The sequence below is a fragment of the Mucilaginibacter sp. SMC90 genome (assembly GCF_022811725.1).
Taxonomy (GTDB): domain Bacteria; phylum Bacteroidota; class Bacteroidia; order Sphingobacteriales; family Sphingobacteriaceae; genus Mucilaginibacter.
The window spans coordinates 346,029-461,371 of sequence record NZ_CP094527.1; the positions used below are offsets into that span (position 1 = coordinate 346,029).

At 45.5% G+C, this 115,343-nt stretch carries 115 protein-coding genes, 1 tRNA gene and 1 riboswitch (2 of these 117 cut by a window edge); of the genes, 77 read left to right on the forward strand and 39 right to left on the reverse strand.

All coding sequences use genetic code 11. The features are described 5' to 3' along the window. The 4 genes from MTO98_RS01535 to MTO98_RS01550 form a co-directional block, all read right to left on the reverse strand. Positions 1-73, reverse strand: partial view of a hypothetical protein gene (locus MTO98_RS01535; protein WP_243484921.1) — the beginning only. 407 nt of this gene lie to the left of the window's left edge; the window shows 73 of its 480 coding nt (coding positions 1-73); it begins with the start codon at positions 71-73; the stop codon falls past the left edge of the window. Between the two features lie 49 nt (positions 74-122). Beyond that, positions 123-290: a hypothetical protein gene (locus tag MTO98_RS01540; protein WP_243484924.1), complete on the reverse strand. Its 168-nt coding sequence runs from the start codon at positions 288-290 to the stop codon at positions 123-125. 183 nt (positions 291-473) lie between these two features. After that, positions 474-1,058: a non-canonical purine NTP diphosphatase gene (locus tag MTO98_RS01545; protein ID WP_243484926.1), complete on the reverse strand. Its 585-nt coding sequence runs from the start codon at positions 1,056-1,058 to the stop codon at positions 474-476. 23 nt (positions 1,059-1,081) lie between these two features. Next, positions 1,082-1,675 carry a hypothetical protein gene (locus MTO98_RS01550; RefSeq protein ID WP_243484927.1) on the reverse strand — a complete coding sequence of 198 codons (594 nt, stop codon included), beginning with the start codon at positions 1,673-1,675 and terminating at the stop codon, positions 1,082-1,084. Between the two features lie 177 nt (positions 1,676-1,852). Between MTO98_RS01550 and MTO98_RS01555 the strand changes: the two genes are divergently transcribed. After that, complete coding sequence (locus tag MTO98_RS01555) at positions 1,853-3,328, forward strand: peptidylprolyl isomerase (RefSeq protein ID WP_243484929.1); 1,476 nt, start codon at positions 1,853-1,855, stop codon at positions 3,326-3,328. 4 nt (positions 3,329-3,332) lie between these two features. Then, positions 3,333-4,295 carry a MoxR family ATPase gene (locus MTO98_RS01560; RefSeq protein ID WP_243484931.1) on the forward strand — a complete coding sequence of 321 codons (963 nt, stop codon included), beginning with the start codon at positions 3,333-3,335 and terminating at the stop codon, positions 4,293-4,295. A 536-nt stretch (positions 4,296-4,831) separates the two neighbouring features. On the opposite strand, the gene MTO98_RS01565 is transcribed toward MTO98_RS01560, so the two are convergent. Next, complete coding sequence (locus MTO98_RS01565) at positions 4,832-5,695, reverse strand: hypothetical protein (RefSeq protein ID WP_243484933.1); 864 nt, start codon at positions 5,693-5,695, stop codon at positions 4,832-4,834. Positions 5,696-5,971: 276 nt separating this feature from the next. Here MTO98_RS01565 and MTO98_RS01570 point away from each other — a divergent pair, with 276 nt between their 5' ends. Then, positions 5,972-6,646, forward strand: a complete 675-nt coding sequence (locus MTO98_RS01570; protein ID WP_243484934.1) for a hypothetical protein — start codon at positions 5,972-5,974, stop codon at positions 6,644-6,646. Between the two features lie 15 nt (positions 6,647-6,661). Here MTO98_RS01570 and cysS read toward each other — a convergent pair whose 3' ends face one another. The 5 genes from cysS to mutL form a co-directional block, all read right to left on the reverse strand. Then, the gene (cysS, locus tag MTO98_RS01575) at positions 6,662-8,128 is read right to left on the reverse strand and encodes a cysteine--tRNA ligase (RefSeq protein WP_243484937.1); all 1,467 of its coding nucleotides are present in this window, start codon (positions 8,126-8,128) and stop codon (positions 6,662-6,664) included. Between the two features lie 86 nt (positions 8,129-8,214). Further along, on the reverse strand, positions 8,215-9,324 hold the full coding sequence (locus MTO98_RS01580) for an endonuclease/exonuclease/phosphatase family protein (protein ID WP_243484939.1): 1,110 nt from the start codon (positions 9,322-9,324) through the stop codon (positions 8,215-8,217). Then, the gene (locus MTO98_RS01585) at positions 9,325-10,197 is read right to left on the reverse strand and encodes a rhomboid family intramembrane serine protease (protein ID WP_243484940.1); all 873 of its coding nucleotides are present in this window, start codon (positions 10,195-10,197) and stop codon (positions 9,325-9,327) included. A gap of 33 nt (positions 10,198-10,230) precedes the next feature. Then, positions 10,231-10,944: a rhomboid family intramembrane serine protease gene (locus MTO98_RS01590; protein WP_243484941.1), complete on the reverse strand. Its 714-nt coding sequence runs from the start codon at positions 10,942-10,944 to the stop codon at positions 10,231-10,233. Positions 10,945-10,962: 18 nt separating this feature from the next. Next, positions 10,963-12,822, reverse strand: a complete 1,860-nt coding sequence (mutL, locus tag MTO98_RS01595; protein ID WP_243484942.1) for a DNA mismatch repair endonuclease MutL — start codon at positions 12,820-12,822, stop codon at positions 10,963-10,965. A 127-nt stretch (positions 12,823-12,949) separates the two neighbouring features. On the opposite strand from mutL, the gene MTO98_RS01600 reads away from it, so the two are divergent. From MTO98_RS01600 to MTO98_RS01630, 7 genes are all read left to right on the forward strand, one after another. Further along, a complete protein-coding gene (locus tag MTO98_RS01600) occupies positions 12,950-14,581 on the forward strand; it encodes an amidohydrolase (protein ID WP_243484943.1) in 1,632 nt (543 codons plus the stop codon). Next, positions 14,568-16,385, forward strand: a complete 1,818-nt coding sequence (locus MTO98_RS01605; protein ID WP_243484944.1) for a serine hydrolase — start codon at positions 14,568-14,570, stop codon at positions 16,383-16,385. The genes MTO98_RS01600 and MTO98_RS01605 overlap by 14 nt, the downstream gene beginning before the upstream one ends. A 387-nt stretch (positions 16,386-16,772) precedes the next feature. Continuing rightward, a complete protein-coding gene (locus MTO98_RS01610) occupies positions 16,773-17,579 on the forward strand; it encodes an AraC family transcriptional regulator (protein WP_243484945.1) in 807 nt (268 codons plus the stop codon). Between the two features lie 64 nt (positions 17,580-17,643). Further along, positions 17,644-18,021: a VOC family protein gene (locus tag MTO98_RS01615; protein WP_243484946.1), complete on the forward strand. Its 378-nt coding sequence runs from the start codon at positions 17,644-17,646 to the stop codon at positions 18,019-18,021. 330 nt (positions 18,022-18,351) lie between these two features. Further along, the gene (locus MTO98_RS01620; RefSeq protein ID WP_243484947.1) at positions 18,352-19,173 is read left to right on the forward strand and encodes an alpha/beta fold hydrolase; all 822 of its coding nucleotides are present in this window, start codon (positions 18,352-18,354) and stop codon (positions 19,171-19,173) included. A gap of 196 nt (positions 19,174-19,369) precedes the next feature. Then, the gene (locus MTO98_RS01625; RefSeq protein ID WP_243484948.1) at positions 19,370-19,906 is read left to right on the forward strand and encodes a Crp/Fnr family transcriptional regulator; all 537 of its coding nucleotides are present in this window, start codon (positions 19,370-19,372) and stop codon (positions 19,904-19,906) included. A 75-nt stretch (positions 19,907-19,981) separates the two neighbouring features. Beyond that, positions 19,982-20,878, forward strand: a complete 897-nt coding sequence (locus MTO98_RS01630; protein WP_243484949.1) for an SDR family oxidoreductase — start codon at positions 19,982-19,984, stop codon at positions 20,876-20,878. A gap of 146 nt (positions 20,879-21,024) precedes the next feature. On the opposite strand, the gene MTO98_RS01635 is transcribed toward MTO98_RS01630, so the two are convergent. From MTO98_RS01635 to MTO98_RS01645, 3 genes are read right to left on the reverse strand one after another with little or no spacing between them, the layout of a single operon-like run. Further along, positions 21,025-21,411 (reverse strand): hypothetical protein, encoded by a 387-nt coding sequence (locus MTO98_RS01635; protein WP_243484950.1) that lies wholly within the window; start codon positions 21,409-21,411, stop codon positions 21,025-21,027. 28 nt (positions 21,412-21,439) lie between these two features. Beyond that, on the reverse strand, positions 21,440-22,402 hold the full coding sequence (locus MTO98_RS01640) for a hypothetical protein (protein ID WP_243484951.1): 963 nt from the start codon (positions 22,400-22,402) through the stop codon (positions 21,440-21,442). Further along, a complete protein-coding gene (locus MTO98_RS01645; RefSeq protein ID WP_243484952.1) occupies positions 22,399-23,226 on the reverse strand; it encodes a carboxypeptidase-like regulatory domain-containing protein in 828 nt (275 codons plus the stop codon). The genes MTO98_RS01640 and MTO98_RS01645 overlap by 4 nt, the downstream gene beginning before the upstream one ends. Positions 23,227-23,482: 256 nt before the next feature. Between MTO98_RS01645 and MTO98_RS01650 the strand changes: the two genes are divergently transcribed. Beyond that, positions 23,483-24,715 (forward strand): MFS transporter, encoded by a 1,233-nt coding sequence (locus MTO98_RS01650; RefSeq protein WP_243484953.1) that lies wholly within the window; start codon positions 23,483-23,485, stop codon positions 24,713-24,715. Between the two features lie 39 nt (positions 24,716-24,754). Here the strand turns inward: MTO98_RS01650 and MTO98_RS01655 are convergent, their stop codons facing one another. The 3 genes from MTO98_RS01655 to MTO98_RS01665 form a co-directional block, all read right to left on the reverse strand. Next, on the reverse strand, positions 24,755-25,030 hold the full coding sequence (locus MTO98_RS01655) for a hypothetical protein (protein ID WP_243484954.1): 276 nt from the start codon (positions 25,028-25,030) through the stop codon (positions 24,755-24,757). 114 nt (positions 25,031-25,144) lie between these two features. Beyond that, complete coding sequence (locus tag MTO98_RS01660) at positions 25,145-25,783, reverse strand: response regulator transcription factor (protein WP_243484955.1); 639 nt, start codon at positions 25,781-25,783, stop codon at positions 25,145-25,147. Further along, complete coding sequence (locus MTO98_RS01665) at positions 25,768-27,693, reverse strand: sensor histidine kinase (RefSeq protein WP_243484956.1); 1,926 nt, start codon at positions 27,691-27,693, stop codon at positions 25,768-25,770. Before MTO98_RS01665 ends, MTO98_RS01660 begins: the two co-directional genes overlap by 16 nt. 165 nt (positions 27,694-27,858) lie before the next feature. On the opposite strand from MTO98_RS01665, the gene MTO98_RS01670 reads away from it, so the two are divergent. Further along, positions 27,859-28,815 carry a hypothetical protein gene (locus tag MTO98_RS01670; RefSeq protein ID WP_243484957.1) on the forward strand — a complete coding sequence of 319 codons (957 nt, stop codon included), beginning with the start codon at positions 27,859-27,861 and terminating at the stop codon, positions 28,813-28,815. A 190-nt stretch (positions 28,816-29,005) separates the two neighbouring features. Here MTO98_RS01670 and MTO98_RS01675 read toward each other — a convergent pair whose 3' ends face one another. Then, positions 29,006-30,937 (reverse strand): glycoside hydrolase family 97 protein, encoded by a 1,932-nt coding sequence (locus tag MTO98_RS01675; protein WP_243484958.1) that lies wholly within the window; start codon positions 30,935-30,937, stop codon positions 29,006-29,008. An 855-nt stretch (positions 30,938-31,792) separates the two neighbouring features. Here MTO98_RS01675 and MTO98_RS01680 point away from each other — a divergent pair. From MTO98_RS01680 to MTO98_RS01720, 10 genes are all read left to right on the forward strand, one after another. Continuing rightward, positions 31,793-33,196 (forward strand): NAD-dependent succinate-semialdehyde dehydrogenase, encoded by a 1,404-nt coding sequence (locus MTO98_RS01680; RefSeq protein ID WP_243484959.1) that lies wholly within the window; start codon positions 31,793-31,795, stop codon positions 33,194-33,196. A 25-nt stretch (positions 33,197-33,221) separates the two neighbouring features. Then, the gene (locus MTO98_RS01685; protein ID WP_243484960.1) at positions 33,222-34,094 is read left to right on the forward strand and encodes a universal stress protein; all 873 of its coding nucleotides are present in this window, start codon (positions 33,222-33,224) and stop codon (positions 34,092-34,094) included. A 172-nt stretch (positions 34,095-34,266) separates the two neighbouring features. Then, positions 34,267-34,854 carry a YceI family protein gene (locus MTO98_RS01690; protein WP_243484961.1) on the forward strand — a complete coding sequence of 196 codons (588 nt, stop codon included), beginning with the start codon at positions 34,267-34,269 and terminating at the stop codon, positions 34,852-34,854. A 2-nt stretch (positions 34,855-34,856) separates the two neighbouring features. Beyond that, positions 34,857-36,203, forward strand: a complete 1,347-nt coding sequence (locus MTO98_RS01695) for a hypothetical protein (protein WP_243484962.1) — start codon at positions 34,857-34,859, stop codon at positions 36,201-36,203. 11 nt (positions 36,204-36,214) lie between these two features. Next, positions 36,215-36,622, forward strand: a complete 408-nt coding sequence (locus MTO98_RS01700) for a hypothetical protein (protein ID WP_243484963.1) — start codon at positions 36,215-36,217, stop codon at positions 36,620-36,622. A gap of 13 nt (positions 36,623-36,635) precedes the next feature. After that, positions 36,636-37,247, forward strand: a complete 612-nt coding sequence (locus MTO98_RS01705) for a YceI family protein (protein WP_243484964.1) — start codon at positions 36,636-36,638, stop codon at positions 37,245-37,247. A gap of 22 nt (positions 37,248-37,269) precedes the next feature. Further along, complete coding sequence (gene adhP / locus MTO98_RS01710) at positions 37,270-38,307, forward strand: alcohol dehydrogenase AdhP (protein WP_243484965.1); 1,038 nt, start codon at positions 37,270-37,272, stop codon at positions 38,305-38,307. Between the two features lie 93 nt (positions 38,308-38,400). Beyond that, positions 38,401-38,799, forward strand: a complete 399-nt coding sequence (locus MTO98_RS01715) for a DUF983 domain-containing protein (protein ID WP_243484966.1) — start codon at positions 38,401-38,403, stop codon at positions 38,797-38,799. A gap of 72 nt (positions 38,800-38,871) precedes the next feature. Further along, positions 38,872-39,006, forward strand: a complete 135-nt coding sequence (locus tag MTO98_RS34225) for a hypothetical protein (RefSeq protein WP_256464353.1) — start codon at positions 38,872-38,874, stop codon at positions 39,004-39,006. 10 nt (positions 39,007-39,016) lie between these two features. Beyond that, positions 39,017-39,937, forward strand: a complete 921-nt coding sequence (locus MTO98_RS01720) for a bestrophin family protein (protein ID WP_243484967.1) — start codon at positions 39,017-39,019, stop codon at positions 39,935-39,937. A 31-nt stretch (positions 39,938-39,968) separates the two neighbouring features. On the opposite strand, the gene MTO98_RS01725 is transcribed toward MTO98_RS01720, so the two are convergent. Both MTO98_RS01725 and MTO98_RS01730 read right to left on the reverse strand, forming a co-directional pair. Next, positions 39,969-42,218 carry a copper-translocating P-type ATPase gene (locus tag MTO98_RS01725; protein ID WP_243484968.1) on the reverse strand — a complete coding sequence of 750 codons (2,250 nt, stop codon included), beginning with the start codon at positions 42,216-42,218 and terminating at the stop codon, positions 39,969-39,971. A 105-nt stretch (positions 42,219-42,323) separates the two neighbouring features. Then, positions 42,324-43,349 (reverse strand): COX15/CtaA family protein, encoded by a 1,026-nt coding sequence (locus tag MTO98_RS01730; RefSeq protein WP_243487971.1) that lies wholly within the window; start codon positions 43,347-43,349, stop codon positions 42,324-42,326. 123 nt (positions 43,350-43,472) lie between these two features. Here MTO98_RS01730 and MTO98_RS01735 point away from each other — a divergent pair, with 123 nt between their 5' ends. Next, on the forward strand, positions 43,473-44,024 hold the full coding sequence (locus MTO98_RS01735; RefSeq protein ID WP_243484969.1) for a plastocyanin/azurin family copper-binding protein: 552 nt from the start codon (positions 43,473-43,475) through the stop codon (positions 44,022-44,024). After that, positions 44,021-45,121, forward strand: coding sequence for a PAS domain-containing sensor histidine kinase (locus tag MTO98_RS01740; RefSeq protein WP_243484970.1), 1,101 nt, complete (start codon positions 44,021-44,023; stop codon positions 45,119-45,121). The genes MTO98_RS01735 and MTO98_RS01740 overlap by 4 nt, the downstream gene beginning before the upstream one ends. Here the strand turns inward: MTO98_RS01740 and MTO98_RS01745 are convergent. The 3 genes from MTO98_RS01745 to MTO98_RS01755 form a co-directional block, all read right to left on the reverse strand. Further along, a complete protein-coding gene (locus tag MTO98_RS01745; protein WP_243484971.1) occupies positions 45,096-45,479 on the reverse strand; it encodes a response regulator in 384 nt (127 codons plus the stop codon). The two genes, MTO98_RS01740 and MTO98_RS01745, sit on opposite strands and share 26 nt — an antisense overlap. 110 nt (positions 45,480-45,589) lie before the next feature. Continuing rightward, complete coding sequence (locus tag MTO98_RS01750) at positions 45,590-46,474, reverse strand: helix-turn-helix transcriptional regulator (RefSeq protein ID WP_305852739.1); 885 nt, start codon at positions 46,472-46,474, stop codon at positions 45,590-45,592. A 156-nt stretch (positions 46,475-46,630) separates the two neighbouring features. Beyond that, the gene (locus MTO98_RS01755) at positions 46,631-48,979 is read right to left on the reverse strand and encodes a phosphoketolase (RefSeq protein WP_243484972.1); all 2,349 of its coding nucleotides are present in this window, start codon (positions 48,977-48,979) and stop codon (positions 46,631-46,633) included. Positions 48,980-49,131: 152 nt separating this feature from the next. On the opposite strand from MTO98_RS01755, the gene MTO98_RS01760 reads away from it, so the two are divergent. The 4 genes from MTO98_RS01760 (at position 49,132) to MTO98_RS01775 (ending at position 53,616) form a co-directional block, all read left to right on the forward strand. Continuing rightward, positions 49,132-49,500, forward strand: a complete 369-nt coding sequence (locus MTO98_RS01760; RefSeq protein ID WP_243484973.1) for a hypothetical protein — start codon at positions 49,132-49,134, stop codon at positions 49,498-49,500. Between the two features lie 19 nt (positions 49,501-49,519). Then, positions 49,520-51,619 (forward strand): phosphate acetyltransferase, encoded by a 2,100-nt coding sequence (gene pta, locus MTO98_RS01765; RefSeq protein WP_243484974.1) that lies wholly within the window; start codon positions 49,520-49,522, stop codon positions 51,617-51,619. 16 nt (positions 51,620-51,635) lie between these two features. Beyond that, positions 51,636-52,850 (forward strand): acetate/propionate family kinase, encoded by a 1,215-nt coding sequence (locus MTO98_RS01770; RefSeq protein ID WP_243484975.1) that lies wholly within the window; start codon positions 51,636-51,638, stop codon positions 52,848-52,850. Positions 52,851-52,971: 121 nt separating this feature from the next. Next, positions 52,972-53,616: a TIGR00730 family Rossman fold protein gene (locus MTO98_RS01775; protein ID WP_243484976.1), complete on the forward strand. Its 645-nt coding sequence runs from the start codon at positions 52,972-52,974 to the stop codon at positions 53,614-53,616. Between the two features lie 2 nt (positions 53,617-53,618). Here MTO98_RS01775 and MTO98_RS01780 read toward each other — a convergent pair whose 3' ends face one another. Next, a complete protein-coding gene (locus MTO98_RS01780; protein ID WP_243484977.1) occupies positions 53,619-53,933 on the reverse strand; it encodes a FixH family protein in 315 nt (104 codons plus the stop codon). A gap of 134 nt (positions 53,934-54,067) precedes the next feature. Here MTO98_RS01780 and MTO98_RS01785 point away from each other — a divergent pair, with 134 nt between their 5' ends. After that, complete coding sequence (locus MTO98_RS01785) at positions 54,068-54,934, forward strand: universal stress protein (protein WP_243484978.1); 867 nt, start codon at positions 54,068-54,070, stop codon at positions 54,932-54,934. Between the two features lie 233 nt (positions 54,935-55,167). On the opposite strand, the gene glgP is transcribed toward MTO98_RS01785, so the two are convergent. The 5 genes from glgP to MTO98_RS01810 all read right to left on the reverse strand — a co-directional run bounded on the left by glgP (position 55,168) and on the right by MTO98_RS01810 (position 60,318). Next, on the reverse strand, positions 55,168-56,817 hold the full coding sequence (glgP, locus tag MTO98_RS01790) for an alpha-glucan family phosphorylase (RefSeq protein ID WP_243484979.1): 1,650 nt from the start codon (positions 56,815-56,817) through the stop codon (positions 55,168-55,170). Continuing rightward, on the reverse strand, positions 56,777-58,102 hold the full coding sequence (locus MTO98_RS01795) for a universal stress protein (RefSeq protein ID WP_243484980.1): 1,326 nt from the start codon (positions 58,100-58,102) through the stop codon (positions 56,777-56,779). Before MTO98_RS01795 ends, glgP begins: the two co-directional genes overlap by 41 nt. A 161-nt stretch (positions 58,103-58,263) precedes the next feature. Next, positions 58,264-59,319 (reverse strand): response regulator, encoded by a 1,056-nt coding sequence (locus MTO98_RS01800; RefSeq protein WP_243484981.1) that lies wholly within the window; start codon positions 59,317-59,319, stop codon positions 58,264-58,266. A 70-nt stretch (positions 59,320-59,389) separates the two neighbouring features. Further along, positions 59,390-59,836 (reverse strand): DoxX family protein, encoded by a 447-nt coding sequence (locus MTO98_RS01805; RefSeq protein ID WP_243484982.1) that lies wholly within the window; start codon positions 59,834-59,836, stop codon positions 59,390-59,392. 98 nt (positions 59,837-59,934) lie between these two features. Then, entirely contained in the window at positions 59,935-60,318 is a 384-nt protein-coding gene (locus MTO98_RS01810) for a hypothetical protein (RefSeq protein ID WP_243484983.1), read from the reverse strand. A 578-nt stretch (positions 60,319-60,896) separates the two neighbouring features. On the opposite strand from MTO98_RS01810, the gene MTO98_RS01815 reads away from it, so the two are divergent. Beyond that, positions 60,897-61,718, forward strand: coding sequence for a universal stress protein (locus MTO98_RS01815; protein ID WP_243484984.1), 822 nt, complete (start codon positions 60,897-60,899; stop codon positions 61,716-61,718). A 23-nt stretch (positions 61,719-61,741) separates the two neighbouring features. Here MTO98_RS01815 and MTO98_RS34385 read toward each other — a convergent pair whose 3' ends face one another. After that, the gene (locus MTO98_RS34385) at positions 61,742-61,855 is read right to left on the reverse strand and encodes a hypothetical protein (protein ID WP_371825442.1); all 114 of its coding nucleotides are present in this window, start codon (positions 61,853-61,855) and stop codon (positions 61,742-61,744) included. A 550-nt stretch (positions 61,856-62,405) separates the two neighbouring features. Here MTO98_RS34385 and MTO98_RS01820 point away from each other — a divergent pair. From MTO98_RS01820 to MTO98_RS01845, 6 genes are all read left to right on the forward strand, one after another. Beyond that, positions 62,406-62,849, forward strand: a complete 444-nt coding sequence (locus MTO98_RS01820; protein WP_243484985.1) for a DUF2141 domain-containing protein — start codon at positions 62,406-62,408, stop codon at positions 62,847-62,849. Between the two features lie 37 nt (positions 62,850-62,886). Beyond that, positions 62,887-63,909 (forward strand): sensor histidine kinase, encoded by a 1,023-nt coding sequence (locus tag MTO98_RS01825; protein ID WP_243484986.1) that lies wholly within the window; start codon positions 62,887-62,889, stop codon positions 63,907-63,909. After that, on the forward strand, positions 63,906-64,667 hold the full coding sequence (locus tag MTO98_RS01830; RefSeq protein WP_243484987.1) for a LytTR family DNA-binding domain-containing protein: 762 nt from the start codon (positions 63,906-63,908) through the stop codon (positions 64,665-64,667). The genes MTO98_RS01825 and MTO98_RS01830 overlap by 4 nt, the downstream gene beginning before the upstream one ends. A gap of 198 nt (positions 64,668-64,865) precedes the next feature. Further along, a complete protein-coding gene (locus MTO98_RS01835) occupies positions 64,866-66,200 on the forward strand; it encodes a TolC family protein (RefSeq protein ID WP_243484988.1) in 1,335 nt (444 codons plus the stop codon). A gap of 4 nt (positions 66,201-66,204) precedes the next feature. Continuing rightward, positions 66,205-67,263, forward strand: coding sequence for an efflux RND transporter periplasmic adaptor subunit (locus MTO98_RS01840; protein WP_243484989.1), 1,059 nt, complete (start codon positions 66,205-66,207; stop codon positions 67,261-67,263). A 6-nt stretch (positions 67,264-67,269) separates the two neighbouring features. Next, positions 67,270-70,410 (forward strand): efflux RND transporter permease subunit, encoded by a 3,141-nt coding sequence (locus tag MTO98_RS01845; RefSeq protein WP_243484990.1) that lies wholly within the window; start codon positions 67,270-67,272, stop codon positions 70,408-70,410. A gap of 722 nt (positions 70,411-71,132) precedes the next feature. Here MTO98_RS01845 and MTO98_RS01850 read toward each other — a convergent pair. From MTO98_RS01850 to MTO98_RS01890, 9 genes are all read right to left on the reverse strand, one after another. Then, positions 71,133-72,206 carry an ImmA/IrrE family metallo-endopeptidase gene (locus tag MTO98_RS01850; RefSeq protein WP_243484991.1) on the reverse strand — a complete coding sequence of 358 codons (1,074 nt, stop codon included), beginning with the start codon at positions 72,204-72,206 and terminating at the stop codon, positions 71,133-71,135. Between the two features lie 19 nt (positions 72,207-72,225). Continuing rightward, complete coding sequence (locus MTO98_RS01855; protein WP_243484992.1) at positions 72,226-72,855, reverse strand: hypothetical protein; 630 nt, start codon at positions 72,853-72,855, stop codon at positions 72,226-72,228. Positions 72,856-72,997: 142 nt separating this feature from the next. Then, positions 72,998-73,426, reverse strand: coding sequence for an ASCH domain-containing protein (locus MTO98_RS01860; protein ID WP_243484993.1), 429 nt, complete (start codon positions 73,424-73,426; stop codon positions 72,998-73,000). After that, positions 73,419-75,506 carry a GNAT family N-acetyltransferase gene (locus tag MTO98_RS01865; RefSeq protein WP_243484994.1) on the reverse strand — a complete coding sequence of 696 codons (2,088 nt, stop codon included), beginning with the start codon at positions 75,504-75,506 and terminating at the stop codon, positions 73,419-73,421. The genes MTO98_RS01860 and MTO98_RS01865 overlap by 8 nt, the downstream gene beginning before the upstream one ends. A 166-nt stretch (positions 75,507-75,672) precedes the next feature. Continuing rightward, on the reverse strand, positions 75,673-76,434 hold the full coding sequence (gene istB, locus MTO98_RS01870) for an IS21-like element helper ATPase IstB (RefSeq protein WP_119407387.1): 762 nt from the start codon (positions 76,432-76,434) through the stop codon (positions 75,673-75,675). A gap of 20 nt (positions 76,435-76,454) precedes the next feature. Next, entirely contained in the window at positions 76,455-77,984 is a 1,530-nt protein-coding gene (istA, locus tag MTO98_RS01875; protein ID WP_243481480.1) for an IS21 family transposase, read from the reverse strand. A gap of 393 nt (positions 77,985-78,377) precedes the next feature. After that, positions 78,378-78,451: transfer RNA gene (locus MTO98_RS01880), tRNA-Asp, on the reverse strand. 563 nt (positions 78,452-79,014) lie between these two features. Beyond that, entirely contained in the window at positions 79,015-80,208 is a 1,194-nt protein-coding gene (locus tag MTO98_RS01885) for a sulfite oxidase (protein WP_158829697.1), read from the reverse strand. Between the two features lie 207 nt (positions 80,209-80,415). Continuing rightward, positions 80,416-81,876: a Fic family protein gene (locus tag MTO98_RS01890; protein WP_243484995.1), complete on the reverse strand. Its 1,461-nt coding sequence runs from the start codon at positions 81,874-81,876 to the stop codon at positions 80,416-80,418. A 198-nt stretch (positions 81,877-82,074) separates the two neighbouring features. Between MTO98_RS01890 and MTO98_RS01895 the strand changes: the two genes are divergently transcribed. The 14 genes from MTO98_RS01895 to MTO98_RS01960 all read left to right on the forward strand — a co-directional run bounded on the left by MTO98_RS01895 (position 82,075) and on the right by MTO98_RS01960 (position 96,074). After that, positions 82,075-82,230: a hypothetical protein gene (locus MTO98_RS01895; RefSeq protein ID WP_158829701.1), complete on the forward strand. Its 156-nt coding sequence runs from the start codon at positions 82,075-82,077 to the stop codon at positions 82,228-82,230. A gap of 173 nt (positions 82,231-82,403) precedes the next feature. Beyond that, positions 82,404-82,469, forward strand: a riboswitch (Fluoride riboswitch). A gap of 359 nt (positions 82,470-82,828) precedes the next feature. After that, positions 82,829-84,106, forward strand: coding sequence for a phosphopyruvate hydratase (gene eno / locus MTO98_RS01900; protein WP_158829703.1), 1,278 nt, complete (start codon positions 82,829-82,831; stop codon positions 84,104-84,106). A gap of 7 nt (positions 84,107-84,113) precedes the next feature. Next, the gene (locus tag MTO98_RS01905; protein WP_158829705.1) at positions 84,114-85,511 is read left to right on the forward strand and encodes a voltage-gated chloride channel family protein; all 1,398 of its coding nucleotides are present in this window, start codon (positions 84,114-84,116) and stop codon (positions 85,509-85,511) included. Then, entirely contained in the window at positions 85,508-85,669 is a 162-nt protein-coding gene (locus MTO98_RS01910) for a hypothetical protein (RefSeq protein ID WP_243484996.1), read from the forward strand. Before MTO98_RS01905 ends, MTO98_RS01910 begins: the two co-directional genes overlap by 4 nt. Positions 85,670-85,752: 83 nt before the next feature. Further along, a complete protein-coding gene (locus MTO98_RS01915; RefSeq protein ID WP_158829707.1) occupies positions 85,753-86,442 on the forward strand; it encodes a response regulator transcription factor in 690 nt (229 codons plus the stop codon). After that, positions 86,426-87,685: a sensor histidine kinase KdpD gene (locus tag MTO98_RS01920; protein WP_243484997.1), complete on the forward strand. Its 1,260-nt coding sequence runs from the start codon at positions 86,426-86,428 to the stop codon at positions 87,683-87,685. The genes MTO98_RS01915 and MTO98_RS01920 overlap by 17 nt, the downstream gene beginning before the upstream one ends. A 56-nt stretch (positions 87,686-87,741) precedes the next feature. After that, entirely contained in the window at positions 87,742-88,713 is a 972-nt protein-coding gene (locus MTO98_RS01925) for a YncE family protein (protein ID WP_213489365.1), read from the forward strand. Between the two features lie 5 nt (positions 88,714-88,718). Beyond that, the gene (locus MTO98_RS01930) at positions 88,719-90,002 is read left to right on the forward strand and encodes a TolC family protein (protein WP_213489364.1); all 1,284 of its coding nucleotides are present in this window, start codon (positions 88,719-88,721) and stop codon (positions 90,000-90,002) included. A gap of 5 nt (positions 90,003-90,007) precedes the next feature. Further along, the gene (locus MTO98_RS01935) at positions 90,008-90,922 is read left to right on the forward strand and encodes an efflux RND transporter periplasmic adaptor subunit (protein ID WP_158829715.1); all 915 of its coding nucleotides are present in this window, start codon (positions 90,008-90,010) and stop codon (positions 90,920-90,922) included. A gap of 6 nt (positions 90,923-90,928) precedes the next feature. Then, positions 90,929-94,048 carry an efflux RND transporter permease subunit gene (locus tag MTO98_RS01940; RefSeq protein WP_158829717.1) on the forward strand — a complete coding sequence of 1,040 codons (3,120 nt, stop codon included), beginning with the start codon at positions 90,929-90,931 and terminating at the stop codon, positions 94,046-94,048. Between the two features lie 11 nt (positions 94,049-94,059). Next, positions 94,060-94,677 (forward strand): phosphatase PAP2 family protein, encoded by a 618-nt coding sequence (locus tag MTO98_RS01945; RefSeq protein ID WP_158829719.1) that lies wholly within the window; start codon positions 94,060-94,062, stop codon positions 94,675-94,677. A 1-nt stretch (position 94,678) separates the two neighbouring features. Then, on the forward strand, positions 94,679-95,092 hold the full coding sequence (locus MTO98_RS01950; protein ID WP_158829721.1) for an EamA family transporter: 414 nt from the start codon (positions 94,679-94,681) through the stop codon (positions 95,090-95,092). Positions 95,093-95,151: 59 nt separating this feature from the next. Further along, positions 95,152-95,715: a phosphatase PAP2 family protein gene (locus MTO98_RS01955; protein ID WP_243484998.1), complete on the forward strand. Its 564-nt coding sequence runs from the start codon at positions 95,152-95,154 to the stop codon at positions 95,713-95,715. A gap of 26 nt (positions 95,716-95,741) precedes the next feature. Then, entirely contained in the window at positions 95,742-96,074 is a 333-nt protein-coding gene (locus MTO98_RS01960; protein WP_158829774.1) for a YnfA family protein, read from the forward strand. Positions 96,075-96,097: 23 nt separating this feature from the next. Here MTO98_RS01960 and MTO98_RS01965 read toward each other — a convergent pair whose 3' ends face one another. Then, complete coding sequence (locus MTO98_RS01965; protein WP_199269828.1) at positions 96,098-96,787, reverse strand: VIT1/CCC1 transporter family protein; 690 nt, start codon at positions 96,785-96,787, stop codon at positions 96,098-96,100. 101 nt (positions 96,788-96,888) lie between these two features. On the opposite strand from MTO98_RS01965, the gene MTO98_RS01970 reads away from it, so the two are divergent. From MTO98_RS01970 to MTO98_RS02100, 27 genes are all read left to right on the forward strand, one after another. After that, the gene (locus tag MTO98_RS01970) at positions 96,889-97,278 is read left to right on the forward strand and encodes a YidH family protein (protein WP_158829728.1); all 390 of its coding nucleotides are present in this window, start codon (positions 96,889-96,891) and stop codon (positions 97,276-97,278) included. Positions 97,279-97,323: 45 nt separating this feature from the next. Continuing rightward, a complete protein-coding gene (locus MTO98_RS01975; protein ID WP_158829730.1) occupies positions 97,324-97,554 on the forward strand; it encodes a hypothetical protein in 231 nt (76 codons plus the stop codon). A gap of 186 nt (positions 97,555-97,740) precedes the next feature. Further along, a complete protein-coding gene (locus MTO98_RS01980) occupies positions 97,741-98,265 on the forward strand; it encodes an NUDIX domain-containing protein (RefSeq protein WP_243484999.1) in 525 nt (174 codons plus the stop codon). 94 nt (positions 98,266-98,359) lie between these two features. Beyond that, positions 98,360-99,466 (forward strand): c-type cytochrome, encoded by a 1,107-nt coding sequence (locus MTO98_RS01985; RefSeq protein WP_158829734.1) that lies wholly within the window; start codon positions 98,360-98,362, stop codon positions 99,464-99,466. A gap of 13 nt (positions 99,467-99,479) precedes the next feature. Beyond that, positions 99,480-99,938: a DsrE family protein gene (locus MTO98_RS01990; protein ID WP_158829736.1), complete on the forward strand. Its 459-nt coding sequence runs from the start codon at positions 99,480-99,482 to the stop codon at positions 99,936-99,938. Between the two features lie 32 nt (positions 99,939-99,970). Then, positions 99,971-100,891: a substrate-binding domain-containing protein gene (locus MTO98_RS01995; RefSeq protein ID WP_158829738.1), complete on the forward strand. Its 921-nt coding sequence runs from the start codon at positions 99,971-99,973 to the stop codon at positions 100,889-100,891. Positions 100,892-100,909: 18 nt separating this feature from the next. Then, positions 100,910-101,548 (forward strand): peroxiredoxin, encoded by a 639-nt coding sequence (locus tag MTO98_RS02000; RefSeq protein ID WP_158829740.1) that lies wholly within the window; start codon positions 100,910-100,912, stop codon positions 101,546-101,548. Between the two features lie 65 nt (positions 101,549-101,613). Further along, a complete protein-coding gene (locus MTO98_RS02005; RefSeq protein ID WP_243485000.1) occupies positions 101,614-102,189 on the forward strand; it encodes a DUF305 domain-containing protein in 576 nt (191 codons plus the stop codon). Between the two features lie 11 nt (positions 102,190-102,200). Beyond that, entirely contained in the window at positions 102,201-103,571 is a 1,371-nt protein-coding gene (locus tag MTO98_RS02010) for a YncE family protein (protein ID WP_199269829.1), read from the forward strand. Positions 103,572-103,582: 11 nt separating this feature from the next. Then, positions 103,583-104,326 carry a substrate-binding domain-containing protein gene (locus MTO98_RS02015; RefSeq protein ID WP_158829744.1) on the forward strand — a complete coding sequence of 248 codons (744 nt, stop codon included), beginning with the start codon at positions 103,583-103,585 and terminating at the stop codon, positions 104,324-104,326. Between the two features lie 163 nt (positions 104,327-104,489). Beyond that, the gene (locus MTO98_RS02020; RefSeq protein ID WP_158829746.1) at positions 104,490-104,636 is read left to right on the forward strand and encodes a hypothetical protein; all 147 of its coding nucleotides are present in this window, start codon (positions 104,490-104,492) and stop codon (positions 104,634-104,636) included. A gap of 15 nt (positions 104,637-104,651) precedes the next feature. Next, positions 104,652-105,545, forward strand: coding sequence for a LysR substrate-binding domain-containing protein (locus MTO98_RS02025; protein ID WP_158829748.1), 894 nt, complete (start codon positions 104,652-104,654; stop codon positions 105,543-105,545). Between the two features lie 9 nt (positions 105,546-105,554). Next, entirely contained in the window at positions 105,555-106,016 is a 462-nt protein-coding gene (locus MTO98_RS02030) for a hypothetical protein (RefSeq protein ID WP_078346161.1), read from the forward strand. 159 nt (positions 106,017-106,175) lie between these two features. Further along, positions 106,176-106,463, forward strand: coding sequence for a hypothetical protein (locus MTO98_RS02035; protein WP_158829750.1), 288 nt, complete (start codon positions 106,176-106,178; stop codon positions 106,461-106,463). Between the two features lie 38 nt (positions 106,464-106,501). Beyond that, positions 106,502-107,167 carry an FAD-binding oxidoreductase gene (locus tag MTO98_RS02040; protein WP_158829752.1) on the forward strand — a complete coding sequence of 222 codons (666 nt, stop codon included), beginning with the start codon at positions 106,502-106,504 and terminating at the stop codon, positions 107,165-107,167. Positions 107,168-107,241: 74 nt separating this feature from the next. Beyond that, positions 107,242-107,850: a Crp/Fnr family transcriptional regulator gene (locus MTO98_RS02045; protein WP_158829754.1), complete on the forward strand. Its 609-nt coding sequence runs from the start codon at positions 107,242-107,244 to the stop codon at positions 107,848-107,850. 59 nt (positions 107,851-107,909) lie between these two features. Then, on the forward strand, positions 107,910-108,713 hold the full coding sequence (locus MTO98_RS02050; protein WP_158829756.1) for a sulfite exporter TauE/SafE family protein: 804 nt from the start codon (positions 107,910-107,912) through the stop codon (positions 108,711-108,713). After that, the gene (locus MTO98_RS02055; protein ID WP_158829758.1) at positions 108,700-109,260 is read left to right on the forward strand and encodes a YeeE/YedE family protein; all 561 of its coding nucleotides are present in this window, start codon (positions 108,700-108,702) and stop codon (positions 109,258-109,260) included. The genes MTO98_RS02050 and MTO98_RS02055 overlap by 14 nt, the downstream gene beginning before the upstream one ends. Further along, complete coding sequence (locus tag MTO98_RS02060; RefSeq protein WP_199269830.1) at positions 109,257-109,667, forward strand: DUF6691 family protein; 411 nt, start codon at positions 109,257-109,259, stop codon at positions 109,665-109,667. Before MTO98_RS02055 ends, MTO98_RS02060 begins: the two co-directional genes overlap by 4 nt. Position 109,668: 1 nt before the next feature. Further along, the gene (locus MTO98_RS02065; RefSeq protein WP_158829762.1) at positions 109,669-111,006 is read left to right on the forward strand and encodes a rhodanese-like domain-containing protein; all 1,338 of its coding nucleotides are present in this window, start codon (positions 109,669-109,671) and stop codon (positions 111,004-111,006) included. Positions 111,007-111,008: 2 nt separating this feature from the next. Further along, positions 111,009-111,626, forward strand: a complete 618-nt coding sequence (locus MTO98_RS02070; RefSeq protein WP_158829764.1) for a class I SAM-dependent methyltransferase — start codon at positions 111,009-111,011, stop codon at positions 111,624-111,626. Positions 111,627-111,710: 84 nt separating this feature from the next. After that, positions 111,711-112,682: a YeiH family protein gene (locus MTO98_RS02075; protein ID WP_158829766.1), complete on the forward strand. Its 972-nt coding sequence runs from the start codon at positions 111,711-111,713 to the stop codon at positions 112,680-112,682. A gap of 37 nt (positions 112,683-112,719) precedes the next feature. After that, positions 112,720-112,953 carry a hypothetical protein gene (locus MTO98_RS02080; protein ID WP_158829768.1) on the forward strand — a complete coding sequence of 78 codons (234 nt, stop codon included), beginning with the start codon at positions 112,720-112,722 and terminating at the stop codon, positions 112,951-112,953. A gap of 17 nt (positions 112,954-112,970) precedes the next feature. Then, positions 112,971-114,074: a permease gene (locus MTO98_RS02085; RefSeq protein WP_243485001.1), complete on the forward strand. Its 1,104-nt coding sequence runs from the start codon at positions 112,971-112,973 to the stop codon at positions 114,072-114,074. Positions 114,075-114,137: 63 nt separating this feature from the next. Beyond that, positions 114,138-114,587 carry a hypothetical protein gene (locus MTO98_RS02090; protein WP_158829772.1) on the forward strand — a complete coding sequence of 150 codons (450 nt, stop codon included), beginning with the start codon at positions 114,138-114,140 and terminating at the stop codon, positions 114,585-114,587. Positions 114,588-114,648: 61 nt separating this feature from the next. Beyond that, positions 114,649-115,212: an AraC family transcriptional regulator gene (locus MTO98_RS02095; protein WP_213489363.1), complete on the forward strand. Its 564-nt coding sequence runs from the start codon at positions 114,649-114,651 to the stop codon at positions 115,210-115,212. Positions 115,213-115,222: 10 nt separating this feature from the next. Further along, positions 115,223-115,343 carry the 5' portion of a DUF305 domain-containing protein gene (locus MTO98_RS02100; RefSeq protein ID WP_199269834.1) on the forward strand. It continues 332 nt past the right edge of the window, so the window shows 121 of its 453 coding nt (coding positions 1-121); it begins with the start codon at positions 115,223-115,225; its stop codon lies beyond the right edge, outside the window.

Sequence of the window (115,343 nt, forward strand, 5' to 3'; positions counted from 1 at the left end):
TAGTTGTTGAACAGGCCGAAATGACCAGAACAAGCGACAGGATTGCGATTGAGGTTTGAATTAACTTTTTCATGACAGTATATTTTATGCATAAATAACATAAATCCTGCCAAAGTGTGCAATTATAAATTTACGGTTTGCTGGCGGGTGCGCTTTTCTAATTCATTTAACCTTTTGTTTATTGATTCGGCAAGCTGATCGGCTTCGCGAACCTTTTTGAGGCTATTAATAAACTTAGGATTGGTGTCTCTCTCCGATAAAATTTTACCGATTCGTTTAATAAAGTTCATAGGTTATTCCTTAAAGCTCTATTTTACGGGGTGAACACAGCTAAGGTTGCGTGAATTTTAAAAATTTTGAATAAAATTTAATTAAACGTTTTATCTGGGTAAGGATATACAAGTCTTTGAGAGGAAAAACCTTGTGTCGGAATGGTTTAAGTATAAGTTAAAGGAAGGTTTACGGTTTAATGGTTATTGATCGGCTTCGTTTAAAAATGCGATCAGCCGTTCCATAGCTTTTGCGCGATGGCTTATGGCGTTTTTTTCTGCCATGCTCATTTCGGCAAAAGTAATGTCGTAACCTTCGGGCTCAAAAATTGGATCGTAGCCAAAGCCCCCTGTCCCGCTCAACTCCTGTCTGATGGTGCCTTCAACGGTACCTTCAAAAAAATGTTCTTCGCCGTTCCAGATCAGGGAAATTACGGTACGGAAGCGGGCTTTACGGTTTGTTTCGCCTTTTAAGTTATCAAGCACTTTAGCAATGTTGGCTGCGTGGTTGCCATGTGTGCCTGCATACCTGGCCGAGTAAACGCCAGGTTCGTAGTTCAGGGCATCTATCTCCAGGCCGCTATCGTCGCCAAAACAGTTTAGTTTATATTCGGCGTATACGTGGTGACTTTTGATAGAGGCATTGGCTTTAAAAGTGGTACCGGTTTCCTCGATATCATCATAGCAGCCAATATCCTGCAGGGTTAATAGCTGAATGGCCCCATTCAACTTGGCCGAAACTTCCTCCAGCTTATGACGATTATTGGTAGCGAAAACTAATTGCTGCATGATTTTTACTGACGAATTTTTCTTTATAATGTTTTTACCAACTCCCAAAAGGTCTTTTTGTAATCCACGTTATTCATCATCTCATCAAACGAGTAAGTATAAAGCACCGTAATGCCGTTTGAGGTTACCGGTTTATTTGGCTTAAGCACTTTTATATCCTGCGGCAGGGCATCTCCTCCCAAAACAAGAACTTTGATTGGCTTAAAAAAAGGCTTCAATTGGCTGAATTTGGTTTCGCTGTAATTGGCCAGGTTAAATATTGCTACATCATCCGCCCCAAGATCTTTACGTTTAAGAATGTTTTCAAGAGCGGCTAAATGTTCGGTATTTATAAATTCATCTGCCTTATAATGAGTAAGTACCAGGAAGTTCTTTAAGTTATTGCCCCGATACTTAAAATCAACAACCGGCGTTTGTATTACAGGCTGAGGTTCAGGAGTTAAGGAAGGAGTGACTGCTACAGGCTCGGGTTTAATATGTTCAATAACAGGGGATGATGGTACTGCTGCGATGGGTTCGGGTTCAGCAATTTTATCGTACAACATTTTATCTGCATTAAGCAGGTAAAGTTCATCCTCTAACAAAAAACGAAACGCGGCCGGGTTCTCAACTTTCACTTTAACAAATTTTAACCAAAAGTAGTTAAACCATCTCAAGCTTTATAGGCATATTAGCACAATTATAGCCGGGCTATTTTATAGAAAATATTTGTTCAGCTATAATTAATAAATTTTACCGAAATTCGTAGTTTTTAACGGGTTAACTATCCCGTTTTATTAGCATAACAGCGTTACATGAGAAAGTTAGGAGTATTAGTACTAAGTTTTATTTTAACAATAACATTTGCAAAGGCACAGGTAGCACCAGATACGGCAGCAAAAAAACTGGTTAAAGCCGATTCGGTTATTGCTCCCACCCCGGGCAAAACCCTTGATAAAATAGCTGCAGTGGTTGGTAACAGCCCAATATTGTTATCAGATATTGAATTGTCATACGCCAATTTCCTGGTACAGGGAAACCAGCCCGATCCAACAGTTAAAGCCCGTATTTTACAAACATTGTTAACTCAAAAGCTACTTGCCCAGCAGGCTGCTATAGATAGTATTGAGGTAAAGGAAGAGGATGTTGACGCTAACGTTGACCGTCGTATGCGCGAAATGACGCAACGTGCAGGTGGACAGGAAAAGCTGGAGGCATTTTTAGGCCGCTCGGTGATTCAATATAAAGACGAGATCAGGCCCGACCTGAAAGAGCAGATGGTTGCGCAAAAAATGCAGCAGCACATTACCGAAAAACTGAACGTTACTCCGCAGGACGTAAAAAAATATTACGACGGTATCCCTAAAGATAGTTTGCCTTCATTTAATAAAGAAGTTGAAGTTGGAGAGATCGTTTTTCAGCCTAAGTTAACTAAAGAAGAAAAAGACCTTTATAAAGCTAAGGCCGAGGAATTAAGGCAGCGTGTAAAAAAGGGTGAGGACTTTGGTACCCTTGCAAGGCTTTACTCGCAGGACCCGGGTTCGGCACCTGAAGGTGGTGACCTTGGTTTTGCCGATCGTACCACATTTGTGAAAGAATTTACAGCCAACGCGTTCAAACTAAAGGCCGGCGAGATTTCGCAGGTATTTGAAACGGATTTCGGCTTTCACTTTTTACAGGTGATTGAACGCCGTGGCGAGCAGGTGCACGTAAGGCATATCCTGGTTACGCCTATAGTTACCCAGGCCAGTTTGGACAGGGCTAAGGCCAAGGCTGATAGTATTTATACCTTGCTTTTAAAAGATAAGAATGTTGGTGTAGATTTTTCAAGTGCTGCAGCCTACTATTCAGATGATAAAGACACCAAATACAATGGCGGTATGATGCTGAATGCTGAAGATGTACAAAGCCGGTCGACTTTTATTCCTACCGATAAGCTTGATCCTAAGGTTGCTCTTATTACCGACACAATGAAAGTTGGCAGCATTTCAAAACCTGATTTGTTTACAGGCGCTGATGGTAAAAAAAGTTACAAGATATTGTTGCTTAAATCGGCTACAAATGCTCACAAAGCTAATTTAGAGCAGGATTTTCCTAAACTTAAGGAATATGCCTACAATGATAAAGTTAATAAAACAGTATCGCAGTGGTTTGAAAAACGCCGCAAGGAAACGTTCATTAAAATTGATAAAGAGTATCAATCATATGATTTGTTGAAGAAATGGGTAAACAATAATCCCACGCTGGTAATACCCGAAACCAAAATCAAATCATCTTCATCTTCCAAATAACTTTATGCAACACCGTTCTGATGTAGAAGCCGCAGACGCTTTAAAACAGGCCTATCACCAAATTCGCACCGAAATAGGTAAAGTAATAGTGGGCCAGGATGAAGTGATAAAATTTGTGCTGATCTCTATTTTCAGTAACGGGCATTGTTTATTGGTTGGTGTGCCCGGCCTTGCAAAAACCCTGTTAGTACAAACAGTTTCACAGGTACTTGACCTTGACTTTAAAAGGATCCAGTTTACGCCCGACCTGATGCCGTCAGACATCATCGGGTCTGAAATATTAGGAGAAGACCGCAACTTTAAATTTATACCGGGCCCGGTATTTTCAAATATTATCCTGGCCGATGAGATAAACCGTACGCCGCCAAAAACTCAGGCCGCATTGCTTGAAGCAATGCAGGAAAAAGCTGTTACAGCTGCAGGTATTACCCATAAGCTTGCACAGCCATTTTTTGTACTGGCCACTCAAAACCCTATTGAGCAGGAAGGTACTTACCCCCTGCCAGAGGCGCAGTTAGATAGGTTTATGTTTAATGTAGCCTTAAGCTATCCCTCATTTAAAGAGGAACTGCAGGTTGTTAAAAATACTACCAGTACTACTAAAGTGGAGGTAAACAAGATACTTAACGCACAGCAGATCATTTATTTTCAGCAGCTGGTGCGCAACATACCCGTTACCGATAATGTGATGGAATACGCTGTGAAGCTGGTATCCAAAACCCGCCCTAACAGTGAGTTTGCTACTCCGCAAATTAACCGTTTATTAAGCTGGGGCGCAGGCCCGAGGGCATCACAGTTTTTAGTATTGGGTGCTAAATGCCACGCCGTACTTAATGGTAAATACTCACCAGATATTGAAGACGTGCAGGCAGTGGCTAAACCTATTTTAAGCCACCGTATAGTACGCAGCTACCATGCCGAAGCCGAAGGACTATCTGCTGCTGATATTATCGAGCAGTTGTTTTGATTTTAGTGATTAGAGGTTGGAGATCAGAGATCAGAGATTAGTTTTAGTATCAATCATAATAAAAGAAAGGCCTTGCGACACCGCAAGGCCTTTCTTTTATTATGATTGTCCGTGTCCTCACCACAGATGTTCGGAAGATTCAGATCGGTTGGGAATGCTGGTTAAAAAAGCCATGTCATTGCGAGGAGCGGCGAGGGCAAGAGCACTTGGGGCGACGTGGCAATCCCGTACCTATACAGGGCGGATATGCATTGACTACGAGATTGCCGCGCTACGCTCGCAATGACATATTTTTTTATTTAAAAAGTAGAGATAATTTCATCTTCCGAACACCTGTGGTGTCCTCACGGACAACCCACGTCTCCTTGCTGTTTGATAATTTTCCGTGCATGCATTGTCACATGAGGACACAGGCCCCCGGAATAGTTTATAAAAGAATAGCGCCTTGTGATAAATCGCAAGGCGCTATTCTTTTATTTATGAGGTGTATTCAAACTAATCTCTCATCTCCAACCTCTAATCACCAAATCCGACTATTACTCATTCTCAATCGGAGAGAAAATCTCAAGCAGGATATTCCATCTTTTTGATTTGTCAATTTCCCAAACCCTTACATAGTTATAGTTGCCTACTACGTTGCCTTTGGTGATGCGTGCATGCCCGTAGGTGTAAGCAAGGTCATTGCTTGATGAACGTCCACCGTCGGTAGTTTCAGCGGTGATGCTTATGGCTTCATTGTTAATAAACTTCATGACCACATCGGTGCCGGTCATTGGCGGAAAGCCGGGGAAATAATAACGGCCCTCGGGGCTTAAAAACTCTTTATAACTTGCCATAGCCGATAGCGTTAAGCCGTGATTAAAAGTTTTATCGGTACCAATGATCACATTTTTAGCGCCAAAGGGGTCCTTGCTTGGGCCCGAGCGCTGTGCAGGATCAGGTTCTTTAAAATCAGTAACGGCTTCTTCTTCGGCTTCAGGGTGCTGGATACCAAGATCTATTAATAATTTCAGTTTCCCGTCTGTATTGGTGCGCCAGATAGAAACATAGTCGCCAAATACTTTGTCATCATCAGTTTTGCCGTTTTGATATATATATGGGCCAGCTGTGAATGCAAGATCGCCATTAGCCGAAATTCGTGCAAATTTAGGCTGCCAGCTAAGTTTACCGGCCTGTTTATCTATTTTGCTATAAAAGTCAACAATTTTAACAGCATCTGGCTTAAATATGATGCCATCGGGGTCGGCAACTGCCAGGAAGCCATCTTTTATTCCTTTACGTTCAACTAACTTGTCAAAAGCTTGTTCAACACTAACTACCTTGTTTACATTAACAGCGTCCTGTGCAAAGGCAAAAACGCTATAACCAATAAATGTAGCAGCTAATATTATTTTCTTCATATTTATATTCGGGTTTTAGGGAGCAATTTAGTAATAAATTTTTAGTGGGAAACGCAATAGTCAAAATGCATTAAGCAGCGTACATAATTTAACAATAGAATTATTTTTTGCTTTATGCTGAAACGAAGATATGGGCGAATAATTGCAGGGAGCGATTTTGATCATGTAAAATATGCGTAAATAATTAAATTTACTTAGTAAAGAAGTTGAATAAAAAACATTTAACTTCATAACCAATATTATCCGTTTTTGTTTAAACCAATATAAATTGCCTGCATGAAAAATTATAGATTATACCTCCTGTTTGTGTTTATGTCCCTATGCATACAAGCTAAGGCGCAGTATTTAAGAGACTACACCGGCCGCCCCTATTATCTTAAAACAAATGACGGGACACAGGGTAGCGCTTTACTTACTGATAACTGGCTTAACGGAACAGTTAACTTTGCAAATGGTAAAACAGCTAACGCTATACTTAACTATAATATTTACGGGGATGAGTTACTTTTTAAAAGCCCACAGGATTCATCAATACAGGCCTTTGTTGATCCGATTAAAAGCTTTTCATTGAAAGATGCATCAATTGAGGCATGTGATATTACTGACGTTAGTTTCAGCAGTGGTTTCCCTGCGGTAGATGAACAAACAGCCAAAACATTTTATCTTGTTGTTGGAGAGGGGAAAACCAAGCTGTTAAAATGCTACAAAAAAAAGGTCATCGAATCGAAGGATTTTAGCTCTCAAATTACCACTAAAACGTTCACTACCACCAATAGCTATTATCTTTTTGCCAATAACCAAATGACCAAAGTTAAACCATCGCAAAAAGCAATGCTTGTCGCTATGAACGATAAGGCTGATAAGATACAGGAGTATGTTAAAGCCAATAAAGTTGATTTTAAAAGCGATGTTGCATTAGCTAAATTATTCAGCTATTACAACTCGCTTTAAAAATGTGATCTGTTATCAGGCTTTGCTCCAGGTAGTGCCTTCTTTACTGTCCTTTAATTGAAACCCTATTTGTGACAGGCCATCACGGATCTTATCTGATGTGGCATAATCTTTATTGGCTTTAGCTCCGCTGCGTAAATCAACAATAAAGTTTAACACTTTTGGCAAATCATCATTGGCAGCCTGTTCGTTTTGCAAGCCAAGTACATCAACCACAAATAAATTCATGAGCAGGGTTAACTGCTCAAGGTTTGCGGCATCAATTTTCAATTTACCATCATAAACTGAATTGATAATGCGCGATGCTTCAAATAATTCGGCTATTAATACCGGGCTGTTAAAATCATCATTCATTGCGGTATAGCAGCGTTCCATTAGCGGGGCAATTTCAACCTCGGTAGTGGCCGATGCTTTTAATCCGTCGTTAAGCAGGGCAAAAGCATTCATAAGGCGTTTAAAGCCTTTTTCAGATGCTTCCATAGCTTCATTGCCAAAATCAAGTGTACTGCGGTAATGGGCCTGCAGCATGAAAAACCTTACCGTCATAGGGGTGTAGCCCTTGTTCAGTATCGAGTTTTCGCCGCTAAACAGTTCATGCGGTAAAAAGCTGTTGCCTAATGATTTTGACATTTTTTGCCCGTTTACCGTAAGCATATTGGTATGCACCCAGTAATTGGCCGGGTTGGTACCGCAGCAAGCTACATTTTGAGCAATTTCGTTGGTATGGTGCGTTGGTACAAGATCAAGGCCTCCTCCATGAATGTCAAAGTGACTTCCAAGATATTTCTGGCTCATGGCCGAGCACTCCAGGTGCCATCCCGGAAAACCTACTCCCCATGGCGAAGGCCATTTCATCAGGTGCTCGGGTTTGGCTTTTATCCACAGGGCAAAATCAAGTTTGCCGTGCTTATCCTGTTGTCCGCCAAGGGTGCGGGTGTTATTTAAAAGATCTTCGAGGTTACGGCCGCTCAGTATACCATAATCCTGGCTTTTGTTATATTTTTCAACATCAAAGTAAATGGAACCGTCAACCTCATAGGCATAGCCCTTTTCAAGTATAACTTTTACCATTTCTATCTGTTCGATGATATGGCCGGTGGCTGTTGGCTCAATGCTTGGCGGCAGGTTGTTTAATACCTTCATCACATCCCTGAAACCAACGGTGTATTTTTGCACTATCTCCATAGGCTCAAGCTGTGCCAGCTTGGCCTTTTTTGCAATTTTGTCTTCGCCCTCATCGCCTGCATCACCTTCAAGGTGGCCTGCATCGGTAACATTACGTACATAGCGTACCTTGTAGCCAATGGCCGTAAGGTACCTGAACATAAGGTCGAAAGATATATAAGTACGGCAGTTGCCTAAGTGAACATCGCTATAAACAGTAGGCCCACAAACATACATGCCAACATGAGGCGCGTCAATGGGCTTAAATAATTCTTTTTTACGGGTTAAAGTGTTGTAAACAAACAAATTTTGTTGCATGAGCGCAAACTTACGATTTTTTAAATTTTAAGCTACAGCCCGCTGCAGTTCGGGCTTATTTTTACAAATGAAGGGCAATGATTTTATTAATTTAATATCAGGTCGCTGCGTAACGGGTAATGATCCGAAAGTTTCTTTTCAATCACTTTATAATTAAAAACCGAGAACTGCGAACTGCTTAAAATATAATCTATCTGGTAATTGGGGAAGTCGCCATTATAAGTGCGTCCTAATCCCGAACCTTTTTCCCGGAATGAATTGTTTAGCCCTTTAGCCATTTCGTTAACCGCAAATGACGACGGAGTATCATTAAAATCACCCGCTATAATATAGGGGTAAGGGCATTGGGCGGCATGTGCCTTTACTTTAAAAACCTGCTCTGCCCTTTTCATAAAAGCTATTTTAAGTTTGCTGCCAAGCCGTTTGGTTGATTTGATATCCGTTTTACCTTTTTTAGATACATTGTCGATATATTTATAATCATCCGGATCAAAATTGATGGATTGCAGGTGTACATTATAATATCTGAAAATTTTGTCGCCCTTTTTTATATCGGCATATAAACATTGGTTGCCCGATGTTTTGTCTGCTGCAAGCCGGATCATTCCTTTAGCTACGATGGGGTATTTTGAGAAAATAGCCATGCCAATAGCTTCAAGGCTGTTAAAACTAAAAGGTTCAAAATAAAAATTGTTGCTCCCCAGTATCTTGCAGATGGAATCGCGCGTTTCATACGGACCTTTGTTACGCGTAAAAAACTCCTGGAAACCTATTACATCGGGCTGCTCGGTGTTAATGATGCTCAATATTTCTTGCTTTGTTGAAATATCGTTGCTGAAGCCAAAATGTTTAAAATTATGCACATTATAGGTCATCACATGCACAACGTTAAGCCCCGGGGGTACCGAAAAGCTTGATTTAAACCTGAACCCTATATTGCTGTTAAGTACTCCCCAACCCAGCAAAATGCTTAGCAGCGAAAGTAAAAACTGCCAGCGTTTACGCAGCAGCCAGTATAACATCATGATTGCGTTGAGCAATAATATTGGAGGATATGCAAGGCCAAAAAAAGCAAATAGCCAGTATTTACGCGGATCAACAAACGGCGCTAAATACCCGATAACTAAAGCAAAACATAAAAACAGGTTTACCCATAATAATATCCTGCCAAAAATACTTTGCTTTTTTTTAATCATTTAGTCCTGTTTGCTTGCGCGCGATAAAATTTCACGTTCCTGTTTACTTAGGCTATTGTATCCTGATTGCGATATTTTATCTAAAATACGGTCGATCTCTTCCTGACGCGGATAATCAGATGCGTTTTTCCCCATATTATTTGAAACTACCTTTAACCGCGGTTTTGATTTAAATAACCCAGCTATGCCCCCTACCCAATCATGGCCCTTTTGCAGTTGCTTAATATAAACAAATCCCATCAAAGCACCACCCAGGTGAGCAATTTCGCCGCCGGCATTTGCGCCTACTATACCCAAAAAATCAATTACAAGAATTACCAGTACAAGCCATTTTAATTTTACCGGGCCAAATAAAATTAAAGATATGGTGTAATCTGGCAGTAAGGTAGCCGTAGCTACTACAATGGCCATCACACTGGCCGATGCTCCAACTATAGTGCTATTCTGCGCCGCGTTAACGCTGGTAAATGCAGGTAGCAGGTTAAGGGCCAGCAGGTACAATAATGCACCGGCCAGGCCACCCATTAAATATAAGCCTATAGTTCGTTTGTTGCCAAGATACTCTTCAAAGATTTGCCCCATCCAATAAAGCCAAAGCATATTGAACAGGATGTGCAGTACGCCTGCGTGCATGAACATATAGGTTAAGGGCGTCCAGAAATGCTTAAGCAGGTCGGGCAGGTATGCCGGCATGTTCAGGTATTTATCGGCAAACAGATATATAGAACTGTTACCAAAGCCTCTGAAAAATTGCTCTAATACCGCCGGGATATTTATAGCCAGGTAAACTACAACATTAATGCCTATAAGCAGGTTAAGCTTATTGCCCGACCGAAGCATTTTGTACTGGATATTTTGCCAAAGGGTGCTCATAATAAAGCTGTATTACAAAGATAACTACTGTTATTAATAAAAATTGTTTGGTCGTTGCAGTCGCCATATTTTTAAAATTATATAACCGAACAACGCTCCGCCAAGATGCGCAAAATGAGCTACTGAATCACCTTGAAACTGGCCAAAGCCATCAATAAGTTCTATCACGATATATCCAGCAACAAGATACTTGGCCTTAACCGGAACTGGTATAAATAATACCATCATTTCCATATTCGGAAAAAGATATCCAAACGCAAGCAGTAAACCAAATATAGCTCCGGATGCTCCTAAAATAGGCACCGTGTAAATTTCTTTGATTTTAGCCATGCCAGACATGCTTACATTTGCCACATCAGATCCTGATATGATAAACGACCCAATTGCACCATGTACCTCAATTGCTTGCACCAGCATTTGCAAAACCAATGCTCCAATACCGGTTATAAAGTAATATTGAAGAAACCGCTTAGGCCCCATTGTATATTCAAGTATTGGCCCAAACATGAACAACGCAAACATGTTAAAGAAAATATGCGCGAGGCCGGCATGCATAAACATGTAGCTAACAACTTGCCATGGGTGGAAAAGTGGTGAGTTAAAATAAAATGCAGATAACCATTTTACCATATCAAACCCAACATAGCTTAATGTATAAGTGCCTATGAAGAATATTACATTTATGATCAGCAGGTTTTTAACAACAGGTGTTAGGTTAGCAAAAGGTGATTGATTGTATCCGTTCATATATAGTTTAGCCTGGGGCTATTTTTCAAATCGTTCAACTAATTCGTTCATGGTAAAGGTACTGATTACGGGCTTACCATTCAATGCCTGGTTGGGTGATTCGCAAGCAAAAAGCTGGTCGATAAGCTGGTTCATTTCCTCCAGCGATAACTTTATTCCTGTTTTAATAGCCCCGTTTCTGGCCAGTGAGCGGGCAAGGTTATCACGTTTATCTAATTTAAGGATAGCCATATTGTTTTTAAAACCTTCCAGCAAATGTTCTAAAAGTTCATGCTCGCCAACATTGTTCAGTTCGGCAGGCACGCCTTCTACCACAACAGTATTTTTTCCAAACTCGCGGATATCAAAACCCAATGCCCTGATATCTGGCAAAAGTTCTCTCAATAACTCAAAGTCGCTGCCATTTAGTGTAACCGACTGCGGGAACAGGCTTTGCTGGCTTACTCCCGAATGATTTTGCAGTTGCAATAAAAAACGCTCATACAAAATGCGCTCATGTGCAGCCTGTTGGTTAATGAGCATAAACCCCGACTTGATCTGCGACAGGATAAACCTGTTGTGGATCTGAAATAATTGCCTTTCGCTTGGTTTGCTTACATCCTGCTCGTCGACCGCTATGGTTTTTTCCTCATGGATCTCATGCTGAAAAAGGGTTTCTTTTTTGCTGATTTCGTATAACGTATCCCAGTTTTGTGGGATAGAGTCTTTTTTGTAACCGCCGCTGTCCCTTAAAAACGGATGCTCCTGTTTTGGTCGTTCTTCTTTATTAGCAAACGGGTTAAAGTTTGGATTAAAGGAAATGGTAGGCGCAATGATTTCCTCCAATGGTTTGGGAGTGATCAGGTGTTCGATGCTGTTTTCCTGGTCAAAATCCAGGCTGGGCGTAATATTATATCTCCCTAACGACCGCTTAACGGCCGAACGGATAATGGCATAGATAGCTTTTTCGTCCTGGTATTTGATCTCCGTTTTGGTAGGATGTACGTTAATATCGATCTTAGAAGGATCGATATCAATAAACAACACATAAAACGGGAAACAATCATCGGGCAATAATTCCTCAAACGCGGTTGTTACAGCGTGGTTAAGATATGAATCACGGATAAAGCGGTTGTTTACAAAAAAGAACTGCTCGCCGCGTGTTTTACGGGCAAACTCGGGCTTGCCTACAAAGCCGCGCAGTTTGATGATGGTAGTATCCTCCTCAACCGGAACAAGCCGCTGGTTATAATTATTGCCAAACAGGTGTACTATGCGTTGTTTAAGCGTAGTACCTGGCAGGTGATATACCTCCTGGCTGTCATGGTGAAGGGTGAAAAAGATTTGTGGATTTGCCAGTGCCACGCGTTGAAACTCGTCAATAATATGACGCATCTCTACCGGGTTGCTTTTTAAAAAGTTACGGCGGGCGGGAGTGTTATAAAATAGATTTTTAACAGCTATAGAGCTCCCTGTATTGGCCGAACACGGTTCTTGACTTATCACCTCCGAACCTTCTATAGTTATACAACTACCCAGTTCATCTTCATGGCGGCGGGTTTTAAGCTCTACCTGGGCAATAGCGGCAATAGAAGCCATAGCTTCGCCCCTGAAACCCATGGTGCGGATGGCAAACAAATCGTCGGCCTTGCGTATTTTTGAGGTGGCATGGCGTTCAAAGCACATGCGTGCATCGGTAAGGCTCATGCCGCAGCCATTATCGATAACCTGGATCAGTGATTTACCGGCATCTTTAATAATAAGCTGGATCTTGTCTGCACCTGCATCAATAGCGTTTTCAACCAATTCTTTTACTGCAGAGGCCGGTCGCTGAACTACTTCGCCTGCGGCAATCTGGTTGGCAACGGCATCCGGTAAAAGCTGAATAATGTCTGACATTTAAAAAAAATTCCCTTCAATTTCTATTTCGATGCTAAATTAAATATTTGATGGCATAACTTTATGATTTGATAGTTGTATATACTTTTGTAGCTTAATACAATTACAATAAACATACAATTATCTTATGAAGAGACTATTGCCCGCGCTGCTATTACTGGCAGCGGCCTGCAAACAGAAGGAATACAATGCCGATATGGTGGTAAAAAATGCGGTTGTTTATACCGTAGACAGTAATTTTACTACAGCAAGCGCATTTGTAGTTAGCGGAGGAAAGATCCTTGCAGTAGGCAATGCCGATTCTCTTGAACAAAAATACAATGCCCGCGAAGTGGTTGATGCACAGGGGGCCGCAGTTTATCCGGGCTTTATTGATGCACACGCCCACTTTTATGAATATGGCATGGGCCTGCAAGAGGTAAACCTGGTTGGCACCCATAGCTGGCCCGAAATTATTGACTCAGTAAAAGCTTATGCAGACCGTAATACCGATGGCTGGATAATTGGTAATGGCTGGGATCAAAATGACTGGGCAAACAAACACTTTCCTGATAAGGCCAAGCTTGATTCATTATTTCCTGTGAGGCCGGTAATACTGAGCCGTGTTGATGGCCATGCCGCCATTGCTAACCAGGCTGCACTTAATATTGCAGGGGTTAAGCCCGGGCAAACCATTAACGGCGGCGAAATTGAAACCAGTAACGGAAAGCTTACAGGTATTTTGATTGATAACGCAGTAGGCATTGTTACCCGTAAAATTCCTGAGCCTACAGCGGCCATGGTAGATACGGCCCTGCTCTCGGCACAAAAAAATTGTTTTGCCGTGGGTTTAACTACAATTGATGATTGCGGATTGCCTTACACCATGGTAAATACAATCAATGAATTGCAGCACAAAGGCGACCTGAAAATGCGCTTGTATGTGATGCTGGCCGACAGACAGGAAAACTATGATTATCTTTTTAAACACGGCATTATTAAAACTCCGGGCTTAAATGTAAGGGCTTTCAAGGTTTATGCTGATGGTGCACTTGGTTCAAGGGGGGCGTGTTTGCTAAAACCCTATGCCGACTCGGCCAAATGGAATGGATTTTTGTTAAGCAATCCAAAGCATTTTGAAGAAATAGCACCCAAAATAGCAGCACATGGTTTCCAGATGTGTACCCATGCCATTGGCGATTCGGCAGTGCGGGTGATGCTTAAGGTTTATGCTGCTAACCTGAAAGGTAAAAATGATTTGAGATGGCGAATTGAACATTCGCAAATAGTTTCTCCACAGGATATAGATAAGTTTGGCGAATACAGCATTATCCCATCGGTACAGCCTACACATGCAACATCAGATATGTACTGGGCTGGCAAAAGGCTGGGAAGCGAACGGCTTAAAACTGCTTATGCCAATAAGCAATTGCTTAAACAAAACGGCTGGCTACCGCTGGGCACCGACTTTCCGGTTGAGAATATTAACCCGCTTTATACGTTTTATGCAGCGGTAGACCGTAAAGATCTGAATGGTTTTCCGCAAGGTGGTTTTCAGCCCGAAAATGCCTTAAGCAGGATTGAAGCCTTAAAGGGTATGACTATCTGGGCAGCCAAAGCCAACTTTGAAGAAAAAGAAAAGGGTAGCATTGAACCAGGAAAGTATGCCGATTTTGTGATATTGGACAAGGATATCATGAAAGTAAAAGGTAGTGAGATCCCGGCAATCAAAGTGACAAAAACCTATATAAACGGAGTTAAAGTATATGATAAAAAATAAATGGGGCCGTGTTCCTTTAGTACTATTAGGGTTTGCATTATTTGATAACGCTTGTGCTCAAAACCCACCGTTAACGGGGCAGGCCTTCATTGCCGAAGAACGGCTGGTTGGTAACTCAACTGCGTTGCTTAATAATGCCTCATACCTGGTACCGCTGCAGAAACTGGAAGATTTAAAAATTGCCAGTGTGCATTTCAGCAATCAATATGCTACTGTTTTTGATAGCCTTTTAAATAAATATAATAAGGTTGATTTGTATGATGGTATAACCTATTCGGGCAATAAAACACTGGCCAATCTTACTTCCGATCTGAAGTTTTATAATACCGTTATTGTACAGGTAAATGATGCGGATTTAAATAATCAGGACCTGGTAGATTTTATCAGCACCAATCAAAAAAGCAAAAACGTGATTGTGGCCGCTTTCGGCAATGGTTCGATGCTAAGTAAGCTTGATGTGGTCACTGCCCCCGTGATCTGGACCGAGCGGCTATCTGCAGTATCTGCCATGTATAGCGCCGAAGCTATATTTGGAGGGGTAGGTATATCGCAAAAATTAACCAAAAACTACAGTGCTGTTTATAAAACGGGGATGGGTTTTATTACTGATAAAACCCGTCTCCAATATACGGTACCTGAAGAAGCCGGCATTAACGCCGCCAACCTGCAGGGTATTGATAAAATAGCACAGGAAGCTATTCGCGAACATGCCACGCCGGGCTGCGTGGTATTGGTGGCTAAAGATGGCAAGGTGATATTTAATAAAGCCTATGGTTATCACACTTATGATAATGTGATGCCCGATAAGCTTACCGATATTTTTGACCTTGCTTCCATGACCAAGGTATCAGCCACTACTATGGAGGCAATGCAGCTTACCGATCAGGGTAAGTTAAGCCTGGAGAAAACTCTTGGCGATTATATTCCACTGGCCCGTAAAAGCAACAAGAACGATATCCAGATCCGTGAAGTGTTACTGCACCAGGCGGGTTTGATCCCCGATATCCAATCGTTTGAAAAAGTAAAACCAGCAGATCATAGTACCGATTCATCGGCAGCGTACCCAACAAAAGTGTCCGACCATTATTATTTACGGAAAGACTACTATAAAGATGTAATGTTCCCCGAAATGCTGAGCTCTCCGTTGAAAACACGGGGACAATATGTGTACAGCGATGTAAGCATGTTGTTTATGCAGGAGGTGGTTGAGAATATTACCGCTGTGCCACTCAATACCTATGTACAACAGCATTTTTATACCCCGCTGGGGATGCAAACTGCAGGCTTTTTGCCCTTGTACCGCTTTACACCTGATAGAATAATACCAACCGAAAATGACAAAGAATACCGCATGTCATTGCTTGATGGTTATGTGCATGACCCAACATCGGCACTTTTAGGCGGAGTAGCCGGGCACGCCGGATTATTTGCCAGCGCCAATGATGTAGCTATCCTGTATCAAATGGTTTTAAACCGCGGCAGCTATGGCGGCACTCAATATTTTAAGCCGGAGGTGGTTGATCTGTTCACTTCAAAACAATCGCCGGTAAGTCGCCGTGGATTGGGATTTGACCGTTGGGACCCGATAGCCGACAGGCATTACCCCTCAAAACTGGCATCTGATCAAACTTATGGACACACAGGTTTTACAGGCACCTGTATCTGGGTCGATCCGAAATATAACCTGGTTTATATATTCCTGTCAAACAGGGTAAACCCATCTGTAGGCAGTAAATTAGGTAGCCTTAACATCAGGCCAAGGATTCAGGATGTGGTTTATGAGGCAATAGCGAAAGGTTTGTAAGAAGCTGTTTAAAAACGGCAGATGCAAATAGAATTAATAAAGCGTCATTGCGAGGTACGAAGCAATCCCCAATAAGCAGAGCAGCTATGCAGGTTCGCTCTGTAAAGTCGGGGATTGCTTCGTACCTCGCAATGACGCTTTTGTTTTTTGGAAGCATAGTTGTCAGGCATCAATAGCGGATGTTTTATACTATTGGGCACTATTCCCTCAGCTACCGCAAGCGTCCTCGCTTGTGGGTAACATGCTAAGTTCTGCAGATTGTTGTTCATCAATACCTGAACGGAGGCCACAAGTGAGGACACTTGCGGCAGCGATGGGAATATCTGAAATAAAAACCCTAAATTTATCTAATTCCGAAATCGAACATCCGAATTCCCAAATCAAGAGATGCGCTATTTCACTATCCAGCCACCGGCCGAGCTGAAACCTTATGTAAGATTTTACTGGGTGCTTGAGCATGAGCTGGGGCCTGATGAACCGGCATATATTTACCGCTCTGTAGCCGATGGCTGTACCGAAATGGTGTTTCACTACCGGTCGGCATTTGATGAGTTGGACAATAAAACCGGGCAAAACGCGGGCCCGTCGGGCATCCAGTTTCAAACCACGCAATACCGGCGTTTTATTACGACACGAAGCTTTGGGATTTTTGGCGCTTATGTCTATCCGTTTGCTGTTCCCTGCTTCTTTAATATAGCAAGCAGCCAAACCAGTAATCTGGCGTTTGATTTTGATACCTTCTTGAACCGGCCAGGTCGTGAGCTGGAAGAACAGATCATGCTGGCTGCCGATAATGATGAACGCGCGGAAATACTTTCTGCATTTTTAATTGCCCGGTTGCGTCAAAATGAATTGAAACATCAGTCTATAGCGATAGCGATCAGGGATGTGATCCACAATAAGCAATACAAAACAGTTGCGCAACTGGCTGATACCTATAATTTATCTGCAAGGCAGTTTGACCGAAAGTTCAAGGAGTACGCAGGTTTCAGCCCCAAAACCTATATGCGGCTTACGCGCCTGCAGGATGCGCTGAGGCAATACAATACCAATAAAACATTAACCCAGATAGCGTTAGAGTGCGGTTACTATGATCAGTCGCATTTTATTCATGATGTAAAGGAATTTACGGGCTACCATCCGGGTTTTTATTTTTCGGGAAAAGCCGAAGGGACGGAGTACCGGAATACATAATGTCTGGTTTTTACAATTTTGCAAATGGCGGGATACCTAATTTTGAGCAAAACATCAATAAGCTATGGCAACAATAAACATTCCCGAAAATTACCAGGCAGTAATGCCCTATCTCATTGTTAATAACGCCGCTAAATTTATCGAATTTACCCGGCAGGTTTTTGGTGCAACCGAGCAGTTTAAAACCATGCGCGATGAGCATACCATTATGCATGCCGAGTTAAACATCAATGGCGGCACCATCATGTTTGCCGATTGTACCGATACTTATCAGCAACAAAATGCGGGTATGTTCATATATGTTGAAAACTGTGATGAAGCCTACCAGAAAGCGATAGAGAACGGGGCCGAAAGCATTATGCCGCCTGCCGATCAATCATATGGCCGAAGCGCCGGGGTAAAAGATCCGTTCGGGAATACCTGGTGGATCACAAACCCATGATTTTTGTGTGGGTGATAAAACGAATGTGTGCCGGTAAAGTGATTTATATTGGCATAACTCCAGGCACCGTACCTGATCTTTAAAATTTTTTTAAGCCCTCCAAAAGGAGCCTAAACCGCGGTGTCAAAAAAACTGGTGATTTATCGTATGCAGGTAAATTTTCAAAAAGGATTGAAGCGTCCTGTCTTTAAATTTTCTATTTTTAGGCTATCGAAAGCTATGATTTGGATAAATACCGGGTCCGGAAATATAAGATGTTCAATCGATAGTATTTTATTCAACAGCCCTGCATCTTCAGCGTTTTATTAATCACCATAATTGAAAAACAAAATGAGTAAAATTACAGTAAAAGACGGAACCGAAATTTATTACAAAGACTGGGGAACCGGGCAGCCATTGGTTTTTCATCATGGCTGGCCTCTATCTGCCGATGACTGGGATGCACAGATGTTCTTTTTTCTTGAACAAGGCTACCGGGTTATCGCGCATGACCGCCGCGGGCATGGCCGATCAAGCCAAACTGCAACGGGCAATGAAATGGATACTTATGCAGCTGATGTTGCGGAACTTGTTGAAGCGCTTGATCTGAAAGATGCAATCCACATCGGGCACTCTACCGGTGGAGGTGAGGTTATCCACTACGCTGCAAAATATGGAAAAGGTCGTATAGCCAAAGCAGTGCTGATCAGCGCGGTTCCGCCTGTTATGGTACAAAGCGAAAGCAATCCTGACGGTGTTCCGATTGCTGTATTTGATGGCATCCGTGAAAGCACCGCGACTCAAAGAAACCAATTTTATCAGGATATCACTTTCCCATTTTATGGGTACAACCGCGAAGGTGCCAAGGTATCGCAAGGTATCAGGGACAACTGGTGGCGTCAGGGCATGATGGGCGGAATAAAAGCACATTATGATTGTATAAAAGCTTTTTCGGAAACAGATTTTACAGAAGACCTTAAAAGTGTGGATATCCCCGTACTTGTTTTACATGGCGAAGATGACCAGATCGTTCCGTTTGCCAATTCAGCGTTGAAATCTATCAAACACTTGAAAAACGGTAAGTTAATTTCATATCCTGGTTTTCCGCATGGTATGCCTACTACTGAGGCTGCAACCATCAACAAGGATCTTTTGGCTTTTATTAAAGAGTAATTTCCTTTACAGGTTACTTAATATACAAACGGCTATCCCGGAAGGAGACGGCCGTTTGTATTTAACGAGGATCAAAATAACGATATATATAGTTGATATCAGGTGTCCACTTTAGTTATCCGGCCGGTTTGTTAAATGTTTATTATTTTTGGTAATGCATCCGGAATTTGAAACATATCTGCGAAATGGGAGCGACATGCCTGAGGAAACCATCCGCCGGATCAGTGATCTGGCTTTGCCACGAAAATTGCGTCGTAACGAGCTCCTTTTTAATGCCGGCGAAATATGCAGGCATAAAGTTTTTGTGATGAGCGGGTTGCTGAATACGTTCAGCATTTCTGCCGATGGCAATCAGCATATCCTTCAGTTTTCGCCCGAAAATAGCTGGACGCTGGATGTTGAGAGTTATGACCGGGAAATACCTTCGCAAGTAAGTATAGGCGCGGTAGAACCAAGTACAATACTGTGCTGGTTAAAAAAAGATTTTGAAATGCTGCGGGCAGAAATACCACAGCTTAAAAAATTTGCCGAAGACCTAATTGCGCGTAATACCCATTACAGCCGCAAGCGGATCCTGCTTTCATTAAGTGCCACGCCCGAGGAAAAGTACGAGGATTTTGTGCAAACCTTTCCTGACTATCTTGCCCGTTTGCCCCTGCGCATGATTGCCGCTTATTTGGGTATCTCCATAAAAACCCTTACACGCATTAGGCACGCACAGCTTCAACGTTAATTGAAATTATGGTCATGTGACCATCTTTAGCAGGATTTTATTGGGCAGTTTTGTATCAAATAAAATCATTGACTTATGCGTGTATTTGTAACCGGAGCCTCCGGCTTTGTAGGCTCAGCAATAGTAAAAGAACTTTTAGGGGCAGGCCACCAGGTACTTGGCCTTGTCCGTTCAGATAAAGGTGCCGAAAAACTAACAGCAACCGGCGCCGAAGTGTACCGGGGTGATGTGGATGACCTTGAATTTATTCAAAAAGGTGCCGCCGCTTGTGATGCTGTTATCCATACGGCTTTCAACCATGATTTTTCACAGTTTAAAGCTAATTGCGAGGCCGACCGAAAAGTAATTGAAGCTTTGGGCGATGCGCTGTTAGGGACAGATAAGCCATTAGTTATTACATCGGGCGTTGGCCTTTTAAATTATGGTCGTTTGGTTTCAGAAGATGATGTACCGCCTGCCGCATCAGATGTTATTCCGCGGGTGGCTTCTGAAGAGGCCGCTGCAGCCGTCGCTGCCAGGGGGGTAAAAGTTTATATCGTACGCCTGCCGCCAAGCGTACACGGCGAGGGCGATCATGGTTTTGTGCCTATGATCATTAACATGGCACGGGAAAAGGGCGAATCAGCTTATATCGCTGAAGGGAACAATCGCTGGCCTGCTGTTCACCGTTCAGATGCCGCAGCTTTATATCGCCTGATCATAGAAAAACAACCGGAACTCCGCGTGCTTCATGCGGTAGACGAAGAAGGTATCGCGTTCCATGAAATTGCCGAAGCAATTGGTCAGGGCCTGAATTTGCCTGTGGTTAGCAAAACCGGCGATGGGGCAGCGGCCCATTTTGGCTGGTTCCTGCATTTCGCGTCGATGAGCTGCCCTTCATCCAGCGAAAAAACTCGCACCGCTTTGAACTGGCAGCCTAAAGCTACCGGCTTAATTACTGATATCGGAGCCGCCGGCTATCTTCAGAAATAGGCATTTGGCTAAGCTTTTAGTCTGTGAAAAAGAGGCTCGTATTTCGAAATGCAAGCCTCTTTTTTTATGCTATTATTATTGCATATCAATATCATGCAATCTTTCATTTGTTGTGGAATGCCCGCAATTGACTAATGAACAGTATATTACTGCTTATTGAAGGAAGTGGTTGTTCCTCCCGACGTTAACTTTATAATCTTCTTTGATTGGTCGATGGTACCGGTATAGCTCTTAACGCTATTGTCATCGCTAAACACCAGATCGAAAGAAAACTGATACTTGTCAATTTTACTATTGGTAACGTCTCCGCTTCTGCCTCCAACAGTTCCTGAGCCAGAAAGCTTATTGTCCTGATTGCCAAATGTAAATGAATCGCTGCTGGTTTGCCAGAAACCTATCAGATCGCCCAGGAGCACAATGACGCCACCGCCACCGCCGCCACCACCGCCATCACCACTTTTACCACAATTTGTAGTACAAAAAGCCATAATAACGATCAAAATAACATAGAGAGGGGGATTTAACTTTTTCATAATTAAATGCTTTAGTTATTAATGATTATTAATTTTTCAATAGACTCATGAATTGTTTTACACGTTGTTCCATAGCCGTAAGCTGATCATTAATAGGCGGAACCTGTGTTTCTATTTGTGATTGGATTTCTTTTTTTAGCTTTTCCTTGTCTTTTTCGGGTACCTGGTTTTGAAAGTATTGATTGATTTGGTTTTTAAGGTCATTTAAAGGGACTATCTTGTTTTTGCCGATGCTGTAGATCAGTGTATCGGCTATGCCCTCAAACGCTTTGGAAAGTGCCGGATCGTCCCAGTAATCGGCTATTTTTTTTGAGTAAGTGGGATAATTGACATAAAGCTTTTCAAATGCCTGGTTAAACCCGTTTTGGGTTTGTGCATACTGGGTAAGCGCATTAACGTTTACAAAGGCATAAACACCTATAAATTTAAAGGCGATCATTAAGGTTTGTGCCTGCAGGATATAGTTTTGCAGGGCACCACTTATCTCGGGATAAAACAGGTCTATACCATCCTGCCTTTCCCTTGCAATTCTAAGGTCATCGTTAGAGTAGCCTAATTTTTTAAGATTGGCTGCCATTGAGTCAATTTTTGCCTGCAGGGCTTTCGTATCAGCCTGTCCCTTTTTGGCGGCATCTTTTAATTGCGACAACGACGCCATATAACTCTTGATCTGCCCGCTTGATTGGAAGCTTTCGAGTACTATCTGCGTTAACAGTGATGGATTTTTAGGAACCAGCACTCTTCCTCCTAAGGGATATAAAACGATATAACTTTTGTCAGATGTTTTAATTTCCACCTGTGTGGTGTTGGTGGCAATTGGAGTGGTAAATACGCCGGATTCATTTGTTGTTGCCGGGTTTCCGTCGATAGTAATCGTGTAGTTTTTAACTAAAGCATTATTGCTTAGCAACTCTCCTTTAAAAGCAATAGTTTGTGCGTAGCCGCTAAGCCCAGCCATGCATAAAGCCAACATGTAAATGAGCCTTTTCATAACTTATTAAGCTGAAGGGTAAGCGGCACTTTTGAAGAAAAGATCTGCGTGCTGTTAAAACGCAACTTTTTGTCCCTATAAATTCTTACCGGAAGTTCAGTTCCGTCTTTTATGGGTAACGTTAAACTGAAATTACCTAACTGATCGGCATTGGTTTTATAAAGACCATTGGCCAGTACAATCAATACATCAGGAACAGGCTGCCCTTCCATATCTACAACCAAACCACTTACTGTTAAGGAATCGGCTTGTTTTTTTAGGTGCAATTCTATCGGCGTACGCCCATCAATGGGGATGGTTACCTGCTGGCTTTGCCGGTAATAGCCGGCGACGGCGGGGGTAACCGTAATGATTTTACCTAATAAATTTGCGGGCTGTTCATTAAATGTTACTACGCCGTTTTCGATCCGCGCTGAGTCGGGTTTGTTGAACAGTGCCTTAAGTAATCCGCCATTTACCAGTTCATTTTTACTTTCATCGCCAAATACGATGAATTTAACATCAAAGGAATCGGCTACAGGTTTGAGCTTCAGGCCAAAATAGATGATCAGGCAAAAAATAACGGCAGGGCCGCCAAGTGCCAGCGTACCATTATACAGTTTGCCGCTATATTTTGCATGCGCTTTTAATGCCCCGAATAAAAATCCTGATGCAATTAGGGCAACAAAAACCAACAGAAAAAAATAAACCTGCGGACTTAAATTGGCAGACTTATTACTGAATATCATGAGTACTATTGCGGCCGCCACAAACATTACAAAGCCCAATCCGGTTATGATAACCCAACTTAAAGGTGAAACGGCTTTATTGGTTTCTGCAGGCATAGCGGTAAAATGCTGTGTATTATAAAGTTAGGTATAATTTAATTGATAATTCACAAAATTTTAACTCTTAAGAATTATTACCCGATGAAGTTAACAGGCAATTGAAATCAGAGCTTCTATGATGTTATAGTTAAAGGCAACGCACCTGCCACCCGATAATTTAATTCTGTTTAAATGATTAATTGGCTTCGGCGGCAGGTTGTTTATTACTTCCAGCCAACAATCCCCATTTTAGGTATTGTTAATTTTGCGGCAAATGCTTACAACAACTGCAATAACAACACCACAGCTTAAAAACCGTGCAGTATCTACTGTGCTGGCGTTTGCCTTGCTGCCGCTTTCGGGTTTCGCTACAGATATATATATTCCCTCGTTGCCCAGTATGGGGGCTGATATGCACATCAGCAGTATCCAGGTTCAATTAACCCTGACACTGTTTTTGATCAGCTATGGTATCGCACAACTGTTTTTGGGCAGCATCTTAGATTCATACGGCCGGTATAAGTTTAGCCTTGGCGCGCTGGTGGTATTTATTTTGGCCAGTGTGGTTATTGCGGTTACACATAATATTTATGTTATTTATGCCATGCGTGTCATCCACGGCATTGCAGTAGCCATGATAGTGGTGGCTAAACGTGCTTATTTTGTAGATGTTTACGAGGGTGAGCAGTTAAAGCATTACCTGAGTATGTTCACTATTATTTGGTCGGCCGGGCCAATAGTGGCTCCTTTTTTAGGTGGTTATTTTCAAAGCACGTTCGGCTGGCAATCTAACTTTTATTTTCTGGCAGCGCTGGCTTTGATTATAGCAGTACTTGAAGTGTTTTACAGCGGCGAAACCATTCGGCACCGCACAGAATTTCATTTGAAAAAAATAGCCGGTTTATATGCAGAAATGATCAAGACCACAACGTTTAGCCTGGGTATCCTGATGCTGAGCTTCGCCTACTCAATGGTGATCATGTACAATATGACAGGGCCATTTATTATTGAGCATCATTTTAATTTTACGCCAGTGGTGGCAGGCTATTGCTCACTTGTTTTGGGCCTGGCCTGGATGGCAGGCGGCTTCATTGGCAAAGCACTGATTGGCCGGCCCTTTTTTGGTAAGCTGTTTGTTAATATTTTGTTGCAGCTGTTGGCCGTTGTATTGATGATCATTAGCGTAAACTTTGTGAGTAATGTTTATGTTATGGTGTTGTTTGCTTTTATAATACACGTAGGGGCAGGGTTTACCTACAATAACTATTTCACTTATTGCTTAGGCCGGTTCCCCAAAAATGCGGCAATGTCTGGCGGACTTACCGGCGGTATGGTGTATGTGATCCTGTCACTGCTTACTTATATTGTCGTTTCCGCTATTCCGGCTAAAGATGAGCATAATTTGAGTTATAGCTATTTAGTGTTTATCCTGTTATCGGTTGCAGTAATGCTGGTACTGTTCAGGTTAAACAGAAACTCTAAAGCTCATTTAGCACACAAAAGCTAAGGATGTTTTTCACTACGGACTGAAGTGACCGGTGTTGATTTAAATTTCTTTTGCATCGGTGCCATTAACATTGATTTTGCCATCTATAATTTCCAAGTCATCAATAGTTAACTTACCAATGCGCATCTGATCAATGGAGGCCTTTTTAACAGATAAGCGCCCAAGATAAAACGCACCGATAGCTATTGATCCTATCGCGATGCATCCTAATGCAAACGCTCCGGTTACCCCGGCACCTATTGCCCTTGCGCCTAATGCATAAGCGCCAATCGCTTTAGCGCTCTCTGCTTTGTTAATTTTATCTTTTGTCCACATGGTATTGTTTTTTGTTTTCGTGATCCTGTTTCGTTTTTATTCTGTCTCTTTTGCTCCGGATATGCTAAGGCTCAGCCTTGTTTTAATAAAAATATGCTGCAACTCAGTTTAACTTTATAGCAAGCCACATTCGCCGGCTTTCCTGATCAGTGAGGCCGAATTGCTGACCTCAAATTTCTGCATCAGGTTATGCCGGTGCGTTTCTACCGTTTGCGGGCTTATAAACAATTGTTTGGCTATGGACGCAGTCGTTATCCCTTCGGCTACCAGCTTCAAAACTTCCTGCTCTCTTTGGGTAAGCCTGGGCTGGTTACCTGATTTTTTTTCGGCGGCGAAAAGGATCTTTTGCAACTCATTATTCATCAAAAACTGGTTGCTCATAACCTGGTTTATTGCCGTTACCAGATCTTTTCTGGAGGTGTTTTTCAGTAAATAACCATCGGCACCGTTTTGGAGCATTTCCATAATGATGCTTTTTTCGGTATGGTTTGTAAGCGCAATGATCTTGATGCTGTTATCCAGTTTCTTGATGGCCTGGCAAACTGCAATACCAGACATGTCGGGCAGGCTGATATCCAGCAGAACAACATCTGCGCGCTGTGATCTTAGAAATGCTAAAGCCGGCTGGCCTCCGGTAAATGTACCCGCAATTTTCAACCCTTCTGCATTTAACAAAATACTGCGCAACCCTTCAATAAATATTGAATGATCTTCAACAATAATGATGGATATTTCTTTTAATTCACGCTGCATTGTAGTTCGATATTAATGGCAGAACCCCTTCCGGGTAATGAACGGATATCCATTTTTCCCCGCAAAAACTCTACCCTGGTACGGATATTATCCATTCCTATCCCTTTGTTTGCTGTGGCCAGAGAGGGGTCAAAACCTTTGCCGTTGTCTTCTATGGTAATATAAAATATATTTTCCGTTTGGCTGCATTGCACAAATACTTCGGTGGCCGCCGCATGTTTGATCACATTGCTCAGCAATTCCTGTACAATACGATAAATTATGAGTTGCTCCTGCAAAGAAAGATCATGTTTGATGTTCATCATTTGTGATTCTATATGCATATGGGCTGTTGAAGCTGTTGCGCACAGGTCATTAAGCGCTGTTTCCAGGCCGGAACGCAGCAGGGCCTCGGGCATCATATTGCGGGCAATTCGCCGTAGTTCGGTAACGGAATTATCCAGCTGAGTGATCACTTTATTCAGCGACCCTCCGGCCCCCTGATCAACTTCCGAAAGGTTTATTTTTACCCCCGCAAGCATGCCGCCAAGACCATCATGCAGGTCGCGGGCAAGTCTCGCCCGCTCCCTTTCCTCTCCCTGAAGCAAAGCCTGGGCAACGGCTATATGTTGTTCTTGCTGTAACGATCTGAGTTGTTGTTCGGCCCTGTATTTGCGCTGCCTGTAGAAATAAATAAATAAAAAGACTATCAGCATCGACAAGGAAAGACTACCCCAAAGAAAAAGCTGCTGCATTTTTGAACGCTGGTTCAACTGCAAAATCTCTTTTTCCTTTTCGGCATAATTGAAGCGTGCTTCAAGCGCCTTTACCTGCACATCTGTCTGGGTTCCAACCAAACTGTCCGTCAGTCGGTTAAATTTTAGCAGCCATTGGTAAGCTTCCTGGGGGCTGTTTAAAGCCGAATCTGTTGTTGCCAGCTCTCGCAATACCTGCCTCATGTTCTCCGGCATTTCTGCTACATAAGGCCTGTGATAAATTTTTAGCAATATTTTCTTCGCTTCGGCAAACTTTTTCTGCGCTTTATAAGTCTGAAACTGCTCCATCATAAGTGTGGTAACATCATAAAAGCGTTTCAGTGTATCACCGATTTGGATACCTTTGTCAAGGCTGATCAGCGCCTGGCCCCAGTTTTTGATGCCATTATAATATCGCCCCTCGGCCCGGTAATAGGATGGTAAATGAATAGACCGGGGATAAAGGGTTAAAAATCGTTTGGCGCTGTCCAGGTAGGTTCTGGAAAGGGTGTAATCTGGTTTGCTGAGGTAATTATCAGCTATCTTGCTGTAGCAATTTAACAGGCTTTCGCCGGTATCGCTGTTTTTTTCTTTAAATATAGCTATCGCCTTGTTGTAGTATAAGTTGGACCTGTCATAGTCAAAGATATTGCTGAACACAACGCCCAGGCTCATATAATAAGTACCGATATGACCGGTATCCCCTGCCTTGATAGCCATTGGTATAACCTTATTTAACAGTATGTCGGCAAATGAGCGTTCATTGCCGGTACGTTCTTCCAGGGCACCATAGTTATGCCAGGCTTTTGAATTGAGCGCGTAAGCCTCTCGCGAATGAATATTTCGTAAAAACTGGTCGGCCAGCAGGTATTCACGTTTGGCCCTCGGGATATCATACTCAAAATAAGCACTGGCCAGATAATAATGTGCCTGCCCCTGATAATAATCACCTGCCGGATTAAACTTCAGTGCATCCAATGCATAGCGTACGCCTTTGGCGCTGTCCAGATCTGCCCAGTACTGAGAAAGTAAGAAAAGTGTTTTAGCCCTGACCGTATCGCTCAGCCTCTTGCTTAGCAAAGTTTTCAGGCTGTCTGAATACCGTTTGTCATCAGCTTGCTGTCCCAGGCTAATGAGCGGTAACAGGAACAGGACGATGAGTAAATATTTTTTCAAGGTAATGACAAGCGTTTGTTACAAAGTTGCTTATAAATTTTTTCGAAAGCCACTAAGGAATACCATGATTTCTTATCAGGGTTTTCATGGATATTATTAAATCAATATTTACAGGGATTGTTTGCGAGGCCTGTTGTGGGCAATTTTGATAAAAACACTACGCTTATGAAACCAACTTATCTGATTACGCTTTTAGCCTGTCTTATCCCCTTAATATCCTGTAGTAAAAAAGATAATGCCGGCCCCGGCGGAGGCGGTAATTTCGGTACCGGCAGCATCTACTACGATTGGTCGGAAGGTGCCGGGCTGGCGGTGGTGTACCAGCTTGACCTCAACAACGCCGTACGGTCAAAAGCATTGTCTTATAATCCCGACCGGCATGCCTGGGATATCAGCCGCGACAGAAGTAGAATGATCCAGTCGGTAGCTGATCCGGGCGATTATGACGGTGAAATTTACAGGATCATCAATATGAGCAACGGACAAACCATCTCCGAATTTAAAAAGAAGGGAACAGAGCTCAGCAGTTTTACTGCGCCTTTATTTTCGCCTGATATGAGCCTGATAGCCGTTCCGCCAACTTTTGACCGCGGATTACTGATTTTAAATGCGCAGGGACAACTACTGAAAGAAGTGGTGACCATTGCCGGTAATAAGATCAAAGGACATATTTGCTGGATGCCGGACAAAAGTATCCTTTGTACCGTTGGCAATACCATTTATAGGTTGAATAACAGCTATACCTACGGCAATGTGATCGCGCAGCTTAACTTCAGCGACTGGAACCATGTAACGGCAAGCAACGATGGCAGTAAGATAGCCTTTGCTGCAGGAAAGCATATATGGCTGATGGCGGCCAATGGCGATAATTTGAAGCAGATCACCACAAGCAATAATGAAGAAGGGTATCCTGTATTTTCGCCAGATGGCCAGCACCTGCTCATCGGGACCGATTATGTTGGCGAAGGTAATGCCATACAACGCTGGAAACTAACTATCATTCCGGCCGATGGAAAACAGTATAATGTAAATGATGGAGCGGATAGCCGTGTAATACCCATCAAGCTAAAAAACAGCGAGAGTACTCAGGAACTGAGCAATTATATTATGGAATGGCGTTAGATTGAGTATAGGGTAATATCCAAAACACCCCAAAAGGAAAATATAAAAACACCTTATCTTAAGGTAAAGAATATTCAGGGTAACTGATGCATTGCGTTAATTCCCGGTTGTATAACAAAGCCAACAAGTACCTTCGTTTCAGGATACCTGTTGGCTTTGCGCCGATGGCCCGTTTGCAAATACGAGAGATCTAATTTATAAATTGAATGATAAAGCCGCCTTTGGGTGCCAAATTGTACGCCCAGTTAGAAATGGACGAAGATGTTTGCACATTAAATTCCATTAACTGATCTTTCCCTTCGGATATAAGCCTGAACTTAGAAAACCCTTTACCAAGTTTTTTAAGGTCGAGGTTAACAGGCAGTTTATTATTGGTGCCGTTGATACCCACGATATAGTGGAGTGCGCCTTTTTGCCTGGATAGTACTATGGCCTTACCTGGTTCTGCAACAAGATAATCTGTTTTATCCCAGGTGGCGGGCATATCTTTAAGCAGGCCCTTAACCTCGGTTGGCAGTGATTCAAACACCTCTTTTGAATCGGCAAAATGGATAATGCCGGAAGTGTAGATCATGGCCATAGCGAGCTCATGAACAGCGGTGTTGACACGAGGGAATTTCCTCATCGTCAAAGCAAAAGGGGTATAGTCTGCCGGGCCTGCAACATTCCTGGTAAAAGGCAGCACGGTATTTTGCTCTGCCGCTTTCTCCGGGAACCGCGGCTCATAAAAATAACTTTCGGTACCTAAAATGGCTTCGGCTGTTAAATAATTGGGCCAGGTACGGTGCCAGCCTCTCGGGGCGGTAGTTCCATGCAGGTTTACCAGTAAATGCTCTTTGGCGGCATCTTCAAAAACGCCCTGGATAGCGGCCATTACTTCCTGCCTGTCTGAACACCAGAAATCTATTTTAACACCTTTAACACCCATTCCGGCCAGTTGCCTGAATCGTGCTTTCCTTTTTTCCGGATCAAAATACTCTGACGAGTAACCCCAAACCAATGGCTGGATACCTTTAGCTATGGCATGATCAATGATCTTGCCTTCTTGGTTAGCCCTTTCCCAACCGGCATCAAACAATGTATACCTAAAGCCAAACTCGGCCGAAAGGTCTGTAAACTCATTGTAGATTTTGGCAGAATGATCATCAGGATGTGACCACCATGACCATGCCGCTTTACCTGTTTGAATCCACGATGTATCTTCAATTTTTGATGCAGGCGCCAGGTCGGTGATCAGGGTTGACAGCAAGATATCGCCAGCCTTGTCGCCGATGATGATGGTCCTCCACGGCATTGTCCACGGCAGTGTTGATTCGGGATAAGCATGTTCCTTATCGGCTAACGGCAGGGTGTATTTCTCATCTTTTTCGGCAAACGCTACCTGGTAAATGCCATCTTTAGCATCCGGACGCAAATGGCAGCCGGGGTACGAACCATCGGTTGCCGATTCGGCAATTAAAACCCAGTTTTTATTATCATTTACATTAAAAAGCGCAGGCATACACCAGCCTACCGATGGGTTACGTGAGCCATTAATGGGATCGCCCGATTTTACATTGACATAGAAATCTTCATACCCCGGTTCGTATTTGCCAGCTTTGTTGTAGGGTTCCAGCCAGCCTTTGGCATTTTGCGCTATATGGAAACCGGTAACTTCATCTTTTATGATACGTGTTTTTTTGTCGCCGTCGGTAAAGCGATAGCGAAACGCCACGCCTTCCTTGGTGGCAACCAGGTCAACTATCATCAGTGCACCCTGTTTGTTTTTAAAAGTTATGCTTCGGTGGTTTAGTTCATGATCAACACTTTTATTACTGGCTACTTTTAGCTCATATTGTTCCCTACTCTTTTGAATAGGCGAAACTTCAACAACGGATAAGCCGGTTGTAAAATCCTGATCATCGCAAACCAGGCCGAGGGGAGAAGCATCGATAATTACTTTGTTTCTTCGCGTTACGTTGTAAGATAAATGTCCGTCACCGCTTAGCGATAAGGATATTTTGTTCAGCTGATCTTCAGATCGTATATCAAGTGCTTTTGTTTGGGCAACACCGTTTACGGTAAAAAAGAACAAGCCGATAGCAATTAAGCCAAAAGTGTGATAGATAGTTTTTCTTTTCATAGGTTAATGGTGTGATGAGCTCAGGTGATCACCACGTCAGGTTCATAATAATACGCTATAGGATTTGCCCGGCAAATGTTTAAGGGTAAATTATATCAAACACCGGGGCCCTTAAAAACAAAGTTAAACAACAGGCAGAGTTTAAAAAATGGACTATGTGTTCGCATAGATGGATTTTACTATCGTAAAAGAGAATTTTGCTTGGTTTCGGATGTGCTTAAAAAAAGCTTTAAACACAAAAAAGCCTCAACTTTTTCAAGTTAAGGCTTTTAGCGGAATGGACGGAACCGGAATTTCGGCGGAATCCAATATTCATATGCCTTATTTACAAGTAGTTGAAATCAAATCTTTTCAAGGTTACCCTAAATGGCACCCTTGCAATTTGGTTCTATTTTAATAGATTCTGGGGAAAGAACTCTCGGAACAAATTTAATAACAAATATCAATAATAAAAATAAAAAATTTCACGAAGCCGGAGGCTCTGCGAAATATTGAATTCTTCGCGAGAATGTGCTTTTTTAGCAGTTAAATGGAGGTTTTTGATTTGCCTAAAATAAAATGGCTCGATGGTAGCCTTTAGAAAAATTCAATTACCGGAAGAGCTTCAAGGAAATTGGCGGCTGCCTGTACTTCGACTATGAAGACATCTGCTGCACAGCAGAAAAAGAATTGTATAGTGAAAGTATGAGATTACATCGGCTGCATGGAACTATCCTAATTTCCGCAAAAGTGATATAAATAAAATGTGAGCATTCTCATTCCTGCGGCTGCCTTCCATCATTCCTGCGCTGCAAGTGTATTGTTAATTTCGTTCGTCAATCCTGATTTATAGGAATTGATTTAAACATCAATAGCATGGAAACAACAGTGAGAATACGAGCGATAAAAACAGTGAACCCTTTTAACAACGAAGTGGTTAAGACTTTTGAAACAATGACCGATGAGCAGATCGGTTCAAAGATCGCGTTGGCGGTCCAGGCGTTCGAAATCTGGAAGAAAACAACCAAAGCAGAACGTGCACAACTATTGCACAGCGTAGCGCAATTGATGCGCAGCCGGATCAAGGAGTTAGCCGCGCTGGCTACGCTGGAAATGGGCAAATTGTTGAAAGAAAGCCGGGCGGAAGTGGAACTTTGCGCCGCTATCTTTGAGTATTATGCGGATAACGGTGAAAAATTCCTGGCAGACCAGCCGTTGGAGACGCCGGAAGGCTCCGCCTTCCTGAGCTATGAGCCGCTTGGCGTCATCCTGAGCATCCAACCCTGGAACTTCCCCTTTTACCAGATCACGCGTTCGGCAGCGCCGCACCTGATGGCGGGTAACACTATGCTCCTCAAACATGCGTCCAACGTGCCGCAATGTGCGCAGGTCATGGAAGATATTTTTATAGAGGCTGGTTTTCCTGAAGGTGTTTACCAGAATTTATTTATCCCCGGCAGCAAGATCGATGCATTGGTGGCCGATAAAAGAATCAAGGCAGTAACCCTGACCGGCAGCGAACCTGCAGGCGCTTCCATTGCCGCCGCAGCCGGAAAGTATATCAAGAAATCTACGCTGGAGCTCGGCGGCAGCGATGCCTTTGTTGTGCTGGATGATGCCGATGTGGAACAGGCAGCCGAAGCTGCAGTAAGGGGACGTATCTGGAATGCGGGGCAGGTTTGCGTATCTCCTAAAAGAGTGATCGTTGAGGAAGCTGTCGCAGAAGCATTCCTGGAAAAAGTAAAAGCCAAATTTGCAGCCTTAAAAGTGGGCGACCCGATGGATGAGCAAACCGACCTGGCTCCATTGAGCAGTGAGAAAGCGGTGGAAGATGTCATTGGACAGGTTCAAAAAGCAGTTGAGCAGGGTGCGACCGTCCTGGCCGGCGGACACCGGATCGATCGTCCTGGCGCCTTTATGGAGCCGACCATCATGACCGACATCCAGCCGGGAATCGCTGCCTACGCAGAAGAGATCTTTGGTCCGGTGTTCATGTTTTACAAAGTAAAAGACGAGCAGGCAGCCATAGCGCTGGCAAATGCCACTGAATTTGGTTTAGGCGGCAGCGTGTTCAGTTCCAATGAGGAGCGGGCCGTCAATGTGGCCAGACAAATCGATACCGGTATGGTGTATATCAACCATGTCACCGGCATCGCACCTGAACTGCCTTTCGGCGGCACCAAACATTCCGGTTATGGCCGCGAACAGTCGCCGGCAGCGATTTATGAGTTCGTCAACGCCAAACTGATCCGGGTGACCACGGCGGAGAGCGCCTACTGATCATCAAACGCTATTAAAAGATGTTATGAAAACGATATTAGTTCTAACCGACTTTTCAATCAATGCCGACTATGTCGCGCATTATGCGCTGGAACTGGCGCAACAGCTCCGGGCAAACCTGCTGGTTTGTAATGTATACCAAGACAATGCTAATGAAAAGAGTCCTGACGAAAAATCATGGCCGTTACGGGCCTGCGAGGAAGCCAGCATCAACGACCTGGGCGAACTGACAGCCCGGCTGAAGGCCAGGCGGAATAAACAGGATATTTCGTCAGACGGGTTCAGACCGGAGATATTGCAATGCAGCCTGGAAGGCGTGGTGGATCAGCAATTAAAAGTACTGACCGCAAAACATGACCTGCTGATGGCGGTGATCAGTAATCACAGTGCTAACAACCTGAGCGGCGATTTCGGAAAAAACCATACTAAGGCAATCATCGAAAAGGCTGGAATTCCAGTGTTGGTGGTTCCTTACCAGGTCCGTTTTAAACCGTACCGGAACATTGTTTTCGCATCAGCCATGAACGCTGACGAGATACCCGTTTTACGCTCGCTGACCGATCTGGCCAAACATTCGGATGCAACGCTCCTGCTGGCCCATGTCGCCGCGGTTACCTCAGGTACCCGGCGGGCGCGATCCGCATTCGAAGCTTTCTGTGATCAGATCCCCGCCAGAATTAATTATCCGAACATCAGTTACGCTAATATTAATGCCAAAGACGTAGCACGTGGGCTGAAAGAAACGACTGCTGATACTGCAGTAGACTTATTAGTACTCGTGCATCGCCGGAGAAGCCGCTTTCAGCAACTGTTCGGCGGAAGTATCACCAGTAAAATGCTGACAAGGCCCTATAAACCATTGCTGGTCTTTCCGGGATCAACAATAAACGCATCTTAGCGCGTCCTTTAGATCATTCTCCATATAACAATGCCTGTCTTCCCCCATGATGACAGGCATTTTTTTTGCCTTTTTTCAAGGTTTAGCCATGATACAGATCACATTTTGATCCAATGCCTATCATTAGCCGGACCATCTATCAGCCCTACCTTTGAGCAACAAATCAACAGATATGAAAAAGACAAACAAGCGAATTTCTATTATCCCCCTGATGATCGCGCTAACTATTTTTTTAGCCGTTCCAAGGCTTGTAAAGGCTCAGGCGAACTATAAGCTGGCTCCTGGCAGCACCCTTAAAGTACTGGGTTCCTCTAATGTCCATGACTGGACCATGACCTCCGGCGCGGCAGAAAGCCAGGCACAATTTGATCTGGCGAACCATAGCCTGCCGGCTTTAACGCTCCGCGTACCGGCTACCAGCCTCAAGAGTGAGCACAGTTCGATGGACGACCGCACTTACACGGCGATCAATGCCAAAAAATACCCGGACATCAGTTTTAAGCTGACCTCCGCTACCGTACTTGCAGGCGATGGCAATACCTATCAGATCAAAGCGAATGGCGACCTGACCATTGCCGGCGTGACCAAGCCCATCACGGTAGAGGTAACGGCAGTCAATGCGGACAATGCCATCACCTGCAGCGGATCCAAAAAAATTCAATTAACCGACTATGGCATTAAACCCCCAACTTTTATGCTGGGCGCCATGAAAGTGTATAATGACCTCACTATTCAGTTTAACCTTATTTATAAAAAGTAATCATGAAAAAACTATACGTAACATTATGTGCAATTACGCTTTTCTCTTTCGGCGTTAAAGCGCAGGAAACGATCCAGTATTACCGCCCTAACGACCAGCGGGGAATTAACCAGTTCGAGACCAGCAAACAGGATACGGTTAAATTTACCGGCCTGAAAGTCAAGGTGGGCGGCAATTTTGAGCTGACCTTCCAGGCGCTGAAGCAAAGCAATACGGCGGCACCCTATATACCTACCGGCTATACCAGCAGCGTGACCAGTCTGCAGCCGCTGACACACGGCTTTACTTTACCCATGGCCAACCTGAACCTGGATATCCAGCTGGCCGATGGTGTGCGCATGAACCTGACACAGTATTTAGCATCCCGTCACCATGAGAACACCTGGGTAAAGGGCGGTTATATCCAGTTCGATAAACTAAGTTTTTTACACAGTGACCTCATCGACAACATCATGAAAAGCCTGACCATCCGGATCGGCCAGAACGATGTGGATTATGGCGATCAGCATTTCAGGCGAACCGATGGCGGTAACACGATCTATAACCCCTTCATCGAGAATTACATTATGGATGAGTTCTCGACCGAACTCGGTGCCCAGTTCTATTACTTCCACAAATCGGGATTGTTTGCGATGGGCGGTATCACCGACGGCCTGCTGAACGAGACCGTGGTCAAATCCACCAAAATAGACGTAAAAACGGGTCAGCCACTTCGATATGAACCGGCGTTCGTAGGTAAGCTGGGCTTTGACAAGCAGATCAATAAAGATCTTCGGTTCAGGATCTCAGGTTCCGCCTATACCGTCAGCAGCTGTTACAGCAATACGCTGATGAGCGGCGACCGTACCGGATCCCATTATTACAACGTGATGGAAAACGCGGCTGTTGCAGCAGCGACCACGCTGGATGACGCGATCGATTATAATTTTACCTCCGGCAGGCTGAGCCCCGGCTTCAGTAACGAGATCCATGCTTTTATGGGTAACCTGTTCCTGAAATATCAGGGACTGGAATTTTTTGGAACGGCAGAAAATGTGACCGGCCGTACTGCAGCCGAAACCGGCAACCGCTGGGCTACCCAGTATGCCGGTGACCTGGTTTACCGTTTCCCTGCAGATAAGGAAAATTTTTGGGTCGGCTTCCGTTACAATACCGTCAGCATGGCGCTGGCCGGCACCGGCGATGTGAAGGCTAACCGCGAGGCCGGTTCTTTCGGCTGGTTCCTGACCAAAAACGTCATGATGAAGGCAGAGTATATGAACCAGAAATACCTGGATTACCCGGCAAACAATATCCTGAACGGCGGCAAGTTCAACGGCGTGATGCTGGAAGCCTCCATCGGTTTTTAACAAGCTGTTGCATGAAGAAGATCATTACGACTGCGCTGATGGCCGGCTGCATCCTGTTCGTGATCAGCTATGGAGGACTTTACCTGGGGGTAAAGTTTTTCCCGGGGCTGTTCGTCACTTATAATAACCCCTTGTTTAATTCCGATGGCAGCAGGGATGTCTTATTTTACCTGCACGCGTTCATCATCAGCTTTGCCTTATCCTGGTTTTGGGATCGGTTTAAAACTTTATTCAAAGGACCGGTGGTATTGAGAGGGCTGGAGTTCGGGCTGGTTTATTCCCTGACCGCACTCTTGCCCGTGATGTGGATCTCTTTCAGCTCGCTGGATATTACCCTGGTGATGGTGGGCAGCTGGTTTTTCTACGGGCTGGCGCAGGCGATCATTGCGGGGCTGGTCTTTGCTAAAGTTAACCCTTGATCGATTAAACGCCATGCAGTTTAAAAATAGCCTGTCCGGGATTTTACTGCTGCTGACCATCAGCGGCTTTACCCTAAAAACAAATGAGGGGATGAATGCGGTAATAAAAAGATGGGTAGTGAGCCAGACCAGTAATCTCAGCGTGAACGGCAGCACCAATGTGAACAAATTCACCTGCGTGATACCTGCTTGTCCCTTGCAGGATACCCTGACCGTTACCGGAAGTGCTGAACAAGCGGTCGTCTTATCCGGGCGGATCAAGTTACCGGTCAGCAGTTTTGATTGCCATATTTCCCCGATGACCCGTCAGCTCCGGGAAACATTGAAGGAAAAACAATTTCCGGTGCTTTATATCCGGTTTTTATCCTTAAGCCAGCTGCCGGTGATGACCGCGGCACCCGCTGAAATCACCGGCCTGGTCGATATTGAAATTGCCGGCATCAGCAAACGTTTCGAGGTGGCTTACCAGCTGAGCCAGGACGCGCAGCAGATCGTCCATCTCCGCGGAACAAGGGTGGTTAATTTTTCGGACTTTAACCTCATACCACCGACTAAGCTGGGGGGCATGATCAAAACAAGAGATGCGCTGAGCGTAGATTTTCAATTGAATATGAAAGAATTATAGTAAAACCTTAAGCAAAAAATAGATGATACCTAAAACAATGAAAGCAGCCGTGATCCATGGATTCGGCCAGCCGCTGCAGATCGAAGAACTGGCGGTCAGAGCACCGCGCGAGAATGAGATCCTGGTCAAGGTCATCGCCTGCGGCGTATGCCATACGGACCTGCATGCCTGCCAGGGCGACTGGCCGGCTAAACCCAAGATGCCACTGGTGCCGGGTCATGAAGCCATCGGCTACGTGGCCGCCATCGGACCCGGCGTTCAGCATCTCAAAGAGGGCGACGTGGTGGGCGTGCCCTGGCTGTACAGCGCCTGCGGTTGTTGTGATTACTGTTATACCGGCTGGGAAACGCTTTGCGAACAGCAGCAGAACGGTGGTTACAGCGTAGATGGCGGCTTCGCCGAATACGTGGTGGCAGACGCCAGGTATGTGGCGCATTTTCCCGGAAATATCAATTTTACGGAGATGGCGCCGATCATTTGCGCCGGCGTGACGGTGTATAAAGGCTTAAAGCAAACGGACGCCAAACCCGGAGAATGGGTGGCCATTTCCGGCATCGGCGGTTTAGGCCACCTGGCCGTGCAGTATGCCAAGGCGATGGGTTTGCACGTGGCGGCGATTGACATTGCTGATGATAAACTGGCGCTGGCTAAAAGCCTGGGTGCCGATCTTACCGTGAATGCCAAAGAAAATGATCCGGGCGCCTTCCTGAAAAAGCAAACCGGCGGCATGCATGGCACTTTGGTAACCGCTCCGTCCAGGATCGCCTTTAACCAGGGCTTGAGCACGCTCCGCCGAAAAGGGGTGCTGTCGCTGAACGGCTTGCCCGCTGGAACTTTCGATCTGTCCATTTTTGACACCGTGATCAATGGGACAACGATCCGGGGTTCGATCGTGGGCACCCGCAAGGACATGGATGAAGCCATATCCTTTGCTGTGGAAGGCAAAGTAAAAGCCACGGTCAAACCGGCTAAGCTGGAATATATCAATACGGTTTTCGACGATATGAAAAAAGGCGATATCAGTGGCCGCATGGTGCTGGAGATCGCGAAGCCGCAGTAGTGATAGTGATCCCTATAGCAGGTTCCTGGGAGGTGAGCAAAGCATAGTGCCGGCGATTTCCTGCCTGCTATAGGGATTGTAACAATAACCGCAATGTCAAAAACAGCAAGATCATGGGCTATGCGCCATGCTAAATGCCCGCGCTGCCGCAGGGGGAACATGTTCGAAGGCGGCTTATACCATCTCGGCTCCAATGGCATCAACCTGAACTGCCCCCATTGCAGGATGATCTTTGAAATAGAGCCGGGCTATTTTTATGCAGCTATGTATGTCAGCTATGCCATGAATGTCGCTGAAGGCGGCCTGATATGGGTATCGACCTACCTGATCACCGGGAACAACGACTCGCCGTGGCTATATCTCGCCACGATCCTGGGCGGATTGGTCCTTTTGTCACCGCTGAATTTCCGGTATTCCCGTGTCGCCCTCCTTTACTGGCTGTCACCAAAAGTTCATTATCACCCCGAACTGGACGTAGCTGAAATTAAATAAGCGTACCCGTAGACCGGAGAAATTACCCGGATCAAACCGGGACTCAACGGATATTAGCTTAAATTTGCGCTAATGAAAAAAGAAAAAAATGATTATTCATTCTGGACAAAATATAAAAAGTTCGCCGGAAATGAGATCTTGCTGTATGTGGTCATGGTGATCGGCATCATCGCTGGGATTGTGGTCATCAGTATTTTTAAAAAATAAGGAAACCAAAATGATCATCAGGAAAAAACCCAACTGGTTCAGGATGCTTTTTGTATGGCGAGGCTCGGTATTGCCGAAGCTGCTGCCCCGCTTGTCGGTGCTTTTTTTATTTACGTCCCTCGTGGTTTACTCCAGGCCTTACCTCGACAGATATCATGGCGACTTGTCGACCAACATTTATACGCTTTTCGGTATCGCGCTGGCCATCTTCCTGGGCTTTCGTAATACCGTGAGCTATGACCGTTTCTGGGAAGGCCGGAAGTTATGGGGCGCATTGCTCAACGATACGCGCTCCCTTGCGCGGCAGGTGCACAATTTTATCCCCAATGATGAAAAGCATACCGCTGAAAAAATCATTTTCATGAAGCAGATGGCGGCGATGGTGTATGCGCTCAATCACCAGCTGCGGTATACTGACGCCATGCCCGAGCTAAGTAAAATGCTCTCGTCGGAGTTGACGGACAAGCTGAAAGACGCAGAATACAAACCGGTCATCATCATGCGAGAACTGGGCGCACAGATCAATCAGTGGCGCAGGCGGGGAACGATAGATACGATCCTGCAGGCAGCGATGGACAGGAACCTGGCCAATTTCTCGGATGTGATCGGCGGCTGCGAACGGATAGCCAATACGCCGATCCCTTTTTCTTATGATGTGCTGTTGCACCGCACTATTTATATCTATTGCTTTTTGTTGCCCTTGGGCTTTGCCGATAGCCTGGGCTGGTATGCCCCATTTATCCTTACTTTTGTGGCGTATACCTTTACGGCCCTGGAAGCCATCGCAGATGAACTGGAAGATCCTTTCGGCAATATGCCCAACGACCTGGCTTTGGATGCCCTGTCTGCCAATATCGAACGCAGTATTTCAGAGATCGAGGATATGCATATCGATCAAACCAAACCCGCCGATTCTTTTTATATCACCTGATCCTTGCTATACGGCTGTTCCTGCTTAGCCGCTACTGCTTCTTTAATCTTAAGGCGTTAGCGATCACCGAAACAGAGCTCAGGCTCATGGCTAAGGCAGCGATCATGGGCGATAGCAACAGGCCTGTGAAGGGATAGAGTATCCCCGCAGCGACGGGAATGCCCAGCGCATTATATCCCAGGGCGAACAAAAGGTTCTCTTTGATGTTGCGCATGACCTGGTAGCTTAGCCGCCGGGCTTTTACAATGCCCTGGAGGTCACCCTTGACCAGGGTTATCGATGCGCTTTCGATCGCTACATCGGTGCCTGTTCCCATGGCGATCCCGATATCGGCCTGGGACAACGCCGGAGCATCGTTGATGCCGTCACCGGCCATGGCTACTTTACGGCCCTGGTCTTGTAAGCGTTTTACTTCGTTCAGCTTATCCTCGGGGAGCATTTGCCCTTTAAATCCGTCCAGTCCAAGTTCTTTGGCAACAGCGCCAGCCGTGTGTTCATTATCGCCCGTCAGCATGACGACCTGAAGGCCTTCCTGCTGTAAAGCCTTGATCGCTACCTTACTGGTCGGTTTGATCTTGTCGCTGATCACCACAAAACCAATGGTTTTTCCGTCATAAGCCAGGAAGGACACCGTCTTACCCGACCGCTGCTCCCGGGCCGCTTGTTCCCCTAGCGTTTCCGGCAGGCTGATCTTAAGCTGCGCTAATAATTTAACATTACCCAGAGCTGCGGTTTGCCCGTTTATCTTGCCGGTGACGCCTTTGCCAGTGATCGCCTCGAAAGCTTCGACAGGCAGGAATTCAACCGCTTTTTCTTTACCATAATTGACGGTAGCCTGTGCCAGCGGATGTTCACTGGCGCTGTTCAGTGAAGCGATATACTGCAACACTGCCGTTGCTTTTGCTCCTTCCATAGCCACAATTTTTTCCACTGAAGGCTTTCCCTCGGTCAGGGTTCCGGTCTTATCAACGATCAGCACGGCTATCCGGTTCATCTTTTCCAGTGATTCCGCGTCTTTGATCAGGATCCCCTGCTGGGCGCCCTTGCCGATACCGACCATAATGGACATCGGCGTAGCCAGGCCCAAAGCACAGGGGCAGGCAATAATCAATACCGACAATGCATTCACGAAGGCATAAATATAGCGCGGCTCCGGCCCCCAAACGCTCCAACTGAGGGCCGTGATCAAGGCAATCCCGATGACCACCGGCACAAAATAGCCGGATATCCGGTCAGCCAGCTTTTGAATCGGCGCTTTGGATCGGCTGGCGCTGGCGACCATGGCCACGATCTGAGACAGCAGTGTATCCGCACCCACTTTTTCCGCCTGCATAATAAAGGTTTGGTTACCGTTAATGGTACCGGCTACCACGTGATCCCCGGGCCGCTTGACCACTGGCAGCGGCTCTCCCGTGATCATGGCTTCATCAACCAAAGATCCACCTTCCTTAAGCAGACCATCCACCGGGATCTTCTCGCCCGGTTTGACGCGCAGCAGGTCTCCAGGCAGAACCTGGTCAATGCTGATCGTCTCTTCCTGCCCGCCAATTATTCGGATGGCCTGGTCAGGCGACAGTTTTAAAAGTTCTTTGATGGCCGTATTGGTGCGCGCATGCGCCCGGGCTTCCAGCATCTGTCCAAGCAGGACGAGCGTTAGGATCACGGTGGCGGCCTCAAAATACACATAGACCGCCCCATGCATTTTAAAACGCTCCGGGAAGATCCCCGGGAAAAGTAAAGCGATCACGCTGAATACCCAGGCCGCACCGGCGCCGATGCCGATCAGGGTGAACATATTATATTTCCCGGATAGCAGCGATCGCCAGGCCCGCTCGAAGAACATCCGGGCGGCGTAGAAAATGACCGGAAACGACAGTAAGAATTGCACACCGTCCCAGCCTTTTTTCGTCAGCAGGTGATGCAGCGGGTTGCCGGGGATCATATCGGACATCGCGATCAAAAAGATCGGCAGTGTAAACGAGGTCGCGATCTTCAATTTCCTGACCAGCAAGCGGTAGTTTTGTTCCTCCTCTTCGGTGCCGGTCGGCTGCAATAGCACCAGATCCATCCCGCAGATCGGGCATGCACCAGGCAGGCCAAGAATAATTTCCGGGTGCATTGGGCACGTATACTTCGCCAATTGCTGCAGCTCCGGCTGTTTGACCAATGGCATCCCGCACACCGGACAATTGCCGGAACGCTCATAAGTTTTTCCGGCCTGGCAATGCATCGGGCATACATAGGTGCCGTGGTGTTGGTTTGTTGACTGGTGCTTTTCCATAGCTGATAAATCTAATTAATAATTTAAAAAATATATGCTCTCCAGACATCTGCCTGCTCCCAAATGTACCCTGGTTTCTCATTGACTTACGTCTTTTCCACAAGCTCATACCACTGGAGGCCGGCCCGGCTTGATCTTTTGCAAATAAAGCGCGGCAACCAGCGATAGCAGCAACAGGATCCCCGTTAACTGGTGAACTACGGCAAAATATAAAACTGAACGGAACATGCTATGGGTCAGGGACAAAACACCCAGGCAAACCTGAACACTGACCAGTACCAGCGGCGTCCAGCGCAAGGCGGATCCTTTAACGAAAAAGCTCCGCAACAGGATCAGTACAGTGATGAGGTAGGCAAGGCTGCGATGGACCACCTGGATAACAATGAGGTCATGTGTCAGCCGGTAGATTACCTGCCCGCCCCGAAACGGGTTTGGCGGGATCAAGGCACCGTTCATGTCGGGCCAGGTAGGCGCACTTAAAGCAGCATGGGTCCCCGCCATGAACGCGCCATAGATCAGCTGTAAACCTAATAAGATCAGAATGAATGATAACAGCCGGTTCGTTCTGCTGCGGTATAACTTGCCATGAACGGTTGTTTTCATGAACAGCCAGAATAAGTAGCATAAAAGCAGTAAAGCACAGGAGAAATGGATGGCCAGCCTGATATGATCGACGCGGACATTCGTATCGTTGAGCCCGCTTTGAACCATGATCCAACCTATGGCTCCCTGCAGGCCGCCCAAAGCGAAAAGTATGATCAGCGGCCAGACCATTGACTTCGGAATCAGGCGCTTAAACAGAAAAATGGCAAAGGGCACAACAAAAACAATGGCTATAAGCCTGGCCCATTCGCGGTGCAGCCATTCCCAGAAAAAGATATGCTGGTAATCAGCCAGTGTAAAGCCGGTATTGAGCTTTTTGAACTGAGCGATCTGCTGATACTGTTCAAAACTGAGGCGCCATGAGCGCTCGTTCATTGGCGGCAGGGCACCCAGCAACGGCTGCCATTCGGTGATGGACAGTCCGGACCCGGTCAGCCGGGTAATGCCGCCCAGGATGATCTGGACCAATACTAACAGAACTCCCGCTGCCAGCCAGCGGGTCAGCCATTTGTTAACCGGGTTGCCCATAGATGTCAATAAAATGCAAAGATCGCGGGATCATGGGATCAAAAAGCGTCATTGCATCATGTCATGGACTGACTTTCATCATTTTTTCCTGATGAACAATCGTCCACTTTTGTTAAAAACAATATGAGACATTTAAGCATCTTATTCATAGCCGCTGCTGCCCTATTGGCATCCTGTACCGGGAACGGCGACAAAAGCACCCGGGGCTCAACAGCTGACACCGGCCGTTTAGCCAAGGCAACGGATAAACCGACCGCGATAGCGACACAGAACAATCCCGCAATTGAATCGACACCCGTGAATAACCAGATCGAACTCACGGCCAGTGACCGGATGCAGTACAGCGATACCTTATTCAAGGTAAAAGCCGGTCAGCAGGTAAGCCTTAAACTGACCAACATCGGTAAAATGCCGAAGAACTCCATGGGCCACAATTTTACGCTGCTGAAGACCGGGACGGATATAACCAAATTTGCCAGCGAAGGGCTGAAATACCGCGACCAGGATTATGTCCCCGCTGCGATGAAAGATTCCGTGATCGCGCATACCCCGCTGGTCGGCCCGGGAGAAAGTGCCCGGATCAGCTTCGTCATTAAGCACAAAGGTTATTATGATTTCATCTGTACCTTCCCGGGTCATTACGGAAGTATGCGGGGCAAGATTGTAGCGGAATGATGATGGATCAAAGCGGGAGCAGCAGGTCCGCGCGGCCGGTTCAGCAAGGCATTTTGATCGCCGGGAAGGATGGGCATATCCTGTCTGCCGATGAGACGGTCTGCGGGTTATTGCATTACCGCGCTGATGACCTGTATGGTCAGTCGCTATGGGCATTGATCGGCTATCATCCCGGGCCTCCCTGCGATGAGACGCTGAAACACCGATCTCAGGCAGTAGTCTTGCCAAGGCCGGGCCTGCCTGCTTTCGTGGTGACACTGAGTACCCTGTCGCTGGCGCAGCAGGAGCTATTTGTCTGCACGATCCGGCTGCAGGAGGAGCAAGCTGAGGACCGGGTCGGCTTTTTGGCAAGTGCCGTAGATGCCCTGCAGCGGGCCAAAGCGGAGATGCAGCTTTCCCTAGACAAGGAAAAAGAGGTCAATCAGTTAAAAACGCGCTTTGTATCATTGGCTTCCCATGAGTTCCGGACCCCGTTAAGCAGTATCCAGTTGTCCGCAGCGCTCGTTGAGCGTTATTACGACCGGCTCGACCGCGATCAGGTATTCCGGCACCTGCATAAGATCCGGCTGGCAGTGGGCGCATTGACAGAGATCCTTGAAGATTTCCTTTGCCTGGAAAAGATGAACAGCGGCAGCATAGCGCCTGTATACGAGCAGGTCGACCTGCCCTTATTTTGCCGCGGGCTGGTGAGTGAAATGAAGCTCCAGGCCAAACCGGGGCAAGAGATGGTGTATGATCATGAAGGAGAACAGACCTGCCTGGTGACGGATAAAAAACTACTGCGGCATTGCCTGTTAAATTTACTAAGTAATGCGATCAAATATTCGCCTGAAAATTTGCCGGTCAGGCTGACCACCCGTTTTTCCGGCCCCCATTGCGAGATCGATATCGCTGATCAGGGCCTGGGTATCCCTTTAGCGGACCAGGCAGGCCTGTTCGAACCGTTTTTCCGGGCGCACAATGTTATGGATATCCAGGGGACCGGCCTTGGCCTGAATATCGTCCGGCGCTATACCGAGCTGATGAACGGTAGTATCCGTTTTCAAAGTGAAGAGCACCGGGGTACCCTATTCACCTTAAGCTTTCCGGTCCGCTAAGCAGCCCGCGGATACAGTCAAACAGCTCCTTTTCGTCGAAGGGCTTGATCAGGTACTCACAGGTGCCGATAGCCCTGGCGATCGCACGGTCAGCTGTTTCTGATTTGGCGGTAACAAAAATGAAGGGAATATCCCGGGTGCTGCTGTCTTCCAGCAGCGTACGGAAGACCGTATAGCCATCGGCTTCGCGCATGAGCACATCGCAGATGATCAGGTCAGGCAGGTTCGCTTGCGCCTGCCGGATACCTTCCAGGCCATTATCGGCGGTGATCACATGGTATCCTTCCAGATCCAGGAGTTCCGCGGTATTTTCCCGGATGTCTTCGTTGTCTTCAATCAGCAGGATCGTTTTTTGCATATCGTGGGCCGGCTATAAGGTATGAATAGCCAAAAAAACAAAAATTGCCCGACAGTTCGTTTGTCCATAATTCAGCAAAATTTGTTCTGAAGACAGACCGCCGCTTAAAATTACAGCTGATTTCTGAAGGTGGATGGTGATTCCCCGGTGTGCTTTTTAAAGAATTTGCTGAAAGCAGCCTGATCACTAAATCGCAATGCTGCCGCGATATCCGCGATAAGCAGATTGCCGTCACGCAAAAGCAGCTTTGCCTCGGCAACGATCGCCTCATCGATCAGCGTGCCTGGTGTTTTGCCGCAAGCGTTCCTGATCGCATGGATCAGGTATTTCGGGGTGATGAAAAGGGCATCCGCATAGAATTTCAGGTGGTGTTCCTGTTTGTCATGCTTCACCAGCAATTCACTGAATTGATGATGCAGGTCCTTGTACCGGCTGATACTATGGGGAATATCACCGGCATTTTTTTTGTAAAGAGCTGCCGCTTCATAAAGAAAAGTAAAAAAAAGTGTCCGGACGATCTCTGCATGGTAAACGGAATTATCTTCCGTTCGCTTTTCCAGGAGGATCTCATAGAGCTGCAGCAAGATCGCCGCTTCTTTTTCAGTTAACCGGATGGAGAATCCGACCTGTTCACTCAAATAGTGAAATGCGCCCAATAAGGACGGGCTGATATGATTCGCCAGTAGAAAATCCCGGGTAAAAAACAGGTACCGGCCTTTGCAATTTGGACTTACCTCCGTCAGCTCGACCTGCGTGCCCGGGGAAGCTGCTGTCAGGCAGTAAGGAACCAGTTCTATGGTATTATAGTTGACCTTACCTTTTAGCCAACCCGCTATGCAAATGAATAAAGAATAGTAATCCGGCCGGAACGGGGTCATTCCGCCGGTAAGCGTTTCGTCCCGGGCGATATAGTAGTCGGCGGCATACCAATGTTCGCCCTTTCCGGCCAATGTTTGCTGTATAGAGCTTAATGGTATTGATTTTTTATCATTCATTCGTGATCGGCACTATTTAGCAAGATACAAATTAAAGCTCGCGTGGCCACTTTCGGTGCAACGGGATGATATGGAAAACGTTATTTATGCGTCAGCGTATCACGCGGCAGCAAAGATGATGCATCGACCGAGATCTGTTGCCTCGTTATTAATTTTCTATTGCAAGCCCTTCCATTTCCATTCCAGGATCTCCGGCATATCGATGCCGTGCGTCCTAATGTAATTATAATGCTCAATCAGTTTATCCTTCATCTCCTGTTTCAGGTAGGCCGCGCGGTCACCCATTTGCGGCAAGCGGTCGATCACATCCTGGACCAGGCTGAAGCGGTCCATTTCATTCAATACCGTCATGTCAAACGGCGTGGTAATGGTCCCTTCTTCTTTGTAACCCCTCACGTGGATGTTGTGGTGATTGGTTCGCCGGTAGGTCAGGCGGTGGATCAGCCAGGGATAGGCATGAAAAGCAAAAATCACCGGTTTGTTCTTGGTGAACAGTGCATCAAAGTCGGTGTCACTCAAGCCGTGTGGGTGTTCATGTTCCGGCTGGAGCTTCATCAGGTCAACCACGTTCACCACCCGGATCTTCAGTTCGGACAGTTTTTCTTTCAGGATGGAGACCGCCGCCAGCGTTTCCAGTGTAGGCACATCGCCCGCGCAGGCCATGACCACATCCGGTTCTGCGCCCTCGTCATTACTGGCCCAGTTCCAGATACCGATGCCCTTGGTACAATGCAGGGTCGCCTCTTCGATGGACAGCCACTGCGGCGAGGGGTGCTTGCCAGCGATGACGACGTTCACATAATGACGGCTGCGCAGGCAGTGGTCCATGACCGACAAGAGGCAATTGGCATCCGGCGGCAGGTAGACGCGGACAACGGAGGCTTTTTTATTTACCACATGATCGATAAAGCCCGGGTCCTGGTGGGTGAAGCCGTTATGGTCCTGCCGCCACACATGCGAGGCGAGCAGGATATTCAGCGAGGCCAAAGGTCTGCGCCAGGCCAGCCCGGAGGTCACCTTCAGCCATTTGGCATGTTGGTTGAACATCGAATCAATAATGTGAATAAAAGCTTCGTAACAATTAAAAAGTCCGTGGCGCCCGGTAAGCAGGTAGCCTTCCAGCCAGCCTTCGCACTGATGTTCGCTTAGCATTTCCATCACGCGTCCTTCTTTTTTCAACAATACGTCGCCGGCTATCATTTCCGCTTCCCATTGGCGTTCGGTCGCCTCAAAAACGGCATCCAGTTTATTGGATAGCGTCTCGTCCGGCCCGAACAGTCTGAAATTAGTTTGGTTCAGCCGGATCACATCCCTGATGAACCGGCCTAATACAAGCGTATCGCCCGGTCCGGCCGTACCCCGTTCGCTGACCTCCAACCCATAGTCGCAAAATTCAGGCATGTGCAGATCACGGAGCAGCAGCCCGCCGTTGGCGTGGGGATTTGCTCCCATTCGGCGTTCGCCCTCTGGAGCCAGAGCCGCCAGTTCCGGTAATAACCGGCCCTGTTCATCGAACAGCTCCTGCGGCCGGTAGCTTTTCAGCCAGTCCTCCAGCTGGCGCAGATGCTCCGGATTTTTAGCCGGGTCGGAAAGCGGCACCTGGTGGGCACGGAAGGTACCTTCTACCGCCAGGCCGTCTACCACTTTAGGACCGGTCCAGCCCTTAGGTGTTTTCAGGATGATCATTGGCCAGCAGGGTCTTTCGGCCCCGGGATCGGCTGCTGCATCTGCTTTGATGCTTTTGATCTCTTCCACGACCCGGTCCAGTAAGGCGGCCATCTCCCGGTGCATGGTTAGCGGGTCATCACCCGCGATCAGGTAGGGTTTCCAGCCGTAACCTTCGAACAGCGCCAGGAGCTCTTTTTCGGGGATTCGCGCCAGTACTGCCGGATTGGCGATCTTGTAGCCGTTCAGGTGCAGGATCGGCAGCACCACGCCGTCGCTCAATGAATTGAGGAATTTGTTGGAATGCCAGGCAGTGGCCAAAGGACCGGTCTCCGCCTCGCCATCACCTACCACGCAGGAGACGATCAGCTCCGGGTTATCAAATACGGCCCCGAAAGCATGACTCAGGGAATAACCCAGCTCACCGCCCTCGTGCATGGAGCCGGGGCATTCCGGTGAAACATGGCTGGGGATCCCGCCCGGGAAGGAAAACTGGGTAAACAGTTTTTTTAGCCCGGCTTCATCCCGGGTGATATTGGGATAGACCTCGCTGTAAGCACCTTCAAGGTAGGTTTGGCTGACCATAGCCGGCCCGCCGTGTCCGGGACCGGAAATATAGATCATGTCCAGCCCATGTTTTTTGATCACGCGGTTGAGGTGCACGTAAATGAAGTTCTGCCCCGGTGTGGTCCCCCAGTGCCCAAGCAGCATGCGTTTAACGTGTTCTATTTTCAGTGACTCTTTCAGCAAGGGGTTATCATGCAGGTAGATTTGTCCCACGGAGAGGTAATTGGCAGCGCGCCAGTAGGCATCTACAGCCTGCAGTTCTTTTTCATTCATGATTCCGGGATTATTCATAAGCAAGGGTTTGATGGTACAAAAATGCGGATAGCTGCAATAAATATTGTGACCGGCATCACCTTTGGATATGACACTGGTCCTTGAAAAGATAAGTAGCGCAGGCGATATTTGTTTTATAAAAATTCAGCAAAATGAAAACAGCGAAGGATGAAGAACTGGGTGTGGAATTACAGGAATTGTACCTCACCGGCAAACAATGGTTGAGCGACCTGGAGTTCATGGAGGATGAAGAACGGTTCCTGGGCGAACAAGCGGCGGGCCTGATCATCGGTGGAAACATACTGGCCAGGCTCGATAATGCGGCCCTGAACCGTAACCTGCTCACGGCAGAAATCGCATGTTTCATGAACAAAATCGAGCCATTGACCGTTGATACCAGCGGCAGCATCAGTCTACAGCTGGTGGAGGACTTCGTTTTATTGCAGAAGGCCGTACAGGACGCGCTGGCTGTGCTGAAAGGCATTAAGTACGCGCTGATAGCGGGGAAGCATGCCGCCTGAACATTAATATAGCAACATTTTGACAAAAAGTATTTTTATTGCCTCTGCCGAGCCTTACAGCGGGAAGTCAATGGTCGCACTGGGCCTGATGAATATGCTGCTGGGCAGGACCCAGAAGATCAGTTATTTCAAGCCGATAGTAACGCCCGGCGCTGAAGGTCAGACCGACAGCCATATCGATACCGTGCTCAGCCATTTTCAATTGCTGCAAACCTATGCTGAAGCCTGTGTTTTTACGCGTCAGCAAGCATTGGAACTGGTAAAGCAGCAGCGGCAGGGCGAAATGCTGGATACCATTATTGACCGTTTCAAATACGTGGAAGCTACCTCCGATTTTACCATTGTCGAGGGAAGTGATTTTGCGGGCCAGGCAACGGCATTTGAATTTGAGACCAACCGGCTGATCGCCAAAAATTTGAATGCACCTGTTGTGCTACTGGTTTCCGGCCGGCATAAATCCATCGCAGACATCCTGCAGGAAGCATTGAATTTTTTACGGGCCTATCAGCAGCTCGAGATCCAGGTCATCGCCCTGATCATTAACCATGTTCAGCCGGAACAGGCTAATGACATCCGTGATTTGCTGAACGCCCAGCTTCCCGGCTCCGTCTTACCTGCGGTCATCCCTGCGGATAAAGCGCTGGAAAGCCCGACCGTGGCGGAGATATTTGAGCAGCTCAGCGGTCAGCTACTGTTTGGCGAAGACCTGCTGGAAAGCCCGGTAGATCACTTTGTAACCGGCGCCATGCAGGTGCCGAATTTTCTCAACTATCTTAAGGAAAATGTCCTGATCGTCACACCGGGCGACCGGGGCGACATCATCATCAGTTCGCTCCAGGCAAACCTGTCAGCCAGTTACCCGCGTGTAGCTGGCATTGTGCTGACAGCAGGAACCGTACCAGAGGAGCCTGTCATGCGCCTGATCGAAGGCTTGCAGCATATCGTGCCGGTCATGGCCGTGACTACCGGCACTTTTGAAACCACCAACAAGGTTGCCTCGGTACGCTCGCGGATCAGGCCCGGTCAAAACAAAAAGATCCAGCTCGCCATCGAAACCTTCAACCGTTATATGGATCTGGAAGCGCTCAATAAAAATATCATAACTTTTCATTCCAATGCCATGACGCCCCATATGTTCCAGTACCAGTTGGCACAATGGGCGAAACGTGAAAAGAAAACAATTGTATTGCCCGAAGGAAATGACGACCGGATCCTGCAGGCAGCGGCCCGGCTGGTCGCGCAGGATCTCGTCCGGCTGGTATTGCTCGGCGATCCGGCAGAGATCTCGGCCTCTGTCAAACGCTTGGGTATCGATCTCGACCTGCAACAAATAAGGATAGTAGATCCTGCCCGGGCACCGCAGTATGAATCGTATGTCGAAACGCTGTATGATTTGCGTAAAAACAAAAATGTGACGCTGGAAATGGCCCGCGACCTGATGACTGACGTTTCTTATTTCGGGACGATGATGGTCTACAAAGGTGAGGCCGATGGCATGGTATCCGGCGCGGCCCACACGACTCAGCATACCATTCGCCCGGCGCTGCAGTTCATCAAGACCCGTCCCGGCATATCCACCGTGTCTTCGGTCTTTTTTATGTGCCTGGCTGACCGCGTTTCCGTGTTTGGTGATTGCGCGGTCAATCCGGACCCCACCCCGGAAGAGCTGGCGGAAATTGCGATCTCCTCAGCTGATAACAGCGCCAGGTTCGGCATCGAACCAAGAGTAGCCATGCTTTCTTACTCCTCGGGTACGTCAGGTACAGGCGAAGACGTGGATAAAGTACGGCGCGCAACGCTGCTGGTGAAAGAAAGGCGGCCGGATATCAAGATCGAAGGGCCGATCCAGTATGATGCAGCGGTTGATCCCCTGGTCGGCCTTCAAAAGCTGCCCGGCTCGGAAGTGGCCGGACAGGCCAGTGTGCTGATATTTCCGGACCTGAACACTGGCAATAACACCTATAAAGCCGTGCAGCGTGAAACGGGAGCGCTTGCTATTGGACCAATGTTGCAGGGCCTGAACAAACCGGTCAATGACCTCAGCCGGGGCTGTACGGTGGAAGATGTGTTCAATACGGTCATCATTACCGCCATTCAGGCGCAGGAAACGGGTGTTTAATCTTTATCTTCGTTATATGTACATCTTAGTGATCAACTCGGGCAGCAGCTCTATCAAATATCAACTTTTTCCTGTGGACGGCGATCAACCCGTTTGCAGCGGCCTGATCGAGCGGATCGGGCAGGACAACAGCAGGCTGACGCATCAAATTTTTAAGACAGGCGCTCAACAGGTCGTTAAACTGGAACAAGCCATCAAAGATCATGAAGCCGGCATGCAGGTCCTGGCGGGCCTGCTGACCCGGCCGGATATTGCTGTCATCCGGGATCCCGGCGAGATCGTAACCGTGGGCCATCGCGTGGTTCACGGCGGTGAAACGCTGACGGAGACCACGGTTGTCACAGCTGAAGTCAAAGAAAAGATCAAAGCGCTCTATCCGCTGGCGCCGCTGCATAACCCCGGTCATATTAAGGGTATCGAGGTCGCTGAAAAAATGTTCCTGCAGGCGGTCCAGGTAGCGGTCTTCGATACCGCCTATCACCGGACCCTGCCGGAAAGAGCCTTCCGTTACGCGATCGGTGAAAAGTTCTACCGCGAAGATGGCATCCGGGTGTATGGATTTCATGGCATCAGCCATCAATATGTTTCATGCGAAGCAGCAGCTTTCCTGGGCCGGCCGAATGCCAAACTGATCACGATTCACCTGGGTAACGGCTGCAGCATGGCTGCCGTCGAGGGCGACCGCTGCATTGACACCAGCATGGGGCTGACCCCGCTGGACGGCTTGGTAATGGGGACGCGTAGCGGCAGCATTGATCCTTCAGTATTGCTTTACCTGCAACAGCAAAAAAATTATACTGCAGCAGAAATTACCGAGCTCCTTAACAAACAAAGCGGCATGCAGGGATTGACGGGGCACAATGATATGCGGGATATCAGCAAGCTTTATCAGGAGGGCGATCCGGCTGCCCGCCTGGCTTACGAGCTTTACACGTATCGCATTAAAAAGTTCATTGGTGCCTACGCCGCGGCGATGAATGGGCTGGATGCGATCGTGTTTACAGCCGGCGTGGGCGAAAACGATGCGCTGACAAGGGAACTGGTCTGCCAGGATATGGATTTCCTGGGTATCTGCCTTGATGGCCCCGCGAACAAGCGCCATGACACGGTCGCCCGGGATATTAGTTACCGGGATTCCCGGACGCGCGTGCTGGTCGTGCCGACGAACGAAGAACTGGCTATCGCCCGCGAATGTCGCATGCTAAGGTCCGGAGATCATCCCGCAACGTGACCAACGTCATTATTTATTTCTGTCGCGCCTGGTACGTTTGTGAATGGAGAATAAATCAGAGATCCGGTTCCTTGACGGACCACAATCACGCTGGAAGGAACTCAGGTTTACCTTTCAGACCATGACTGAACTGATCCGCGGCTTCCGGGCGCTGCATTTTATAGGTCCCTGTATCACCGTTTTCGGTTCGGCCCGCTTTCACGAAGATCATCCCTTTTATGAACAGACCCGCAAAGCAGCGGCAGCCTTTGCGCGATTAGGTTTTACGATCCTGACAGGGGGCGGTCCCGGCCTGATGGAAGCCGCAAATCGGGGTGCTAAGGATGTTGGCGGCAGGTCGGTCGGCTGTAACATCCGGCTGCCGGTCGAGCAGGAACCCAATTCTTACCTGGATAAATGGGTCTACATGAAGCAATTTTTCCTCCGTAAGGTATTGCTGGTCAAATACAGTTTCGCCTTCGTGGTCATGCCCGGCGGCTTTGGCACGATGGACGAATATTTTGAAGCGCTAACACTGATCCAGACGCATAAGATCAAAAACTTCCCCGTGATCATTTTCGGCAGGGAATATCACAAGGAACTGATCGCCTACATCGAAAACATGAAGGCCTGTGCTACGATCGGTGCAGATGATACTAATTTGTTCCTGGTAACGGATGATATTGATGAAGCGGTCCGCCTGATAAAAGAAAAGAGCATCAAGGAATTCGGTCTGAAACCAGTAAGCCGGCGCAAACCATTCCGCTGGTTGTTTGAAAAATGGTAATTTTAATGGTTCATACAGTGCAAGGGGTGCCGGCTGTGGAAAAGACAATCATCGGCATATTTCGCCGTTTTGAACAGGTCTGACTTTGGTTCGATCTCGAATCTTTGGCTATGCCGGAAACTGCGTTCTTCATACTCCCAGTCCAATACCAGTTCCCAGCTGCCTTCCTCCAGCTCAGTTAAGGGAATAGTTAATTCACGATCAGTGCCGGTATCGAAATGTCTGCCGACCGGCGTCTTTGGCGCCTGGCCGGAAAGCGGCCTTAAACGTAAAGTCCCTTGAAGGGGGTGATCAAAACTTAAGCGAAGTGATTTCATATAACTGCTTTTAACAGATTTAAAATTAAGTAGTTACAGCCTGAAAAAAGTGATCAATATCACTGTAAAACCTGATCCTAACCTGCCTTCGGCTCCATATAAAAAGGCAATTTTGTTAATACAAAAATGACATCATGAAAAAGATCGCTGTACTGACTGATTTTTCTGAGCGTGCATTTAATGCCGCTGCATATGCCCTGTCTCTGGCCACTGAAATCCACGCCGATATATTATTGTATAACTCTTTTCTGGTCCCGTCGGCGGAACCTTTGAGCGGACAGATCAGTTGGCCGGAGGAAGATTATGAAGCGATCAAATCCGGCTGTGAGGCGGATCTTAAGCTGTTCAAATCCAAACTGGAAGAACGGTTGGAAAATCTGCCGGCTGGCTTTCGTCCGGTGATCGAATGCCGTGCACAGGATGGTGCCTTTGAGTTGACGATCGATGAATTTATTAGCGGAAGGGATATCATTCTATTAGTGATGGCGGATCACCATAAAGGCTTTGCATCGCTTATATCCGGCAATCACACCCACGAAGTGCTGGATCATACCATCTTGCCTTTGCTCATCGTACCTGAACAAGCGCGGTTCGAAAAGATCTGCAAGATCGCATTTGCTACAGACCTGGACAGGGATGACCTGAATGTTGTCCAATCTCTGGCCAGCCTGGCCCGGCCGTTTAACGCGGAGATCCTGCTGACACATTTAGAAAAAACAGCCGCGGAAGATGATCCCCAAGTCGGGGACTTTCTGACCGAGGTAGGTAACAAGATCAACTATTCGCATATCTATTACCGACAGTTGATAGAACCGCATGTGCAGCAGGGCTTACATCATATGGCAAAGACCATTGACGCGGACGTCGTGGTCATGGTACATCGCCATAAAGATATTCTTAGCCGCCTGTTTGGGCGCAGCCATAGTCAACGGCTGGCTGAAAGTATAACCCTGCCGCTGCTGATCTTCCCGCATACAACAGATCCGCTTCCGGTCTTTTAATTTGAACAGCAAGATCTTCCTTCCTCGATTTGAAAAGTAAAGAACTACACGGCCAAAGTAGACAGCGGATTTTATTCGTAATTCGATGTAAAAATAAAAATTGGACCTCGCTGGAGCAGCCCTGACAGGGTTACTGGCTTCAGCGAGGAGAACTAAACAGCAATGAACATGATTCGGGTAAATCTTGATAGCTTTTATGATAATCTGCATAGGATGCAGCTCAAATTTGACTGCTACGATCTATATAGATTTTCCTGATATTCCCTGGCCATTCTTCCTGACTCAAAAGCCGGTACGACATCGGTTGCAGCCCTTTTTACAATTGACAGCCATTCATTCGGATGATTATAATACATAGGAAGAACAAGGTTTTCCAGCGATTCCATCAGGCTGCCATTTTCCAGACGATCCTTTTCAATGACCGAAAGCTCATCCGGTGCTTTAGCGATCAGGAAACAGTTCTCTTTATCCCTGGCAAATTCCGGCACCCAGCCATCCGGCAGCGACAGGTTGATACTGCCGTTCATGGCAGCGGTCATGCCGCTGGTTCCCGAAGCCTCATGATACATCCGGGGGTTATTCAGCCAGACATCCGATCCTTTTTTCAATAGCGCTGATAAGCCGAGCTCGTAACCTGTCAGCACAGCACAATTGGCAAAAGGTTTGGCCCGGCTGATGATCTGGTTGAACAAGCCGATTCCTTCACCGTCTTCCGGGTAAGGTTTTCCGGCCCAGATGAACTGTACGGGGTATGTCGTATTTTGGATGAAATTGAGAAACCGCTCCCAGTCCTGCATCACCAGGTCGGCCCGCTTGTACCCCGCAAAACGCCTGGCCCAGACAATGGTCAGCACATTTTCATCGAAAAGCTTGCCGCACTGGTCAGCCACGAGGTTAAACAGTGTGCGCTTCATCGCTTTTTTACGACTAACGATCGCTCCGTCATCGCCGTTACCGAGGGCAGCATCGATCGTTTGATCCGCCCAGTAAGCCTTATTCTGCGCATTGGTGATCGAAGTGATCTCGCAGACGCCAGGATGGCTGCCCCACATCTGCCGGGCCACCTCGCCATGCAATTCGGATACACCGTTTGCCTTACGTGAGAACTTGAGCGCGGCCAGTGTATAATTAAAATAGTCGCTGTCCAGACCAAGCAGGGATTTAGCTTCATGAGCCTGCAAGTGGTAAAAGAAGGACATCTCTTTCAGCAGCCCATAGCTATGTGCTTCATTGCCGGCCATCTCCGGGGTATGGGTCGTAAAAACCACTCTTTTCCGCACTTCCTCCAGGCTTTTGTATTTGGCATGCAGGTAAAAGTTCAGCGAAACCGAATGGCCTTCATTCATATGGTAAACATCCGGTGTTATTTTTAAAATATCCAGCAGCATGGCGCCGCCGATGCCCAGGACGATGGTTTGCGCGATCCGGGTGGTCTCATTCGGGTCGTATAGGCTATGCGTGATCGATTTAGATAACTCGTCGTTTTCCGGCACATCGGTACTCAGTAAAAACAGCGGTGCCGAGCCGAAGGTTTCCGGTTTCAGTAACCAGGCCTTCACATGGACGGGCGCATCATGCACCGTGACCGTAAAAACAATACCGGTATCGTGTAAGAACGAATAGTCTTTTTCAATAAACTCCGGCTTCATCAGCCCATTGCCGTTTCGTACCTGGTCATAATACCCATATTTCCACAGCATGCCGATGCCCACCAGGTTTTGTTTCAGTTCATAGGCGCTCCGCAGGTGCGAGCCTGCCAGAAAGCCCAGACCGCCGCTGTAGATCTTCAGTGACTGATCAATGGCAAATTCCATGGAGAAATAAGCAACCGGGGTACTGTATTCAGGATCCGGCGTATAGCCGAAGATTTCGTTTATAGTCATCAGAAATATTATTGGGATTTATTTTATAAGGTTTATAGACAAAATCTGAGTGGGACTGCATTTCGCGCTTCACTTTCTCGATATTCGCTTCGATCAGGTTAATATTCAGGTCTTCATAATGATCCATCCGGTATTGCAATAGTTCCGGGCGGCCTTCTTCGCCGCGGGCGATCAGCCCTTCGATATAAGCCCGTGCGCCGGCTTTTGCTTTTTCCATCGCCCGGCCGATATCGGTAAACAACCAGTACTTTTCAGCGCCGGGTTGTAAGGTAACCGCACCCGGTGATTTTGATCTCCACGCTTGGAGATCATTTGCTGAGATCACGCGAACAGTCGTATCCTTCTGATCTACCCGGAAATACCGATAATAACCATGGCCGGTTTTGCCTGGTTTATCGAGAAATGTAGGAATATCGGCCATAGGAAAAGGATAAACCAATAATGGCAGCGCCACTTGGTCCGCCAGGTTCTGGGTATGGCTGGAGCTGAAAAGAAGATCGCTGGCCTGCACTTGTCGATGGACCATGACCAGCAGATCCGGTTGATCCTTTTCCAGAACGGCGGTCAACCCTTTGTTTACCCGCCGGTCAGGAAAGTTACGGTAGCAAATATGCCGGTAACCGACCTGCAGCACCATGTCCTGCATAAAGGCGTTCACCCGCTGATTGTGTTCCGTATCGGACGGCTCCTCGGGGTCTACATTGACGATCGTGATATAGGCGTTAAAAGCTTCAGCCAGCCCGGCAACGGCATTGATATAGCCGATGTCCCCCCGGTTAAGGTCAGTCGCAAAAGTAATTTTGTCCAGGTCCGCTACAGGGGCGTGGTCCGGTACCAGCAAAAGCGGAAGTCGCGCTGCATCGATCAATGCCCGGCAGTGGTTGCCGGGTATAAAGCTGCGGCTGGCCCCCGCGTTATGGGTAGCTGCTACCAGCAGGACAAGTTCTTTGTTTTGTTCCAGCAAAAGCAGCGCTGCGGTGACCGGGCCTTCTTCGCATTGCCAGCTGATAGCGGGCAATGCATCTTCGGCTTTGCTTTCTGATCTCAGTTCCTGTTCCAACTGCGCGCAGAGATTCTTCAGCCGGTGCTCCGCATCCTGTCTCATGCCTTTATAGCTATGCAGCACCGGTGTGATTTGCCCTGTTGCCAGGGTCCTGTCTGCAGGTACGCTGAAGGCATTAAACACAAGAACGCTGGCATTGATCTTTTGCGCCATATGCAGCGCGTAGCGTGCGGCGTGGACCGAGCGCTCAGAAAAATCGGTTAGTATCGCTATCGTTTTCATTGTTTGAATTTATCTTAGGCAAATTGACCAAAAAAAACGCGCTGATGGAATGAGCGGCGTCACTTAAACTTGTGTCATGCCACACATTAAGATGCCTGCCGGCATCCTGTTACCGCTTTCGCCGACCATAGCGAAGAAAGAACCTCAGGAAAAGGCGCTGATCAGTTTTTCATGGTTTCGAGACGTTTCAACTCAAGCACGGTGATCAGGCTGCCCGTTTTCCCGATCAGTCCCTCACTTTTAAAATCCGACAAGGTTCGGCTCACCGTTTCTGTAGCCATACCGGACAAGGCGGCCAGGTCTTCGCGGGAGATCCGAATGCCTTGATCGTTGGCTGGCTGTTGCCGGTATAGGCGGACCAATGTCTCCGCCATTTTCTTTCTGACTGAATCATAGGCCAGGTGTAACAGCTGTGCTTCGTTCTCACGGATCTGGCCGGCCAGCAGCTTAATGAACTGCCTCGATACATCTGGGTAGACGCTCAGCAATTCCTCCAGTTGCTCTTTGGGGATAAGGCACAGCTGGCTGTCCTCCAACGCCGTAGCCGTATCGTTATAAGCTTCCTCTGCCAGCATTGCCTGTATGCCCAGGTAACGGTCGGCCGTGTGCAAACCGGTGATCAGTTCGCGGCCGTCTTCGGCAAGCTGACTTGTCTTGACCCTGCCGCTTAACACGACGTATAGCCCGTTACCCTTGTCGCCATCATAATAGATCACCTGGTTTTTCTTGAACAAGCGGCTTTTGCGTTCCTGGATGACCTTTTTCAACTCAGCGAGGCCATTGCTGCGGGAGATCAGCCTGCCCAGCTCATCCAGCGACTTGCTGTAGGCAGCCTGCTGCTGCGCTTTCTTTTTCAAACGGCTTTCGATCGCATTCAGCAGTTCCACGTCGTCAAAAGGTTTGGTCAGGTAATCGTCCGCCCCCATTTCCATGGCTTTGCGCAGGTCAACTCGTTCCGCCTTGGCGGTCAGGAAAATAAAGGGAATGGCAGCGGTCTCCGGTGTTTTATGCAGCAAATAAAGCACACCGTACCCGTCCAGTTCGGGCATCATGATATCGCAGAGGATGATGTCGGGCAGGTGCCTTTTGGCCAGCTCTACGCCTTCTTTTCCATTAGCGGCAGCGTATACAGTGTGACCGGCCAGCTCCAATATCTCCACGACACTTTCGCGGATATCGCGGGTATCTTCTATAATTAATGTCTTTATACTACTCATCAGTAACCGGCTTTGAGGTGGTAAAGTTACAATTCTGCCTAAACATTGCGTGCAGCTGAGCAACTCTTGATCAATCGCTTCCAGTCTTTGCGTCAGTAAGCATCCGGTCCATTGACCATGGCCCAGAACCGATGACCATAAATTGCAGTAACAGGATAAGCACCAGTATGGACATCCAAAGTTCGGTACTGAAGTAAGCGGAAAGGATATTAACAAAGAACAAAGCCGACAGAACGAGCGGCAATTGCAGCAATGCGGCCGCCCTTGTCCATAACCCGAGCAAGATCAATATACCTCCGGCCAGGTAAGCATAAGTAACCACGTTAATGATCAGCATGACCAGCGGTGAAGAACTGGTTACGCCGGCATCCAACACCAGGTCGCGGATAGCCGCTGTGCGCATCAGCAACACGGACCCCTTTGCGACCAGGAAGATACCTAGTGCCATGCGGACCAGGTCCAGTAATTTGGGATGATGGCGGTCACCCCAGCGCTCTATTTTTTCAACGATATTCATAATCTTGGTATTTGGGTTGTCATATGAGAAAGTCCGTTATTTTATTAGACTGTCAATTTGGTTGAATATATCACACCTATTTTGACGATATAACGATGTTATATCCAGCTCGCGGCAAAGCGGTTGAATTCATGGCGCAATTCATTGAACATTCTTTCTTCATTCAGGTAGCGTTCGTGTATCCGGCTATGCGCTGTAGCAATATTTTCAGGTACCCTGGTGCCGGTTAGTACCAGTTCCGCTGCGATATCCTGATCGTTGGCCTGAATAGTTTGCCGGAGTTCCTCCAGGTAATTGCCATGTATCAAAAATTGATTTTGGAAATGTTCAACCTTTTCCTGTATTTCCTGAGCCGTATTATCACCGGCAATCTCCTGTAGCCTTTCCTGGAGGATATGCAATTCTTCTTTATAAAATGCAAGTCCTCTTAAACAATCATTGTTGAGATTCTTGATATATTTAATGTTGACATAATTTTTCATACCACAAGATTACGGCGGATTCCCCCTCATTGGAATGACCGGCCGCAGCCGGGATGATGATGTCTGTCACATTTCCAGATTGGTATTAAGCCTGTTATAGAAATAAACGGAAAACGCTCACCTGATTACGATAATATTTTCCAATGCGTTTCACGCACCGCCAGATACTTAAATTGCCACTCCGCGCTGGCTGCCTTAGTTTGTGTGAACTTTCCATGGATAACTTTTCTTTTTTTCGTAATTAATAACATTAAACATCTGTCATTCGGTAATTAAAAAGGCTAAGCAATGCCTTATATCTACAGAAAGTGACGTTAAACAAATCATGGGGTGACCCAACTCATTTTACGTATTCTCTTTTGCTGGTACCTTTGGTTAAGATTAAATTGATCGCCATGAGTAAAGAACTATTAGATTTTTCCGACCAGATAGATGAATTGTTTGATCGGGGCCAGGGTGAACCGGACAACTTTTGGGAACTTCTATCTCATCTGTTCATATAAGCGTTTGTTATTAAGAGCCGAACGTTGATAGATTTTGCAATTGCCATTTTACCCACTAACAAAAAAATAAAAGATATGATAACCCTGATCGTTGCTACAGATTTTTCACCATTGGCCGAAAATGCAGTAAACTATGCTGCCGGGCTGGCTAAACAATTCCAGGCCAGGCTGATCATTTTCAATGCTTTTACCCTTTCAGTTCCCGCATCCAATGCGTTACTTTCGGCGGCAGACTTCGAGGATATGCTGCTGGACAACCAGACCCGATTGCGTAAAAAGGCGGAATGGATTACTGCAAATTATGGTATCGAGGCCAATTATGAATCCGCATACGCGATGATAACCGATGAACTGGAAAACCTCGCCGGCAAATATGACGCCGGACTGGTCGTGCTGGGCATGGAGCCGGAAAGCGTGTCCCAGGATGTATTTGGCAATACCACAACGGCAGTGATCAAAAGCCTGAAATGTCCGGTACTGGCGGTGCCTGAAGGAGCCCGGTTCGGGGGGTTTAAGAAAGTTCTTTTCGCCTGCGATGCGACGCACGAGCTGCCTGCGGGCGTTCTGCCCAGAATAAAAGAGATGGCACTGCTGTCAGCGGCTGAAGTTGAGGTCTTTTTTGTCGATCAGCAAGCCGGCGAACGTGACCCGGACGAAGCTGTTCTGGCTTCCGGGGAAGAGATCGTTGAGGGACTTGAAGGCGTTGCCTGTACCTATAAAAAAGTCAGATCGGCCTCCGTTATCAAAGGGATCCGGGAGGAGATCGCCGGGATCAATGCCGATCTGTTGATCATGGTACCTAAAACGTACAGTTTTTGGTCATCCTTGACGCACCGCAGCAAGACCAGGATGATGGCCTCGGGCTTAAATATTCCTTTACTGGCGATACCGGCCTGACAGCGATCAGTTATCTTGTGAATTCATAAGGACAATTGTTTTGCAAATTCAGACGGCCTGGTCTTAGTCAGCTGGTAAAAGATATTACTGAAGGCAGATAGGTTATGATAACCGACCGTATGAGCGATCTCGCTGATCGATCTGTCGGTTCCAGCATCATTTCTATGGCTTTGACTTTAGCGGTGGTATGCGAAATGTCGCATTCATTGGCTAACGCACTAATGCAATTGGGGCTTCTGCGGCAAATGAACAGGTATTAGGATTTTCTAATGTTACATACCGGTAATCACTAAAAAGTTCCTGTTACAAAGTTTTCTTTCCTGGCCGTCTCGGGTCCGTAACGGCTAAAACAGGAAATTTAGTTTCCTGTGCTTTTCACAGGCGCTAGTTGTCTTTGAACAAACTTGCTCATAAGTCATTTAACTATGAGCAAAAATTCAAATTACACAATACTAATAATCAAGTTTGTTTCTGGTAAATCAGGTTACGAAACGCCGGGGTGAAAGAAACTGGAAGGCAGTAGGGTTGAATGTTGGCCTAAGCGCAGATGTTGTAAAAGAAAGACCTTTTGTTCGGACGCATGCTATCAGCGCAATAAAATAAGGCATTGTCCATTTGACAGGCCTTTTTGTCCGTTTCATTTATCCCGGCCCGTAAATATCCGGCATTAGGAGTTAAATTCACGTTATGAAAAAATTAAACGCTTTGCTTTTCCCTTTTTTCCTGGCACTGTTAGTAATCAAGGTCGCTCCGGCACGCGCGCAGGAGGTACATATCAAAGTTACTGCGATCAGGTCGGCAAAAGGAAAACTGCTGTTCTCGGTTTTTAAAGATAGTCAGAGCTATACCAGCGAAAAGCCGTATAAGAAATTTGTTGTCGACAAAAAAGGGCTGGCAAACGGTACGCTGAAAACCAGCTACCAGCTAGAACCTGGCACATATGGGATTATCGTAGTAGACGATGAAAATGAGAACGGTAAGATAGACAAAAACTTTATCGGTATGCCGAAAGAAGGGTTTGGCTTTTCTGATTTCTTCCTGGGAAAATTAAAGAAACCGGCCTTCGACGAGTTTAAATTTGAGCTTAGCCCCGCGCATGATCAAATTATGATCAAAGTAAAATATATGTGATCAGTCCGCCGTTCCCTCAAAAAAGATACCTTCGTATATGTTCAAGACCTACCAGATCAAATGGTACTTTATCCTGACCGGTATATTGACCTCGGTCACCAGTATCAGCCTGGGGCTGCGCCATGAAGGATTTAAATCGGTGAAATGGTGGGAATACCCACAGTATGCGTTCCAGGTCTCCCTGACGCTTTTTGCCTGCTGGATGGTCCACGGCTTTTTCCTGGTTCACCGGTTTAGCTGGCTGAAAAACTATCCGAAGCATTTTCTGAGCAATTTTACAGCGACCCTGGTTACATTTTTCCTGGCTTATTCTCTCTATGCGTTATTGCCTAATTCCCTGCTTAATGACAACGGCGTCACCTATGAAAGCTTATCCGATGTGATCGTTCATTTAATGAGTGCTTTTTTAGCGAGCATTGTTTCCTATGTGCTTTTTTACAGCATCTATACGAACGCCGAACTGCAAAATTCCAAGCTGGAGAACGAGCTGCTCGAGCAGGCGCATCTCCGCGCCCAGCTGCTTTCTCTGCAACAGCAGATCAGCCCGCATTTTTTATTCAATTCTTTGAGTACGCTAAAGACCATTGCCAGCGACCAGCCTACCAAAAACTATGTGGTTCAGCTGGCAGCCGTCTACCGCTATGTACTGAATTTTAACGAGCATTATCTTACGCCGCTCAAGGAAGAACTGGCTTTTATCAAGTCCTATCTTTATATCATGAAAGAGCGGTTTGAAGCGTCCCTGCTCGTGATCATCCATATCCCCGAGGAACATCTGGAGTTTATGATCCCGCCGCTTTCCCTGCAGCTGCTGATCGAGAACGCGATCAAACATAACATGATCTCACCGGAACGGCCACTGCAGATCACGATCCTGACCAACGATTCCCCGGAACTGATCGTGACCAATAACCTGCAGCTGAAAAAAGTACCTGAAGAAAGCACCGGTACCGGCCTTAAAAATATCACAGAGCGCTACAAACTACTGATGCACAAACCTGTTCAGATCACTAATGACGGCAATTATTTTGCAGTCACTTTACCTTTATTAAAAAAATGAGAGTGATCATCATAGAGGACGAAGCCAAAACCGCTAAAGAGCTCAAGGGCATGCTGCTGGAGCTGGACAGTGAAATGATCGTTGAAGCGGTCCTGCCCTCTGTCGCATCGGCGGTGAAATGGCTGAAGGAAAACCCTGCGCCGGAACTGATCTTCTCTGACATTCAACTGGGCGACGGTTTGAGCTTTGAGGTGTTCCGGGAAGTACAGACGGATGCGCCGGTGATCTTTTGCACGGCATTTGACGAATATGCGATCCGGGCCTTTGAATCGAACAGCATCGACTACCTGTTAAAACCGATCGAGGAAGCCATGCTGCAGCGCAGCCTGGAAAAGTACAGTCGCTTTAAAGACCATATGACCAGCGCTACCGCGTATGCCGGTAACCTGCATAAAGTGCTGGCGCAAATGGACACGGCCTACAAACAGAATATTCTAGTGCATTACCGGGAAAAGCTCATCCCGGTCCGGGTTGCGGATATTGCCTTCATCTATGCCTCCGGCGGCTCGGTCTGCCTGTATACCTTCAATGAAAAAAGCTACCCGGTTCAATATACCATCGAGCAATTGGAAACCCTGCTGAATCCCCAGCAGTTCTTCCGGGCCAACCGGCAATTTATTATTAACCGGGAGGCGGTACAGAATATCGAGCACTATTTTAACCGGAAACTTTATATCAGTACCAAACTGGCAAGCCCCGAAAAGATCATCATCAGCAAGATCAAAGCGCAGCCCTTTTTAAAGTGGATCGAACAATAAGGTAAATGTCCTGGTCACCAGAATTATGTTAAAACAATACTTATGCCTGCCGTCCTTCGGAAATGTCCGTTTCAACGCTGAATTTGTCCTTTTCATTCCAAAAACCGGGCCTTGAAATCTAAACGCAGCTATTTTTGTTACCATCATACCAAACACCGGCGATCCCAGCGGGTGAATGGCAGAATTCAATACAAAAACATGAAAAAATATAGCCTGTTGGCGCTGCTCAGCTTTATTCACATCTCTGTAATGGCTCAGCAGCAATGGAGCCTGAAGGAATGTATCGACTACGGACTGAAGAACAACCGCTCCGGCGTGGTCTACGAGAATGAAAAGCTGGCCGCCGATGCCCAGGCTAAAGAAGCGCTGGCAGACTACCTGCCGAAGGTCAGTGTAAACGGCACTTTTGATGATAACCTGAAAGTTCAGCAGTCTATCATCCCGGCCGGAATCTTTGGCCCCGAGGCGGTCAAAGTAGCTTTCACCCAGCGGTATAATACCAACGGCGTGGCTCAGTTGGACCAGACGATCTATGACCAGTCGCTGCTGAACGGCCTTAAAGCCAATAAGTACAATAAGCAGCAAGCGGACCTGAATGTCAAAAAGAATGAAGAAACGATCATTTACGATATCAGCAACGCTTATTACCAGATCTACGTTTACCGGGAACAACTCCGGCTGCTGAAGGCAAACCTCGAAACTTTCCGCAGGCAAATGGACATCTCGCACCTGCAGGTACAAAAAGGGGTTACCCTGCAAAAGGATCTGGATAAAGTCACCGTCAATTATAACAACGCCGTATCGCAGATCCGGGTGGCAGAAAGCAGTCTGACGCTTTCAGAGAACCAGTTGAAATATAATATGGGCTATCCGATCAACTCGGTTCTACCCCTGGATACGGCATCCCGCAAGGAGGTGACTGCTCCCATGATGATCAATACTTCAACCGATGCTTTTTCGGCCGCTAGCCGGACGGATTACCAGCTTTCTGAGATTAATGCCAGGCTGCTGGCCATCGACCAGCAAAGGATCAAAGCCGGCGCTATCCCGAAATTAACCGGCTACGCCCGTTATGGCGCTGTCGGTTTTGGCAATACCCTGGGGCCGGCATTCAGTGACCTGAACTCCTATTCCGCCATCGGTCTGAAACTGAGCATCCCGCTGTTTGATTTTTATAAACGGAACGCCCAGTACAGCCAGGCGAGGTATAAAAGCCTCAACGCCGCTGAGAACCTGAAGCTGGACGAAGGTAAATACCAGCTGGAATATGAGAATGCCAGGACAAAACTGATCAAAGCCCAGGCCAACCTGGAAAACGACCGCCGGAATGTGGAACTGGCGCAGTCCGTATTTAAAACCACCGACCTGCAGTACAGCAAGGGGGTAACCGACCTGAACGACTGGCTCAACGCCCGATACGCTATCAGGGACGCGCAAAATAATTACCTTAATTCCCTATATAGTTTTTACCAGGCCAGACTGGACCTCGAGAAAGCTGCCGGCACGCTTAAAACCTTCTATTCTTCACTGTGAATCTATGAAACGTAAATACATCATCGCCCTGATCGTTATTATTTTACTGGCACTGATTGTCTTCAGGCTGGCTTCCAATAAGCGTACGCTCGACAAAAAGAAGGAGCCGGCCAAGGATACTTTGGTGCGGATCCCGGTCAAGGTTGCCGCGGTTAAGGCAGAACGCCGGGAATTGAGCATGTTGAAAACAGGTACACTGGCGCCGTTTAAAGAGGCTAAAGTACTCGCCACCACGGGGGGCACGATCCGGCAGCTGAGATTTAACCTCGGTGATCACGTTAGTGAAGGTCAGGTATTGGCCGTGATCGATACGCGTTCAGCGCAGCTCGATCTGCAAAAAGCCGAAAGTGACGCCGCTAAATTACGTCGGGATCTTGATACTTACACGGAACTATTGACAGGTCAGGCGGCCACCCAGGAAAAAGTGAACGAGATCCGCCAGAATTACCTGGACGCCGTCAACCAGGTCAACCAGGTAAAAAAGCAGCTCAGTGATGCCTCGATCAAAGCGCCGACCAGCGGGATTATTTCCGAAAAGCCAGTAGAGCAGGGCGTTTTTGCGAATGCCGGCACACAGATCGCCACCATCGTTAATCTTTCGCAGGCGAAGGTCCAGCTGAACCTGACGGAAAACGAGGTTTACCAGGTCAGACAGGGCCAGCCGGTGAAGATCACGACAGATGTTTACCCCGGCCAGGTGTTTAATGGGCGGATCAGCTTTATCAGTCCGCAGGCTGATGAGACCCACAATTACCGCGTGGAGGTCATGGCGGCTAACAAAGACAGCAGCCCGCTCCGCTCGGGTACTTTTGTCTACGCCGATTTTTCCCGTCAAACCACGCAGGATGTACTGCTCATTCCCAGGGACGCGCTGACCCAAAGTGTAAAGGACGCCTCGGTTTATGTGGTTGAAAACAATGTGGTCCATCAAAAGCCGGTCAAGGCCGGGATCGAGATGAATGGCCTGATCCAGGTGGTCAGCGGCCTCAAAGCCGGCGAGATCGTAGTCACTTCCGGCCAGATCAACTTAAAGGACGGAACCCAGGTGATCATTTCTAAATAAAGCAAGATGTCTATAACCGAGATTGCCGTCAAGCGGCCCCTATTAATCATTGTCGTTTTTACCGTCCTTTTTATCTTTGGAATCAAGTCTTATTTAGGTTTGAACTACAACCTGCTGCCTAAGATCGACGTGCCCACTGTAACGGTGAGCACAGTTTATCCCGGCGCAGCGGCAGCCGAAGTAGAAACCTCGGTGACCAAGAAGCTGGAGGATGCCTTTTCGTCGGTAGAAGGACTCGATAAGATCACTTCTACCTCACAGGAAGGCGTATCAAGCGTAGTCGTGCAGCTGAAAGCCGGTACGGATATTGACCAGGCGGAACGTGATATCCAGCGCAAGGCGGACCAGGCGCAGAACGATCTGCCGGATAATATCAATAAACCCATTGTCAATAAGATCAACCTGGAAGACGCGCCGGTACTCAAGGCCGGTGTAACCTCCCGGCAGTCGCCACGTGAACTGTATGACTTCGTGGATAAACAGATCCGCCCCCTGCTGCAAAACGTGGCCGGCGTGGGTCAGGTGAATATCATCGGCGGTGATGAACGGCAGATCCAGGTGAATATCGACCAGGATAAGATGAAAGCTTATGGCCTGGGCATCGGCCAGTTAACCGATGTCTTAAGCAAAGCCAACCAATCCTATCCGGCCGGCAGTATTGAAACCCGGAATCAGCAGCAGTCCATTCGTTTTGATGCCAACGTGACCTCTACCGAACAGATCGGTAACCTCATCGTGCAGCAGCGGCCAAATGCAGGCAGTGTCTACCTGAAAGATGTCGCCGAAGTGATCGATGCCACCGCTAAGACGACGGCCATCAATCATATTGACGGCATTCCCTCTATCGGTATCCAGATCATCAAGCAGAGCGATGCCAACGCAGTAGAAGTAAGCAAGCAGGTAAGGCTGAAATTCGCTGATATCCAGGCGCAGTATAAAGACCAGCACCTGAACTTTGATGTCTCGTCCGATCAGAGCATTTATACGTTGAAATCAGCGGATGGCGTTATGGAGGACCTGGGGCTGGCGATCGTGATCGTAGGGATCGTGATGCTGGCTTTTTTGCACAGCTTTCGCAGTTCGATGTTCGTATTGGTGGCACTGCCGTCATCAATCATCCCGACGTTTATCGCGATGTACTTCCTCGGCTTCTCGCTTAATCTGATGACACTGATGGCGATGTCGCTGGTGGTGGGGATCCTTGTCGACGATTCTATCGTAGTACTGGAAAACATCTACCGCCACCTGGAGATGGGCCGCGATAAAGAGACAGCTGCGCTGGAAGGCCGGAGCGAGATCGGTTTTACCGCATTGGCCATTACCCTGGTGGACGTCGTGGTATTCCTGCCGATCGCCTTTGCCGGAGGTATCATCGGGCAACTGCTGCAGGAGTTCTCACTCGTGGTGGTGTTTTCCACGCTAATGAGTTTATTTGTTTCGTTCACCGTTACACCAATGCTCGCGGCAAAATTCGGCAAGATTGAAAAGCTAAATGAAAAAAGCCTGTGGGGTAAACTTAATTTGGGATTCGAGCACTTTTTAGATGTATTGAAAGAAGATTACGGCAAATTGCTCGCCGTTGTGCTAACTAAAAAAAGATGGTTACTATCGGGGGTTATCCTGCTCATTTTGGGGGCTGTTGCATTGGTGCCTTTCGGATTTATCGGCGCCGCCTTTATACCGAGCGCAGATCAGGGCGAATTATTGATCACCCTGGAACTGGCTCCTTCCGCTTCGATCTATCAGACCAATATGATCACCCAGCAGGCCGAAAAGCTGATCATGAAACAACCCGAGGTAACGAAGGTATTTTCCAGCGTCGGATTTGTTACCGGTAGCGTGGCCGGCACCACCAATAATAACAACCTGGCCGAGATCACTGTAACGATGGTTGATAAAAAGCAGCGTAACATCACCGCTGAAGATTTTGGCGGGAAGCTGCAAAAGCAACTGAGCGCTGTGATACCGGGCGTTAAGATCACTTCCTCGCCAACTTCTATCACCGGGGGCGCCAACCAGGCGCCGATCCAGATCGCAGTTAAAGGGATCGACCTGAAAGCGGTACGTAAGGTTGCCGAAGCCTATAAAAAAATAGTAGCGTCGGTACCGGGCACCCGCTTTGTAGAGCTTTCCGTAAAAGATCAGAAACCGCAGGTAGAGGTTACCCTTAACCGCGAAAAAATGACCCTTCTGGGTATTGATGCCAGCCAGGTAGGTGCTGCCTTGCAAAACGCCTTCAGCGGCAATGATAAGAGTAAGTTTAAAGAGAATGGTAACGAGTACGATATCCTGATTAGTCTGGATAGTTACGACCGGTCGGACATCAACAATGTCAGGAATCTTTCTTTCACCAATAGCGACGGCCAAAGCTTTGTACTGAGCCAGTTTGCTGAGGTTACCGAGGGTCTGGGTGAAAGTGTTTTGCAGCGCAGTGACCGACTGGGTGCCATCACCGTAAACTCCAATGTGGCCGGCCGCCCCTCGGGCTCTGTAACAGAAGACATTAAGAAAAAACTTCCGCAGGTACAATTGCCTGAAGGTGTATCAGTGGAGTTTTTGGGGGACGCCAAGAACCAGGCAGATGCCTTCGGTAGCTTGTTCTTTGCGCTGGGTGTGGCGATCGTGCTGGTTTACCTGATCATGGTGGCGCTGTACGAAAATGCGATCTACCCCTTCGTGGTTCTTTTTTCGATCCCCGTTGCCCTGGTAGGCGCTTTATTGGCTTTGGCGCTGACAATGCAGACCCTGAATATTTTTTCCCTTATCGGGGTGATCATGCTGCTGGGCCTAGTATCGAAGAACGCGATCCTGATCGTGGATTTTACCAATCATTTAAAAGCGCAGGGGCACCCGGTGATGGAGGCCCTGATAGAGGCCGGCAAGGAACGATTAAGGCCGATACTGATGACTACTTTGGCCATGATATTGGGGATGCTGCCCATCGCCATAGCCAGCGGCGCCGGCGCCGAGATCAAGAACGGCATGGCCTGGGTGATTATCGGCGGGTTAACCAGTTCAATGATCCTGACGCTGTTCGTCGTGCCTTCCATGTACCTGATCATTGAGCATATTTTGCTTAAATTCAAAAAGAAAAAAACCGGTGATGGTCAACTGCGCCTGGATGCCCATCATTTGCATAACCTATAATCAACAATTGTTCACCTGCCCCGGCAGCATAATCTCCTGCTGCCGGGGCATGATAGCGCGTAAATTAAACCTGGTTTATAAAAAATTATTAATTACGCTGGACGTGTATGCCTCAGAACCAAAACAGATCGCAAACGGATGATATGTCTATTATGAATATTCGCGGAGATCAACCTATTTCTTTAACGTTTACTACCGACGCTAACAGCATTAATAAACTTGCAGACCAAGTGATGGCTTTGCTTATTACAGTTCATTAGCCGCCCGCAAAATCGCTGGATCTCGTGATTCCAATTGTTAATTTATTCATATGCAGTGACAAGGACTGGCAAATGGCCAGCACCGCTATTGGACAGAAGTCACCATACATTCGTGAATGGCGAACTATTTTAGTGCCGGAGGCTCTATAAAAAGTTTATTTCTTCGTGCAAAATGTGCGTTTTTAGCGTTTAAACGAGGTTTTTTGAATGGCCTAAAAAAGTGATAGCCTCGATGGTAGCCTTTTAGATTAATTCAATTTAACCGGATTTTATAGAACGATTTTGTAATGCAATTTACGTCGAAAAACCATTTAAAGCAAACAATAATTAATGCTTAAAAAAATAGAAAGATGTCAATATTGAATTAACAAGTAGGTAAAGAAATGACCTTATAAAGGTTTTGGGCAGATAACTCATTTAATTGATATCATATTGTTGTTGAAGCTAATCTAGATGCACTATTTAAATTGAGTGTTTTATACTTCTGATTTTAAATTTATTATTCCGCGAGGAATCAAAAAGCTTCACATAATCGTCTATTGATAACCGTAAATTATCGGCTATTTCCTGATTGTCATATTGAAATTCTCTTTTTAATATATTGACGATTTCATTTAATACTTTTGGTTCATCAAGATCGACAAATCCTGTTTCATTTTTTCTCTCATTTCGCCGCCCCAGTTCAATCATTAAATATTTATATGTTGATTCTGTAATAAGCCCAATTGTTTTTGCTCTTCTAATAATAAACGCCTTTGATACACCCCAATAGGATTTTAACATGGCAAGTTTATTATAACTTAAGTTTTGTAGATCCCGGTAACAGTCTTTGTGGGGCATCAAAAATTCTGATGCAAAAGCATTTGCTTCATTTTCAAAGTCTCTCCATGGCTCAATTGAACACGGTATATGCATAACTAGGTGGCCTAACTCATGAGCAAGGGTATATTTCATTCGGTCATGTGGCATGTTTTTATTTACGAAAAGTATTGGTGTGCCTGCATCTGTATACGCCGTTAGCCCATCAAATTTTTCTTCTTCCGAGTCATAAAAATAAACGATAATACCGCTTTCCTCAATATGGGTAACGATATCTTTTACCGGGCCAGGCGACAATCTATAAATCTCACGCATTCTATCAGCGGCAGCTTCAGGAGTCCAACCATCCGAGAGATTAAATGAATATTTAAGATATTCAGGTAGTTCAATATCTGTAAGGAAGTGGTCAATGCCTTTTAAAATATGTTTCACATCAGAAATAATCTTATCAAGTTTTTTTTGCGGAACTGTAGCTCGTTTTCTAAAATAGATATTTGCCAGTGGTGTATGTAATTCTTCTTGATAAAAAAAGCTCAACGGATAATTTAAGGCATCAGCTATCATCTGCGCTGTTGCTTGCGATAAATTTAATTCTCCCTTTTCAATCTTTGATAAATTTGGTTGATTGATTTTTGGCAATAGTTCTGCCAATTGTTTCTGAGTTAACTCCCTAAAGGTTCGAGCCAACTCCAACATTTTAGGATTAAAACCATTCATAAGTAGTAAATTAAAGAAGTTATTCCGCTTTCTTTTTGATTTTAACAACGCCTTCTTTGATCTTAGGCGATACTGGAACGATAGGCTGAACAGGCATCGTAACGATATTAGAACCATTTTTGTCATCTAACATCATTAAATCTGATATCCAAAGGGTTTTCTCGCCATCGATACAAACCGCATACACACCAGTAAAATCTGACCAGTCTTCAGAAGCGGTATATCCTAAAAAAATATTAGGGAATACGTCTATATGAGAATTAGATAATTGGTTATAAATGAGAACAGAATCAACAGTAGGAATATTGGATGGCCTCATTTGTGTATCTAATTTTTTTATAAAAATCCTTTCATTTCCTGCACCGGTAAGTTGAAATCGCTGTTTTGTAGCGTGGCCGCAAAGCTGGGGGAAATGTTTAATCAATTCCCCTTTTAAGAATCCGCTCATAACAACAGACGGAAGGTTTTTGTCTTGACTAATAGGTTCAATCGTTGAAAATATCTCCTTGTGTAGCCGCGCGAACGCTCTGGGAACCATGTCACGGAATGCTATTAGCACATCTAAATTTTTGTTTTCAAAGTCTGCCTGAGCAGGTGCTTTTCTTTTTTGGAATTGAGATGCGTCGAACAGTGAACTTTGTATAAACATGATTATGCTATTTGATTTCTCAAAGATAGACAAAAGAATATTTTTTACAAATTTATGTGAATATTTTTTTTAAAAAAATGTGCGAATAGATAGCTCACGGATATTAAGAGGGTCACTATTAATTACGACAGAATAATAAAACCTAAATATTAAGATTTTTGAAATCTCTCAGAGTAGTAAACTTGTTTAGATATTTGAAGGTTTGAGGTGGTGAAAATCGGGGATGTATAAGTTTTATTGCACTTAATAAAATTTCAGCATCTAACTGAAAAACCTCGCTTATCTCAATTCCAACCGCTTTTCTATGATTTTTATAATATTCATCAAAACTAACCTTATCAATCCCTAGATATTCTTTATGGCACAGCCACATCTCCTCTGGTGTACAAATCAGGATATTTTTAACAAATGCAATAGCTGTTACAGCCTTCTTAGGTTGAGTTGTATAAATAATTAAAGTGTCCCCTGGCGAAGCTTTAGGAACGGATTTGCGAAGTTCAATCGTTTTCCTGCCCGATAGGATTTTCCTTACATATTTTTCTTTGATTGATATCAGAATTAGTTTACTCATTTGCTGCTATTAATCCGTTACCCATCGAATATAATTGCATAAAAGTAACGGTTTTAATTCTTAAAGGCGATTGAAAGTTATTATCAGACTCATTATTATCAGCTAATACCTGCTTTACCTTAGCAAGAGAAATAGCATTTGGGAACGATTCGGAATCGCTAAATCTTAATACTTTAATTGGTTTTGCGGCAACACCTTTAACTAATTTTAAAATATCTCTTTTCCAGTTATAAACGCCAAATTTTTCATGTTTCTTATAGAGATCCTTTGCCGGACCAACAACAATTTCATTTAAATAAGAAGAACAGACTATTGCCTTTTGCCGTGTGGAAATATCATCGGCGCTTGCATACCATAATATTCTGGCCGGAGTTTTTTCCACGTTAGGATTTATATTCCTGTAATAAACGTTTTCTTTACTCCATATCAAGCTCGGCTGAACACCAAAAAGCTCAGACTTCGCTGCTTTTGTGTCAAAAAGTTCTTTTGCGTAGTATGGCTTTATCGGAATAATAAAACACGGGATTTCTGCATCCGTTATCTTTAAAGGCCAGAGTAGCTTCTCCAGAGTAAGCATGTTTAAATAAGATTCCGTATCTGTTTTTTGATCGATTGCATTTATTAGATCATCTAATTCTGGAATTTGCCCCCTAATATCTTTTAGTTCTTCTTTTATATCATTTGATTGATAAAGCCCGGATTTTATACCACGGATGTAGGTTGTTTTTTGTTGGAAGAAACCACAAGTAATTAATAGATCCTTTTCCAGATCCGTCAAAAAGGCATCCTCAATAACAATGAATTTTTTCTTTTTGGACAATGCCATTTTAACCAAATCATTCACATTTTGAATAAAAATAGTCTGTCTCAACGAATATTGTTTTGTACGAATTATAGGCACATGGAAAATATTATCAGACTCATAATATCCAAATAAGGCGACAATGTTTCCTCCTTCCTTTATCACCTGAACACAACCGGTAGGTTTTGCAATCAAATTGTTGATAGTAGAACTGTAAATAGATTTTTTCTCACCAGCACCATTATTCAAAAAAATTAAATCAACATCCTGCCTTTCACCCGGTTTAAGTTTAGAAACAGAAAAGTTGTTACCTGATAATTTATTTGGATAATAATCTTCCGCATTTATAGATAGGTCAATTTCCGAAATCAAAGTAGATGGGGTAACTATCTTTAATTGATAACGCTTGAGTATTGGTTTGGCTAGTTTTAAAATACCTTCATCCAGGGTAACAAAGTATGGAAAGCCAGATAAAATGGTTTCGGCAATTTGCCGCCTGTCAGAGCGATCGTTGTCCGAATTACCCGGAAAAATAGTTAATAATTCCTGCTCAATTAATTTTATACTTGGCTTGTCAATATTTAATTCTGGGAAATCTTTTAAAAATGATCTGCTACGCTCTCGCCGTGTGGTATTAGCATCCCTAAATATTTCACTTGTTGTTTCAGAGGTTTGATAGTATTCAGTCTCTGTAACTAACCAGTCACTCTGTAATTGTGCAATTTCATCCCTAACAACATCTGTAATGGACATATCCATCAGTTTAGCGATAATATTAAAATCCAGAACAGCTTTAATCTTATCATTTTTTTGAATGGAAAAAAGATCTTCTTTACCAAAGCTATACCACCAAATTACTAAGTGTACATTAGGATTATTTCCACGGCTAGGCAGCTTTCCTTTCGGTTGAAAATTATATCTTGTCCAAAATTTAATGGCTTGAGAGTAATCACTCCTGCAACTCAATTTAATTCCCCTTGCCTGATGTTTGAATTCTTCAACCAGTCTATCTAAAAGTTTCTCCGAATACCCTTGTCCTCTGAACGATTTATCAATACATAAATGGACAATAGATAGCGTTTGGGTTCTGGCGGTATAGCGAAATTGTAAATAACCAGCTACATGTGTATCTACCAAAACAATTAATATCCATTTTTTTATTACGCAATCCCTAAATGCGTCTTTAGGCATTAGACCTAACGTGGCTCGGTTTAAGCCCCATATTTTATAAATATCTTCAAGATGGTCAGTCTTTGCAAAAATTATTTTTGATTGCATGTAATAAAGTAGGATTCGTCTAAATTACACTAATTATTAATATGTTAAGAAGATACATTGTATAATACGGAGAAGTTGACCAGGTGATTCCGTGGCAAATTGACCACCTAAAGTGCTGGCGAACGAGCGCAGCGAACGCTGTAGAAGCGTTGTCAAAAGTAGTTATTTAAAGTGTGTTTTGCAGATAGCTTTTTTCGGGCTCTGCCGGCCTTCTTTTTCTCATCGACTCTCCTTTCAGTTCCATCCGGTGCGCATCATGCACGATACGGTCAAGGATAGCATCAGCGATCGTCTTTTCACCAATGACCTCATACCATTTACTGACCGGCAGCTGAGAGGTGATGATCAGCGATGTCTTACCGTGCCTGTCCTCAATGATCTCCATCAGTGCAGCCCTGCTCTGCGCATCAAAAGGCTGTATACCGAAGTCATCCAGGATCAGTAGTTGCTGGCGTTCCAGTTTGGCGACATCCTTCATGTAGGAACCATCTGCCTTGGCCATCTTCAGCTTAGCGAAGAGCTTGGGTGTACTGGCATAGAACACGCGGTAACCCAGTATGCAGGCCTGGTGTCCGATAGCAGAAGCAATGTAGCTTTTGCCGATACCGGTGCTGCCTGTGATCAGCAGGTTCTCATTACGGTCAATAAAGTGACAGTCTGCCAAACGCATCACCTGGTTGCGGTCGATGCTGCGATCTGCATGATAATGAATGTTCTCTACCGATGCTTTATAGCGGAACTTGGCGTACATGATGGTACGCTCTATGCGCCTGTTCTGCCGGTCGTCCCATTCGGCCTCTACCAGGTGAGCCAGCAGTTCATCAGTAGTGTATTCAGCGGTCTGGCCCGTTTCCAGGCAGCTTTTAAAGGCATGGTACATGCCAAAGAACTTCAGCTTGCGAAGTTTGTCCAAGGTGTTCGTGTTCATATCGATCTATTTATTAATGGTTATTTATAGTAGTTCTCTCCACGGATATTGTCATGGCTGGGCATAGGCAGTTCGTCAGCAAATAAGCTATCCTCGTAGCTGTCCATCTTGTTCTCCAGTATCTGCTGTATAGTCTTGTAGTTATAAACGCCATAACCGAGTGCACGCCTGCAGGCACTGGCCAGCCTTTCGTTACCTGCCTTACGCGCCAGGCTGAGGATACCGATACAGGAGCGGTAAGCTTGTTCCGGGTGTTGCTTCCGGTCCAGTATCTTCAGGATGTAAAGCCTCACATCCTCATGAATGGATGCCGCCCATTCCAGGAACTTATCGGGTGTCCATTCGGTCATAAAGCGGTGTGTCGAAGCCAGGTGGTCTTTATCCGTAGTATAGCTGTAAGGGCTTTTGATACGCCTGTGCATGGCAATGCGTTCGTAGTGGTAATAGACCTCTACGTTGGTGCGGGAATACAGCAGTTTGACCTTCCTGCCGATGAAGCGGTACGGTACGCTGTAGTAGTGTTTGTCGATACCAAGACAAACATGCCCGTTCTTCATTACGGTGGCCTGGTGCTGCCGTTTGAACTCATAACGTAATGCCGGTAATGGCGAGAGAGCCTGGCGTTCTATCTCCTCGAACTGGAGCTTTCTGCTGTAATTGCGGCCTTTCAGCGGCTGGCTGTTATGTGCTTCTAAAGCGACCTTGACCGCTGTGTTCAGTTCTGCAAGGGTATGATAGGCCTCTTTGCGAATAGGTGCGTAGATACGGCTGTAAACGATCTTAACAGCTCCTTCTACCAGTGCTTTGTCGCGAGGGCGGTACGCCCTCGCTGGTAAGATGGTCGTTCCGTAATGGTCGGCAAAGTCGGCAAAGGTCTCGTTCAGTGTTGGCTCATAGCGGTTGCTTTTGGTAACGGCAGCCTTCAGGTTGTCGGGAACGATGGCGGCAGGTACGCCGCCATAAAAGTGCAGGGCATTCTCGCAGGCTGCTATAAAGTCTTCTTTCTGCTGGCTCAGCACAGCTTCAACATAGGTCAATTGACTGGCGCCAAGGATAGCAACGAACACCTCGGCCTCAATGACCTCACCGGTATCCTTGTCCGTTATGCTTAGCTTTTCACCGGCAAAGTCCACATACAGCTTATCACCGGCTTTATGATCCAGGTGCATTGTGGGGTTCACGCGGGCTTTCCACTGGTTGTAATAAAAGCAGAATTGGGTGTATTTGAACCCGTCAGGGAACTCTTTGATATAAGCTTCCCACAGGATGCGGCGGTTCATACCGACCCGCTTTAGCTCTTTATCTATTTGCGGGAAACATCGTTGCAGGGCTACCATCCGCTTGTCCGGAGGGCGTTCACTGCTTTTGCCAAAGAAGTCCTCCAGCTCTTTATCATTAAGGGTATTGATCTCTTCGAACGTAAAGCCGCTGGCATCGAACGCAATAAGGTACTTCTTTGCGGTATTGCGTGACACGCCGGTCTGGGCCGCTATCGATAGCTTGCTGCGGCCCTGGCTGTACATCCTTAGGATCTGTCTTATCTTACTCATGCTTATCGTAGTGTTGGCCATTAGTGAAGTTGTTAAACCTCAAAAATAGGCCTGCTTCTACAGCATAAGCGGCTCGTTCGGGGTGGTCAGTTTCCTCCGAAATCAGGTGGTCACTTTCCCGCGGAATCGGTGGTCAGTTTGCGCCGAAATCAGGTGGTCAATATCAGCGAATTCTCCAGATTAAACCTCATTCCTCCCACAAATCGTTGATTAATAGCTGATTAAATAGCTTCAAGGGTACCTAATTTCCAAAAAACAAATGGTACCCTCAACGGTACCCTTTTTGGCCTGGAAAACTTGATTGGATCTGATATGCTTTTTTGCAGAAAGCCGCCTAAAAAAGCCGTAAACGCAAAAAAGCCCTACTTTTCAGTAAGGCTTTTTGCTATTTAGCGGAATGGACGGGACTCGAACCCGCGACCCCATGCGTGACAGGCATGTATTCTAACCAGCTGAACTACCACTCCTCCGTTTGGGGTTGCAAATATACAAACCTTTTTAATTTATGCAAATTGTAAAACAAAAAAAGCTTTAAACGCAAAAAAGCCTCAACTTTTTCAAGTTAAGGCTTTTAGCGGAATGGACGGCTCCGTAACCCTGTCCATTTATATGCTGTTATTCAGTATTTTACCAATCTTCAACTACTGTGCTCCCGAATTTTTTCTGAGCAAGGACAATAGCATTCAATATCAAATGATACTGACAAAAATAAGAAAAACTGACAAATAGCAGCCAATTGTAATCATGATTAAAACATAGAGAGACATTATGAGTTGGTGTAATAGGCGGCCACGCTATTGAACTCACCATACCTTATTCATCACTTAAGCAACCAAAAGCGCTAGCCGGGTAAACTGTCAGGGCCGGGGCGCAACCGCTGAAAGCGGACAACCCGCGCCACGCTTGTATAGCCTTGACTTTTTATCCCTGCGGTGGGCTATCTTTGCGTTATTGTTGAATAAGATAAATTGAATTTTATCGGAATTATTTATGTTTAGAATAGACCATAGGATATTCACCTGGCAATATTCTATTGCACTTCCACTTCAACCGTTACGATCTTGTTTACCATATAAGTTCTCCGATCTTTATCATGCTGCATGGGCTGTGTATTTCCATTACTATCCGTTGCTCTTGACATTAACTTACGCCGCTGTTGTCCCGTCGGAACCTGCCAGTTATATTCCCAAAGCCGCCATGCGAACCTAACGGACTTGCCTAATAACTTTGCCGATTGCCAGGTTATACCTTCATCGAAGCTTACCTCAACTTTTGCTACTTCATTTTCTCCGCACCAGGCAGCACCATGCACCCTGTATTTTTTTCCAGCGGGCACCACCTCACTTAGAGCCGGTCTGGCAATCTCCGCTTTTACCTGTACCTCGGTCACAGCGGTCAGTGTCGGCTGGTCATCAGTGCGTTTCCAGTAAGCATATTCCAGGGTTTGCCAATAACCTTCAAACGGTTTATCCACTGCTACTATCTTGGTAAGCCATTTTACGGAAGCCATACCATACCAGCCCGGAATGATAGCCCTTACCGGGTACCCATGCTCCGGGCTAAGCTCTTTTCCATTCATTTGATAGGCAATGACCACCTCCGCCTGCATCGCTTTAGTAAGTGGTAAACTTCTGGCAAAGTGGATAGCGCCGGGAGACTTGGGTTCTTCCGAGACTTCACCTTTGTCTGCGCCTTCCAAAATGATCTCTACTGTTCCCGGCTTTACCCCGGCCTTTTCTAATAATACAGAAAGTGGTACGCCGGTCCATTCTGCGTTTCCGACGGCACCCTGTTCCCACAATAAGCCTTTCACCTTTGGAGCCAGGTTGGCTCGCCCGTTTCCGGCACATTCCAATGTTGCCATCACTTTTTTAGCAGGCAATGCACGTAACTCATCATAGGTTAGTGTAATCTCTTTATTAACATGCCCTCCGATCGTCATTTTCCACTCTTTTGCCTGCAATTTCGGAATGGGAAAATGAGTTCGAATGAAGAATTGGTTATTTGGCGTGATTGCGCTTGATAGCATCGGAAAAGGAAATTCAAAATTGACCGGTTCTTTTTCTCTGATGATCAAGCCCGGGAATGATGGTTCAGCTGCGTTATTTGTGTTTTTTGCTAAAGCGATACCCGGAATGAATGCGGTTGCCATGACAGGAAACGTTCCCTTCAGGAAAGCACGTCTTCCATTGCCGTTCGGTTCACTGTTTTGCCCTTTGTCCATAATTGATCAATTTTGATTTGAGTGATAAGTAGTTAAGGTTTGGTATTACATTTTGTTTGCGGCAATAGGCTCAAGGGTTACCAATAATTCAGCCTCTTAATTGCTTAAATTATATGCATAACGCAGGCACGAACACTAATAAGAAAAGATAAATCCCCTTGACATGGTATATCATGTAGAGATGATTGCGTTAACTTTATCAATATTTTATCGCTTAAATCCCCTGTGTCTTTCCTTATCTTCATCCTTTGATACTTCGTTATTGTACATAACTGGTTGAAATGTTAGTTTTCCTTCTTCCGGCTCTGAAAAAGCATTGGCATTTTGTAACTGATATTGCATTTCATCCATGTTTGCACCAGTAATTGTCGCACTGAATTGCTGGGCGCGGGATAACATACGAATATAGGCGGATGGTATTTGCTGGCGTGTTAATTTACGTAGCGCTCCCATATAATCTTCCCTGTAAACAGTTGGTATAATGATCCTGGTTTGTCCCGCCTTTACCAATTCTGCATTCATCATCACCCGAGCCAGTCGGCCGTTGCCGTCCAGAAATGGATGGACTTCACTGATCATAAACATCATGAAGGCTGCTTTTGCAAAAGGATCGTTCAAATTCCTATAAAAGTCAAAACCTTTTGTCAACGTTCCTTTTACTAAGCTTTGGTCAACGAAAAAAGTATCGCCTGCTCGGTTATTCTTATCTTTAAATTCTCCCGGCTTCTTTGATAAACGGGCACTAAGTAAAATCTTATGGCGATACTGCAGAACATGCAGCAACTGTTCTGCAGTTTGCGGGATAATTGACATTTCTTGATAGTTGCTCAACAACTTATAGGTACCCAAAATATCATGCGAATCCTCGTCGCGGGCTGGCAGTGGTGTTTCTGTCTGAATGATTTTCTTCGCTTCGCCAATTTCAAATTCTGTCCCTTCTATGTAGTTTGAAAAGTAAGCCTCGAAAAATGCAAAATTCCGAAAGGTATAACTTGATGAATTTTCCTCAGGTAAAGATGGAAATTCATCCTGCTGTAACTCTACAAAAAGTTTTTCAAAAAGTGATACTCTATTCGGGTCATAAGGATGCCCGAATGTGCGGGCAATAGCTATGGGCGATGATAAAATGTTGGCATGGCCAGTTGCCAGTAAAGCGCTGATCAGCTTATTCATTTTATTAAACTCCTTTACCATCCCTATTCTGCCCGAAATCTCCCTTGCTTTGTCTCTTAGTTCATTCAACCCAGCCTCACCTTTTACCCTTGCTATCTTTTCCAATCGTTCTTCCAGTTCAGGTATGGTTAAAGTTTTTGATTCAGGTCCGGGTTTTCGGGAATCCTGAAAATTTTCGAGAAACGCCCGTGCCTGTTGCGAAACATATAAACCTAGAGTGAGCGGGTTGTCGCCATCAATATAATGAGGCCCGTCCATAATATTTAAGGTTACTCCTGGAACTTTTGACTTTCGCTTATAGCTGTAAGTCAAAAAAATATCACCGGTATTGGTTGGTTTAAACTCCAGTGCCGAACGGTGACTTAGTATTATTCCCGGATATAAATGGCCGATAATGGAAAACAGGTTTCTTTTGACAATTTCTTCCGGAGAGTCAGTAAAATTCGGTGTATAAACGCGGGGGAGCAACTTACGAAGTTTCTTTTCTTTTACCAATTGGCCGATCTGCCTGCTTAGGCCCGGTTCACTGCTTGAAAAAATAATTTCCTGTAAATGCAATGGCAAACTCTTATCCATAATCAAAATGCTGCAAAAATTTCACCCTAAACTAATGAAACAACCCCTAAAAAGCAAAAATTTCACCCTAAATGGCGTTTTTTGACAAAAATCTCACCCTAAATAAATTTTTATAGTATGTCTATCTATGCGTATAATGAAATAGAGACTTCAAAATTAATAGACTTCTTCTCGCTGGCCGCCATGCAATTGAACTCACCATTCCTTATTCATCGCTTAAGCAACCAACCGCGCGAGCCGGTTAAAATGTCAAGGCCGTGGCGCATCCGCTGAAAGCGGACAACCCGAGCCACGCTTGTATAGCCTTGACTTTTTATCCCGGCGGCGGGATATCTTTGCGGATAGGGGTGAAAAAGGGACCATTCTCCATCCTTTATCTAAATGACGGTTTTTAATTAATACTCAGGCCATTAGTATATTACAGTATTAATATATATCTTTGTTCATCTTAAAACGGAAATGATGTCTTCCGTTTAAAATAACCGCCTCGTGCTGATGACGTCTACAAATATTGCACAAGACCATGCAGGTTTTGCGCGTAAAATTATTTGTAGGTGAAAAGATCAGCGTCTCTCTTTTACATTATTAAGCAAAATTCTGCCGGTTTAGGTTGCTACCTGGTGCCATTATTCCTTTTTGGGCTAAGCCTTGGTAAAGCGGAGAGCTTCATCCTCATCAATTCTTTTTCAGGTGGCGGACACAATAAATTACTTCAGCTCTTAACAGAAATCAGCGGGGGCATGATACTGTCAGCTATTTTCGTACTGATCTTTGCGCGTACCCGGCCCGTGGGGACCATTTTGGCTGTTGCGATCCTTTTTATTGCCTGGTGTGTCTGTATCACATTGATAAATCTTAAATATCTTAATATATGAAAATCAAACAATTTAAAGCGAGAGAAATCTTGGATTCGCGTGGCAACCCTACAGTGGAGGCTGAGATTGAACTCGAAAACGGGGCAAAAGCAAGGGGAATATCACCATCAGGCGCCAGTACCGGAGAAAAGGAAGCGGTTGAACTGCGTGATGGCGACGCTAAACGCTATAACGGGAAAGGTGTCGAAAAGGCCGTCGCTCAAATGAATGGCGAGGTTGCAGAAGTTATGTCGGCCACGGAGTTTGTTGACCAGAAAACATTTGACGAGTTGCTTATTAAGTTGGATGGTACTGAAAATAAATCACGATTAGGAGCCAATGCAATTTTGGCCGCCTCTATTGCTTTTGCGCGTGTACAGTCTGTTTCAAAAAACATCCCTCTATATCGTCAGCTGATCGAAAGAGATATTTATACAATGCCTGTTCCGTGCATGAATGTTATCAACGGCGGCAGACATGCTGATAATAATATCGATTTCCAGGAATTCATGATCGCTCCGCACAATGCGCCGTCCTTTAAGGAAAGCATCCGTATGGGGGAAGAAGTATTTCATAGCTTGCGCAGCCTCCTTAAAAGCAAAGGTTACTATACCGGTGTAGGTGATGAAGGCGGTTTCGCCCCAAATTTAAAATCTAACGAAGAAGCAATGGAGGTGATACTGGAAGCTATTCAGAAAGCGGGGTACAAACCGGGCGCGGATATCTCAATTTGCCTTGACCCCGCCACCAGCGAGATGTGGCAAAACGGTAAATACCTGTTTTATAAAAGCGATCAGCGTCAGATCACTACCGAAGAATTGGTTATGTTGTGGGATAGGTGGATCAAGCAGTATCCAATTGTATTATTAGAAGATGGACTGGGCGAGAATGACTGGAAGGGCTGGAAACAAATGACAGCTGCTTTAGGTAATATAGTTGAACTGGTGGGTGACGATATCTTCTGCACTAATCCTGCCATCATCACCGAAGGGATCAAGGAGGGTATTGGTAACAGTGTGTTGATCAAATTAAATCAGATCGGCACCATTACGGAAACGCTGGAAGCTGTGAAACTGGCACAGGCAAATAATTATAACTGCTTCATCTCTCACAGGAGCGGTGAAACCGAAGATACAACCATCGCAGATCTCGTAGTAGCTACTAACGCGGGGCACATCAAAACCGGTAGCGGGTGCCGTTCCGAGCGGATCGCTAAATTCAATCAGTTACTACGTATAGAAGAAGAATTAGGCGCTAAAGCGTCGTTCGCTGGAATAGAAACTTTTAAAATATGATCGGAAAATGGACGACAATACGATAAACCTGAAAGAACATTACGCCATCCTAAAACAGCTCTTTAAATGGACGGTGCTGGTAATCCCTATAGCGCTGATGGTCGGCAGTATGATCGCTTTCTTTTTATGGCTTTTGGGCGCCGCCATTCATTTTCGCTTCGCGCATTTTTGGCTGCTCTTCCTGTTGCCATTAGCCGGGATACTTATTCATTTCATATATCAATCGGTAGGTAAATCCTCTGAAAAAGGAAATAATCTGATCATGGAACAGATCCATGAAGCGGGTGGAGGTGTACCTAAACGCATGGCCCCTATTATTCTGATCACCACAGTTATCACTCATTTATTTGGTGGCTCAGCCGGACGTGAGGGTACTGCGGTGCAGATAGGCGGCAGTATCGCTTCTATGTTTGGTAGCTGGTTCAAATTGAAAGGCCCCGATATGCGTATGATATTAACCGCCGGTATGGCAGCAGGTTTCGGCGCTGTCTTTGGCACCCCTGTTACTGGTGCTATATTCGCGATGGAAGTGCTCACTATCGGTAAGATACAATATGACGCATTAATTCCTGCCTTGATCGCTGCTGTTGTCGGCGATATGACCGTATCCGCCTGGCATGTTACCCATGTGCATTACCACATCGACACCCTACCGGCCTATGCGCCGCTTATAGTGTCCGATCTGTTTCATTTTGATCTGTTGTTGTTATTAAAGGTTATCCTGGCATCCGCGGCATTTGGACTGGCAAGTTATCTTTTTGCCGGCATGGTGCATGAGATCAAGACTATCTGCGTTAAACTTTTTAAGCATAAATGGATGATCCCGGTATTTGGCGGCCTGCTTATCATCGGCCTTTATTTTATTAACGGCAAGCCTGATTATTTAGGTTTAGGTATTGATGCGGAGCATCCTGGGGCAGTAACTATCCCCTCAGCTTTCCACAACGGCGGCTCGGATACCTGGAGCTGGCTCTGGAAAACCATCTACACCACCGTAACTTTAGGCACCGGGTTTAAGGGAGGTGAAGTTACCCCGCTATTTTATATTGGGGCAACATTAGGAAATACATTATCGATAGTGTTAAATGCCCCTGTAAGCCTTTTTGCCGCATTGGGATTTATCGCAGTGTTTGCCGGTGCTACAAATACACCACTTGCCTGTACTTTTATGGGTATCGAGCTTTTTGGTGGTGAACATGCGCTACTATTTGCCGTAGCTTGTTTTACCGCATATATCTTTAGTGGGCATTCAGGCATCTACAGTGCGCAGCGCATTGCTGTTCCTAAAATATCCGATGATCACTATGCCCATGAGGCTACGCTTTCAGAAGCTATGACGCGAAGAGGCTATTTACACCGGAAATTAAGCAAATACCGGATCTCTTTTAAAAAAGAAAAATCATGAGTAAAGCGGCGATAGTTGAACAGGCTTTTGGAAAACTACAGATACGTGCAGCCAAAGGAAAAGTACGGCCGGAAGGGCTTTTACACCACAGAAATGATCATGGCGGGAACACAGGGTTGAAAAGGATTGAACCGTCTGCTAATCGGAAGCATAACTGAGGGAGTATAACGCGCTAAAGGCTGATGCTTTTCTGTTTTTTATATAGCTTTCGCCTATTAGTGGAAATAAAGTTTTTTTAATTATGAAAATATTGATCGTTGAAGATGAGCCGGAACTGTTGCAAAGCATCCGTTTGTTCCTGACCGGTCAGAGCTACCGCTGCGAAGTAGCTAATGACTACGAAACCGCCTGTGAAAAAATCATAAATGATATTTTTGATTGTATCATACTTGACATCTCACTACCTGGCGGTAACGGTTTTGATCTTGTTAAATTGATAAAAAAGCTTAAAAAAGATGATGGCGTAATAATCGTTTCAGCTTTCAATGAATTGGATAATAAATTAAACGGCCTTAAGCTTGGTGCTGATGATTACCTGGCTAAACCATTCCATCTGGCAGAATTAAGCGCCAGGCTACATGCGATCATCCGCCGCCGAAATTTTAGTGGCGCTGAAGTTTTTGTGCATAATGAACTGCGTGTACAAGTCGAAGATAAAATGGTATTTGTGCATGATAAAGCACTTGTATTAAACAAGAAAGAATTAGACCTGCTGTTGTTTCTGATCTCCAACAGAAAACGTATTATCTCAAAATCGGCCATTTCACAGCACCTGTCCCAAAATGAAAGTGGCTATTTCCGTAGTTACGATGTAGTGTATGCCCATATGAAAAACCTGAAAAAGAAATTGACCGATGCGGGCTGCCGTGACTACATTAAAACCATTTATGGTGTAGGTTATAAACTTGACTGCGATGAAGCTATTGACTAAAACCTCCAGGATACTGCTGGGTTACGCCATTGTTGTACTGCTGGTGAGCATCCCCCTTTTTTATTTTGTGATCGAGCAATTGTATTATCAGGATATAGATGATGCTTTAAGGTTACGGAAAGAGGAGTTGATCATCAGGACTAAAAAGTTACAGAGCGAGCGGGACATTGCACTATGGCTGGCTATGGATAACGATGTTAAGATCGGGGCATCTGCGCCACCACTCCGCGATTCTATTTACCCCAAACTGTATCTGGACACCTTAGCGCATGAAATGGAACCATACCGCGAACTGGCAACATCGCTGCAAGTGAATCATAGAAGATATCGTGCTACTATTCGCCGATCTTTAGTCGAAAGCCAGGATCTCATTGTTGGCATTGCTGAAGTACAAGGAATCTTGCTGATCATCCTTTTCATCGGATGGCTACTGATCAACAGGAATATATCTAAAAAAATATGGAGCCCATTTGACCAGATCATTGACTGGCTTCAAAACTATGAGGTTGATAAAGAGCAAACCTTGATCTATACGGATTCGGGGGTCATGGAGTTCGACCAGTTGAACAGGGTAGTGAACGAATTGGTCAATAAAAATCAAAAGACCTACTCAGATCAAAAAAACTTTATTGAGAACGCCTCGCACGAAATGCAAACACCTGTGGCCATTTTACAGTCTAAACTTGATCTGCTGCTTCAATCCCAGGGCCTAACCAGAGAGCAAGCGCATCACCTGCAATCATCATATGAGGTAATTGAGCGTTTAACACATTTAAACCAGAGTTTGCTATTGTTATCCAGAATAGAAAATCAACAATTCCCTGACCTGGTTGAAGTGAGCATAAAAACGGCCGTAGCCAAGATACTTGACCACCTTCAGGCATTGATCGATGACAAACCGATCAGCCTTTCTGTTTATCTGAATGCAGATAGAATGCTGCAGGGACACCCGGTCCTGATAGAAATATTACTCTCCAACCTCATCACCAATGCCGTTCATCACACACCCGCGAAAGGACATATCCATATTGCCATTACCGATCATTGTTTTTTGATCGAAAAATCGGGTACACCGCTTTCGTTCGATCATAGCCAACTGTTTTCCCGGTTCGGAAAAAAGAACACTAATCGCCAGGGCGTTGGTCTGGGTTTGGCCATAGCTCACGAGATCAGCCAGCTTTATCAGTTGAAGTTACACTATCAGTTCAGGGAACAGAAGCACCAATTCGCTATCGTTTTTTAGCATTTCAGAAATTTTTCAGAATGTCCGGCCACATTTGATCTGGTTAAAGCGACATTATGAAAAGATATGGTTTACTGCTATCATTTTTATTATTAACAGGTGCAGCAAATGCACAGGAAAAGCTCAAATTAGTCCGTACGATAACCCTTCCAGCCGTTAAAGGAAGCTTTGACCTGATGGCTTATGATATTGGTGGTCATCGCCTTTTTCTTTCAGCTCAGGACGATCATTCAGTGGAAGTGATCGATCTGCAAAAGGGTAAATTGATCAAAAGCCTGTCTGGCTTTAATGAACCCAAGTGGTGCTTTTTCGATCATGAAACAGGGTTGCTTTATGTAGCAACGGGTAAAGATGGTAAGGTTAGCGCTGTTGACAGCCATAACTTTCAAACCGTTAAAACTTATACTTTCCGGGAAAAATGCAATAATTTAAGGTATGATGCCCAAACACATCAGCTTTTTGTAGGTGTTGGCGATACTTTCGGCGCTATCGGAATTATCGACCTGCGGCAGCAAACGATCATTGGACAGATCCCGCTGGCGGGCTTCCCCAAACAGTTTGAATTGACCGCCCAGTGCATCTATGTTAATGTACCGGGTAAAGGGATGGTGCAGGTGATCGACCGCAAAACGTCGAAGATCATTGCCAAATGGAAGGTATCCCCATTAAACGACAATGTGCCTATGGTGCTTGACCGCGAACACCAGCTACTCTATATAGGATGTGCTGGTGGTCGTTTGGTTGTATACGATGTTTCAAGCGAAAAGCAAGCAGGCTCAATATCCATACATAAAGATGTGGATGGCATTTATCTTGACCCAAAGCGTCAACAGCTTTATGTGTCTTGTGGCGAAGGGTTTATAGATATCATTGGGGTTGATAAACAACGCTTGGCCAGCATTGGCCAGTTAACAACGCGGGTTGGTGCAGGTACGTCATTATTCATCCCCCAGATCAATCGCTATGTGCTCGCAGAGCCTCAGACGAGCGATCAACCTGCCGCGATCCGGATCTACCAACCGATGTAATGACTATGAGATACCTATTCATCTTTTTTATACTAATGTGCCTTTTCTCAGGATCACTAAAGGCGCAGTCAAAGTTGGATGATTTCCTTGAGCTGAGTTATACCAATAGCCCACTGCTCAATAATGCCAGGAATCAGCAAGTGGTCAATCAGGCAGAAGCAGAACGGATACGCGCATTAACCACCAAATTACAACTGAGCCTTAATGCTAATTATCTCTTCGCCCCGGTATATGTTACCGATGCCGGACACAAGGGCTTTGATATTAATTCCAGCGGCGCTACCAATTATTACGGATACGACCTTGGTACAACCAATGGCGGAAGCTTACAAGGATTACTGGTGGCGAACCAACCTTTGTTTGCAGGCCGGCGGGCCGATATTTTGGCAGCGCAGTCGCTGGTTAACGCACAGATCGATCAAAACACTGTAAAGTTAACCAGGCACGATCTGGAAAAGGCCATTACTGATCAATACATTTTATGCCTGCTCGATAAAAAGCAGGTAAGTAATTCCACCGCCAATATGAAGATCATAGACCAGCAGCGGCTGATCGTCAAAAAACTTGTGAATGCCAGTTTGCTTAAAAACTCCGACCTGATCTTATTAAATATCGAATACGAAAACAACCAGAATATTTTACTGACCTATCAGGCAGCTTATCACAAGAACCTGCTGGAATTGAGGATCATGAGCGGCAGCCGTGATACAACGGAGGTGGAATTGGCCGCGTTGGAACTAAAATTAAAAACACCGGTTGACCGATCCGCATACCTGGAAAAATTCAGGCTGGATAGCCTTGGTCTGGTTGCGACCCAAAATGCTTTTGAAACCAAATACCGGCCGCAAATAAGTGTTTTTGGCAATACGGGGCTTAATGCCACACATTTCAATAATGTTTATGATCGTTTCGGGCTGGCCGCAGGTTTAAGCCTGACATGGAGCATCCTGGATGGACATCAGAAAGAGATCAGCCGTCGTAAAACGACGCTACAGCTGCGATCCGTCGCTTTTAATAAAAGTACCGCGCAACTGCAAAATGATCTTCGTAAAAAGCAGGCGCTGGATGAACTGATGTCCTACGATGGCAGGGTAAAAAACCAGCAAAAACAGCTGAGCGATTACGAGTCTCTTCTAAGTAGCTACCGCACACAGATCATCCAGGCCCAGCTGTCGGTGATCGATTTTATTAATGTTCTGAAGAACCGCACAACAGCACAGCGTGACCTGCTGCAACTGGAAACCAACCGAAACTTATTGATCAACGCCTATAATTACTGGAATTGGTAATGCTTATGAAAAATTACATCATTCTTTTAAGCCTTTTGCTGGCACTCGCCGCCTGCCACAGCAATAACACTGCTCCGGCTAACGAAGCCAGGCCAAAAACCGCTGTTCAGATAACCCGGATCGGGGTTGGTACCATCAGTGATGACCTGGTGCTTTCCGGCACTTCGGTTTACCTTAAAAGAAACATGGTTACCTCCTCCATCGCAGCATTTATTACCAGTGTCTATGTTAAGTTAGGCGATCATGTGCGGAAAGGGCAGCCGCTTTATTTATTGGAATCTAAGGAGCGTAAAGCATTGGGTTCGGATATTAAAAAAGTAGACCCATCACTAAAAAACTTCGGACTGATCACCGTCACTGCGCCGGCTTCGGGTATCATTACCACATTTGATAAGCAGCAAACCGGGGAGTACGTACTGGAGGGTACCCAGCTTTGCACGATCGCCGCCAGTAATGATCTGGCTTTCCAGGTCAACGTCCCTTATGAATATGCAAATCTGGTTAAACCGGGCAAGAAATGTTTGATCACCCTTCCCGATAACACGGTATATAAAGCTACCATTACCACGCCACTGGCTACCATGAACGCGACCGAACAAACACAAGTTTTGCTTGCCCGGCCCGATCAGGATCTATTCTTGCCCGAAAATTTGCTGGCGAAGGTTTCCTTTGATCGCTCTGCACCGGGAAACCAGCAAATACTTCCCAAGTCATGCGTGGTTAGCGACGAGCTACTGAAAAATTTTTGGGTAATGAAATTGGTTAATGACAGCACAGCAGTAAAAGTCCCGATAAAGACCGGCAGTAAGAATAATGCGTCTATTGAGATCCTTTCTCCCACATTTCAAAAAGGTGATAAGATCCTGATCACTGGTAATTATGGTTTAGCCGACACTGCCTTGGTAACTGTTACTAAATAACCGGACATGACAGAAAAGAAAAATTATTTCCGGCAGTTTTCCCGCCCTATCTTATTCGTGGGTGCCATATTATTGGCTGCGGGCATCTATTGCTATACGCATATGCAAACCAACCTCTTTCCCGAGGTGCTGTTCCCGCGTGTGTCCATCATTGCCGAGGCAGGTCAATTACCCATTGACCGGATGATGCTGACGGTGACCAAACCCTTAGAGAGCGCGGTTAAAAAAGTTCGGGGTGTAACTATTGTAAAAAGCAGTACCAGCCGGGGCAGCGTAACCATAGATGTTTATTTTGACTGGGGCCTGGATACTTACGCACAAAAAACACAGATGGAGAGCCGGGTGAATGAGATCAAAAACTTTTTGCCGCCTGGCATCAACATGTCCATCGAAGCGATGAACCAATCGCTTTTCCCCGTATATGGCTATACGCTATCCAGCAAATCCCATGGGCAAGTCGCTTTAAAAGACCAGGCCTACCTTACATTGCGGCCCATATTTTCAAGGATCAAAGGCATCGCTAATGTGGTGACAAGAGGCGGACGTTCCAAAGAGTTCGTCATCATACCCGATGCCGTTAAAATGTCTGCATTGGGTGTCACACCATCTGAAGTTAAAACAGCATTTGCCAACAATAACTACGTCCTTTCCAATGGTAACCTGGCTGATTTTAACCGGATGTACCTAACCCTCACGGATACTCGTGTAATGGATGTAGACGGCCTTTCTAACCTGACCATTCGTAATGATGGCGCAAGACTGATCAAACTTCGCGATTTTGCCACTGTAGATGTGCAGGAGCAACAGGAATTTGTTATTGTCAACGCTAACGGAAAGAACGCCATTCAGATAGACTTGGTTAAGCAGCCCGGAGTAAACCTTATTGACTTTGCAAAAGATGCGGCTGCAAAAGCCGACGAAGTACGTAAAGCTTTACCCGACGATTATGAACTTACGCCATATTACGACCAAAGCGCTTTTGTAGGCGATAGTATTCACAGCGTGATCAAAACGATCTACGAAGGATTGATCCTTGCCGTTATCGTCATGATCTTCTTTTTGAGATCCTGGAGGTCAAGTTTGGCGGTGATGCTATCCATACCTGTTACGCTGGGCTTTACCATCACGGTACTTTACCTGGCCGGTATCACCATTAACATTATGTCGCTTGGAGCTATCGCTGCCTCGGTGGGACTGATCATCGATGATGCCATCGTCATCATTGAACAGATACATCGGGAACATGAAGAATATCCCGAAAAAAATATTTTTGATGTGGTGATAGATGCGATCAAGGCCTTGTTCCCCGCTATGATCGGTTCCTCACTTGCAACCATCGTCATCTTCTTCCCGTTCAGGCTGATGAGCGGACTGGCAGGTAGCTTTTTTAAAGAACTATCTGATACCATGCAGATCACTTTGGTATGCTCGTTCCTGGTTACCTGGCTTCTTCTGCCGGTCTTGCACCTGGTGGTAGGTTACCGGCCGCATAAAGGCAGTGAACATCAACATAACGACTTCACGAACGATAAGCTTTCCTGGCTAACACGCACCTTTAAAAAACCAGTATTTGCGCTGTTGTTTATTGCGTTACTGGGCCTGTCTGCCTACATCGCATCCGCTAAACTGGAAACTGGTTTTTTACCGAACCTGGATGAAGGAACTATCGTACTGGACTATTTTTCGCCCGCAGGCACTTCATTAGAAGAAACAGACCGGCTATGCCGGCAGATGGAAAAGATCGTTACGGCACAGCCCGAAGTGGAAACCTATTCCCGTCGTACAGGTGTTAAGATGGCCTTTAAAACTACGCAGCCTAACTTTGGCGACTATTCTATTCAGCTTAAAAAAGATAGAAATAAAACTACAGACGAAGTGATCAGCGAGCTCCGGGATAAAATAGCTGCACATGTGCCGCTGATGCACATCTCTTTCGGCCAGCGTATTTCCGACCTGCTTGGCGACCTGATGAGCACACCTGCACCGATCGAGATCAAGATATTCGGTGATGACTATACCAAACTTCAGGAACTGGATAAACGAGCGACTGGTATTTTGCAAAAGATCAGCGGTGTGGCCGACCTTGACGATGGCTTGATCCCTGCCGGCCCCTCGCTGGAATTCGTTCCTGATCAGGACAAACTGGACCTGTTCAAAATTTCCCTGACCGATTTCCAGATGCAATTATCGGCATATACCGGGGGCGTACCGTTGGGCATGAACGCTGCCATTGCGGAGCCCTCGGCCTCACAGGCTGCGCTGACAGGGGGTATACAGATCGGCGATTTGCAGGACGGGCAGCAGATGCGCAAGATATTACTGCGCTTTACCAATTTTAAGGACAATGACCTTGAACACCTCAAAAAGCAGCTTATCTTTTTGCCAAACGGACAAACACGGCCATTGTCTTTTTTCTGCACGGTCAATGTCTTGCCCGGCGAGGTGCAGCAAACGCGCGAAGATCTTAAATCCAACATTATTTTAACAGCCCGGTTGGACGGCCGCGATCTTGGCAGTGCGATCAAAGAGATACAACAAAAACTCTCAGCCGGATTGAATTTGCCTAAAGGTTATTTTATCAGCTACGGCGGCGCATATTCGGAACAGCAGCGATCTTTCAATGAACTACTGCTGATCCTTGGACTTGCCGTGGTATTGGTGTTTGCGGTATTACTATTTCTATTCAGAGATTGGTTCCTGGCCGGTCTTGTCATCCTGATCTCGGTTCTTGGAATATGCGGCAGCATTTTGGCCCTCTACCTGGTCAATATTCCGTTAAATGTAAGCAGCTATACTGGGATAATCATGATCGTCGGTATTATCGCCGAGAACGCCATTTTTACGCTTAACCAATTCCGGTTCAACCTGTCAGATTCTGGCGACGTAGATACGTCCATCAATTACGCGATAAGCTTGCGTATCCGCCCTAAGTTAATGACTGCCATCGGTGCCATTCTGGCGTTGATGCCGTTGGCCCTGGGTATTGGCTTAGGTGCTCAGATGCAGCAGCCGTTAGCAGTTGCCGTTATTGGTGGTTTTTTAGCAGCGCTGCCTTTATTGCTTTTTGTATTTCCTTCCCTGATCAGGCTTGGCTACCGAAAGCATCTAAAAACCAATAAAATTTAAAATCACCCGACATGATAAAAATACTGTTTTTAAATAGGATATGGCTTTCTCTTTTGTTATTACTATCGGTAAGTTGTGCCCGTGCGCAAAGTCTTGACCTTCGTTTACTGGAAAGCATTAATGGCCCGGTAAACCCAGGACCAGACGCCACGTGGCGCGCAGTAACCAATAGTGCGCTACCCATCGCAATTGCTACCCCTGTAACTCTGTTTGTCGCGGGGCAGATCGGTCATGATAAAAATCTGAAAGAGCAATCTTACGTAGCGCTGGGAGCCCTGGCCGGTTCGGCGATATTGAGCACTACGCTCAAGGCTGTAATACATCGTGACCGGCCATTTGTTAACCACAGCGACGTGATTTTTGCCAAACAGTTCCCGTCGGATTATAGCATGCCGTCTGGCCATACCACAGTTGCCTTTTCTACGGCTACGACATTGAGCCTGTCTTTTCCTAAATGGTATGTAATTGTCCCTGCCTATGGTTATGCAGCAGCGGTGGGCTATTCGCGTATGTATCTCGGCGTTCATTATCCCAGTGATGTGCTGGGCGGTGCTTTATTGGGATCGGCCTCAGCATACATTACCTATAAGGCTAATAAATGGTTAAGTAAACATAAAAAGATCAATTAAAATGTGGTGGATATACGCTTTATTATCAGCATTCTTTGCTTCCCTCACTGCCATCTTTGCCAAGATCGGCGTAAAGAATGTTAATTCGGACCTTGCGACCGCTATCCGTACGATAGTGATACTTTTTGTAGCCTGGGGGATAGCATTGGCGCGCGGCGAAGTTAAAGGTATGGCAGAGTTATCCAGAAACACCTGGATATTCCTCGGGCTGTCAGGTTTGGCAACTGGCCTGTCATGGATCTTTTACTACAAAGCATTGCAGATGGGAACGGTTTCTCAGGTTGCTCCTGTAGATAAGTTGAGCGTGGCGCTTACTATTATCCTCTCGGTCATCTTTCTTAAAGAAACCGTATCCCTTAAAGCCGCCCTCGGCGCGGCTCTTATTATTTGCGGAACTTTCGTAATGATATTTTAGTTATGATCTCTCGTAAAAATGCCGGATTGTTATGCCTGTTCTGCGTAAGCTCATCAATAGTGCTTGCCACCCTATTTTACAATGAGGATAAAACGATCGTTTTATTTTTAAATCACCTTCATAACCCGACGAGGGACTTATTTTGGCTAACTGTTACCAATGCAGCCGGTATAATTGCCTATGGAATATGTTTTATCGCACTTATCGTTTCCCTGTTCACTACAGAGAAGGCGTTGAAATATAGGTGTTTGGTGATAGTGACTGCCGCTGTCTTCTCTGCCACAGCAGCTACCGTATTGAAATTTATTGTTCAAAGACAAAGACCTTTCCACGTCCTGATGAATGTTCATGTATTAGGCCCGGCTGGCGGATGGTCTTACCCATCGGGACATACCTGCGATGCTTTTTTCCTGGCAACCGTTTTATCCTTGACCTTTCCAGGCTGTAGAAAAACAATTTTGATATTTTACATTTGGGCCGTATTTGTTGGGTTTAGCAGAATCTATTTAGGTGCACATTATCTTTCCGATGTGTTTGGTGGCATAGGCATAAGTAGCGCGATGAGTTTATTGGCATTTCAATTGGTCAATTCGGTTGCAAAAAAGCACCAAGTATTGCTGTAATAATATAATAGTTACCTTTAACGATGATGAATGTGCTTAGATCCGTATCTGTATTTGTACTTGCCGGGCTGTTCGAGATCGGTGGTGGTTATCTCGTTTGGCAATGGCTAAGAGAGGGAAAACCAGTTTGGTATGGCATGATAGGCGCATTTATCCTGGCCATGTATGGCGTTGTCGCGACCTGGCAAACAGTAAGCTTTGGTCGGGCTTATGCCGCATATGGAGGTATTTTTATATTAATGGCACTCATTTGGGCCTGGAAAGTAGATGGTTTTAAGCCTGACCGCTGGGACGTCATTGGTTCCCTGATCGCTGTGATCGGTGCTTGCATAATTATTTATATGCCTAGAAACCAATAAATGGGTTATGATCTTTACGATCTTTAATGTTGATTAATAGCCCTTGCTAATAAAAACGCAGCTCCGGCAGCTAAAGCGCCTATCACAACCACTTTGATCGCGCCGCTAACAGGTGGCTGCCCTGTAAGTTTGCTCTTGAAATAACCGAAAATAAATAAAGCGATCAGCGTTATTATGCATGATCCGCTTAAAGCTTGGGTAGCGTCACTGATAAAGACATAAGGTGACAGCGGTATAATACCGCCGACGATGTACGAAGCCCCTATAGTCAATGCACTCTTCTTAGCCCGCTTGGGATCAGGCCTTTCTAAACCAAGTTCGTAGCGCATCATAAATTCTACCCACTTATCCTTGTCTTTCGACATTTCATTCGCGATCTGCAGCTGTAGATCATTTGACAGGCCAAATCCGGCAAATACCTGCTTAACTTCCTCTTTTTCCTGTTCAGGTAAGCGTTCTACTTCATCATATTCCCGTTTAAGTTCTGAGCGATAATGATCGGCATCCGTCTTCCCGGCTAAAAAGCCGCCGAGGCCCATCGCAATTGAACCTGCCACGATTTCGGCCATACCTGCGGTAACGACGATCCCGGAAGCATTTACGGCACCGCTTAAACCTGCCGCCAAAGCAAAGGGTACAGTCAATCCGTCAGACATGCCAATTACAATGTCCCTAATAGTTTCCGAGCTGTTGACGTGATGTTCGCGATGCATTTTCAAAAATACCTACTACGGTATAAAACACTAATAATCATTTTAATTTATGATTGGTCTTAATATTCTGAACAAAAAGCACTTACTTTAGTTGTCAATGGATGGCAATCAATGATAAATCTAACAAAACCATCAATCCCGGTGACCATCTGGCCAATGAACGCACATTTTTGGCTTGGATAAGAACCAGCATAGCATTAATGGGTTTTGGCTTTGTGGTGGTGAAATTCAGTTTGTTCGTCAAGCAATTATCCCTCGTTATTACTGATAAGGTCGTACTGCCCGGCAAAGGCTTTTCCGCAACCATCGGGATCATACTCGTCGCTATCGGTGCCCTGATGGCTTTATTAAGTTATTTGAGGTATCGACGTATTGAAAAACAATTGCTTAGAAACGCCTATTTTCCTTCATTCGCCCTATCGCTTTTGCTGACTGTTGGGATAGTGCTCGTCAGCGCGCTGCTGCTTTGGTATCTGTTACCGAATCTCTGAAAACCTTTCGTCTGAACAATTACAATGGTTTAAGGTTAATAAAACATGGGAGTAGAATCACAAATTGTTATAACAGCTACATTGGCAGGCGGATCCGAACTGCATTATAACGTAACACACCTGGACGAAACATTTGTAGTTGAGACAGGTAACGGAACGATCACCCTGATCAATAATGGGGATAACTCATGGAGCATTGTTAACGGCGATATTTCGCAAGAATCTGCCAATATTATTGGGCAGGCTATTGAAGACCACTATCGTAAAAACTCCTGACCGTGGTCTACCTAACATCGAATCATTGACTTCAATTTTATACCTGTAATGTGGTACAAGCGTCTGTTGTCGACAGCTTAATTAACGCATATGTATCTCGTGCCGAATCACATCAGGTATGCATTAGTAAAAAAAGTAGCGTTGGATCCGAAGACCTGCATGTAGAAACTTTTAAGATCTTATCGTATGATTATAGCCCCTGAAGAATATTACAAAGGACTTCCGCGAAAAACAATAGCCGCCTGTGTATTGATTCCGTACAACGATCTCTATTTGATTATCAGGAAAAGATCGACTCAACGATGGACATTACCCGCAGGCATCGTGGAATCTGGAGAAAACCCAATGGCAGGTGCTATCCGTGAATGTCAGGAGGAAACTGGTATCACGCCAAATATAGAATGCCTGTTCCATGTATATTATTCGGAACCGGTAATGGGTGAAAGGGTTATTTATGGTGATAGCATACACCTGATATTCAAAGCCAAACCTATAACCTCCGACCAGGTCAAACAAATTTGCTTTCCTGATGAGGAGGCTGATGAATACCAATGGGTAGCCTTAGATGAGGCCGCATCTTTTGTGAAAAGCAATTTAGGTAAGGCAATCCTCAGCGCTTCCGGCGGCGAGCTATATTCTGTTTGGAAAAGAACTCTACATTCCCTGATGGAAGAAGATGAATTTTACCAGCCAAAAAATGATCATCAATAAATGATCAATAACCACAGATTATCAATCATCATATTTTGTGATATAATTTCAGCCTTTTGCGCTTGTACTTTTGATGTATCAACCAATAAGCAAAATGAAACAGGAAGACGAAAATAGAGAAGTGACCAAAGCTTTGGTCAAGGTATCAAAAGCCTTAATAACCGTAAGTGTTTTGTTTGCGGTTTGTATAATAGTAGTGATCGTGACATTGATCGTACCGATTGACCATAAACCTGGTAAGGATTCCCAACAGGTAAATGGCAGATCCGATCAGCCTGCTACCATTCCATCTACTGAAGCCTCTGCCGGCACTACACCACGCCCTATTCCGGCTGATGCATGGAAAGCCCCTGATGAAAATACTATCCCGGCAGGTAAAGATGGCGAGATGATCAAATATGGCAGGGAGCTGGTCGCACATACCGCCAGTTATTTTGGCCCTCAAGGCAGCATCGCGAAGATCACGAACGGGATGAATTGTCAGAACTGCCACCTTGATGCCGGGTCACGCCTTTTCGGTAATAATTATGCCAGCTTTATTGCCAGTTACCCAAAACTGAGCAACAGGAGCGGCCGGGTGGAGCAGCCCGAAGAACGCATCGCTGAATGCTTCGAGCGTAGTTTGGCCGGTAAAGTGCCTAACCCTTCCAGTAAAGAGATTCAGGCCATGCTGGCTTATATGAAGTGGGTCGGTAAGGACGTAAAGAAAGGTCAGAAACTATTCGGAAATGCAACAGAAAAGCTGGCATTCATGGATCAGGCAGCAGACCCGGCCAAGGGTAAGGAAGTGTTTATGATGAAATGCCAAAGTTGCCATGGTGCTAATGGCGAGGGCCTGCTGAATGCTGATAAAAAAACTTACGCCAACCCGCCATTATGGGGGAAGCACAGCTATAACGATGGCGCAGGTATGTACAGGCTGACCAATTTTGCAGGTTTTGTAAAAAATAATATGCCGTATGGCGCTTCATATCATAGTCCGCAATTAACAGATGAAGAAGCATGGAACGTTGGTGCCTTCGTTAACTCCCAGCCGCGCCCTCATAAGGATCAACGTAATGACTGGAAAGACCTGAAGAAGAAACCGATAGATTTTCCGTTCGGGCCTTATGCCGACCAGTTTAGCGAGAAACAGCATAAATACGGGCCGTTCAAACCCATTAAAGACGCTCAAAAAGAATTAACCAGTAAAAAATCATAAACAAATAGAAAACATGAAAAAGTACATCATCATTTTAGCAGCCTTTGCGCTCACCGCTTTTGCAAAAAATGTCAAAGCACAACAAACCGATCCCGCCGTCTTCACCGGCGCAACTGCAAAGCTCAAGCATTACAATGCGCTTTATATCATCAATTCCGGCGATGACAAAAAGATCAAGGGGACATTAAGAAACATCAATAATGCGCTGGAAGATCCAAGGCTGAAGGGCAAACTCCATGTTGAGCTGATCGCTTTTGGTGACGGTGTAGCTGTTTACATGAAAAGTAGTGCTTATGAGCAAAGTTTAAAGGACCTCCAGGCAAAAGGAGTGGTATTGGCACAATGTGATAATACCATTAAGGAAAGGAAGATCGATAAAGCTGACCTGTTCCCATTTATCTCTTATGTGCCGAGCGGCAACGGTGAGATCATCATCCGCCAGTACGAAGGCTGGGCCACCGTGCATCCTTAACCAGTACCCTCATTCAATTTATATAAAACATCATGAAATATCTTCAGAAAATAACATTTGCAATAACAGCAATAATAGCTTTGGGAAGCCAGGCAAAAGCACAGGATCATCGGTTCGATCCACCCTGGAATACCCCGCCTGAAAGCAAGGTGCAATTTACAGTTCCGGGAGTTGACAATGTACCCGACCTGTTCGGCGACATTAACGATCCGCAACTGGTGGTCTTCTTTGCTGGGAACCAGTTCATGTGTATCGATGACCTGATGTCCGCCTTTAAAAAACAATACCCGCAATACCAACGTGTATTTGCCGAAACCCTGCCACCGGGCATATTGGCTAAACAGATCATGGGGGGTAGTATCGTTATCGGAAATATGCGTATTACGCTTAAGCCTGATGTTTACACCGCAGGAAAAAGCCGTATCGATCAGATGCCGGAATATTTCAGCAAGACCGCACCCTATGCTTACAACCGCTTAGCTATTATGGTGCAAAAGGGCAATCCTAAAAAAGTGAAGGGTTTGAAAGACCTGGGGCGTAATGATGTGCGTGTAAGCATGCCCAATCCGGAATGGGAAGGGATCGGTAAGCGTATAGAGGAAGCTTATGTAAAAGTGGGTGGTGAAACCTTAAAAAATACGATCATGGATACCAAGGTTAAAAACGGTAAAACCTTTCTGACCCAGATACACCATCGCCAAACACCAATGCGCATTATGTATCAACAAAGTGATGCTGCACCGGTATGGTTTACCGAAGCCTATTATCAAAAAATGATCGGCCACCCTACCGATATGGTAGAAATACCGGAAGGTGAAAATATTAGCGCGACTTATGTGGCCGGGCAATTAAAAACAGCACCACACGCACAGGCTGCGCAGGATTTTATGGATTTTTTGGTGAGCCCGACCGCAAAAGCCATCTATAAAAAATACGGGTTCATAACAAAATAACGACTAATAATTAAAGATATGTCACTGCACTTAGGGGATTTAGCTCCCAACTTTACCGCACAAACAACCATCGGCGAGATCGAATTTTACGAATACCTTGGCGACAGCTGGGGAGTATTATTCTCTCACCCGGCAGATTATACACCTGTTTGCACAACCGAACTCGGAAGAACGGCTTTATTAAAAAGCGAGTTTGATAAAAGAAATGTTAAGGCGCTGGCTTTAAGCATTGATCCGCTTGATAAGCACTTATCATGGATAAGCGATATCAATGAAACACAAAACTGTAACGTTGACTTCCCGCTGATCGCCGACGACGATCGAAAAGTTTCGGAATTATACGACATGATCCACCCGAATGCATCAGCGACAGCTACCGTCCGCTCACTTTTTATTATCGGGCCTGATAAGAAGATCAAATTAATGATTACCTACCCGGCATCAACCGGCCGCAACTTTAACGAGGTATTAAGGGTGATAGATTCGCTTCAGTTGACGGATGAATTTAGCGTGGCTACTCCCGCAAACTGGGAAGCAGGCGAGGATGTGATTATTGGCCTGGGTATTAAGACGGAAGACATTGAATCAAAATTCCCTCAAGGACATCGCACTGTGAAACCTTATTTACGTTATACGCCAGACCCAACAAAACAATAGACTGGTTCAATGTTTATAAGTATTCGTTTTATATTATGCTAAAACTCAGCTTTTTTATTTTGTTGATGTCAATTTTGGATGCAGCCAAAGCGCAACACCACGATATGTCTATGCCAATGCCTGCCTCAAAAAATGTTTATTTGCAAATGATGGATCAAATGATGGTGAGTATGGATAAGTCAGCACCGACCCACTCATCGGATAAAGATTTCCTGACAATGATGATCCCGCACCATCAGGGCGCAGTCGATATGGCGAACTATGAAATAGAGCACGGTAAAAACCGGGAGATGGTCCAGTTGGCCAAAAGTATCAGGGCTGAACAATTGGTGCAGATACAGCAAATGGAATTATTGCTGCGTAGTGCTAAAACATTCGTCAGCTCGGGCACAGCCCATCAACAGGCCAACCAAAAAATGATGATGGTAATGATGCAGCAGATGCCAAAGGAAAAAGTGCTAAGCAATGATGACAATGCTTTTGCCCGGGTAATGATCCCTCACCACCAAGCCGCTATTGACATGGCTAAAGTGGCACTGCAATACGGCACCAACAAAAATATAAAGCGCCTTGCCGAAAGTATGATCTCGGATGAGCAGATTGAAATTGATCAAATGAAGAAATTCAGTCATATCCCGTAAAACAAACACCTATGAAAAAATTAATGTTCCTATTCCTGGTATTGCCGCTGACCAAATTAAGCGCACAGGACCGCGTCTACACGGGTAACCAAATATCCAATACTGTGTCAGTGATAGATCCTAAAACGCAAACTTTTCTGGGCGATATCGTATTGGGAAAGCCACAGCCTGAGATATTAAGCCCGCTTTACAAGGGGCAGGCATTGGTACATGGATTAGGTTATACGCCTAAAAGACAATTACTGGCGGCCGTAGCAATTGGCTCAAATTCGGTTACTTTTATATCTACCCCCACTAACAAGGTGCTTAAGACGATCTATGTAGGTCGGTCTCCGCATGAGGCTACATTTAACCCATCTGGCTCGCAAGCCTGGATCTCGGTAAGAGGTGAAGCATATATCAGTGTGATCGACGCGGCAACGATGAAGGAAATTAAACAGGTGAAGGTGGCGGACGGCCCTGGCATGGTTTCTTTTACGCCAAATGGCAAATGGGCCTACGTTTGTTCAAGTTTCACCCCCCGACTGGATATTGTTAATACAGCTACCTATCAGGTAGTGAAAAGTATTCCGGTGGTTAGCCCTTTCTCGCCGAATATATTTTGCAGCCCCGATGGTAAATGGATCGCCTTGACACATAAAGATATCGGCAAGGTAACATTGATCAACACAGCCACTAACAAAATTGAAAAGGTATTCAATACCGGGCCTATTACCAATCACGTTACGTTTACTGTCACCAATAAGGTGCCCTTAATGCTTGTGACCGTTGGTGGCGAAAACACCCTGAAAATTTTTAATATTAACCAGGGCTTCATACTGGTAGATAGCATAGCTACCGGTTCATTGCCACATGGCGTTTGGCCTTCCGGCGATGGGAAATTTGCTTATGTCGGCCTGGAGAATGATGATCAGGTGCAGGTAGTGGACCTTCTAAAAATGGCTATTGTAAAAACGATCCCTATTGGCCAGTGCCCGCAAGCTTTACTTTATGCCGTTAACGCCGGTCCGGTAACACCGGTCACCACGGGATTGTCGCCCTTGAACGCAGCCAATAAAAGCCAGGTGATCAAGCTAAAAAGCACCGGCGTAATGATGCCTACCGGCATGTTGAATGTAAGAAGCGTGGGTCTAACTGATCTAGTACAGCAGGATTTCAAAAAACTGGAACCGAACACCGCTTACATTTTAGCCCTGACCAATTCTACCCAACAGCCTTACAACGCAGATTACGTCATCAATTCATTTAAAACAGATGATAAAGGGACTTTTAGCGGACAGTCAACGGGCATTGTTAAAAGTGTAGCCAAACCTATGGCGGATTACAAAATGGTGATATTGATCAAAGAAACTAATAAGGTTACGGTCATGACCGGTCAATAAATTAAATAACGATGAAAAAGATCATGATAAGTTTGGCATTGGTTGCCGCCATTTGCGGCAACTTATATGCTCAAAAAGACACTTTACATATTTACGGCCCAGGTGGCCCTTTATCAGCCATGCAGGATTGCGCTAAAGCATTCAGCGCTAAAACAGGAATTCCGGTAAAAGTGACCGGTGGCCCCGAGTCTAAGTGGCTTTCGCAAGCGCAGGCTAATGCCGATGTGATCTACGGCGGGGCGGAATATATGCTTACGCAGTTCATGCAAACCCATCCGGGAATGGTTGATGCTGCAACACGTGTAGAACTTTATAAAAGACGTGCAGCTATTTTAGTAAGGCCGGGTAATCCCAAACATATTATCGGTTTAAAAGACCTTGCCAAACCTGGCATTAAAATACTTGACGTAAATGGCGCAGGACAGTTGGGTTTATGGGAAGATATTGCGGGTAAGGAAAACCTGATCGGTGGGATACAGCGAAACATTGGCGGATCTTTTGCCAATACTGCGTTGGGTATTGAGGCTTGGAAGAAAGATCAAAGTTACGATGCTTGGATCACCTATGCCTCATGGCATGAGAATCTGAAAGATGTTACACAGGTTGTAGAACTGCCTTTGGCATCACGGCTATTTCGTGGTACGCCGGTAGCGCTGACATCCAATACCAAACACGCAGCGCAAGCCAAACAATTCATTCAATTCTTACAAAGTATCGATGGCCATGCGTTATTTAAAAAGTGGGGATGGGAATAAAGTTCACTGTTAAACTATAGCAAAAACAGATCGACAGAATCAGTCTGCTTTTGCTTTACATGTTTGAGCTGTTTTTCATAACTTTAGACTATCAACCATCTGTTTTAACAATGAAAATGACTTAGTTTTATGATTGATCTTTGAGACATAAATAAAGAAGATCATGAAAACTATTCAACGTTACGTCCATTATGAATTTGATGACCAAGCAATAATAATTGGCAACAAGGTTATAAATATAGCTGTATCAGTCATCGCCTTGGCAGCAGCTACTTTCCCATTTTTGTTGTTATTTTACCGACTTAGTTAATAACCCTTTATCAATATGTTCGATTTCCGCTTACAGGTTTTTCATACAGTGGCCAAGCGGCTGAACTTTACCAAGGCGTCCACGGAACTTTTTATTAGCCAGCCTGCTGTGACCAAGCATATTAAAGAGCTGGAAGAACAGTTTAAAACCACGCTGATAGAGCGTAGCGGGAATAAAAAAATATCGCTCACACCTGCTGGCGAAATGTTGCTGGCTTATGCGGATAGACTGGCCGCTGTTTACAACGAGCTGGACTTTGATATGAACCTACTGATCAAAAAACATTCGGGTACGTTGCGTATCGGTGGCAGTAATACTGTTGCGCAGTACGTGATTCCCCCGGTATTAGCCCGGTTCCACGAAAAGTTTAAAGATGTACAAGTGAACCTGGTGCCAGGTAATACGGAGCAGGTTGAGCAGGCCTTACTGAATAAAGAGATTGACCTCGGCATTGTAGAGGGCATCCTCCGTAATCCGCAGTTGAGCTACCAAGAATTTTTGAGTGATGAACTGGTGCTGATCTGTAGTGCCTCGAATACTTTTAAAAAAGACAGCATTAAACCGGAGGAATTAATAGAACTGCCTTTATTGCTCCGTGAACCCGGTTCGGGAACGTTAGACGTTATTGCTCACGCTTTAAAGCCTTTCAATATCAAATTATCAGATCTGAAGATAGAAATGCAGTTAGGCGGCACGGAAAGTATAAAGTCTTATTTGCTACACAGCAAATGTTTTGCATTTGTATCGGTGCAGTCGATCTTGAAAGAGTTGAAGTATAACGAATGCCGGATCATCGACATTAAAGACCTGACTATTGAGCGGCCATTTTATTTTATCCTGCCACACGGTCAACCTTCATCATTAGCAGAAATATTTATGCGATTCGCTAAAAGCTATAAGAGCCTATAAGCATCTGATATGACTGAAAAGAAGAAAAAAGTCATTATCATGTTTATTGCCGAAGCACCTGGCTCTACCAACAACCATTTTTATTTAAAAAACACCAATTTATTCCGGGCAATGCGCGCGGCCTTTGAACAGGCTTTTGGTAAATTTAGTTCTGCTGACGATTTTCTTGATTTTTTTAACAAGTCCGGCAGCGTCCTGGATCATCTATATCCTCTGGGTAAAGAAACATCAGTTAACTTAACGCCTTATGCTGCCGAACAGTTAGCAGATCGTATGCGTTTGATTCAACCTAAACACGTTATCATTTTAATGAAGCGAATTGCTCCCAATGTCAGGAAAGCAGCTATCGATGCCGGTGTCTCTCCATCTGAAATTCTGACCACCGCATATCCCGCAGGAAGTGAAAAGAACAGGCAAGTCTTTATTCACGATATATCAACATGGTTAAGACACATACTCGATAATTTTTAGTTATCGTCAAGTTGGATTCGTGATAAAAATCAGCCCAAAAAGCTATCGATATTTGAATAACAAAATCAAATATCATGAAAACGTATCAATTGGTCATCGACCCCCAAATTCAAAGAAAACGGCAAGGAATGTAAATTCGATCACAGCCCTAAAAATGCTGTGGAACACACCGCAGTAGAAGATACACCTGTGATCGGTGTCAAAACAAAGAAAGGCTGGTTCGACAAAGATGCCCCTCAAAATCTTACCAGTAAGGAAGCTATGATCAGGGGAATTTTGGTAGTAACCATGCCAGCACTCAGCGCCATAGATTGGTATTGCGGCACCCATACCATATATATTCTCGCTCCGGTGTTGTTTTATTTGGAGGTAACTGCACTAACCATGACATGCCCTATTAAATCAATATTTAGTAAATACAGACATACAAATTTGCCTGAATTGTAATTTAAAGTTAAATTCCATCACACTTAGTTTAACACATCATGAAACATACGGTTGAAATAATTTCTGTTAAACAGATCACTCACGATGTTAAAAGGTTTAGGCTAACAAAGCCCGCCGGTTATCGGTTTAACCCGGGACAAGCCACCGAACTTTCGATCAACAGACCGGAATGGACAGATGTCCTCCGCCCGTTTACCTTTACAAGTTTAAACTCAGAGAACTTTCTTGAATTTACCATCAAGATCTATCCGGATCATCATGGTATGACCGAACAATTAGACAAATTGGAAAAAGGTGATGAGTTGATCATTAATGACCCGTGGGGGTCAATTGAATATAAAGGCCCCGGATATTTTATCGCGGGTGGCGCAGGGATCACGCCTTTTTTAGCCATTTTAAAACAACTTCATCAATTTGGCCAGCTAAATGGGAACACTTTATTCTTTGCGAATAAGTCAAAGGGTGATATTATTCTTGAGGATGATCTTAAAGATATGTTGTGCAGCAAAGTGACATTTCTTATTAGCGGGCAAACAGAAGATCCATATTTGAATGAAAGGATCGGGTATGCATTTCTCAAAGAAAACGTCAATGACCTTAAGCAATATTTTTATATATGCGGGCCGGAGCAAATGGTGAACGATGTAAACGACATCTTATTAAGTATGGGCGTATCGCCGGATAGATTGGTTTACGAGAAGTAAACATGGTGTATTCAACAGTAATACACAACTCTCTAAGATTTTATAATGCGCCGCAAGCCTGCTAAATTTACCGCATGATACAGTTTGGGCCAGCATTGCAATCAGCGTTAGAAGAAAACAGCCAGCGGAAGCAATTACCGGCGGGCACGGTGCTGATGTCATCCAACAGTTATGTGCGGTCATTGCCGGTGCTTTTATCCGGCAGTATGCGGGTTATGCGGCAGGATGAGGACGGCCGCGAGATCCTTTTATATTACATCAAGCCCGGCGAAAGCTGTATCATGTCATTCCTGGCCGGGATACATGAGGATACCTCAAAAGTACGCCTGGAGGTAGAAGAAGATGCCGATGTCTTGATGCTGCCCATTACCAAAGCCAGCGAATGGGTAAAAAGCTATCCCGAATGGGCCGACTTTATTTTTAAACTTTACCACCAGCGTTTCGAAGAATTGCTTACTGTGATCAATGAAGTTGCCTTTCAAAAATTGGATGACCGTATTGTAGAACTGCTCAAGAAGAAAGCCGCAGTATTCAATTCCCATGAATTTCAGATCACTCACCAGCAATTGGCAGAAGAGTTGGGCACAACGCGCGAAGTAGTATCACGCTTGCTTAAGCAAATGGAAAAGAAGGAAATGATCTCCCTTTCCCGCAATAAGATCACTTTAAATTTCCCTGTGTAACATAAGTCACCAATTGCCGGGCTGAAAGCGAATAGCTTTGTTCCATCAATCATCAGGTTTTGGAAATAGCAGGTTACGCAGCTTCGGTTTTAATTGGTTTATCCCTTGGTTTAATAGGCGGCGGTGGCTCTATTCTCACCGTACCTATTCTCGTTTATTTTTTTGCTATCGATCCGGTGTTAGCGACCACTTACTCTTTATTTGTAGTTGGACTAACCAGTACCGCAGGCGCGGCCAGCCATTACCTAAAAGGCAATGTGGATGTTAAGACCGCGTTGATCTTTGGTTTACCATCCTTGGCCGCCGTATTTATCATGCGGAGATGGGTAATGCCAGTGATACCAATTCACTTATTTACGCTCGGACACTGGACTGTTGCCAAAAGCATGCTGCTGATGCTGGTTTTTGCCGGTCTGATGCTGGCAGCATCCCTTTCCATGATCCGGAATAAAAAGGAAGATCGTGGTAGTTCCCAAGAGCTTAGTTATCCAAGATTAATTTTGCAGGCCATAGCTGTTGGCCTTATCACTGGTTTTGTAGGTGTTGGCGGTGGTTTTCTTATTATTCCATCGCTGGTATTGCTCGCAGGTTTACCGATAAAAAAAGCAGTGGGTACTTCGCTTATGGTAATGACCATTAGCTCGCTGCTGGGTGTATTGGGTGATATCACCGGGCATGTAGTAATAAATTATGCGTTTTTAGCCGTCTTTTCGGGTTTTGCCATTGCCGGTATCATCCTCGGCAGTTACCTCACGCGGTTCATCAGCGATACACGCCTGAAGCCTGCCTTTGGCTGGTTTGTATTGGCTATGGGTATCTTTGTTTTAATAAGCACTTTAACTAACTCACATGGACATCATTAAACAACCGTGGCCCTGGTATGTAGCCGGGCCGTTGATAGGGCTCATCGTGCCGGCACTATTAATATTAGGTAACAAAACATTCGGTATCTCATCTACTTTGCGGCAGATATGCGCGGCTTGTATCCCGGCAAATATTTCCTTTTTTAAATACGACTGGAAGAAGGACACATGGAATTTGTTTTTTATTGCAGGCATCGTTATAGGCGGATTCATCGCCGCGCATTTATTGTCCGATCCCGGACCGGTGGGCATCAATCCTAAAACCATTGTTGCCTTGCAGCAGCAGGGCATTAAAGATTTCAGCGGTTTACTGCCACAGGATATTTTTAGTTTCAAAGGACTAACCACTTTAAAAGGCTTTGTATTTATGGTGATCGGCGGTTTCCTGGTTGGCTTTGGTACACGCTATGCCGGCGGCTGTACTTCCGGCCATGCCATTATGGGTATTTCCTCTTTACAATGGCCTTCCCTGGTAGCTACCTGCTGCTTTATGATCGGCGGCTTCGTTATGACGTGGTTGATCTTACCTTATTTATTACAGCTATGAAGAATCTGAAGTTTTTACTGGTGGGGATATGCTTTGGCATCATCCTGATCAAATCCGAAGTGATCTCCTGGTTCCGCATACAGGAAATGTTCCGCTTGCAATCCTTTCATATGTATGGGATCATCGGTAGCGCTATTGTAGTAGCCATGATCTCCATATTATTGATCAAGCGCTTTAACATTAAAACAATCCATCAGAAGCCTATTGTTATCCCGGACAAGAAATTTAACTGGGGATATGTTTATGGCGGGTTGATCTTTGGTTTAGGCTGGGCGCTTACCGGCGCATGCCCCGGCCCGTTGTTCGCGCAGATCGGTAGTGGTATTTTAGTTACAACAGTAACGCTGCTGAGTGCCATAGCAGGCACCTGGGTTTATGGTCTATTACGTGAAAAACTCCCTCATTGATATGAAGATCGAACAATTTGAAGATAAAGGCCTGTCGCATTATTCTTATGCGATATTAAGCGAATGTGAAAACAAGATCGTGCTGATTGACCCATCAAGGGATATTACGCCATACCTGTCTTACGCCAAAGCACACGAAGCCACCATTATCGGTGTGATCGAAACCCACCCGCACGCCGATTTTGTGAGCGGGCACCTGGAATTGCAACAGGTTACTGGAGCGGTCATTTATTGCTCTAAACTATTGGGCGCTGAATATGCCCATCAAACATTTGACGATGGCGATGAGCTCTCATTCGGCAAAATAAAACTCAAAGCCCTGAACACACCAGGGCATTCGCCGGATAGCATCAGCATTGTTTTAGCACATAATGGCCAGGATAAAGCCGTGTTTACCGGCGATACACTGTTCATTGGTGATTGCGGTAGGCCTGATCTGCGTGAGCAGGCCGGAAACCTCACTGCGAGGCGTGAGGAATTAGCCAAACAGATGTATCATTCACTGCGCGACAAATTGTTGGTGTTGGACGATGCGGTTTGGGTTTACCCGGCACATGGCGCAGGTACCTTATGCGGTAAAGCGCTAAGCGATGCTAATCGCAGCACTATCGGCGCAGAAAGAGCGGGCAACTGGTCGTTACAGGAAATGAGCGAAACTGAATTTGTGCAGACCTTGCTGGAAGATCAGCCATTCATACCAAAATACTTTGCTTATGATGTTGCCTTGAATAAGCATGGCGCACCACCATTACAACCAGCATTAGCTGGCGTTCTGGCCAAAAAACCGGTCGAGCTGAACAGCGAAATGTTTATTATCGACGCCCGCCCTGAACAGGAATTTAAAAAAGGGCATTTGCCAGGATCGATCAATATTCAGGATGGCGGCAAATTTGAGACTTGGCTGGGCAGCATCATCGCACCCAAAGAAGCGTTTTATTTAGTAGCTGAAAACGAGGAGAAACTAAAGCAAGTAATCGGTAAAGCCGCTAAAATCGGTTACGAAGCTTTTTTAGAAGCCGCATTTGTGATTGACGGAGGCCACGAACAAATGGCAGAATTGCATTTAGCGCATTTTGTTACGCACCTGGAACAATACACCATAGTCGATATCAGGAATGGAGCAGAAGTAAAAGCGCAGCCAGTCTTTAAAAATGCTGTTCACATTCCCTTATACCAGTTAAGGGAACGCTTAGCAGACATACCTTTCAGCAAACCGATAGTTGTACATTGCGCCGGTGGCTACCGAAGCGCCGCCGGTAGCAGTATCGTAGCCAACGCATTTGGTTCAAAAACCAATGTATTCGATCTGGGCGAGACTATCAAAAACTTTATATACTAACGATGGCAAACAAAAAAGATCACTGGGAAAACGTTTATGCTCATAAAAAGCTGACCGAAGTAAGCTGGTACGAAGAAAAGCCGGAAACCTCGTTAAGCATCATCAACAGTTTTGATCTTCCCAAGGATGCCGCCATTATCGACATTGGTGGCGGAGACAGCTTACTGGCCGATCATCTGTTGGAATTGGGTTACTCCAACATTACCGTATTGGATATTTCTACCAAAGCTATTGATAGGGCAAAATTGAGGTTAGGCTATAGAGCTAATGAAATTAAATGGATCGTAAGTGATGTGCTGGATATCGGAACTGACGATCAATATGACATTTGGCATGACCGGGCAGCATTTCATTTTTTGACCAATACAGCAGATCAAAGCAAATATGCTGAAGTAGCAGCTAAACATCTGACCAATAAAGGATGGCTGATCATCGGGACTTTTGGTATTAGCGGCCCTGAACGGTGCAGCGGATTAGCTGTTGAACGTCATTCCCCTGCTTCGTTATCGAATATTTTCCAGCAGCAGTTTCAATTAACAGGTAGCGTAGAGCATATCCATCATACGCCTTTCAATACCGAGCAGCTATTTAATTACATATGGTTTCAAAATTTTCCATAACCTGTGGTTATCGTTCATTGCCTTTTATGATAAAAATCATTACCAAATAAGGCGGAATTTTGGGGTACCAAAAAACAAAAGATCATGAATACCCAACATCAGTTAACCCAGCCTCTTACTTTTCTGCACCTGAATGAAAACACCCGCAAGGTTATTTTTATACTTTGCGTGTCCGTGTGCCTAACACCATTTGTAAGCCCGGCCATCGCGCTGTTATTAGGTTTGGCGGTCGCACAATTATCCGGTCACCCGTACCTGCACTTAAATCATAAAGCGACTCACTTGTTATTACAAGTATCTGTTGTGGGCCTGGGTTTTGGTATGAACGTACACAGCGCCATGCAAGCCGGAAAAGAAGGCATATTGTTTACCATCGCGTCTATTAGCAGTACATTATTATTCGGCTTTTTGATCGGCAAGTGGCTAAAAATTGAAAAGAAAACCTCTTATCTGATCTCCAACGGTACCGCTATTTGTGGCGGCAGCGCCATTGCCGCCATTTCTCCGGTGATCAAGGCCGAAGAAAAACAAATATCTGTTGCGTTGGGCTGTGTGTTTATTTTGAACTCTGTCGCGCTGTTCGTGTTCCCGGTTATCGGGCATTACTTCAACCTGTCGCAAACACAGTTCGGTTTATGGTGTGCCATTGCCATTCACGATACCAGTTCGGTAGTAGGTGCCGCCAGCAAATATGGCGCACATGCTTTAGAGGTGGCTACCACCGTAAAACTGGCCCGGGCGCTGTGGATCGTACCGATTGCTTTCTTTTCAACGTTCCTGTTCAAGAACAATTCTAAAAAAGTGGTAATCCCTTATTTCATCGGGTTATTCATCCTGGCTATGATAGCCAATACTTATCTGCCGGTGGTTAAACTGATCAGCCCCTATATGGTAATGATCGCTAAAGCGGGACTTACGTTGACTTTGTTCCTGATAGGTGCCGGTTTATCACGTCAGGTATTGGCTTCCGTAGGGCTAAAACCACTTTTACAAGGTGTAGTGTTGTGGATACTGATCTCTGTCAGCGCATTATATGCCATCATGCACTTAGCATAATTTTATAAAACAATCGCAGAATCCCGTAAATAGCTTGATGGCTTTACCAGCTATTTTGCATTTAACCATTTCGGGTATGTTTCCCCGCTATGGATTAGCCTCGGTCTTAATGACTTGTAGAGAACCAACAGATAGAAAGCAAAAACTGCTGGCCTGCAAAAAAGTATTTAAATCATCGGCCAAAGGCACAAAAGCAGAACTAGCAACCGAGGCATTAAATGAAGGTTATAACGGGGGGATTTCCTGGTCTCAAACAAAGGCGGGCATTTAGGCTTTTATGATTGATAAATGATGCATACTATCATACAGATTATTACCGAATTTTTCCTCATGTTGTGGGACATTGCCTGGGGGCTGTTGTTCGGCTTCCTGCTATCCGCAGTAATCCGGGCTTTTATCTCAACAGAAACTATATCGTCGCGGCTGGGTAAAGACACGGCGGGGGCCGTCGGGCTTTCTACATTTTTCGGAGCAATATCTTCGTCTTGCTCTTACGCGGCAGCCTCCATGGCCCGTACATTACTCGTCAAAGGGGCTACCTGGGCAAATGCTGTGTCGTTTATGATATCGAGCACTAATCTTGTTTTTGAAATATTCATTGTGATCGTTACGCTGTTGGGCTGGCCATTTTTTGGCGGTGAAGTGATCGGCGGTTTGTTATTTATCCTGATATCAGCCTTGCTGATCAAGCTCTTTTTTTCAAAGTCTCTGAGTAAAGTCGCAGATACATCACATCATAACGATGATCATGCTCACCATCACGGGCACGACCATTCAAATCAAAAGTTAAGTTTTCTTGATAAAATTAAAGCAGCCACAGGCCATTTTTATATGGATGTGATGATGGTTGGTAAAGATATTATCATAGGTGTGGCGCTCTCTGCTGTGTTAATGGTTTTGGTACCCGAAAGTTTTTTGAAAAGCCTTTTTCTCACCGGACAAAGCCATTTGCCGCATTTATTGGTCTTAGCCTGGAACGCCATTGTTGGCATTCTGATCGCTGTTTTTGCTTTCGTTTGTTCGGTTGGCAACATCGTGCTGGCGGCGTTGCTTTGGCATGGTGGCATTTCTTTTGGCGGAGTGATCGCCTTTATCTTGTCCGACCTCGTGACCATCCCGATGCTGATGGTTTACCGGCGTTATTTCGGATGGAAAAGGATGTGGCTTTTGTTGCTTATTTTATCAACCGGCATTTTCATTACCGCAATAAGCGTCGATTACCTGTTTGAAGCACTGAACTGGCTGCCGAAAACACATGGGCAACCCATGCAAATGGCACAGGCGCATGTTAAATGGGATTATGGTACCTGGCTTAACCTCCTATTTATACCATTGGGATTGTTTTGCTTTTTCTACGGAAAAAAGCAAATAGCTAAAGGGAATGATATGTAATTTTATAACATTTAATCAAAATTCTATAAATTAACTATTGTATTATATATTATTTTTGATATAATGAAGAGGACCGCTGTCATTGGCTTTGCTGCATTCTACCTGATGTTGACCACAGGTATGTTCGTTTGCATTGTCCATTGCCTGGCGCGCGATGTTTTCAAGGTAGTGGCAAATGCAGCTCAGCACCAAAGCCATAGCCACAGCAAACCGAATATGGTTATAGCCCACTTGGGCAAGCAACAGGATCATCACAAAAAGGAGCCTTGCACAAGCGGGAAGGACTGCAAATGCTGCGACCAGCATGGCTCTTATGTGGTGAAAGAAAACATCAAGCCTTCTCTTGATCCTGTAAAATTTCAGTTGACCGCTTTAAAGGCCTCATCTTTTTACCAGTTATCTGTCTTTCAAACAAACTACCATCTGGCGACAAATTTATGGACCGATAGCCATGCGCCACCCGGCCCGGCCGGTATAACCTATCTTATCAAGATCCGTACCCTTCTCATCTGATTCAAGCATTGCTGCAAAAGCGGCCCGGCATTTTATTGTCTATTAATTAGCTTGAATTAAAATGATCTTACATATTAAAAATATGGTTTGCGACCGCTGCATCATGGTCGTTCGCCAGCAATTTATTAGCCTTGGCCTCACCGCAGAAACAGTTGTTCTGGGCCAGGCCACTATTCACCCCGATGCAGATACTGAACAGTTGAACCAGATAAGTGCCGCTCTGAAAGTGCTGGGTTTTGAACTGATCGACAGTGAAAAAGACCGTCTGATCGAACGCATTAAAAACTTGGTGATCGAAAAAGTTCACTATAGCGATCTGACTGATACCCATATCAACTTCTCCAATTACTTATCTGATAAATTAAATAAGGAGTATACTTATTTAAGCCGTGCATTCTCTGATGCCGAAGATATAACGATCGAGAAATTCATCATACAGCAAAAGATCGAGAAAGTTAAGGAGTTAATGTCCTACGGCGAACTTAATCTTACTGAGGTCGCCTTTAAAATGGGCTATAGTAGCAGCGCACACCTTTCAGCCCAATTCAAGCAAACTACCGGAATGACACCGAGTCAATTTAAAGCCAGCGCACCGGCAGACAGGAAATCTATAAATAATATATAAAATCAACCAAATGGAAAAGAACAATTACCGATCGTTCGCATTAATGCTGACGCTATCTTTTATAATCATGTATGCCGTCATGTATCTAAATGTCTATGAAGCAGATCATATTTATCTGAACCTGACCCGGT

Coding starts and splice junctions, on each gene's coding strand:
- MTO98_RS01715 (WP_243484966.1), top strand. CDS start 38,401: ATGTCAAAAACAGCAAGATCATGGGCTATGCGCCATGCTAAATGCCCG.
- MTO98_RS01795 (WP_243484980.1), bottom strand. CDS start 58,102: ATGAAAACGATAGCGATACTAACCGATTTTTCTGAGCGCTCGGTCCAC.
- MTO98_RS02075 (WP_158829766.1), top strand. CDS start 111,711: ATGAATACCCAACATCAGTTAACCCAGCCTCTTACTTTTCTGCACCTG.
- MTO98_RS01860 (WP_243484993.1), bottom strand. CDS start 73,426: ATGAGTAAACTAATTCTGATATCAATCAAAGAAAAATATGTAAGGAAA.
- MTO98_RS01600 (WP_243484943.1), top strand. CDS start 12,950: ATGAAGAGACTATTGCCCGCGCTGCTATTACTGGCAGCGGCCTGCAAA.
- MTO98_RS01975 (WP_158829730.1), top strand. CDS start 97,324: ATGGGAGTAGAATCACAAATTGTTATAACAGCTACATTGGCAGGCGGA.
- mutL (WP_243484942.1), bottom strand. CDS start 12,822: ATGTCAGACATTATTCAGCTTTTACCGGATGCCGTTGCCAACCAGATT.
- MTO98_RS01800 (WP_243484981.1), bottom strand. CDS start 59,319: ATGAGTAGTATAAAGACATTAATTATAGAAGATACCCGCGATATCCGC.
- MTO98_RS01755 (WP_243484972.1), bottom strand. CDS start 48,979: ATGAATGAAAAAGAACTGCAGGCTGTAGATGCCTACTGGCGCGCTGCC.
- MTO98_RS01660 (WP_243484955.1), bottom strand. CDS start 25,783: ATGCAGCGTGAATTAAAAGAAATATCCATCATTATTGTTGAAGATCAT.
- MTO98_RS01605 (WP_243484944.1), top strand. CDS start 14,568: ATGATAAAAAATAAATGGGGCCGTGTTCCTTTAGTACTATTAGGGTTT.
- MTO98_RS01540 (WP_243484924.1), bottom strand. CDS start 290: ATGAACTTTATTAAACGAATCGGTAAAATTTTATCGGAGAGAGACACC.
- MTO98_RS02010 (WP_199269829.1), top strand. CDS start 102,201: ATGAAAAAATTAATGTTCCTATTCCTGGTATTGCCGCTGACCAAATTA.
- MTO98_RS01855 (WP_243484992.1), bottom strand. CDS start 72,855: ATGTTTATACAAAGTTCACTGTTCGACGCATCTCAATTCCAAAAAAGA.
- MTO98_RS02065 (WP_158829762.1), top strand. CDS start 109,669: ATGAAGATCGAACAATTTGAAGATAAAGGCCTGTCGCATTATTCTTAT.
- MTO98_RS02020 (WP_158829746.1), top strand. CDS start 104,490: ATGAAAACTATTCAACGTTACGTCCATTATGAATTTGATGACCAAGCA.
- MTO98_RS01700 (WP_243484963.1), top strand. CDS start 36,215: ATGAAGAAGATCATTACGACTGCGCTGATGGCCGGCTGCATCCTGTTC.
- MTO98_RS02080 (WP_158829768.1), top strand. CDS start 112,720: ATGGCTTTACCAGCTATTTTGCATTTAACCATTTCGGGTATGTTTCCC.
- MTO98_RS01820 (WP_243484985.1), top strand. CDS start 62,406: ATGAAAAAATTAAACGCTTTGCTTTTCCCTTTTTTCCTGGCACTGTTA.
- MTO98_RS01760 (WP_243484973.1), top strand. CDS start 49,132: ATGAAAACAGCGAAGGATGAAGAACTGGGTGTGGAATTACAGGAATTG.
- MTO98_RS01885 (WP_158829697.1), bottom strand. CDS start 80,208: ATGGACAAAGGGCAAAACAGTGAACCGAACGGCAATGGAAGACGTGCT.
- MTO98_RS01585 (WP_243484940.1), bottom strand. CDS start 10,197: ATGAGCACCCTTTGGCAAAATATCCAGTACAAAATGCTTCGGTCGGGC.
- MTO98_RS01815 (WP_243484984.1), top strand. CDS start 60,897: ATGATAACCCTGATCGTTGCTACAGATTTTTCACCATTGGCCGAAAAT.
- MTO98_RS02085 (WP_243485001.1), top strand. CDS start 112,971: ATGATGCATACTATCATACAGATTATTACCGAATTTTTCCTCATGTTG.
- MTO98_RS01685 (WP_243484960.1), top strand. CDS start 33,222: ATGAAAACGATATTAGTTCTAACCGACTTTTCAATCAATGCCGACTAT.
- MTO98_RS01805 (WP_243484982.1), bottom strand. CDS start 59,836: ATGAATATCGTTGAAAAAATAGAGCGCTGGGGTGACCGCCATCATCCC.
- MTO98_RS01775 (WP_243484976.1), top strand. CDS start 52,972: ATGACTGAACTGATCCGCGGCTTCCGGGCGCTGCATTTTATAGGTCCC.
- MTO98_RS01915 (WP_158829707.1), top strand. CDS start 85,753: ATGAAAATATTGATCGTTGAAGATGAGCCGGAACTGTTGCAAAGCATC.
- MTO98_RS01610 (WP_243484945.1), top strand. CDS start 16,773: ATGCGCTATTTCACTATCCAGCCACCGGCCGAGCTGAAACCTTATGTA.
- MTO98_RS01750 (WP_305852739.1), bottom strand. CDS start 46,474: ATGAATGATAAAAAATCAATACCATTAAGCTCTATACAGCAAACATTG.
- MTO98_RS02040 (WP_158829752.1), top strand. CDS start 106,502: ATGAAACATACGGTTGAAATAATTTCTGTTAAACAGATCACTCACGAT.
- MTO98_RS02090 (WP_158829772.1), top strand. CDS start 114,138: ATGAAGAGGACCGCTGTCATTGGCTTTGCTGCATTCTACCTGATGTTG.
- MTO98_RS02070 (WP_158829764.1), top strand. CDS start 111,009: ATGGCAAACAAAAAAGATCACTGGGAAAACGTTTATGCTCATAAAAAG.
- eno (WP_158829703.1), top strand. CDS start 82,829: ATGAAAATCAAACAATTTAAAGCGAGAGAAATCTTGGATTCGCGTGGC.
- MTO98_RS01990 (WP_158829736.1), top strand. CDS start 99,480: ATGAAAAAGTACATCATCATTTTAGCAGCCTTTGCGCTCACCGCTTTT.
- MTO98_RS01830 (WP_243484987.1), top strand. CDS start 63,906: ATGAGAGTGATCATCATAGAGGACGAAGCCAAAACCGCTAAAGAGCTC.
- MTO98_RS01570 (WP_243484934.1), top strand. CDS start 5,972: ATGAAAAATTATAGATTATACCTCCTGTTTGTGTTTATGTCCCTATGC.
- MTO98_RS02055 (WP_158829758.1), top strand. CDS start 108,700: ATGGACATCATTAAACAACCGTGGCCCTGGTATGTAGCCGGGCCGTTG.
- MTO98_RS01745 (WP_243484971.1), bottom strand. CDS start 45,479: ATGCAAAAAACGATCCTGCTGATTGAAGACAACGAAGACATCCGGGAA.
- MTO98_RS01905 (WP_158829705.1), top strand. CDS start 84,114: ATGGACGACAATACGATAAACCTGAAAGAACATTACGCCATCCTAAAA.
- MTO98_RS01945 (WP_158829719.1), top strand. CDS start 94,060: ATGATAAAAATACTGTTTTTAAATAGGATATGGCTTTCTCTTTTGTTA.
- MTO98_RS01980 (WP_243484999.1), top strand. CDS start 97,741: ATGATTATAGCCCCTGAAGAATATTACAAAGGACTTCCGCGAAAAACA.
- MTO98_RS01810 (WP_243484983.1), bottom strand. CDS start 60,318: ATGAAAAATTATGTCAACATTAAATATATCAAGAATCTCAACAATGAT.
- MTO98_RS01680 (WP_243484959.1), top strand. CDS start 31,793: ATGGAAACAACAGTGAGAATACGAGCGATAAAAACAGTGAACCCTTTT.
- MTO98_RS02095 (WP_213489363.1), top strand. CDS start 114,649: ATGATCTTACATATTAAAAATATGGTTTGCGACCGCTGCATCATGGTC.
- MTO98_RS01835 (WP_243484988.1), top strand. CDS start 64,866: ATGAAAAAATATAGCCTGTTGGCGCTGCTCAGCTTTATTCACATCTCT.
- MTO98_RS01910 (WP_243484996.1), top strand. CDS start 85,508: ATGAGTAAAGCGGCGATAGTTGAACAGGCTTTTGGAAAACTACAGATA.
- MTO98_RS01935 (WP_158829715.1), top strand. CDS start 90,008: ATGAAAAATTACATCATTCTTTTAAGCCTTTTGCTGGCACTCGCCGCC.
- MTO98_RS01705 (WP_243484964.1), top strand. CDS start 36,636: ATGCAGTTTAAAAATAGCCTGTCCGGGATTTTACTGCTGCTGACCATC.
- MTO98_RS01620 (WP_243484947.1), top strand. CDS start 18,352: ATGAGTAAAATTACAGTAAAAGACGGAACCGAAATTTATTACAAAGAC.
- MTO98_RS01625 (WP_243484948.1), top strand. CDS start 19,370: ATGCCTGAGGAAACCATCCGCCGGATCAGTGATCTGGCTTTGCCACGA.
- MTO98_RS01670 (WP_243484957.1), top strand. CDS start 27,859: ATGAAACCAACTTATCTGATTACGCTTTTAGCCTGTCTTATCCCCTTA.
- MTO98_RS01560 (WP_243484931.1), top strand. CDS start 3,333: ATGCAACACCGTTCTGATGTAGAAGCCGCAGACGCTTTAAAACAGGCC.
- MTO98_RS01690 (WP_243484961.1), top strand. CDS start 34,267: ATGAAAAAGACAAACAAGCGAATTTCTATTATCCCCCTGATGATCGCG.
- MTO98_RS01845 (WP_243484990.1), top strand. CDS start 67,270: ATGTCTATAACCGAGATTGCCGTCAAGCGGCCCCTATTAATCATTGTC.
- MTO98_RS01825 (WP_243484986.1), top strand. CDS start 62,887: ATGTTCAAGACCTACCAGATCAAATGGTACTTTATCCTGACCGGTATA.
- MTO98_RS01675 (WP_243484958.1), bottom strand. CDS start 30,937: ATGAAAAGAAAAACTATCTATCACACTTTTGGCTTAATTGCTATCGGC.
- MTO98_RS01895 (WP_158829701.1), top strand. CDS start 82,075: ATGTCTATCTATGCGTATAATGAAATAGAGACTTCAAAATTAATAGAC.
- MTO98_RS01565 (WP_243484933.1), bottom strand. CDS start 5,695: ATGAAGAAAATAATATTAGCTGCTACATTTATTGGTTATAGCGTTTTT.
- MTO98_RS01650 (WP_243484953.1), top strand. CDS start 23,483: ATGCTTACAACAACTGCAATAACAACACCACAGCTTAAAAACCGTGCA.
- MTO98_RS02005 (WP_243485000.1), top strand. CDS start 101,614: ATGTCAATTTTGGATGCAGCCAAAGCGCAACACCACGATATGTCTATG.
- MTO98_RS02000 (WP_158829740.1), top strand. CDS start 100,910: ATGTCACTGCACTTAGGGGATTTAGCTCCCAACTTTACCGCACAAACA.
- MTO98_RS01985 (WP_158829734.1), top strand. CDS start 98,360: ATGAAACAGGAAGACGAAAATAGAGAAGTGACCAAAGCTTTGGTCAAG.
- MTO98_RS02025 (WP_158829748.1), top strand. CDS start 104,652: ATGTTCGATTTCCGCTTACAGGTTTTTCATACAGTGGCCAAGCGGCTG.
- istA (WP_243481480.1), bottom strand. CDS start 77,984: ATGAGTAAGATAAGACAGATCCTAAGGATGTACAGCCAGGGCCGCAGC.
- MTO98_RS01645 (WP_243484952.1), bottom strand. CDS start 23,226: ATGCCTGCAGAAACCAATAAAGCCGTTTCACCTTTAAGTTGGGTTATC.
- MTO98_RS01730 (WP_243487971.1), bottom strand. CDS start 43,349: ATGGGCAACCCGGTTAACAAATGGCTGACCCGCTGGCTGGCAGCGGGA.
- glgP (WP_243484979.1), bottom strand. CDS start 56,817: ATGACTATAAACGAAATCTTCGGCTATACGCCGGATCCTGAATACAGT.
- MTO98_RS01970 (WP_158829728.1), top strand. CDS start 96,889: ATGGCAATCAATGATAAATCTAACAAAACCATCAATCCCGGTGACCAT.
- MTO98_RS01735 (WP_243484969.1), top strand. CDS start 43,473: ATGAGACATTTAAGCATCTTATTCATAGCCGCTGCTGCCCTATTGGCA.
- istB (WP_119407387.1), bottom strand. CDS start 76,434: ATGAACACGAACACCTTGGACAAACTTCGCAAGCTGAAGTTCTTTGGC.
- MTO98_RS01770 (WP_243484975.1), top strand. CDS start 51,636: ATGTACATCTTAGTGATCAACTCGGGCAGCAGCTCTATCAAATATCAA.
- MTO98_RS01630 (WP_243484949.1), top strand. CDS start 19,982: ATGCGTGTATTTGTAACCGGAGCCTCCGGCTTTGTAGGCTCAGCAATA.
- adhP (WP_243484965.1), top strand. CDS start 37,270: ATGATACCTAAAACAATGAAAGCAGCCGTGATCCATGGATTCGGCCAG.
- MTO98_RS01785 (WP_243484978.1), top strand. CDS start 54,068: ATGAAAAAGATCGCTGTACTGACTGATTTTTCTGAGCGTGCATTTAAT.
- MTO98_RS01655 (WP_243484954.1), bottom strand. CDS start 25,030: ATGTGGACAAAAGATAAAATTAACAAAGCAGAGAGCGCTAAAGCGATT.
- MTO98_RS01840 (WP_243484989.1), top strand. CDS start 66,205: ATGAAACGTAAATACATCATCGCCCTGATCGTTATTATTTTACTGGCA.
- MTO98_RS02030 (WP_078346161.1), top strand. CDS start 105,555: ATGACTGAAAAGAAGAAAAAAGTCATTATCATGTTTATTGCCGAAGCA.
- MTO98_RS01555 (WP_243484929.1), top strand. CDS start 1,853: ATGAGAAAGTTAGGAGTATTAGTACTAAGTTTTATTTTAACAATAACA.
- MTO98_RS01590 (WP_243484941.1), bottom strand. CDS start 10,944: ATGAACGGATACAATCAATCACCTTTTGCTAACCTAACACCTGTTGTT.
- MTO98_RS01995 (WP_158829738.1), top strand. CDS start 99,971: ATGAAATATCTTCAGAAAATAACATTTGCAATAACAGCAATAATAGCT.
- MTO98_RS01635 (WP_243484950.1), bottom strand. CDS start 21,411: ATGAAAAAGTTAAATCCCCCTCTCTATGTTATTTTGATCGTTATTATG.
- MTO98_RS01925 (WP_213489365.1), top strand. CDS start 87,742: ATGAAAAGATATGGTTTACTGCTATCATTTTTATTATTAACAGGTGCA.
- MTO98_RS01960 (WP_158829774.1), top strand. CDS start 95,742: ATGAATGTGCTTAGATCCGTATCTGTATTTGTACTTGCCGGGCTGTTC.
- MTO98_RS01580 (WP_243484939.1), bottom strand. CDS start 9,324: ATGATTAAAAAAAAGCAAAGTATTTTTGGCAGGATATTATTATGGGTA.
- MTO98_RS01950 (WP_158829721.1), top strand. CDS start 94,679: ATGTGGTGGATATACGCTTTATTATCAGCATTCTTTGCTTCCCTCACT.
- MTO98_RS01780 (WP_243484977.1), bottom strand. CDS start 53,933: ATGAAATCACTTCGCTTAAGTTTTGATCACCCCCTTCAAGGGACTTTA.
- MTO98_RS01695 (WP_243484962.1), top strand. CDS start 34,857: ATGAAAAAACTATACGTAACATTATGTGCAATTACGCTTTTCTCTTTC.
- MTO98_RS34225 (WP_256464353.1), top strand. CDS start 38,872: ATGAAAAAAGAAAAAAATGATTATTCATTCTGGACAAAATATAAAAAG.
- MTO98_RS02060 (WP_199269830.1), top strand. CDS start 109,257: ATGAAGAATCTGAAGTTTTTACTGGTGGGGATATGCTTTGGCATCATC.
- MTO98_RS01545 (WP_243484926.1), bottom strand. CDS start 1,058: ATGCAGCAATTAGTTTTCGCTACCAATAATCGTCATAAGCTGGAGGAA.
- MTO98_RS01865 (WP_243484994.1), bottom strand. CDS start 75,506: ATGCAATCAAAAATAATTTTTGCAAAGACTGACCATCTTGAAGATATT.
- MTO98_RS01965 (WP_199269828.1), bottom strand. CDS start 96,787: ATGCATCGCGAACATCACGTCAACAGCTCGGAAACTATTAGGGACATT.
- MTO98_RS01615 (WP_243484946.1), top strand. CDS start 17,644: ATGGCAACAATAAACATTCCCGAAAATTACCAGGCAGTAATGCCCTAT.
- MTO98_RS01920 (WP_243484997.1), top strand. CDS start 86,426: ATGAAGCTATTGACTAAAACCTCCAGGATACTGCTGGGTTACGCCATT.
- MTO98_RS01940 (WP_158829717.1), top strand. CDS start 90,929: ATGACAGAAAAGAAAAATTATTTCCGGCAGTTTTCCCGCCCTATCTTA.
- MTO98_RS01725 (WP_243484968.1), bottom strand. CDS start 42,218: ATGGAAAAGCACCAGTCAACAAACCAACACCACGGCACCTATGTATGC.
- MTO98_RS02015 (WP_158829744.1), top strand. CDS start 103,583: ATGAAAAAGATCATGATAAGTTTGGCATTGGTTGCCGCCATTTGCGGC.
- MTO98_RS01720 (WP_243484967.1), top strand. CDS start 39,017: ATGATCATCAGGAAAAAACCCAACTGGTTCAGGATGCTTTTTGTATGG.
- MTO98_RS01850 (WP_243484991.1), bottom strand. CDS start 72,206: ATGAATGGTTTTAATCCTAAAATGTTGGAGTTGGCTCGAACCTTTAGG.
- cysS (WP_243484937.1), bottom strand. CDS start 8,128: ATGCAACAAAATTTGTTTGTTTACAACACTTTAACCCGTAAAAAAGAA.
- MTO98_RS01640 (WP_243484951.1), bottom strand. CDS start 22,402: ATGAAAAGGCTCATTTACATGTTGGCTTTATGCATGGCTGGGCTTAGC.
- MTO98_RS01740 (WP_243484970.1), top strand. CDS start 44,021: ATGATGATGGATCAAAGCGGGAGCAGCAGGTCCGCGCGGCCGGTTCAG.
- MTO98_RS02045 (WP_158829754.1), top strand. CDS start 107,242: ATGATACAGTTTGGGCCAGCATTGCAATCAGCGTTAGAAGAAAACAGC.
- MTO98_RS01930 (WP_213489364.1), top strand. CDS start 88,719: ATGAGATACCTATTCATCTTTTTTATACTAATGTGCCTTTTCTCAGGA.